The 115,343-nt window shown below is 29.6% G+C and carries 115 protein-coding genes, 1 tRNA gene, 1 other RNA gene, 3 pseudogenes and 1 other annotated feature (2 of these 121 only partly in view); of the genes and pseudogenes, 94 read left to right on the top strand and 26 right to left on the bottom strand.

Annotated features, from left to right (window positions below; genetic code table 11):
• From ABID14_RS02950 to ABID14_RS02925, 6 genes and pseudogenes are all read left to right on the top strand, one after another.
• On the top strand, positions 1–1,055 hold the 3' portion of the coding sequence (locus ABID14_RS02950; protein WP_354367039.1) for a recombinase family protein. 688 nt of this gene lie to the left of the window's left edge; 1,055 of the gene's 1,743 nt are visible here — the last part of the coding sequence; the start codon falls outside the window, past its left edge; its stop codon occupies positions 1,053–1,055.
• Positions 1,048–2,571: a recombinase family protein gene (locus tag ABID14_RS02945; RefSeq protein ID WP_354367037.1), complete on the top strand. Its 1,524-nt coding sequence runs from the start codon at positions 1,048–1,050 to the stop codon at positions 2,569–2,571. Before ABID14_RS02950 ends, ABID14_RS02945 begins: the two co-directional genes overlap by 8 nt.
• 163 nt (positions 2,572–2,734) lie before the next feature.
• The gene (locus ABID14_RS02940; protein ID WP_354367035.1) at positions 2,735–4,219 is read left to right on the top strand and encodes a ribonuclease H1 domain-containing protein; all 1,485 of its coding nucleotides are present in this window, start codon (positions 2,735–2,737) and stop codon (positions 4,217–4,219) included.
• Between the two features lie 46 nt (positions 4,220–4,265).
• Positions 4,266–4,613 (top strand): type II toxin-antitoxin system RnlB family antitoxin, encoded by a 348-nt coding sequence (locus ABID14_RS02935; protein WP_050198459.1) that lies wholly within the window; start codon positions 4,266–4,268, stop codon positions 4,611–4,613.
• Positions 4,614–4,706: 93 nt separating this feature from the next.
• Positions 4,707–5,264: pseudogene (locus ABID14_RS02930) on the top strand (ATP-binding cassette domain-containing protein); the annotation flags it as partial.
• Positions 5,264–6,034 carry a hypothetical protein gene (locus tag ABID14_RS02925; protein WP_354367033.1) on the top strand — a complete coding sequence of 257 codons (771 nt, stop codon included), beginning with the start codon at positions 5,264–5,266 and terminating at the stop codon, positions 6,032–6,034. The pseudogene ABID14_RS02930 and the gene ABID14_RS02925, both read left to right, overlap by 1 nt.
• 183 nt (positions 6,035–6,217) lie before the next feature.
• On the opposite strand, the gene ABID14_RS02920 is transcribed toward ABID14_RS02925, so the two are convergent.
• Together ABID14_RS02920 and mnmA are read right to left on the bottom strand one after the other, a co-directional pair.
• A complete protein-coding gene (locus tag ABID14_RS02920) occupies positions 6,218–6,865 on the bottom strand; it encodes a 50S ribosomal protein L25 (RefSeq protein WP_354367031.1) in 648 nt (215 codons plus the stop codon).
• Positions 6,866–6,880: 15 nt separating this feature from the next.
• Positions 6,881–7,942, bottom strand: a complete 1,062-nt coding sequence (mnmA, locus tag ABID14_RS02915) for a tRNA 2-thiouridine(34) synthase MnmA (protein WP_354367029.1) — start codon at positions 7,940–7,942, stop codon at positions 6,881–6,883.
• 306 nt (positions 7,943–8,248) lie between these two features.
• On the opposite strand from mnmA, the gene ABID14_RS02910 reads away from it, so the two are divergent.
• The gene (locus tag ABID14_RS02910; protein WP_354367027.1) at positions 8,249–8,524 is read left to right on the top strand and encodes a Veg family protein; all 276 of its coding nucleotides are present in this window, start codon (positions 8,249–8,251) and stop codon (positions 8,522–8,524) included.
• A gap of 386 nt (positions 8,525–8,910) precedes the next feature.
• Here the strand turns inward: ABID14_RS02910 and ABID14_RS02905 are convergent, their stop codons facing one another.
• The gene (locus tag ABID14_RS02905; RefSeq protein ID WP_354367025.1) at positions 8,911–10,209 is read right to left on the bottom strand and encodes a sodium-dependent transporter; all 1,299 of its coding nucleotides are present in this window, start codon (positions 10,207–10,209) and stop codon (positions 8,911–8,913) included.
• A gap of 52 nt (positions 10,210–10,261) precedes the next feature.
• Here ABID14_RS02905 and ispE point away from each other — a divergent pair, with 52 nt between their 5' ends.
• Both ispE and ABID14_RS02895 read left to right on the top strand, forming a co-directional pair.
• A complete protein-coding gene (gene ispE / locus ABID14_RS02900; protein ID WP_354367023.1) occupies positions 10,262–11,185 on the top strand; it encodes a 4-(cytidine 5'-diphospho)-2-C-methyl-D-erythritol kinase in 924 nt (307 codons plus the stop codon).
• Complete coding sequence (locus ABID14_RS02895) at positions 11,172–11,891, top strand: hypothetical protein (protein WP_354367021.1); 720 nt, start codon at positions 11,172–11,174, stop codon at positions 11,889–11,891. Before ispE ends, ABID14_RS02895 begins: the two co-directional genes overlap by 14 nt.
• A gap of 15 nt (positions 11,892–11,906) precedes the next feature.
• Here ABID14_RS02895 and ffs read toward each other — a convergent pair.
• Positions 11,907–12,170: signal recognition particle sRNA large type (gene ffs, locus ABID14_RS02890), an RNA gene on the bottom strand.
• A gap of 3 nt (positions 12,171–12,173) precedes the next feature.
• Positions 12,174–12,263: transfer RNA gene (locus ABID14_RS02885), tRNA-Ser, on the bottom strand.
• 63 nt (positions 12,264–12,326) lie between these two features.
• Between ABID14_RS02885 and ABID14_RS02880 the strand changes: the two genes are divergently transcribed.
• The 14 genes from ABID14_RS02880 to ABID14_RS02815 all read left to right on the top strand — a co-directional run bounded on the left by ABID14_RS02880 (position 12,327) and on the right by ABID14_RS02815 (position 25,781).
• Positions 12,327–13,307: a biotin--[acetyl-CoA-carboxylase] ligase gene (locus ABID14_RS02880; protein WP_354367019.1), complete on the top strand. Its 981-nt coding sequence runs from the start codon at positions 12,327–12,329 to the stop codon at positions 13,305–13,307.
• A gap of 46 nt (positions 13,308–13,353) precedes the next feature.
• A complete protein-coding gene (locus ABID14_RS02875) occupies positions 13,354–14,736 on the top strand; it encodes an aminotransferase class I/II-fold pyridoxal phosphate-dependent enzyme (protein WP_354367017.1) in 1,383 nt (460 codons plus the stop codon).
• Positions 14,733–15,344 carry a dTMP kinase gene (tmk, locus tag ABID14_RS02870; RefSeq protein WP_354367015.1) on the top strand — a complete coding sequence of 204 codons (612 nt, stop codon included), beginning with the start codon at positions 14,733–14,735 and terminating at the stop codon, positions 15,342–15,344. Before ABID14_RS02875 ends, tmk begins: the two co-directional genes overlap by 4 nt.
• Positions 15,341–15,667 (top strand): cyclic-di-AMP receptor, encoded by a 327-nt coding sequence (locus ABID14_RS02865; protein WP_354367013.1) that lies wholly within the window; start codon positions 15,341–15,343, stop codon positions 15,665–15,667. The genes tmk and ABID14_RS02865 overlap by 4 nt, the downstream gene beginning before the upstream one ends.
• Before the next feature lie 9 nt (positions 15,668–15,676).
• Positions 15,677–15,961: a cyclic-di-AMP receptor gene (locus tag ABID14_RS02860; RefSeq protein ID WP_354367011.1), complete on the top strand. Its 285-nt coding sequence runs from the start codon at positions 15,677–15,679 to the stop codon at positions 15,959–15,961.
• Complete coding sequence (locus ABID14_RS02855) at positions 15,961–16,899, top strand: DNA polymerase III subunit (RefSeq protein ID WP_354367009.1); 939 nt, start codon at positions 15,961–15,963, stop codon at positions 16,897–16,899. The genes ABID14_RS02860 and ABID14_RS02855 overlap by 1 nt, the downstream gene beginning before the upstream one ends.
• The gene (locus tag ABID14_RS02850; RefSeq protein ID WP_354367007.1) at positions 16,896–17,789 is read left to right on the top strand and encodes a PSP1 domain-containing protein; all 894 of its coding nucleotides are present in this window, start codon (positions 16,896–16,898) and stop codon (positions 17,787–17,789) included. Before ABID14_RS02855 ends, ABID14_RS02850 begins: the two co-directional genes overlap by 4 nt.
• A 27-nt stretch (positions 17,790–17,816) precedes the next feature.
• Complete coding sequence (locus ABID14_RS02845) at positions 17,817–19,928, top strand: alpha/beta hydrolase (protein ID WP_354367005.1); 2,112 nt, start codon at positions 17,817–17,819, stop codon at positions 19,926–19,928.
• A gap of 111 nt (positions 19,929–20,039) precedes the next feature.
• On the top strand, positions 20,040–20,522 hold the full coding sequence (locus tag ABID14_RS02840; RefSeq protein ID WP_354367003.1) for a ferritin: 483 nt from the start codon (positions 20,040–20,042) through the stop codon (positions 20,520–20,522).
• 927 nt (positions 20,523–21,449) lie between these two features.
• Positions 21,450–22,340 carry a UDP-N-acetylmuramate dehydrogenase gene (gene murB, locus ABID14_RS02835; RefSeq protein ID WP_354367001.1) on the top strand — a complete coding sequence of 297 codons (891 nt, stop codon included), beginning with the start codon at positions 21,450–21,452 and terminating at the stop codon, positions 22,338–22,340.
• Position 22,341: 1 nt separating this feature from the next.
• Positions 22,342–23,208 (top strand): RNase adapter RapZ, encoded by an 867-nt coding sequence (gene rapZ, locus ABID14_RS02830; protein WP_354366999.1) that lies wholly within the window; start codon positions 22,342–22,344, stop codon positions 23,206–23,208.
• On the top strand, positions 23,193–24,149 hold the full coding sequence (locus ABID14_RS02825) for a gluconeogenesis factor YvcK family protein (protein ID WP_354366997.1): 957 nt from the start codon (positions 23,193–23,195) through the stop codon (positions 24,147–24,149). The genes rapZ and ABID14_RS02825 overlap by 16 nt, the downstream gene beginning before the upstream one ends.
• Before the next feature lie 93 nt (positions 24,150–24,242).
• On the top strand, positions 24,243–25,259 hold the full coding sequence (fni, locus tag ABID14_RS02820; RefSeq protein WP_354366995.1) for a type 2 isopentenyl-diphosphate Delta-isomerase: 1,017 nt from the start codon (positions 24,243–24,245) through the stop codon (positions 25,257–25,259).
• Positions 25,260–25,781 (top strand): HutD family protein, encoded by a 522-nt coding sequence (locus ABID14_RS02815; protein WP_354366993.1) that lies wholly within the window; start codon positions 25,260–25,262, stop codon positions 25,779–25,781.
• Between the two features lie 73 nt (positions 25,782–25,854).
• On the opposite strand, the gene ABID14_RS02810 is transcribed toward ABID14_RS02815, so the two are convergent.
• A complete protein-coding gene (locus ABID14_RS02810) occupies positions 25,855–26,748 on the bottom strand; it encodes a DUF2207 family protein (RefSeq protein WP_354366991.1) in 894 nt (297 codons plus the stop codon).
• A 179-nt stretch (positions 26,749–26,927) separates the two neighbouring features.
• On the opposite strand from ABID14_RS02810, the gene trxB reads away from it, so the two are divergent.
• Positions 26,928–27,878, top strand: coding sequence for a thioredoxin-disulfide reductase (gene trxB, locus ABID14_RS02805; protein WP_354366989.1), 951 nt, complete (start codon positions 26,928–26,930; stop codon positions 27,876–27,878).
• A 194-nt stretch (positions 27,879–28,072) separates the two neighbouring features.
• Here trxB and ABID14_RS02800 read toward each other — a convergent pair whose 3' ends face one another.
• On the bottom strand, positions 28,073–29,455 hold the full coding sequence (locus tag ABID14_RS02800; protein ID WP_354366987.1) for an MATE family efflux transporter: 1,383 nt from the start codon (positions 29,453–29,455) through the stop codon (positions 28,073–28,075).
• Between the two features lie 218 nt (positions 29,456–29,673).
• Here ABID14_RS02800 and hydE point away from each other — a divergent pair, with 218 nt between their 5' ends.
• The 4 genes from hydE (at position 29,674) to ABID14_RS02780 (ending at position 34,100) form a co-directional block, all read left to right on the top strand.
• Entirely contained in the window at positions 29,674–30,702 is a 1,029-nt protein-coding gene (hydE, locus tag ABID14_RS02795) for a [FeFe] hydrogenase H-cluster radical SAM maturase HydE (protein WP_354366985.1), read from the top strand.
• 16 nt (positions 30,703–30,718) lie between these two features.
• Complete coding sequence (gene hydG / locus ABID14_RS02790; protein ID WP_354366983.1) at positions 30,719–32,140, top strand: [FeFe] hydrogenase H-cluster radical SAM maturase HydG; 1,422 nt, start codon at positions 30,719–30,721, stop codon at positions 32,138–32,140.
• On the top strand, positions 32,140–33,315 hold the full coding sequence (hydF, locus tag ABID14_RS02785) for a [FeFe] hydrogenase H-cluster maturation GTPase HydF (protein ID WP_354366981.1): 1,176 nt from the start codon (positions 32,140–32,142) through the stop codon (positions 33,313–33,315). Before hydG ends, hydF begins: the two co-directional genes overlap by 1 nt.
• A 254-nt stretch (positions 33,316–33,569) precedes the next feature.
• Entirely contained in the window at positions 33,570–34,100 is a 531-nt protein-coding gene (locus ABID14_RS02780) for a flavodoxin domain-containing protein (protein ID WP_354366979.1), read from the top strand.
• A 1,575-nt stretch (positions 34,101–35,675) separates the two neighbouring features.
• Here ABID14_RS02780 and ABID14_RS02775 read toward each other — a convergent pair.
• Positions 35,676–36,641, bottom strand: coding sequence for a 3-hydroxyacyl-CoA dehydrogenase (locus ABID14_RS02775; RefSeq protein ID WP_354366977.1), 966 nt, complete (start codon positions 36,639–36,641; stop codon positions 35,676–35,678).
• A gap of 138 nt (positions 36,642–36,779) precedes the next feature.
• Between ABID14_RS02775 and ABID14_RS02770 the strand changes: the two genes are divergently transcribed.
• Positions 36,780–37,460 carry an aspartate/glutamate racemase family protein gene (locus tag ABID14_RS02770; protein WP_354366975.1) on the top strand — a complete coding sequence of 227 codons (681 nt, stop codon included), beginning with the start codon at positions 36,780–36,782 and terminating at the stop codon, positions 37,458–37,460.
• Positions 37,461–37,517: 57 nt separating this feature from the next.
• Entirely contained in the window at positions 37,518–38,210 is a 693-nt protein-coding gene (locus ABID14_RS02765; protein WP_354366973.1) for a YwaF family protein, read from the top strand.
• An 89-nt stretch (positions 38,211–38,299) separates the two neighbouring features.
• Here ABID14_RS02765 and pdxS read toward each other — a convergent pair whose 3' ends face one another.
• Positions 38,300–39,157, bottom strand: a complete 858-nt coding sequence (gene pdxS / locus ABID14_RS02760) for a pyridoxal 5'-phosphate synthase lyase subunit PdxS (protein ID WP_354366971.1) — start codon at positions 39,155–39,157, stop codon at positions 38,300–38,302.
• A 94-nt stretch (positions 39,158–39,251) separates the two neighbouring features.
• On the opposite strand from pdxS, the gene pdxR reads away from it, so the two are divergent.
• The gene (gene pdxR / locus ABID14_RS02755; protein ID WP_354366969.1) at positions 39,252–40,634 is read left to right on the top strand and encodes a MocR-like pyridoxine biosynthesis transcription factor PdxR; all 1,383 of its coding nucleotides are present in this window, start codon (positions 39,252–39,254) and stop codon (positions 40,632–40,634) included.
• An 843-nt stretch (positions 40,635–41,477) separates the two neighbouring features.
• Entirely contained in the window at positions 41,478–41,657 is a 180-nt protein-coding gene (locus ABID14_RS02750; RefSeq protein ID WP_354366967.1) for a hypothetical protein, read from the top strand.
• Between the two features lie 676 nt (positions 41,658–42,333).
• On the opposite strand, the gene ABID14_RS02745 is transcribed toward ABID14_RS02750, so the two are convergent.
• A complete protein-coding gene (locus ABID14_RS02745) occupies positions 42,334–43,011 on the bottom strand; it encodes an endolytic transglycosylase MltG (protein WP_354366965.1) in 678 nt (225 codons plus the stop codon).
• Between the two features lie 72 nt (positions 43,012–43,083).
• On the opposite strand from ABID14_RS02745, the gene ABID14_RS02740 reads away from it, so the two are divergent.
• From ABID14_RS02740 to ABID14_RS02730, 3 genes are read left to right on the top strand one after another with little or no spacing between them, the layout of a single operon-like run.
• Entirely contained in the window at positions 43,084–44,067 is a 984-nt protein-coding gene (locus ABID14_RS02740; protein ID WP_354366963.1) for an RluA family pseudouridine synthase, read from the top strand.
• Positions 44,048–46,642 carry a PD-(D/E)XK nuclease family protein gene (locus ABID14_RS02735; protein WP_354366961.1) on the top strand — a complete coding sequence of 865 codons (2,595 nt, stop codon included), beginning with the start codon at positions 44,048–44,050 and terminating at the stop codon, positions 46,640–46,642. The genes ABID14_RS02740 and ABID14_RS02735 overlap by 20 nt, the downstream gene beginning before the upstream one ends.
• Before the next feature lie 8 nt (positions 46,643–46,650).
• Positions 46,651–47,187: a 5-formyltetrahydrofolate cyclo-ligase gene (locus ABID14_RS02730; protein ID WP_354366959.1), complete on the top strand. Its 537-nt coding sequence runs from the start codon at positions 46,651–46,653 to the stop codon at positions 47,185–47,187.
• Positions 47,188–47,799: 612 nt separating this feature from the next.
• On the opposite strand, the gene ABID14_RS02725 is transcribed toward ABID14_RS02730, so the two are convergent.
• Genes ABID14_RS02725 through ABID14_RS02715 form a run of 3 tightly spaced genes read right to left on the bottom strand, consistent with a single transcriptional unit; the run spans position 47,800 to position 50,985 of the window.
• Positions 47,800–48,840, bottom strand: a complete 1,041-nt coding sequence (locus tag ABID14_RS02725; RefSeq protein WP_354366957.1) for an SGNH/GDSL hydrolase family protein — start codon at positions 48,838–48,840, stop codon at positions 47,800–47,802.
• 9 nt (positions 48,841–48,849) lie between these two features.
• Complete coding sequence (locus tag ABID14_RS02720) at positions 48,850–50,286, bottom strand: MBOAT family O-acyltransferase (protein ID WP_354366955.1); 1,437 nt, start codon at positions 50,284–50,286, stop codon at positions 48,850–48,852.
• A 54-nt stretch (positions 50,287–50,340) separates the two neighbouring features.
• Complete coding sequence (locus ABID14_RS02715; protein ID WP_354366953.1) at positions 50,341–50,985, bottom strand: helix-turn-helix domain-containing protein; 645 nt, start codon at positions 50,983–50,985, stop codon at positions 50,341–50,343.
• A 120-nt stretch (positions 50,986–51,105) separates the two neighbouring features.
• On the opposite strand from ABID14_RS02715, the gene ABID14_RS02710 reads away from it, so the two are divergent.
• Both ABID14_RS02710 and ABID14_RS02705 read left to right on the top strand, forming a co-directional pair.
• A complete protein-coding gene (locus tag ABID14_RS02710; protein WP_354366951.1) occupies positions 51,106–51,531 on the top strand; it encodes a flavodoxin in 426 nt (141 codons plus the stop codon).
• Positions 51,497–52,123, top strand: coding sequence for a DUF3793 family protein (locus ABID14_RS02705; protein ID WP_354366949.1), 627 nt, complete (start codon positions 51,497–51,499; stop codon positions 52,121–52,123). The genes ABID14_RS02710 and ABID14_RS02705 overlap by 35 nt, the downstream gene beginning before the upstream one ends.
• A gap of 23 nt (positions 52,124–52,146) precedes the next feature.
• Here the strand turns inward: ABID14_RS02705 and ABID14_RS02700 are convergent, their stop codons facing one another.
• On the bottom strand, positions 52,147–53,682 hold the full coding sequence (locus ABID14_RS02700; protein ID WP_354366947.1) for an oleate hydratase: 1,536 nt from the start codon (positions 53,680–53,682) through the stop codon (positions 52,147–52,149).
• Positions 53,683–53,793: 111 nt separating this feature from the next.
• Between ABID14_RS02700 and ABID14_RS02695 the strand changes: the two genes are divergently transcribed.
• From ABID14_RS02695 to ABID14_RS02645, 11 genes are all read left to right on the top strand, one after another.
• Positions 53,794–56,685: an insulinase family protein gene (locus ABID14_RS02695; protein ID WP_354366945.1), complete on the top strand. Its 2,892-nt coding sequence runs from the start codon at positions 53,794–53,796 to the stop codon at positions 56,683–56,685.
• Between the two features lie 208 nt (positions 56,686–56,893).
• Positions 56,894–57,679 carry an inositol monophosphatase family protein gene (locus tag ABID14_RS02690; RefSeq protein WP_354366943.1) on the top strand — a complete coding sequence of 262 codons (786 nt, stop codon included), beginning with the start codon at positions 56,894–56,896 and terminating at the stop codon, positions 57,677–57,679.
• 81 nt (positions 57,680–57,760) lie between these two features.
• Positions 57,761–58,660 (top strand): Ppx/GppA phosphatase family protein, encoded by a 900-nt coding sequence (locus ABID14_RS02685; RefSeq protein WP_354366941.1) that lies wholly within the window; start codon positions 57,761–57,763, stop codon positions 58,658–58,660.
• Complete coding sequence (gene ppk1 / locus ABID14_RS02680; RefSeq protein ID WP_354366939.1) at positions 58,661–60,781, top strand: polyphosphate kinase 1; 2,121 nt, start codon at positions 58,661–58,663, stop codon at positions 60,779–60,781.
• A 299-nt stretch (positions 60,782–61,080) separates the two neighbouring features.
• Positions 61,081–61,761, top strand: coding sequence for a phosphoribosylaminoimidazolesuccinocarboxamide synthase (locus ABID14_RS02675; RefSeq protein ID WP_354366937.1), 681 nt, complete (start codon positions 61,081–61,083; stop codon positions 61,759–61,761).
• Between the two features lie 12 nt (positions 61,762–61,773).
• Positions 61,774–62,250: a 5-(carboxyamino)imidazole ribonucleotide mutase gene (gene purE / locus ABID14_RS02670; RefSeq protein WP_354366935.1), complete on the top strand. Its 477-nt coding sequence runs from the start codon at positions 61,774–61,776 to the stop codon at positions 62,248–62,250.
• Between the two features lie 19 nt (positions 62,251–62,269).
• Positions 62,270–63,301 (top strand): phosphoribosylformylglycinamidine cyclo-ligase, encoded by a 1,032-nt coding sequence (gene purM, locus ABID14_RS02665; protein ID WP_354366933.1) that lies wholly within the window; start codon positions 62,270–62,272, stop codon positions 63,299–63,301.
• Positions 63,249–63,881 (top strand): phosphoribosylglycinamide formyltransferase, encoded by a 633-nt coding sequence (gene purN, locus ABID14_RS02660; RefSeq protein WP_435529940.1) that lies wholly within the window; start codon positions 63,249–63,251, stop codon positions 63,879–63,881. Before purM ends, purN begins: the two co-directional genes overlap by 53 nt.
• A gap of 1 nt (position 63,882) precedes the next feature.
• Positions 63,883–65,394, top strand: a complete 1,512-nt coding sequence (purH, locus tag ABID14_RS02655; RefSeq protein ID WP_354366929.1) for a bifunctional phosphoribosylaminoimidazolecarboxamide formyltransferase/IMP cyclohydrolase — start codon at positions 63,883–63,885, stop codon at positions 65,392–65,394.
• Between the two features lie 9 nt (positions 65,395–65,403).
• A complete protein-coding gene (gene purD, locus ABID14_RS02650) occupies positions 65,404–66,648 on the top strand; it encodes a phosphoribosylamine--glycine ligase (RefSeq protein WP_354366927.1) in 1,245 nt (414 codons plus the stop codon).
• A 758-nt stretch (positions 66,649–67,406) separates the two neighbouring features.
• Positions 67,407–68,081 (top strand): YoaK family protein, encoded by a 675-nt coding sequence (locus tag ABID14_RS02645; RefSeq protein ID WP_435529942.1) that lies wholly within the window; start codon positions 67,407–67,409, stop codon positions 68,079–68,081.
• A gap of 62 nt (positions 68,082–68,143) precedes the next feature.
• Here the strand turns inward: ABID14_RS02645 and ABID14_RS02640 are convergent, their stop codons facing one another.
• Complete coding sequence (locus tag ABID14_RS02640; protein ID WP_354366923.1) at positions 68,144–69,037, bottom strand: bacteriophage abortive infection AbiH family protein; 894 nt, start codon at positions 69,035–69,037, stop codon at positions 68,144–68,146.
• A gap of 238 nt (positions 69,038–69,275) precedes the next feature.
• On the opposite strand from ABID14_RS02640, the gene acpP reads away from it, so the two are divergent.
• From acpP to ABID14_RS02555, 17 genes and pseudogenes are all read left to right on the top strand, one after another.
• Positions 69,276–69,497, top strand: a complete 222-nt coding sequence (acpP, locus tag ABID14_RS02635; protein WP_354366921.1) for an acyl carrier protein — start codon at positions 69,276–69,278, stop codon at positions 69,495–69,497.
• Positions 69,497–69,943, top strand: a complete 447-nt coding sequence (locus ABID14_RS02630) for an acetyl-CoA carboxylase biotin carboxyl carrier protein (protein ID WP_354366919.1) — start codon at positions 69,497–69,499, stop codon at positions 69,941–69,943. Before acpP ends, ABID14_RS02630 begins: the two co-directional genes overlap by 1 nt.
• Positions 69,940–71,331 carry an acetyl-CoA carboxylase biotin carboxylase subunit gene (locus ABID14_RS02625; RefSeq protein WP_354366917.1) on the top strand — a complete coding sequence of 464 codons (1,392 nt, stop codon included), beginning with the start codon at positions 69,940–69,942 and terminating at the stop codon, positions 71,329–71,331. Before ABID14_RS02630 ends, ABID14_RS02625 begins: the two co-directional genes overlap by 4 nt.
• The gene (locus ABID14_RS02620; protein ID WP_354366915.1) at positions 71,312–72,178 is read left to right on the top strand and encodes an acetyl-CoA carboxylase carboxyltransferase subunit beta; all 867 of its coding nucleotides are present in this window, start codon (positions 71,312–71,314) and stop codon (positions 72,176–72,178) included. Before ABID14_RS02625 ends, ABID14_RS02620 begins: the two co-directional genes overlap by 20 nt.
• Positions 72,165–72,932 (top strand): carboxyltransferase subunit alpha, encoded by a 768-nt coding sequence (gene accA, locus ABID14_RS02615; protein WP_354366913.1) that lies wholly within the window; start codon positions 72,165–72,167, stop codon positions 72,930–72,932. The genes ABID14_RS02620 and accA overlap by 14 nt, the downstream gene beginning before the upstream one ends.
• Positions 72,932–73,825: a 3-oxoacyl-ACP synthase III family protein gene (locus ABID14_RS02610; RefSeq protein ID WP_354366911.1), complete on the top strand. Its 894-nt coding sequence runs from the start codon at positions 72,932–72,934 to the stop codon at positions 73,823–73,825. The genes accA and ABID14_RS02610 overlap by 1 nt, the downstream gene beginning before the upstream one ends.
• Before the next feature lies 1 nt (position 73,826).
• On the top strand, positions 73,827–74,744 hold the full coding sequence (locus tag ABID14_RS02605; protein WP_354366909.1) for an NAD(P)H-dependent flavin oxidoreductase: 918 nt from the start codon (positions 73,827–73,829) through the stop codon (positions 74,742–74,744).
• On the top strand, positions 74,734–75,759 hold the full coding sequence (locus tag ABID14_RS02600; RefSeq protein ID WP_354366907.1) for an NAD(P)H-dependent flavin oxidoreductase: 1,026 nt from the start codon (positions 74,734–74,736) through the stop codon (positions 75,757–75,759). The genes ABID14_RS02605 and ABID14_RS02600 overlap by 11 nt, the downstream gene beginning before the upstream one ends.
• Positions 75,752–76,651: an ACP S-malonyltransferase gene (locus ABID14_RS02595; RefSeq protein WP_354366905.1), complete on the top strand. Its 900-nt coding sequence runs from the start codon at positions 75,752–75,754 to the stop codon at positions 76,649–76,651. The genes ABID14_RS02600 and ABID14_RS02595 overlap by 8 nt, the downstream gene beginning before the upstream one ends.
• Positions 76,651–77,385 carry a 3-oxoacyl-[acyl-carrier-protein] reductase gene (fabG, locus tag ABID14_RS02590; protein WP_354366903.1) on the top strand — a complete coding sequence of 245 codons (735 nt, stop codon included), beginning with the start codon at positions 76,651–76,653 and terminating at the stop codon, positions 77,383–77,385. The genes ABID14_RS02595 and fabG overlap by 1 nt, the downstream gene beginning before the upstream one ends.
• The gene (gene fabF / locus ABID14_RS02585; protein ID WP_354366901.1) at positions 77,382–78,611 is read left to right on the top strand and encodes a beta-ketoacyl-ACP synthase II; all 1,230 of its coding nucleotides are present in this window, start codon (positions 77,382–77,384) and stop codon (positions 78,609–78,611) included. The genes fabG and fabF overlap by 4 nt, the downstream gene beginning before the upstream one ends.
• Positions 78,601–79,020 carry a 3-hydroxyacyl-ACP dehydratase FabZ gene (gene fabZ / locus ABID14_RS02580; RefSeq protein ID WP_354366899.1) on the top strand — a complete coding sequence of 140 codons (420 nt, stop codon included), beginning with the start codon at positions 78,601–78,603 and terminating at the stop codon, positions 79,018–79,020. Before fabF ends, fabZ begins: the two co-directional genes overlap by 11 nt.
• 10 nt (positions 79,021–79,030) lie before the next feature.
• Entirely contained in the window at positions 79,031–79,483 is a 453-nt protein-coding gene (locus ABID14_RS02575) for a winged helix DNA-binding protein (RefSeq protein WP_354366897.1), read from the top strand.
• A 351-nt stretch (positions 79,484–79,834) separates the two neighbouring features.
• Positions 79,835–80,047: pseudogene (locus tag ABID14_RS02570) on the top strand (transposase); the annotation flags it as partial.
• A 130-nt stretch (positions 80,048–80,177) separates the two neighbouring features.
• The gene (locus ABID14_RS02565) at positions 80,178–80,654 is read left to right on the top strand and encodes a hypothetical protein (RefSeq protein WP_354366896.1); all 477 of its coding nucleotides are present in this window, start codon (positions 80,178–80,180) and stop codon (positions 80,652–80,654) included.
• An 80-nt stretch (positions 80,655–80,734) separates the two neighbouring features.
• The gene (locus ABID14_RS02560) at positions 80,735–81,112 is read left to right on the top strand and encodes a hypothetical protein (RefSeq protein WP_354366895.1); all 378 of its coding nucleotides are present in this window, start codon (positions 80,735–80,737) and stop codon (positions 81,110–81,112) included.
• A 17-nt stretch (positions 81,113–81,129) separates the two neighbouring features.
• On the top strand, positions 81,130–81,411 hold the full coding sequence (locus ABID14_RS02555; RefSeq protein ID WP_354366894.1) for a hypothetical protein: 282 nt from the start codon (positions 81,130–81,132) through the stop codon (positions 81,409–81,411).
• A 214-nt stretch (positions 81,412–81,625) separates the two neighbouring features.
• On the opposite strand, the gene ABID14_RS02550 is transcribed toward ABID14_RS02555, so the two are convergent.
• Positions 81,626–83,629, bottom strand: coding sequence for a C69 family dipeptidase (locus ABID14_RS02550; protein ID WP_354366893.1), 2,004 nt, complete (start codon positions 83,627–83,629; stop codon positions 81,626–81,628).
• Between the two features lie 267 nt (positions 83,630–83,896).
• Here ABID14_RS02550 and ABID14_RS02545 point away from each other — a divergent pair, with 267 nt between their 5' ends.
• On the top strand, positions 83,897–84,538 hold the full coding sequence (locus tag ABID14_RS02545; protein ID WP_354366892.1) for an HAD family hydrolase: 642 nt from the start codon (positions 83,897–83,899) through the stop codon (positions 84,536–84,538).
• Positions 84,535–85,332 carry a bifunctional hydroxymethylpyrimidine kinase/phosphomethylpyrimidine kinase gene (gene thiD / locus ABID14_RS02540; RefSeq protein WP_354366891.1) on the top strand — a complete coding sequence of 266 codons (798 nt, stop codon included), beginning with the start codon at positions 84,535–84,537 and terminating at the stop codon, positions 85,330–85,332. Before ABID14_RS02545 ends, thiD begins: the two co-directional genes overlap by 4 nt.
• A 111-nt stretch (positions 85,333–85,443) precedes the next feature.
• Here thiD and ABID14_RS02535 read toward each other — a convergent pair whose 3' ends face one another.
• The 4 genes and pseudogenes from ABID14_RS02535 to ABID14_RS02520 all read right to left on the bottom strand — a co-directional run bounded on the left by ABID14_RS02535 (position 85,444) and on the right by ABID14_RS02520 (position 88,948).
• Positions 85,444–86,262 carry a metal ABC transporter permease gene (locus ABID14_RS02535; protein ID WP_354366890.1) on the bottom strand — a complete coding sequence of 273 codons (819 nt, stop codon included), beginning with the start codon at positions 86,260–86,262 and terminating at the stop codon, positions 85,444–85,446.
• Positions 86,249–86,830, bottom strand: a pseudogene (locus tag ABID14_RS02530) (metal ABC transporter ATP-binding protein); the annotation flags it as partial. The pseudogene ABID14_RS02530 and the gene ABID14_RS02535, both read right to left, overlap by 14 nt.
• A 97-nt stretch (positions 86,831–86,927) precedes the next feature.
• Complete coding sequence (locus ABID14_RS02525) at positions 86,928–88,223, bottom strand: metal ABC transporter substrate-binding protein (protein WP_354366888.1); 1,296 nt, start codon at positions 88,221–88,223, stop codon at positions 86,928–86,930.
• Positions 88,224–88,297: 74 nt separating this feature from the next.
• The gene (locus ABID14_RS02520) at positions 88,298–88,948 is read right to left on the bottom strand and encodes a ZinT/AdcA family metal-binding protein (RefSeq protein ID WP_354366887.1); all 651 of its coding nucleotides are present in this window, start codon (positions 88,946–88,948) and stop codon (positions 88,298–88,300) included.
• A 770-nt stretch (positions 88,949–89,718) separates the two neighbouring features.
• On the opposite strand from ABID14_RS02520, the gene ABID14_RS02515 reads away from it, so the two are divergent.
• Together ABID14_RS02515 and msrB are read left to right on the top strand one after the other, a co-directional pair.
• Positions 89,719–90,987: a DNA polymerase Y family protein gene (locus tag ABID14_RS02515; RefSeq protein WP_354366886.1), complete on the top strand. Its 1,269-nt coding sequence runs from the start codon at positions 89,719–89,721 to the stop codon at positions 90,985–90,987.
• A 25-nt stretch (positions 90,988–91,012) separates the two neighbouring features.
• A complete protein-coding gene (gene msrB / locus ABID14_RS02510; RefSeq protein ID WP_354366885.1) occupies positions 91,013–91,960 on the top strand; it encodes a peptide-methionine (R)-S-oxide reductase MsrB in 948 nt (315 codons plus the stop codon).
• 130 nt (positions 91,961–92,090) lie between these two features.
• Here the strand turns inward: msrB and ABID14_RS02505 are convergent, their stop codons facing one another.
• On the bottom strand, positions 92,091–92,264 hold the full coding sequence (locus tag ABID14_RS02505; protein WP_354367121.1) for a transposase: 174 nt from the start codon (positions 92,262–92,264) through the stop codon (positions 92,091–92,093).
• Between the two features lie 522 nt (positions 92,265–92,786).
• Here ABID14_RS02505 and ABID14_RS02500 point away from each other — a divergent pair.
• On the top strand, positions 92,787–93,074 hold the full coding sequence (locus tag ABID14_RS02500) for a hypothetical protein (RefSeq protein ID WP_354366884.1): 288 nt from the start codon (positions 92,787–92,789) through the stop codon (positions 93,072–93,074).
• Positions 93,075–93,222: 148 nt separating this feature from the next.
• On the opposite strand, the gene ABID14_RS02495 is transcribed toward ABID14_RS02500, so the two are convergent.
• Positions 93,223–93,348, bottom strand: a complete 126-nt coding sequence (locus ABID14_RS02495; RefSeq protein WP_354366883.1) for a hypothetical protein — start codon at positions 93,346–93,348, stop codon at positions 93,223–93,225.
• A gap of 57 nt (positions 93,349–93,405) precedes the next feature.
• Between ABID14_RS02495 and ABID14_RS02490 the strand changes: the two genes are divergently transcribed.
• Positions 93,406–93,549: a hypothetical protein gene (locus ABID14_RS02490; RefSeq protein WP_354366882.1), complete on the top strand. Its 144-nt coding sequence runs from the start codon at positions 93,406–93,408 to the stop codon at positions 93,547–93,549.
• 31 nt (positions 93,550–93,580) lie between these two features.
• The gene (locus tag ABID14_RS02485) at positions 93,581–94,033 is read left to right on the top strand and encodes a transposase (RefSeq protein ID WP_354366881.1); all 453 of its coding nucleotides are present in this window, start codon (positions 93,581–93,583) and stop codon (positions 94,031–94,033) included.
• A gap of 178 nt (positions 94,034–94,211) precedes the next feature.
• Here the strand turns inward: ABID14_RS02485 and ABID14_RS02480 are convergent, their stop codons facing one another.
• Positions 94,212–95,489 carry a bifunctional folylpolyglutamate synthase/dihydrofolate synthase gene (locus tag ABID14_RS02480; protein ID WP_354366880.1) on the bottom strand — a complete coding sequence of 426 codons (1,278 nt, stop codon included), beginning with the start codon at positions 95,487–95,489 and terminating at the stop codon, positions 94,212–94,214.
• Positions 95,490–95,644: 155 nt separating this feature from the next.
• Between ABID14_RS02480 and brnQ the strand changes: the two genes are divergently transcribed.
• The 7 genes from brnQ to ABID14_RS02445 all read left to right on the top strand — a co-directional run bounded on the left by brnQ (position 95,645) and on the right by ABID14_RS02445 (position 103,066).
• Entirely contained in the window at positions 95,645–96,943 is a 1,299-nt protein-coding gene (gene brnQ / locus ABID14_RS02475) for a branched-chain amino acid transport system II carrier protein (RefSeq protein WP_354366879.1), read from the top strand.
• Positions 96,944–97,267: 324 nt separating this feature from the next.
• Positions 97,268–98,272 (top strand): methionine ABC transporter ATP-binding protein, encoded by a 1,005-nt coding sequence (locus tag ABID14_RS02470; protein WP_354366878.1) that lies wholly within the window; start codon positions 97,268–97,270, stop codon positions 98,270–98,272.
• Positions 98,273–98,923, top strand: a complete 651-nt coding sequence (locus ABID14_RS02465; RefSeq protein ID WP_354366877.1) for a methionine ABC transporter permease — start codon at positions 98,273–98,275, stop codon at positions 98,921–98,923.
• An 11-nt stretch (positions 98,924–98,934) separates the two neighbouring features.
• On the top strand, positions 98,935–99,765 hold the full coding sequence (locus tag ABID14_RS02460) for a MetQ/NlpA family ABC transporter substrate-binding protein (RefSeq protein ID WP_354366876.1): 831 nt from the start codon (positions 98,935–98,937) through the stop codon (positions 99,763–99,765).
• A gap of 664 nt (positions 99,766–100,429) precedes the next feature.
• On the top strand, positions 100,430–101,065 hold the full coding sequence (locus tag ABID14_RS02455) for a hypothetical protein (RefSeq protein WP_354366875.1): 636 nt from the start codon (positions 100,430–100,432) through the stop codon (positions 101,063–101,065).
• Positions 101,066–101,207: 142 nt separating this feature from the next.
• Positions 101,208–102,749 (top strand): NAD(P)/FAD-dependent oxidoreductase, encoded by a 1,542-nt coding sequence (locus ABID14_RS02450; protein ID WP_354366874.1) that lies wholly within the window; start codon positions 101,208–101,210, stop codon positions 102,747–102,749.
• A 23-nt stretch (positions 102,750–102,772) separates the two neighbouring features.
• Positions 102,773–103,066 carry a hypothetical protein gene (locus ABID14_RS02445; RefSeq protein ID WP_354366873.1) on the top strand — a complete coding sequence of 98 codons (294 nt, stop codon included), beginning with the start codon at positions 102,773–102,775 and terminating at the stop codon, positions 103,064–103,066.
• A 38-nt stretch (positions 103,067–103,104) separates the two neighbouring features.
• Here the strand turns inward: ABID14_RS02445 and lepB are convergent, their stop codons facing one another.
• Positions 103,105–103,635, bottom strand: a complete 531-nt coding sequence (gene lepB, locus ABID14_RS02440; RefSeq protein ID WP_354366872.1) for a signal peptidase I — start codon at positions 103,633–103,635, stop codon at positions 103,105–103,107.
• Between the two features lie 92 nt (positions 103,636–103,727).
• Here lepB and trmL point away from each other — a divergent pair, with 92 nt between their 5' ends.
• The 13 genes from trmL to ABID14_RS02375 all read left to right on the top strand — a co-directional run bounded on the left by trmL (position 103,728) and on the right by ABID14_RS02375 (position 112,372).
• Positions 103,728–104,192 carry a tRNA (uridine(34)/cytosine(34)/5-carboxymethylaminomethyluridine(34)-2'-O)-methyltransferase TrmL gene (gene trmL / locus ABID14_RS02435; protein ID WP_354366871.1) on the top strand — a complete coding sequence of 155 codons (465 nt, stop codon included), beginning with the start codon at positions 103,728–103,730 and terminating at the stop codon, positions 104,190–104,192.
• A gap of 8 nt (positions 104,193–104,200) precedes the next feature.
• Positions 104,201–104,623 (top strand): hypothetical protein, encoded by a 423-nt coding sequence (locus ABID14_RS02430; RefSeq protein WP_354366870.1) that lies wholly within the window; start codon positions 104,201–104,203, stop codon positions 104,621–104,623.
• A 50-nt stretch (positions 104,624–104,673) separates the two neighbouring features.
• Positions 104,674–106,494, top strand: a complete 1,821-nt coding sequence (locus ABID14_RS02425) for an ATP-dependent DNA helicase (RefSeq protein WP_354366869.1) — start codon at positions 104,674–104,676, stop codon at positions 106,492–106,494.
• 105 nt (positions 106,495–106,599) lie between these two features.
• A complete protein-coding gene (gene rpmG, locus ABID14_RS02420) occupies positions 106,600–106,749 on the top strand; it encodes a 50S ribosomal protein L33 (protein WP_354366868.1) in 150 nt (49 codons plus the stop codon).
• A gap of 9 nt (positions 106,750–106,758) precedes the next feature.
• The gene (gene secE / locus ABID14_RS02415; RefSeq protein ID WP_354366867.1) at positions 106,759–106,974 is read left to right on the top strand and encodes a preprotein translocase subunit SecE; all 216 of its coding nucleotides are present in this window, start codon (positions 106,759–106,761) and stop codon (positions 106,972–106,974) included.
• 12 nt (positions 106,975–106,986) lie between these two features.
• Positions 106,987–107,529, top strand: a complete 543-nt coding sequence (gene nusG, locus ABID14_RS02410) for a transcription termination/antitermination protein NusG (RefSeq protein WP_354366866.1) — start codon at positions 106,987–106,989, stop codon at positions 107,527–107,529.
• A 48-nt stretch (positions 107,530–107,577) separates the two neighbouring features.
• A complete protein-coding gene (gene rplK / locus ABID14_RS02405; RefSeq protein WP_354366865.1) occupies positions 107,578–108,003 on the top strand; it encodes a 50S ribosomal protein L11 in 426 nt (141 codons plus the stop codon).
• Between the two features lie 40 nt (positions 108,004–108,043).
• A complete protein-coding gene (rplA, locus tag ABID14_RS02400) occupies positions 108,044–108,748 on the top strand; it encodes a 50S ribosomal protein L1 (protein ID WP_354366864.1) in 705 nt (234 codons plus the stop codon).
• Positions 108,749–108,851: 103 nt separating this feature from the next.
• Positions 108,852–108,977: a sequence feature (ribosomal protein L10 leader region), on the top strand.
• 6 nt (positions 108,978–108,983) lie between these two features.
• Positions 108,984–109,517: a 50S ribosomal protein L10 gene (rplJ, locus tag ABID14_RS02395; RefSeq protein ID WP_354366863.1), complete on the top strand. Its 534-nt coding sequence runs from the start codon at positions 108,984–108,986 to the stop codon at positions 109,515–109,517.
• An 18-nt stretch (positions 109,518–109,535) separates the two neighbouring features.
• Entirely contained in the window at positions 109,536–109,919 is a 384-nt protein-coding gene (gene rplL / locus ABID14_RS02390; protein ID WP_354366862.1) for a 50S ribosomal protein L7/L12, read from the top strand.
• A gap of 80 nt (positions 109,920–109,999) precedes the next feature.
• A complete protein-coding gene (locus tag ABID14_RS02385) occupies positions 110,000–110,482 on the top strand; it encodes a hypothetical protein (RefSeq protein ID WP_354366861.1) in 483 nt (160 codons plus the stop codon).
• Positions 110,479–111,192 (top strand): 6-carboxyhexanoate--CoA ligase, encoded by a 714-nt coding sequence (locus ABID14_RS02380; protein ID WP_354366860.1) that lies wholly within the window; start codon positions 110,479–110,481, stop codon positions 111,190–111,192. The genes ABID14_RS02385 and ABID14_RS02380 overlap by 4 nt, the downstream gene beginning before the upstream one ends.
• Entirely contained in the window at positions 111,185–112,372 is a 1,188-nt protein-coding gene (locus ABID14_RS02375) for an aminotransferase class I/II-fold pyridoxal phosphate-dependent enzyme (protein ID WP_354366859.1), read from the top strand. Before ABID14_RS02380 ends, ABID14_RS02375 begins: the two co-directional genes overlap by 8 nt.
• Positions 112,373–112,530: 158 nt before the next feature.
• Here ABID14_RS02375 and ABID14_RS02370 read toward each other — a convergent pair whose 3' ends face one another.
• Complete coding sequence (locus ABID14_RS02370) at positions 112,531–113,523, bottom strand: electron transfer flavoprotein subunit alpha/FixB family protein (RefSeq protein WP_354366858.1); 993 nt, start codon at positions 113,521–113,523, stop codon at positions 112,531–112,533.
• Positions 113,524–113,531: 8 nt separating this feature from the next.
• Positions 113,532–114,329 (bottom strand): electron transfer flavoprotein subunit beta/FixA family protein, encoded by a 798-nt coding sequence (locus ABID14_RS02365; protein ID WP_354366857.1) that lies wholly within the window; start codon positions 114,327–114,329, stop codon positions 113,532–113,534.
• A gap of 627 nt (positions 114,330–114,956) precedes the next feature.
• On the opposite strand from ABID14_RS02365, the gene rpsJ reads away from it, so the two are divergent.
• Together rpsJ and rplC are read left to right on the top strand one after the other, a co-directional pair.
• On the top strand, positions 114,957–115,274 hold the full coding sequence (gene rpsJ, locus ABID14_RS02360; RefSeq protein ID WP_354366856.1) for a 30S ribosomal protein S10: 318 nt from the start codon (positions 114,957–114,959) through the stop codon (positions 115,272–115,274).
• Between the two features lie 56 nt (positions 115,275–115,330).
• Positions 115,331–115,343, top strand: the 5' end (the start) of a protein-coding gene (gene rplC / locus ABID14_RS02355) for a 50S ribosomal protein L3 (protein WP_354366855.1). The gene runs 620 nt beyond the window's last position; the window shows 13 of its 633 coding nt (coding positions 1–13); its start codon is at positions 115,331–115,333; its stop codon lies beyond the right edge, outside the window.

The following is a 115,343-nucleotide window of genomic DNA, read 5'->3' as shown; positions in this document are numbered from 1 at the left end:
AATTGACTAAAACATATACGACACCTGATGAATATAAAAGAACAGGTAAAATTTTTAAGGATAAAGAAGATACAAAACAATGGGATATTTCTTATATATCAAAAATGCTTTCTGATGAAGTATATATTGGGAATTTGATTCAAAGAGTATACTCAAATAGACATGATCCAAGTAGGAAAAGTAAGTTTCGTGATAAAGAAGAGTGGATTATAACAGAGAACACCCACAAAGGGTTAATAGACAAAACTACATTTGAAAATATCAGAGAGATAAAGGAGAAAAAACAAAACTATCTACCTTACCATTCACTGAAAAACATAATAAAAGACGGAAAAGAAAATGTTGGAGTAAAAATTCAAAGAGATCATAAAAAAGAAGGAAAGTATGACGACCTAATACAGTGCAGTGTTTGTGGTAGAAATTTGAAAAAACAATATGGACCACGAGGACTGAAATATCATGATGAGATTTGCTATTGTTATTATTGTAAAGGTGGAGACAGATTAAAATTAGAAAAATCTCATGTCAGAATATATGAGACAGACCTCGACAAAATTTTAGTAGATACCTTAAAAAGACTGGTTTCAAGCTTTTATAAAAAGGATAAAAGATTACGACTAAAAATATATTTAGAAAATATAAGTGCTGAAAAGATAAATCAAGTTTCTCTAAAAACAGATGTAAATAATAAAAAGATTGCTTCTCTTAGGATCAATTTACAAGAACAATATGAAAACTATGTTAAAGGAGAGGTTCTTTTAAGTGATTTTAAAATAGAAAGTAAAAAAATAAATAATCAAATAAAAACCTTAAAAAATGAATTAAAAGTTTTTGATGAAAGAATAAGAAATATAAAAAAGAAAAAAAGAGAAATTATAGAATTTATAGATGTACTATTTTGCTGCTTGGATGCTAAAAGCATAGAAGTTGATAAAGAATTGGTCGATACATTAATTAGCCATATAGAAATATCAGAGTATAAGCAGGTTACCATATATTTTAAGTTTAAACTTGATAAAGATGTGGGAAAGCAGTTGGAGGTAGAGCATGAATAAGATAGCTATATATTTAAGACTTTCTGAAGAAGATTATCACAAAGTAGATGAAAGTGAAAGTATAGCAAATCAAAGAGATTATATAAAAAGCTACATTCAAAATGAATCATCTTTAAAAAGTTGTGAAATAGAAGAATATGTAGATGATGGATATTCTGCCACTAATACAAATAGACCTTCATTTTTAAGGCTTATTGAGGATATAAAGAGTGGTAAAGTAGGAACTATAATTGTAAAAGATATGTCTAGGTTTTCAAGAGATTATATTTTGCTTGGGGATTACTTAAGCAATATATTACCATTTCTAAAAATACGATTTATTGCTATTAATGACAACTATGATTCTTTAAAAGAACAAGGTAATGGCTTAGATACAGATACACAGTTTAAGACATTGTATTATGATTTATTCAGTAAGGAATTATCTGAAAAGGTAAGAAGTTCTATTAGGCAAATTAAATCGCAGGGGAAAAATATAAATTGGGCAGCACCTTTTGGATATATTAAAGATCCTAAAGATAAACATAGTATCATCATTGATGAAAAAACAGCTTTTATAGTTAAAGAAGCTTTTGATTTATTGCTAAAAGGATATTCGTGTATTCAAGTAGCTAATATATTTAATGAAAAAGGTTATATTACACGCTCTGAACGAAAAGAAGAACTGAAACTTTCTGATTATACTGGAAATTTAATTACTGGAAGTGAGGTAAAGAAAAGAGTTTGGACAAACGCAGCTATCTCACAGATTACAAGGAACGAACTATATACAGGAGATTATGTATATAATAAATTCAAAGAAACAAAAATAGGTGGAAGAAAAAGAATTTTACTTCCTGAAGAGGAGTGGAAAATACTTCCAAATACCCATGAAGCGATTATTTCAAGAGAAGTATTTGATGAGGTAAAGAAAATAAAAGAAAAAAGAAGTTTTGGAGGATATACAGGAAATAAAAATTGTTCTATTTTTTCTGATAAGATTTTTTGTAAAGAATGTGGTAGACATATGAGTTTTCGCAGTGATATTAGACAAAAGAAAAATTCAGATAAAATATACAAGTATAAAAGTTATTATTGTAATTTATGTAAAGCTGAGAAAACACCAAACAATATCAAAGAGAAAGATATTATTGAACTTATAAAACCCAAATTAAAAGATTTTAAGATTCAAAACACATTAAATGAAGAGAAAGTCATAGAACACAAGAATGTGAAAGAAGAGATTCTAAAGGAAATATCCATATTAAACAGTAATTTACAAATCATCTATGAAAACTATAAAAGGAAAAATATTTCAAAAGAGGAGTATTTAAATGAAAAAACTCTAATCCAAGATAAAAAGGTATTGCTAGAAAATAGACTTGATGAGTTTCAATCATATATAGTCAATTCAGAGAAAGCAACGGATATTACAGTCTTAGACGAAGAAAATTTATTGAAGGCTTATGTAGACAATAAAATTGATAAAATAATTGTATCAAGAAGTGGAGAAATACAAATTATGGAGAAGTATTAGTTTGTATAGTTGAAGTTGTAACAAAATATAAACGAAAATTTCTATATCATAAAATGACTACTATGTCAATAGTGGAGATACTATTTATTTGCTAAATGTGGTATAATACAAATATGAGCGAGGAGAAATTTATTAAAATTTAGAATAGCGGTGGTGAAAATTTATGGTGAAGAAAAAATTTTATGCAGTAAAGGTAGGTAAGACACCAGGGATATATGGCACTTGGAGTGAAACGGAGGAACAGGTTAAAGGATTTCCGGGAGCTGTGTATAAATCTTTTTCTACTGAGGAAGATGCAATAAGATATATATCTTGTGAAGATATAAAAGAAATTAAAAGTGTATCTGATGAAACGTCTGCAATAAATAAAAAAATAGAACAGGAAATAAAGAACTTAGGAGATAGAGAAGTAATTGCTTTTGTAGATGGCGGCCATTCTTTAGATGCAGATGGAAAAGAAAAATACAGTTTTGGTGTCCTTCTTTTAACCAATGAATCAGAAGACAGTCTATATAAGGCTTTTATAGATAAAACTTATATGGATTCAAGAAATATTGCAGGTGAAATTGAAGGTGTTAAACAAGCTATTTTATGGGCTATTGAAAGCAATATACAAAGAATAAAAATTTTTTATGATTATGAAGGCATTGAAAAGTGGGCAACAAAAGAATGGAAATCTAAAGTCAAGATTTCACAGGAATATAGTAAATTCTTTGATGAGAAGTCAAAGTTGATAAATATAGAATTTGAGCATGTAAAAGCTCATAGCGGAATTGTGTATAATGAAAAAGCGGATGAATTAGCAAAAAAAGCTCTCTTGTCGCAAGGGTATAAAACATATAATGATGGATCTATCTATTTTATAGGTTTTCAAAAGCAAGATTGGCTTAATATGGTAGAATCACTCAATAATGAAATCAATGAAGAAGATATTAAAGATAAAATTAAGGTAGAAGAATCTAGTCCAAAAGATTACTTAGATAAATTGTTACTTGTGTTTGACGGTCAACGAGTGATTATTAACTGCTACAAAGGTAATAAATCTTACGTTCAAGGGAAACAGAGTTTGCTGTTTCAGAAAATTATTTCATTGGCGATTGAAAACTTACCAACAGATAGTGCTGTTATAGAAGTCCTAAATACGTATCATGCTTTAACAGTAGAGAAGCCGGAGGTTGAAAATGCTTTTTCTACGTTATTGCCTAATTTTCCAATTGATGATAAAGATACAAAACTTAGAAATACTTTATTATCCGCAGTATTTAATACACTAATAACAGGCTATATGCCGGATTATACTTGTCTGGTTACACCCCTTTTTAGAGCAATGGAATTTTATTTGCATAGAATTTTAAGTGATAGGTTAGGACAGGATACAACCACACTAAAAGGAAAGAATAATTTTGGATATTTCAAACTTAATGAATTAACAAATAGGTACGAATATAATTCTTCAAAAGGGAATCTTAATAATAATCAGATAGATTATTTAAATGATTTGTATAATAGGTATAAAAAGATGAGACATCCATATTCTCATTGGTCAGAGAATTCAATGGATACTCAAGTTATAACAGATATAAAAACAGCTCATGAATTAATTTTGGAAGGCTTGCAATTTATAAATAAATATTATATAATATTTTAGTTGCTTTTTTGTATAAATGATTTGAGAGGAAGGAGGAGATATTGTAATGAAACCATATTTGATAAATAGTTTAAAAAAGGATGGATTTGATGCTATAATAACATTGTTGGATTACCAAACTCAAATATCAAGATGTTTAAAATCCATTAGAATGTCTCCGAACGAAACAAGAAAACTTTTGATAGATACTATATTATGTTCAGGAATGAATGAGTATCGTTTTATTGAAACTACTTTAAATGAAGATGGAACAATTAATTTAAATCATTATGACTATGTTAATGTGGACAATGATGTACTAGAAAAAGCAAATGAGATTCTAAAATATCAACCCGCTTTTTTAAGAAATTCTGTATTGCCGGAATCACAAATAAAAAAAATAGCACAGAGTTAAATACACTGTATACAATATGATGCATCAAAGCACTTAAAGAAATTTAAGTGCTTTTTTAATATCAATTACTTGACATTGTAGGGTAAATCTACTCTATTGAGAATTTTAGCCGGTTTAGAGATGACTTATAGTGGTGAGGTTTTAGTAAATGGCGAAAAGCCAAGTGCTAATACTAAATCTTTTGTTTCATATCAACCTGATAGATTTAGTTTAGATGAAAGACTTTCTGTAAAAGAAACTATGGAAACTTATGCTAATTTTTTTGAAGATTTTAATGAAACAAAATTTAAATCATTATTAGCTGATTTTAAATTACCTTTTGATTCTAAAATTAAAGAAATGAGTAGGGGTATGAAAGAAAAAGTTCAAATTGCTCTTTCTCTTTCTAGAGATGCAGAGTTATATCTGCTTGACGAACCAATATCTGGTGTTGATCCAGCATCTAGAAAAATAATTATAGATGCAATATTAAAAAATTTTGAAGAAGATTCTTTATTAATTGTTTCTACACATTTGATTAATGCAATTGAACCATTGCTTGATAGAGTTTTATTTTTATCAGATGGAAAGATATTTTTAAATGAGACAGTAGATTATATAAGAGATGAAAAGAAAATGAGCTTAGAAGATTATTTTACGGAGGTATTTTAATGGGAAAATTATTATCTTACCAATTAAAAAGTCACTTCAAACAAAATTGGTTCTTGGTGGCTATGCCTATATTACTTGTATTGGCTAATATATTTACAGAAACTATTTTAAGTTATTCAAAAGCAGAGATAGCTGCAGGTTTTATCATGATAGGTATAATAATAGTTTATGCTGCTGCAGCAATAACTGTAATTGTAAGTGACTATAATAGATTTTATGGCAAAGAAGCTCTTTTTTATAATAGTTTGCCTGTTAGTGCTGGTGGAGTTACTGCGGCTAGGTTTTTTAACTATTTAATACTGTGGATTATTCATTCATTGATTTTATTTGCAAATATTGTATTTTTTGTAATGATTAATTTATACTTGGGAAAAGGTAATGTTGGAGCAGAAATTAATTTATTATTTAAAGAGATAGTTAAATATTTATCTAATTATACACCTTCTCAAATCATGGGGGCTATTATACTTCTCGTATTGTTTTTCACATATTCTATAGGAAAAGTTATGTTTGCTATTTCTATTAGCGGTGAAAAGAGATTTAATAGACTAGATTTTGGTGGTGCGGTGCTGGCTTATATAATAATCACTGCAATAACAAATTCTATAGCTTTGCCGATTATAGATAGAATTTCTACAAATTACTTTGATATTGAGGTTTTAAATGCGACTATATTAAATATGCCAATGGTTATAATATATTCCATAATTTCAATTATATTTATACTTGGAACATACTATGAGCATAAAAGTAGAATTTCAGTTAGTTAAATCTAATTATTAAATTTATTTTAATGGATGCATAGTTACATTAAATTATATTAAAACAGAATATATTATATATAATTTAATATCACGATTAATACGAATATATTTAAGCATTAAAAAAGACGAGGATTTTCATGTCCTCGTCTTTTTTGAAAATTAAAACTAAAAAAATTAATTTTTATAAAATTATTCTTCTTCTTCAGTTTCTTCTTCTTCAGTTTCAGAAACTGTAGGAACATCAGCTGCATCAGCAGTTTCTTCTGTTTCTTCTTCAATTTCTTCTTCTTCAGTTGGAGCAACAAGTGAAGCTACAACTTCATCATCTGCAAGTTCGATATTGATATTTTCATCGCCAAAAATATCTAAGTCTTTAACTTCCATAACATCACCAATTTGCATATCAATTACATTGACAACTGCTTCAGATGGTAGATATTTTGGAAGACAAGTAACTTCAATTTCGTTGATAACTTGAATAAGTGAAGATGGTTGAACACGAACTTCGTCTCTTCCTTCAAGTACAACTGGTACTGCAACTGTGATTTCTTCGTTCATGTCAATTTCAAATAAATCGAAGTGAACCATAGCATTTTTGATTGGGTGCATTTGAACTTCTTTGAAAAGTACAGATGTAGCCTTGCCATCAACTTCAATTTCAAAAATATTTGAGAAACCTTCTTCAGAGAAAGCTTTTAGAAGATCTTTTTCAAGACCTTTGATAAGAACAGCATCATTACCTTTAGAGTATATAACTCCTGGGATATTGCCTTCTGCTCTCAATTTGTCAACTTTATTTTTACCTTTTGAATCTCTTTTTTGTAGAACTAATTTCATATAAACCTCCAAAATTTATTTAATTATACCTGAACCGAGACATATTTCTCCATCATAAAAAACACAAACTTGTCCGGGGGTAACCCCTTTTAGGGGATTTTTTAACTTAACTATATATCGGCCCTCTTCATAAACAAGAACAGCCTCTTCATCCTTTGCTCTGTATCTTATTTTAACAGAAGTATTAAGTGGAAGTGAAGGTTTTTCTGTAATCCAGAAAATATCTTCTACTTCAAATTCTTCCTTATATAGAAGTGGATTTTTAACACCTTGAGCTACTATAAGGCGATTATTGTCCAAATCTTTATCAGCAACAAAGAAAGGCTCGCCATTACCTACACCACCAATTCCCATACCACGTCTTTGGCCAATTGTGTAGTGCATAAGGCCTGAGTGTTCACCTAGAACATTTCCATTTACATCGACAATCTCGCCTGGTTTAGTGAATAGAAATTGATCAAGAAAAGCATTAAAATCTCTTTCGCCTATGAAACAAATTCCAGTAGAGTCTTTCTTTTGTGCAGTAGATAGCCCATATTTTTTAGCTATTTCTCGCACTTCACTTTTTTGCAAATTCCCAACAGGGAATAGCGTCTTTGCAAGAGCTTCTGATTTAACTCTCGATAGAAAATAAGACTGGTCTTTATTTTCATCTAAACCTCTCATCAAGTAAGTTTTGCCGTCTATTTCTTTTGTTCTAGCATAATGTCCCATCGCAATATAATCTGCATCAAAGTCCATAGCATAATTTAAAAAAGCTTTGAATTTAATTTCTGTATTGCACATGACATCGGGATTTGGAGTTCTGCCTTTTTTATACTCGTTTAAAAAGTAGGAAAAAACCTCGTCTCTATATTCTTTTTCAAAATTGACAGTAAAATATTTAATATCTAATTGTGAACATACAGACGCCACATCAATATAGTCTTCTCGAGCAGTACACATGCCGTCATCTTCAGCCCAGTTACGCATAAATACAGCCGTAACATCATATCCTTTTTCTTTAAGTAAAATAGCAGCTACAGATGAATCGACGCCACCGCTCATGCCGAGAATTACTTTTTTTCCTTTTTGCATTATAACCTCCAATCCAATGAATTAACAATACCATATTATACAATAGTTAGAAGAAAAAATCTAGACTTTTTGAATAAAATGAGCATTTTTCGCAATTTTAAAACTTATTTCGATTATATTTTATCAAATAAGAGCTAAAAAAGCTAAATTAAAAATTTTTAAAAATTTTACAAAGAACATTGTAAAATATAATTGACAAACTTTATGATATAGAGTACAATATTAGATTTTATTTGACATTTGTGTATAAAAGTATTATAATGTATTTATATTTTACTATGTTCTTAGAAGGAAGGAAATTTCATCATGAATCAAATGAAAATAATAAGAAGAGAATTGGAAGACCATATTGGCAAGAGAGTAATTGTTAAAGCTAATAAAGGTAGGAAAAAGATAGTCACTAGACGTGGAGTTTTAAGAGCAACATACCCAAGTTTATTTGTGGTAGATGTATATAATGGCGACGAAATAGTGACTGCATCTTATACTTATTCCGATGTATTGACTTCAACTGTAAGGGTCACAGTTCTCGAAGAAGATGTGAGTTTTAAGGATGTAAAGGACGCAAAAATGATTTCTTAAAAGAAGGCTTAAATGCCTTTTTTTCTTTGTGCAGTTATTTGACTGCACTTTTTTTATTAGTAATATTCTATCGATACAACATTTTGTATATTTTCTATGATATGATTAGAATATAATATTAAAGAATGAGGATTTATCATGAATACATTTATTGAAATTCTAAAAAGCATTACATATTTAACTGATTTGACAACTATTTGGTATCTATTTATGCAGTTTATAATAATTTATATTTCTTATAGGCAAAGCAAAAAAGGTAGAGCCGTTCTTGGCTTTTTCTTACTACTAATTTTATTGGTATTTAACTATATTTATTTATCAGCATTTTATAAATTAAATTTTTAAAAACATAAAAAAGCAGGTCTTTATAAAGACCTGTTTTTAATTTACATAAATTGTGAGATAAATATTATAGCTATTGCAATTGGGGTTATATATTTCACACTTATTCTCATCCAATTTTTAACAAATTCACTTTCTATATTACTTGCTTTTATTACATTTTCAATTTTCCAAATATATCCAGCAAATATTGCAATTGCAAAGCAAGAAATTACTAGGATGTAATTAGATTCTATAGTATCTAATAAAGTAAATATCCTATCATTATATATTGAAAAATAAGCAATAATTAAAACAGGGATTGCACATATTAAAATTGCTGGTATTCTTTTTAAATTATATTTTTCAGTTACAAGACCAATTATCGCTTCGAAAACTCCAACTGAAGATGTGAATGCAGCAATATAAAATCCTAAGTAAAATAAAATCGATAAAAATCTTCCACCAACTACTAAATTGAAAGCGTTGGGAAGTGTAATAAAACTAAGATTTACACCCTGAGCCACTTCTAAGTTAGTTGCAAACACAAAAGGTAGTATCATTAAACCTGCAAAAACACCTGCAAAGATAAGTGATACACATATCATTGAAGATGATTTGAAGATATTTTCTTTTGGAACTTTTATATATGAGCCAAACACCATAGAGCCTAGCATACCTAGACCTAATGCAAAAAATGCCTGACCTAAACAGGTAATGAGTGAATTTAGTGTAAACTTTTTAATATCAGGTAAAAATAAAAATTTTACACCTTCCATTGCTCCGTCAAGTCTAAGTAATGAAATTATAATTATTATCATAATTGCAAATAAAGCCGGTAGCAAGATTTTAGATATACGTTCCACTCCTTTTTGCACCCCAAAAATTAAAACACTAATATTTAAGACTAAATTAACTGCAAAAAATAAAAAAACTTGTGTCTTATTAGCATTGTAATTGTTAAAATAGTTTACAATTCCCTCGGGATTTAAACCCATAAATTCACCAGTAAAACTAGACACTAAATATTTAAATATCCAGGAATATATTGGCGCAGTATATCCTAAAATAAGAAATGCTGCAATCAGATGTATATATCCAGCTAAATAAAATTTTGATTTCGGTGCAAGACTTTTGTAAGCATCAATAGCGGTTTTTTGAGTGCAAAAACCAATTGTGACTTCACTTGTCATAAGTGGGATTCCAATAATTAGTATAATTGCTATATACATTAAAATAAAAATTGCTCCACCGTTTTCATATGCGACATAAGGAAATCTCCACAGGGAACCAATACCCAGTGCTAGTCCTATTGCTACAAGTATAAAGCCCCAGATGGAACTGAAGCCTTCTTTATTATTCAAATTATCACCCTCTAAAAAAACTTTCTATAATTATATAACAAAATTCAAAAATATGGAAAAATTTTTTATTAAAATTTGCATAGATGAAAAATTATCTGAGATGAATTATAATATTTGCAAGAGGTGTGAGATGATATATATAAAAGCTCCAGCTAAAATTAATTTGTCCCTAGATGTAATTTCTAAGAGAGATGATGGTTATCATAATATAAAAACTTTGATGATGATGACAAGTTTAGGGGATGATATGAGATTTTCTTTGGCAGATAAAGTTGATATTAAACCACAATTTGATTTTCCATTAGAAGAAAACTTGATTTTTAAAGCTTATTTAAAATTAAAGGAATATGTCAATAAAGACTTACCCTTCGAAGTTGTCATAGATAAAAAAATCCCCATTGCTGCAGGTCTTGCAGGTGGCACTTCCAATGGTGCTGCTGTATTTTACGGGTTAAATGACTTATATGATTTAAAACTAGATAAAAAAATTCTTACAAACCTTGCAAAATCTTTGGGTGCAGATTTTACTTATATGATGACAGGTGGGGTTTGCATTGCTAGTGGTGTAGGTGACCAGCTTGAGATGCTTGATGATATAAAACTTCAAAATGTTTTATTGGTCAATCCTGGTATTCAAATATCTACACCTTATGTATATAACAATATTAAAATTAAAGATGATAGAATAAATTTTACAGAGGTTTATAAAGGACTTAAAGATATTGATATTGAAAGATTAAATAGATATATGGGTAACAGTATGGAAGAAGTTGTTTTTAAAGATTATTCTCTAATAAAAAATATCAAAGATAAAATGAGAAGTTTCGATGCTGCCTCACTAATGAGTGGCAGTGGTTCAACTGTTTTTGGTATTTTTCAAAATGATAAAGACTTAAAACTTGCTTTTGATATTTTTAAGGAGCAATACAATTTATGCTATAAAGTAGAAGCAGGGGGAGAGCATGGCAGTTTTTGACACAGGACCAGGTATTGTGTCTTTGTATGAAAATAGACGTGATTTATTAAATTATTATATTGATGATAAATATGAATACTATGGTTTATATAGAAGAACAGAAGTAAATAATAGAATAGAATTTATCAGAAAGTTTTTTGAAAAAGATAAGCAAATTATTGTAATGGATTTTGATGCAATCGACTATTTTAAAGATAAAGATGAAGCAGAATATGGTGAAATATACCTTAAAAAAAATCTTGTAAAAGGGCCAATTTTTTGTATTTCTTCTCCACTTACGAAAAAAGAAAAGACACTTCAGATATTTAGTGACGCTAAAGTCGATTATTTTGAGGCTTCACTTTTAATAAATGCTTGCAATGATCAGGTGGCAATTGACATTTTAAAATTCATCTGCGATGAATATTTTAAATCAATAGATTTTACAAAATATGAGATGATATTTTTAGCATCTAGTGCTTTGCACCTTAGAAAAGATTTTTTTGTCAAATATTTTGATAAAAAAATACTAACTAATGTAGATGCTATCATTAAAGATTATGAATATAAAAAAGAGAATTTAATTAGAGATTATTTTCATGTATCTGATTCAAAAAGGAGATTCTATTCAAGAGCTGAGAAATATTTGAGAGAGAAGAATATTTTAAAAGACAGAGAAATATTAAATGTATCTAAAATAAATTTTGACAATAAAAAAAGCCCCTAAGGGCAAAATATGTAGCCATGCACCCCACGTCGAAAAATAATTCCATACGTTACCCGTGCAGTTAACTCAGATTAGGCTGTTCTACGGCACACAGGAAATCTTACTTAGTGCTGCTTCGATCAAGACCTGACACGGTTCGCAAGCACCTGTTGCGTAGGACCCAATCCTCAACGCCACTTACACGGGGCAGACTATAAAATTAAAATCCTCGGCGGGGAATTCGGTCCTGCTGTAGCGAATTGCAGGTACAAGACATCGCTAATTTCCCACCTAGCATGGCAATGGCGGAGAGAGGGGGATTCGAACCCCCGATACATTTACATGTATACTCGCTTTCCAGGCGGGCTCCTTCAACCTCTCGGACATCTCTCCACAGCCTAGAAAGATATTTTACACGAAATTTACTTCAAAGTCAAGAATGATAAAGGTGATATTATGAATACAAAACAAAGAGTGTTAAAAGCATTGGAAGAAAATAGAGCACAGTACGTTTCTGGGCAAGATTTAGCTGATAAATTAAATATAACTAGAACTTCTGTGTGGAAAGCAATAAATTCGTTAAAAGAGGAAGGATTTGAAATAGAATCGCTGACTAAAAAAGGATATAAACTTGTCCAAGATGACGATAATTTATCAGTGGCAGGGATTAAAAAAGGTTTAATTAGAGAGTTAAAAGATATCGATATCAAAATATTTAATACTATTGATTCTACAAATACAGAAGCCAAGAGAATGCTTTATTCAGAAAAGATAAAAGACTTTACAGTCCTTGTATCTGATGAACAAACAGGCGGGCGTGGTAGACAGGGTAAAAATTTTATGTCGCCAAAAGGCACGGGAGTATATTTTTCTATTATAATTCATCCTAAGGAAAATTTTGATATTTCCTACTTTGATTTGATAACAGTAAGAGCAGCTGTATCTGTATCTCAAGGAATAGAAGAAAGTACTGGAAAGTTTAGCGAAATAAAATGGGTAAATGATATTTTTGTTGATGGTAAAAAAGTCTGTGGAATACTTTCTGAGCTTGATGCTGATTTTGAAACTCATACCGTAAAATCAGTTATAATAGGCATAGGAATAAATGTAAATGAACCTAAAGAAGGCTTTGGAGAAGATTTAAAAGATATAGCTGGATCAGTTGGCACAGATATAATTAGAAATGAAATTTTATCTACAATTTTAAATAGATTTTATCATAATTATTTTTATGAAGATGAAGATAAGATTTTAAAATATTACAAAGAACATTCACTAGTGCTTGGTAAAAATTTAACTTTTGAAAAAAATGGAAAAAAATATGAAGGCATAGGTGTAGATATAAACGAAAAAGGCAATTTAGTTGTAGATACTAAAAAGGGACGTATGACTTTATCAAGTGGAGAGGTTTCTGTAAAGGGAGATTTCACAAGATAAGAGAGCGATTAAACTTTTAAATGATTTTAAATTATAGTATAATAAATTGAAAAGACAAGTTGGAGAAGGTCATAAAATGCAGAGTCCTCTTATTGAAGAAGTAGAAAAAATTAAAAATCAGATATCTTTCGCAATGCCTGGTCACAAGGGTAAACAATTCTTTGATATTGATTTAAAAAATGATGTCACTGAGTTTTTAGGTACTGATAATTTATTAAATCCACATGGAGCCATAGCAAAACTTGAGTCGTATATTTCAAAAATTTATGGTTCTAAAGAATCTTTTATTATTACTAATGGTTCGACTGGTGCAATTCATATAGCATTATCAATGCTTACTGAAGATGGAGATAATATATTAATACAGAGAAATTCTCACAAAAGTATTTATAATTTTCTTATAATTAATAATTTAAAACCGACTTATCTCGAAAATGTATATGATAAAGAAAGAGCTCTATTCTTTGGGATAAATACCGAAGAGTTACTTAATAAAATAAAAAACAATAATATAAAAGTATGCGTGTTAACAAGTCCTAATTATTATGGTGGAATACTTAATTTAAAAGAATTAATAAAAATTTTGCATGATAATGATGTGTATGTAATAGTTGATGAAGCACATGGTGCACATTTGTATTTTTCAGATTACAGAGAGTTTTTGGCAATAGAAGCAGGAGCTGATTTTGTAATTAATTCAACACATAAGACTATTCCATCTTTGACGCAGTCAGCTATTTTGCATTTGAATACAGAAGAGTTTACAAAAAAAGATGTTTTAAAATATATAAATTTATTTCATACAACATCTCCTTCGTATTTGATGATGCTATCAATTGAAGCTGGAATTAATTATATGTTAAAAAATGGCAAAATAGAAATTGCTAGAAGAATTGATAATATAAATTGCATTAAAAAAGAACTGGGATACTCTATAAATCTAAATCATGAAACAATTGCAGCCACTGACCCTTTAAAATTTTTATTTAGAGTTAAGGGTATAAGCGGAGATAATCTTTTGCAAAAATTCTCATTAGAGAAAAATATTCGTTTAGAGATGGCAGATTTGTATTATGCATTGGCGATTATTTCACCTTTGAACACTAAAGAGGAAATAAATCTTTTAAAAGATGCTATAGTTTCACTTGAGAATGAAGATTATAAAGATATTTTGAAAATTGATTTAAAAATACCAAAAATGGCTCTGATGCCGAAGACTTCTTTTTACAGCAAAGGTGAAATTATAGACATAAGAGAAGCTTGTGGACGCATTTCTAAAAATATAATAGCCGCTTATCCACCAGGAGTTCCTTTAATATCTTTTGGTGAGATTTTTACAGAAGATATAATACAAAATATTTTAAAATATATAGAAGCTGGAATTGAAATCATAGGAATAGAAAATAATAAAATTGAGGTAGTAAAATGAGTCTTTTTATAACTTTTGAAGGACCGGATGGGTCAGGTAAATCTACAATGGCAAATTTAGTTTATGAAGAACTTTTGAGACGAAAAAAGCCTGTAATTAAAACTAGAGAGCCCGGGGGTACCAGAATAGGGGAAAAAATAAGAGGGGTCATACTAGATAATGATTTGACAGAAATGAATATGAGGACAGAAGCCCTACTTTATGCGGCTTCACGAGCTCAGCATGTTGAAGAAAAAATAATACCAAATATTGAAAAAGGAATCAATGTTTTATGTGAGAGATTTGTTTTATCTTCGCTTGCTTATCAAGGCTCTGGTAGAGGTCAAAAACTTGATGATATATTATCGATAAATAATTTTGCTACAATGGGCTGTGAGCCTGATATAGTATTTATATTTAAAACTGATAAAAAGACCTTAAATAGAAAAAATGAAGAGACTTATGACAGACTAGAGATGGAATCTGATGATTTTCACAAAAAAGTTACTGATTTTTATAATAAATTAGAAAAAAAAGATAATTATTATTTTATTGATGCCACTCAAACTATTGAAGAGGTATTTCATGATTGTATGAAAATTTTGGAGACCAAGGGAGGACTAATTTGAAACTTATAATAGCCATAGTTCAAGATATTGACAGTGATAATTTAATAGAAAAGTTAAATGAAGGCGGCTTTAAAGTCACAAAAATTTCATCAACGGGTGGTTTTCTTAAAGCTGGAAATGTCACTTTGCTTTCAGGTATAGATGAAGAAAGTTATGATGAATATATGAAGATTTTGGAGAAAAATTCAAAACAGCGTGAAGTTAAAAGAACAATTCAACCAGTAAATATCCCTGGACAAGCTCTTATATCAGTTCCAATAGATGTAAAAGTTGGCGGGGCAAGTATTTTTGTGATGGATGTTGTAGATTTTAAAAGATACTAGGTGATAAATATGAAAATGATAATTGCAATTGTGCAAGACAAGTACACAGATGATTTGATTGATAGATTTTTAGATGAAGATATTTATGTTACGCGTTTGTCTTCAACTGGAGGTTTTTTTAAATCAGGTAACTCTACTCTTTTATTAGGTTGCAAGGAAGAAGAGTTAGAAAGGATTGACAATATATTTAAAGAACTTACACAAGAAGAGGAAGTTCATTCAGATAAGGGAGATTTCAAAATAGCTGGTGCCACTATATTTATTGTGGATTTAGAAGAAGCTAAGAGAATCTGATGTTTTTAGAAAATGTTGAAATTTCAAATAAATTAGATAAGGATTTTTCTCAAAGTTCTTTGAGTCATGCGTACTTATTTTATGGTCCTAAGGGTATAGGAAAATTTTCTCATGCTAAAAATTTTGCCAGAGCAATTTTAACAGAAAATCCTGAACAAATTAGATATTTTAGTGGTATAGATAACTATAATTCGCCTGATTTAGATATAATTGAAAGTGATAATACTATTAAAAAAGCTGAAATAGAAGAATTAATAGAGAAATCTTTCTCCAAGCCTTTTAATGGAAAGTACAAAGTTGTCATAATAAATGATTTTGATAAAGTAACTGTTGAAGGACAAAATGCTCTTTTAAAAACATTAGAAGAACCTATGGACTATTTAATTTTAATTTTAATAACAAGTAATTTTGAAAAAATTTTGCCCACTATTATTTCAAGGTGCAGGATTTTGAAGTTTAGTGAAGTTGATGAAGCGAGAATCGAAAAATTGCTTTTGTCAAAATCAGTATCTGAAAAAAACGCAAAATTATTTTCTAGATTAGCCCATGGTAGTGTATGCCTTGCTATTAAATACACAGAAAATCCTGAGTTATTGCAATTAAGAGAAGATTTAATAGAAATTTTAGATTCTTTAATAAGAAAAAGTGGATATTTATTTACAAAACTTGATTTTTTTAAAGATAATAAAGATAAGATTATTGATATTTTTAATTTTTTCTTGATATGGTATAGAGATTTGTTTTTTGTCAAAAGCGGTGTTAAAGATTTGGTAATTAATCTCGATAAAATAGAATTACTAGAGCTGCAAGATGTATCATTTGAAGAGGCTATTGCTGGATATGATTCTATACTTCGTGCAATTGAAAGATTAGATAAAAATATTAATTTTGATTTAAATATAGAAAAGCTACTCATAGAATTAGGAGGAGTTAGATGATTGACGTCGCAGGCGTGAGATTTAAAAGAACAGGCAAGATTTATTTTTTTGATCCTAAAGATTTAAGTCTCAAGATAAATGACGATGTAATAGTTGAAACTGTTAGAGGTTTAGAATATGGAAAAGTAATGTTACTCAAAGATATAGACGAAGAGGATATTAAGGGAGAGTTAAAACCTGTAATTAGAGTTGCAACTTTTGAAGATAAAAATATAAATATTGAAAATAGAAATAGTGCAAGAGAGGCAATTATTATATGTGAACAAAAAGTAGAAGAATTTGATCTCGATATGAAACTTATATCTTGTGAATATACATTTGACAGATCCAAATTGTTGTTTTACTTTACAGCCGATGGTCGTGTTGATTTTAGAGAATTGGTTCGTGAATTAGCTTCAATTTTTAGAACGAGAATTGAACTTAGACAAATTGGCGTCAGAGACGAGGCTAAATTTATAGGTGGACTTGCAAGTTGTGGAAGATGTACATGCTGTTCTACTTTCTTGTCTGAATTTTCGCCTGTATCTATAAAAATGGCTAAAGATCAGAATATGAGTCTAAATCCTACAAAGATTTCTGGGCTTTGTGGTAGATTAATGTGTTGCCTAAAGTATGAACAAGAAGGATATGAATGTATAAACAAAAAAATTCCAAGAGTTGGAGAAATTGTAATAACTGGAAAAGGAAAAGGCACAGTTGTTGCAACTTATACAATACAGGAACTTGTTAAAGTACTTTTTGAATACGAAGATCAGAATGAAATAGAATATTATGATTTATCGGATATAAAGAGAACGCGAGAATTTAATAAACATTTTATACAACAATCGGATTATCTAAATGTTGAAGAATACAATGAAGTTGATTTAGTTGAATTAGAGAGGGATTAGGGATAAGTTAGCACTTATCCCATTATTATGAAATTAAATAATTTATTGATAAAAATTCAAAATAAAATTAATATATTTTTTCAAAAATATTTTGGTAAAACGCCAGCCTTTAGATGGATATTACTAGCGATTTGTGCTGCTACTATATCTACTAATTTTTATTATTATATTGCCGATAGAGGATTAAATGTAATAATTTCTTATATTATAACAACCCTTGTAATATTTTTACTTTTATCTCTTGTGTACTTGATTTTGCAGCATCTACTTGTTTTATTTAGACGCATAAAGACCAAAAATTTATCGGTCTATATTATATTATTGATAGTTTTATATAAAATTTATGACGATGCAATTTATACAATCGAATTAGATGACAAATATATTTATGCGGGGTTATTATTATTTTTTATTTTGGTTACAATATTTGCAAAATCAGCAATATCTTTTTTCAAAAATAAAAAGTCATCAGCCTTATTATTTTTAATTCCCACAACAGCAATTATGTTTGGTATTTTATTTTTTATTGCAATGCCTGGTTTTGATACAAAAGAAGTATTTAAACTTGATACTAATAGAAATAAAATTGCATCAAAAACAGAAAAGTACGGAGTTGAGATATTTAATTACGAAGGAGAAGACGTAAATTTACTTAAATATGCAACTTATTCGGGTAATAAGAAAAAAATAAGAGACGCCTATTTTAAAAGAGGCTTGGACGAGGCACAAATTAGTGGCAGAGTTTATTTACCCAAAGAAAAAAACAATTCACCTGTTTTATTTATTACGCATGGCAATCATCGTTTTACAACCGAAAATTATTTGGGATATGATTATTTAGGCAATTATCTAGCTAAAAGAGGATTTGCAGTAGTATCTGTAGATATGAATATCTTAAATGGTTTTTATAAAGTTGGACTGTCAAACGAAAATGATGCGAGAGCTATCTTGTTGTTGGAAAATATTAAATATATTATAGACCAGTCGAGAGATGATTCTTCAAAATTATACAAAAAGCTCGATAAAGAAAATATAGCTTTGATGGGACATTCACGTGGTGGAGAAGCATGCGCTATAGCTTATAATTATAATAATATTAATCAACTGCCTGAAGATGGCAATAAAAACTTAAATTATGGTTTTAATATTAAAGGTATTATTTCAGTTGCACCAACTTATAATCAATACAGCCCTGGTGGCAAGAGTTTAACTCTAAAAGATGTAAATTACTTTACAGTTGCGGGCACAAATGATGCTGATGTATCGACATTTGAGGGAATGCTTATGTATGATAATGTGTATTTTTCTAAAGATACAAATTATTTTAAGACAGCACTTTATCTGGGTTATGCAAATCACGGACAGTTTAATTCTTTGTGGCGAGATTATGATTCTGATCCATTTAAAGGATATTTGCTAAATAGAAAAGAGCTTTTAAAAGAGGAAGAACAACAAGAAATTCTTTCAATTTATACAAATGATTTTTTAGAAAATTGTTTTGATATAAATTTTAACAGAGAATTATTTATGCATGGACCTGATGAATATAGCGATTTGCCTAGTACAAATTATTACTCACGCTATAGTGACTCTAGGACTTCAAATATTTCGAATTTTGAAGAAGACTATGTACTTCAAACGGCGAGCGTAATAAATGCACGCATAAGTTATGATAATCTTTATAAAATTCTTGAGAAAAACCACAAGTATGGAAGTGGCTCATCGAATACAAGTTCAGTATTTATTGCGTCAAATAAGGGTGGAAGCTACAAAATTCATTTAAATGAAGATAAAATGTTAAATTCAGCAAAGACAATTAATTTTGATATTGAAAATTTTAGCAGTACAGATATTTCAAATAATATTATTTTAAAAATGCAAGATAGTTGGGGCAATGTTTCACAAATAAATGTTTCAAACTATAAAAAGCTTACGCCCAGTACAAAATCTTATGTCTATAAATCAGATTTTTTCACTGATGATTTTACCATTAGGCAGACTCCTCAGACAGTGATTATACCTATAGCTGATTTTAAAGCGAAAAATTCAAATTTGAATATAGATGATTTGAATTTAATTGAATTTTATTTTGATGATAATGTAGATATTTCAATAGATAATATTTCTTTTTCAAAATAATTTTTATTAATGTTTATCATGAGATTAGTGGGGTATAACTATAATGTGAGGAAAAAGGCTATGCCTTTCATATAAATTTTATTATTTTATTAATTTAGGAGGATAAAAATAATGAGTAAATTAAACAAAGCAATTAATGAACAATATAATTTTGAGTTACAGTCAGCATATATTTATGTTGCAATGGCACACTATATGGAAGAAAAAGGAATGACAGGTTTTGCAAACTTCTTCCACAAACAAGCTCAAGAAGAAGTAGCCCATGCTACTAAATTTAGAGAATATCTATTCTCTGTAGATGAAAAACCAGTTCTTGCAGCTCTTGAAAAGCCAGAAGATGAGTTTGGAAACTTTACAGAAACATTTAAATATGCTCTAGACCATGAAAAAGAAGTTACAAAAAGAATTAATGATCTTTATGATTTATCAGTAAAAGAGAATGATCATAAGGCAACTTCAATGTTACAATGGTATATTGATGAACAAGTTGAAGAAGAAGATTCATTCAGAACTTTAATTGAAAAACTTGAAAGAGTAAACGAAAGTTGGGCTGGACTATATCTTCTTGATGAACAATTAGGTAATAGACAATAAATTTATTTTTAATAATCTGTTGGAGATTTTCTCCAGCAGATTTTTTTTGTATGACGGCATGTTCTAATGCTGGGGTGAAATTCCCCAAGGAGCGTAGTTGTCGACGAATCCCATAGCAACTTGCAAGTTTCACATGGTGACATGTGGGAGAGAAGAAGCAATAGCAAAATCGTGGCTTGACGAACAGGAACAGAATACAAGGTGTAACAGGTGGGGGAGCTAGCATAAGATAGCAAATTCCCAAAAGACAACCGTAAACCCAAGGCGTAGATTCTGCAAGTAAACGATGAAAGTATTAGAACTTATCCCGTGAGGTCTCATAGACGATACAGTAGTAACAACGAACTATGAGAAGTCAGCAGAATCCATAGTAGCGAGGAAGTTTCTGTAATGGAGATGGAGCGAAGGGAGGAACAATATTTATTGTAATATTTGAAAAGGATGGTCTATGACTTGATGGAATACAAGGAATGACGTATTCAGTCCTCGAGGTTCGGATACAAAAAGAATAGAGTTAAATAGATACATCAGAAATATATAATATGATACAAGGAAATATTGAACCGCCGTATGCCGAACGGCACGTACGGGTGGTGTGAGAGGGGCTACAGGTTAGCCCCTACTCGATTTAAAATGTATTTTATATATCATATATTTAAAAGTGGACTTATATAACTTAATTAAGAAAATAGATTAATAGCTTACCTAACCTAGTGGTCAAGAACTATTGCTAATTTTATTTTTACTTTTCTAGTATGAATTATATAGTTAATTTTTGTTAAGGTTGAGTGCTGTTTTAAAGATTTTAATATTACGCCTATAGATAAAACACCAAATTAAATCTAAAATTTATTAATTAATGTATAATAAATATCAGACTTATAAATAAAAAATAGAATTAATGATATAATTATAATGAGGTGTAGAATGGATTTTAAAATAGATAATAGATTAGGTGATGTATTTTACAATGAACCCATGAAAAACCACACTTCTTTCAAAGTTGGAGGAAATGCGGATATCTTAGTAATGCCTAAGGATGAAGATTCACTAATTGAAATTCTAAAATTACTGAAAGAAAAAGATATTAAATATTATGTGCTTGGCAACTCCACTAATGTCATAGTAAAAGACAATGGATTTGATGGTGTGATTATAAAGTTAAAAGATAGACTCAATGATTTATCTGTGGACGGAAATATAATTTATGCCGGTGCAGGAGCAAGCATGAAAGATTTGAGTGAATTTGCCTGTGGCAATTCTTTAGAGGGATTGGAGTTTGCACATGGTATACCAGGCTCAGTAGGTGGTGCTATTGTCATGAATGCTGGAGCTTATGATGGAGAAACTAAGTTTGTCGTATCTAAAGTTAGATTATTAAATTCCGATTTAGAAATAATAGAAAAACCAGTAGAAGAGATGAATTTTGGTTATAGGCATTCTTTAGTGCAAGAAGAAGATTTAATTGTGTTGGGGGCTTACTATAAATTAAAGCCAGGCGATAAAAAAATCATAAAAGCGAAATATGAGGAGTTTGACAAAAGAAGAGCAGATAAACAACCACTTGAACTTCCTTCGGCTGGTTCTACATTTAAAAGACCAGAGGGCTATTTTGCTGGGAAATTAATAGATGATTCTGGGCTAAGAGGCTTTACCCATAAAGGGGCTGGTATTAGTGAAAAACATTGTGGTTTTGTAGTAAATAAAGATAATGCCAGTGCAAGTGATATTTTGGAAACTATAGAGATTGTCCAAAAAGTGGTCAAAGATAATTTTGGAGTGGAACTTAAGAGAGAAGTTAAGATAATTGGAGAATAAAATGGATCTTATTATAATAACGGGTATGAGTGGAGCGGGAAAATCTTTTGCTTTGGATGTGTTTGAAGATTTAGGATTTTACTCTATGGATAATTTAGCTCCAGCACTTTTACCTAAATTTTGTGAGATGGCACTTGATGCAAAGAGTAAAAATTTTGATAAAGTTGCGGCAGTAATTGATCTTCGAAGTGGAGAATTTTTTGATTCTTTTTTTACAGCTCTCGAAGATTTAAAGGGCATGTCTATTAATCTTAAAGTTCTCTATATCTTTGCAGATCAAAAGACAATTATTGCTAGATACAAAGAACTAAGAAGACCTCATCCTATGAATAGATCAATAGTTGATGGATACAACTATGAAGAGAAAACTTTGGCGAAAATTAAAGCGAAAGCTGATTTTGTCATAGATACCACAGATTTATCCACTCGAAATTTGAGGACACAACTTTTGGCATTAATATCATATAAACCAAAAGATAAATTCACAATAGAAATTACAAGTTTTGGATATAAAGAAGGCATACTTCAAGATGCAGATATAGTTTTTGATGTTAGATTTTTGCCAAATCCATACTATATAAAAGAACTAAGAGATTATGATGGCACTACTGAAAATGTCAGGGATTATGTACTAAAATGGGAAGTTACACAAGAATTTATAGACAAGATTATTGACCTTTTACTTTTTTTAATACCACACTATATAAATGAACAAAAACGAATTTTAAGTATAGGTTTTGGCTGTACAGGAGGATATCACCGTTCGGTAGCTATAGCCGAAGAAATCGGAAGAATTTTAAAAGAGGAATATAATTCTTGTTATGCAACTCATAGAGATGTGAGGAAAAAATTATGGACAAAAAAATAGTTGTCCTAGGTGGTGGAACTGGAATTTCCTCTGTGCTTAGAGGTTTAAAATATTATACAAAAGAGATTTCTGCTGTTGTCACTATGTCTGATGATGGAGGAGGCAGTGGAATATTAAGACAAGAATTAAATATTTTACCACCTGGAGATGTGAGAAGTTGTTTGGCAGCACTTTCTAATACAGATTCAGCTCTTAAAAATTTATTGGGATATAGATTTAAGTCAGGAAGCATGGAAAATCAAAATGTAGGTAATATTTTAATTGCAGCTATGACAGATATCTACGGTTCTTTTGACAAAGCTTTGATAGAGATGAGCACTGTATTTAATATTACAGGGAAAGTTCTTCCTGTAACCTTAGATCAAACACATTTAGTAGCAGAATTTGAATCAAAAGACAAGGTAGTTGGTGAGTCGTATATTCCTAAAATGAGCTATAGGCTTAATACCAAAATTGAGAAAATGAGCATGATACCGCATTTTCCAAAAGCAAATCCCAATGCAGCCAGTGCTATTTTAGATGCAGATATAGTTGTTATTGGGCCAGGTTCACTTTATACATCAATTATACCTAATTTATTAGTAGATGGAATAAATGATGCTTTAATAAATACTAGGGGCAAAGTAGTCTATATTGCAAACGCAATGACTCAACGCGGTGAGACACTTGGTTATTCGATTAAAGACCATTATGAGGCAATTGTAAAACATTCATGTACAATGATGATTGATGAAATCTATATAAACAATAAAAAAGTACCACCAAAAATTTACGAAAATTATTATAATAAAGATGAATCAGAACCTGTTTTTTTAAGTGCTGAAGAGCGAGATTATTTTAAAAATAAAAATTTAAAAATAGTAGAAGATGATTTTATTGAAATAAAAGACGAAAAAATAAGACATAGTGGAAAAAAGATTGGTAAAATCCTCTTTAAATAAATGTATTCTTGTAAAAGAATTAATTAAATGATATCATAATTTCGTATGGATAAGATTTATCAATATTTTAAATAGATATTAGGAGAGAATTGTATGAGAAAATATAGAAAACAGGAACATATCGAAAATTATTTGCGAACAAGCTATGTTGGAAATCCTCTCTTTGATGATGTGTTTCTATATAACAACTCTTTGCCTGAAATTGACTTTTCAGAAATAGATACTTCAACGGTTTTTTTAGATAAGAAAATTAATTTTCCGCTTATGATTAATGCAATGACCGGTGGCAATGAATTTTCAGAAGATATCAATAGAGATTTGGCAGGAGTAGCTAATGAATTTCGTATTCCCATGGCTGTGGGGAGTGAAAAAATTGCCTTAGAGGATGAAGATGCAAGAGAATCTTTTGAAATTGTAAGAGAAATTATAAAAGATGGAATTGTATTATCAAATTTAAGTGGAGAAGCGACTGTAGAAGAGGCAAAAAGAGCAGTGGACTTGGTGCGTGCAGATGCCATTCAGATACATCTAAATCCTGCTCAAGAGCTTGCCCAACCTGAAGGCAATAGAAAATTTAGAAATATCTTACAAAATATAGACCTTATAGTTGCACATATGGATGTTCCCGTTATTGTTAAAGAAGTTGGATTTGGACTTTCTAAAGATGTAATCAAAACTCTATACAATATAGGAGTTAGAAGTGTAGATGTATCTGGCAGTGGTGGAACAAATTTTATTGAAATAGAAAATCTTAGAAATGTAGATAATGATTTATCAGAACTATATTCTTGGGGAATACCAACGGCATTATCTGTAATTGAAGCCAAAAAACTTGGATTAAATGATTTGGAAATTATATCTTCAGGTGGGGTAAAGACAGCATCTGATATAATTAAAAGTTTAGTAATTGGTGCAGATATGACAGCAATTAGTGGTGAAATACTTTCCTATATTATTCATGGAGGATATGATTATACTCTTGAATATATTAGCAATTTAATTTACAAAACAAAAATGATTATGCTATTGTTGGGAGCTAAAAATTTAGGAGAAGTGAAAGCTCAAAAATATAAAGTCACTGGAAAGTTAAAAGATTTGTTGGAGGGTTAAATGAAATTAATAAAAAAAGATGAATTTAAAGATTCAAAATGGTCAGCAGGAGTGACAACGGAGGTTTTTATTTATCCCGAAACTGCAACAGTATCGGAAAAAAACTTTGATTTTAGAATATCTACTGCAACTTGTCTTGATGAAGTGTCTATTTACACACCTTATAGAGGTTTTAATAGATATATTGCCCCTCTTGACAACGACATGAAAATAAAAACTGGAAATAATAAGTTCATATTAAAACCTTATGAAGTGCTTTATTTTAATGGCGATGATGAAACAGAAAGTTCAGGAGAAGTAAGAGATTTTAATTTGATTTATAAGAAGGGTTTAGATGCTAAGATGTATTCGCTTAATATCAATGATTTTGAATTTAAGGCGGATAAAAGAGCAGTTATATTTAACTTTGATTCAGATTTAGAACTTGATGGAGAAAAATTTGAAGCATTTTCTGCTGTGTTTTTAGAAGATGAAAAAATTGAATTAAGTGGAGCAGGTAAAATTATTATCTGTGAATTCTAATAAAAAGGTGGTTAATATATTGTTTTAACCACCTTTACATATTGTATTAAAATTAATCAATTATAAATTAGTTTCATCTAACTAAAAAAGAATTCCCAACTAGAGCAGTTTTTATCACTTTTTGAAATTCAGAAATATTTTCATCAAAGTATATATCATAATCATCATTATTCTTTTCTCTGATAGCTATTATGTTTTCATATTTGAGTCCAAATCCAATGGCAACCAATGTGGGGTCTTCGGTTGTAATATTTAATTTTTTTAGATTTTTTTCAAGTATTGAAAGTTCTTCAAATTGTTTCTTTCCCATAGGAGGCAGCTCTGCTACGCTTGAAATTGACAAACCGAAAAATACTAAACTGAGAATCATATTTATAAACCCATAGTAATGGCCATTAGCGACAAAAACAAGGCCTATACCAAATAAGATGAAAAATCCCAAGAAATAAATTAAAATCTTGTTTGAGGAAGAAGTATTTTTTTTGAGACCTAAATTTTCAAAATGATTTTCAAAATATTCTATCAAATTATAAAATTTTCTATTATAATCATCGGGAGCATCTTTTCTTAACTTATTTAATTTGCGAGAAGATATTTTATCATCATCACTAAAGGAAAAGAATATATCTAATAGCTTTTGTTCAGCACTATCCAAATTACTGAAATCTCTTTTAGTGAAAATATAATTTAAAATATTCTCACCTTTTCTATTTTTATAAGTAGTTTTTTCTATAGTAATCGCACCTTTATTTTTTAAGTATAATAGCATTGCAATTATAGTATTGTGTATGTAGTTGGCACCTTTATAAAAATAACTTTTCTCATAGAAATTGAGTTTAGTAGGGCTGAGATTACGTTGAGTTTTTAATTTTTCTTTATTTTTTATAATAAAATATAAGCCCATTAATGCGGCAAAAATATTTATTATCAAGAAATTAGCGTCGCTCAAATTTAGATTAAAATTCATAATATCACCAATTACATTATACAGAAAATTTTGAAAAATGTTTATTATTTAAGATATGAAATATTATATATTTTGAAAAATTATTATTTTTACTATAAAATATAATTGAAAATATTAGAAATTTAGATTTGTTGTTATATGAAAATTATGGGTATAATAATGTAGAATGGAGGTATACCATGTATGATATTATAATAATTGGGGGTGGACCTGCAGGCCTTACAGCAGGACTATATGCTGCAAGAGCAAAAAAGGACACTTTAATCATAGAAAAAGGTATTGAAGGCGGACAAGTTACAGAAACAACTGGTATTGAAAATTATCCTGGAATTGATAAAATAGACGGAACAGATTTAGGAAAAAAAATGGCTGACCAAGCTAAAAAGTTTGGTGCAAAAATCGTAATGGATGAAGTTGATTCGGTAGATTTAACTGGCGAAGTCAAAAAAATTAAAGGATTTATGGACGAATATGAGGCTAAGGCAGTTATTATTGCTACAGGTGCTAATCCACGTCCTATTGGAGCTCCAGGTGAAAAAGAGTTTAAAGGCAGAGGTGTAAGTTATTGTTCTCTTTGTGATGCTGCATTTTATGAAGGACAAGATGTATATGTAATCGGCGGTGGAGATTCTGCTGTACAAGAAGCACTTTTTATCATAAACTTTGCAAAAAAAGTTTACATTGTTCACAGAAGAGATGAATTAAGAGCGTCAAAAGATTTACAAGAGAAGGCTTTTAACAATGACAGAATTGAATTTATTTGGAATAGTGAAGTCGTGGAAATCAAAGGCGAAAAAATTGTCGATGAAATGATTCTCAAGAATAATCAAACCGGCGAAGTAAAATCTATCAAATCAGATAATCCTTTTGGTATTTTTGTTTTTATAGGTTATGTGCCAAATACAGATATATATAAAGATCAAATTAATATCTCTGATGAAAAGTATATAATAACCGATGATGAAATGAGAACAAACCTACCAGGAGTATTTGCTGCAGGAGACATAAGACAAAAGACTGTTCGCCAAATTATAAATGCGGCAGGAGATGGAGCTATAGCTTCAATAAATGCACAAAAATATATTGATGAAGCAGAAGGAAATTTATACGAAGGTTTTAAAGAAGAATAAAAATATTTTTATACCCTTTTTACTAAGATATTAGTTAAGAGGGTTTTTTATATGCAATTGTGGAAAATTCTATTGGCATACATTATAATGGGAGTATAAAATAAATTGATAAATTTTTTTGGGAAAATTGTAATTTTAACATAAGTTTAAAATTTTTAAAATATATATTAAAAAAATAAACATTGCCTAAAGACTTATAAGTCTTGGGCAATGTTTTTAGCTTTTTCGTCACTAATCCAATCTGCTTTAATTGTGTATATAACCATCAAAACTGCTCCTATAACCCAAGAAATTGGATAGAGCATATATACATTTCTAATCGTATTGTAATGAGGTATTATGAGTTTAACAGCTAATATTCTAAAAGCACAAAGCGACACCAGAAGTATTATCATGGGCGGCACAGTTTTCCCTGTACCTCTTACTGTTCCCGCCAAAGAATGCATGATGGCTAACAAAAAATAAAATGGACAGAAAAACTTAGTGGCGAGCACTCCTGCCTCTATAACTTTTATTTCATTTGTAAAAAGAGCTATTACATTTGGTGCAAATGTATATAAAAGTGTTCCTGTTATTATTGTATAAATAAGACTCATGACGAGTGTAGTCCACATTCCTTTTTTTACACGTTTTATTTTTCCTGCTCCATAGTTTTGGCCTGCAAATGTGGTTATTGCCATACTCAGACTCATAACAGGCAATATATTAAATCCATCTATCTTCATGAATGCACCAAAACCAGCCATGGGAAATGCACCAAAAACATTTACACTAGATTGCATGATGACATTTGATAAAGATATTACAGTATTTTGGATAGCTGTAGGAATGCCGATACTAATTATTCTAGTTGCCATTTTTTTGTGTATTTTGATTTTTGAAACTCTCACCTTGTAAATTTCTGGAACTCTCATCAAAAATAAAAGTGCAAGTATTGAAGATATTGCTTGACTTATATTTGTCGCCATAGCTGCACCGCTTACGCCAAATTTAAAACTCTTAATAAATATTAGGTCGAGTATAATATTTGCAAAGGAAGCTATTGCGAGGTATAAAAGTGACCTTTTTGAATTGCCCACAGCATTAAGTATTCCAGCTTCCATATTATAAATGATATTAAATATTAGACCAAAAGAAAAAATCCTAAGATAAGTAATTGATTCCTTCATCACTTCGGGCGGTGTGTTCATGCTTTTTAAAAGCCATGGAGCAAATATATATCCCAGTACTGAGATTAAAAGGCCGAGTATGATTGCAATTGCCAGTGAAGTGTGCACTGAAACACGTATATCTTTTTGTTTATCTGCTCCTATAGATTGTGCAACTATTATTCCTGAGCCAACAGCAATACCTTGACTAAATGATATTAGTAGATTAATTAAAGCTGTGCTTGAGCCCACCGCTGCCAGAGCATGACTACCTACATAATTACCTACAATTATCGAATCTACGGTATTATAAGTTTGTTGGAGTAAATTTCCAAAAACAAGTGGAATAGAGAACAGTAAAATTGTCTTCCAAATGCTTCCTTCTGTCATTGTATTTTTGTTAATATTCGATATTGATTTATTTTTCACTATTAAATCATTCCATATAATTATTTTAAATATTTGTCAATTCGTGTTAATATTTAAGTTGTAAATATTTTTAAAAATATAGCCAATAATATTGTACTTTAAAACACAATAAAATACAAAAAACTATATATTTTAACTACATCAAATAACTATACTTGATAATAAATTTGTAAGTATTATAATAGATTGTGAACTTTTTAACTAAGATAGGATTTTTTATGAACAAAACAATAAATATATGTGATAAATTTTATGAAACTAAAAATATTTCCTTTGAAGATTTTAAATTTTTGATGGAACTAGAAAATTATGAAGATTTAAATAAATATGCAAGAGAGTTGACCTTGAAAAATTTTGGTAATAAAATTTACATAAGAGGTTTAATAGAAATTAGTACTTTTTGTAAAAATAATTGCTATTATTGTGGCCTTAGAAATGGCAATAAAAACATGAAAAGAGTTAGACTTTCAAAAGAAAAAATTTTGAGAAGAGTTGAAAATGTATATTCTTTTGGTATAAAAACTATAGTGCTTCAAGGTGGCGAAGATGATTTTTATACATTAGACTATTTTGGAGAAATTTTAAGAGATATTAAATCAAAATATGATGTTGCAGTAACACTATCTGTTGGAGAGAGGAGTTACGAGGACTTAGAAGGGCTAAAAAAACTTGGTGCTAATAGATTTTTGTTGCGTCATGAAACTTATGATAGAGAGCATTATAAAAAACTACATCCTTCAAAAATGAGTTTTGAGACAAGGATTAATAAACTATTTGAGTTAAAAAAACTAGGGTATCAAACTGGATGTGGAATGATGATTGGCTCTCCACATCAGAATCTTGTAAATATTTATAAAGATTTACTTTTAATTTTAAAATTAAAGCCACATATGGTGGGACTGGGGCCATTTATTCCACATAAAGACACACCTTTTAGAGATTATCCTCATGGAAAGGTTTCTGATGTGCTGAAAATTTTATCTATCGTGAGAATTGCTGATGAAAAAATATTATTGCCAGCGACTACAGCTCTAGGTAGCATTGATGATTTTGGTAGAGAAAGAGGTATATTGGCAGGATGTAATGTCTTGATGCCTAATGTGGGAGATGTTAAATTAAGGCAAAATTATAAATTATATGACAATAAAATTGGTACAGAAATGGAAAACAAAGATCATTTTCTTAATTTAAATGATAAACTAAAAAGGATAGGATATGAAATTTCCCTTGACAGAGGAGATTATTAAGGAAGAAGGAAGTAAAATGTATAATAAAGCGTCATCAAAAGCAGAAGAATTTATAAATCATGAGGAAATCTTAAAAAGTATAGAGTATGCTCACCAAAACAAAGATAATAAAATACTTTTAAAAAAAGTATTGGAAAAAGCAAAGCTCGAAAAAGGACTTAGTCACAGAGAGGCTATTTTACTTTTGCTGACAGATGATGAAGAAATAAATTCATCAATTTTTTCGTTAGCTAAAAAAATAAAAGAAGATCATTATGGTTCTAGGATTGTACTTTTTGCACCATTATACTTATCTAATTATTGTGTGAATGGATGTGTTTATTGCCCTTACCATTCACAAAATCAAAATATTCGCAGAAAGAAACTAACTCAAGATGAAATAAAAAAAGAAGTAATTGCACTTCAAGACATGGGGCACAAAAGATTGGCTCTAGAATTAGGAGAAGATCCAATTAATAATCCTATTGAATATGTACTTGAATCTATAAAGACTATTTATTCAATTAAGCACGAGAATGGACAAATAAGAAGGGCTAATGTAAATATTGCTGCTACAACTGTTGAGAATTATAAAAAATTAAAAGATGCAGGCATAGGCACTTATATACTTTTTCAAGAAACGTATAATAAAAAATCTTACGAAGAACTTCATCCAACAGGCCCAAAACATAATTACGATTATCATACAGAAGCTATGGATAGGGCTATGCAAGCAGGAATTGACGATGTAGGTATAGGTGTTCTTTTTGGACTTGAGACATATATGTATGAATTTATTGGACTTTTAATGCATGCAGAACATTTAGAAGAAAAATTTGGAGTAGGACCTCACACTATTTCTGTTCCAAGAATTCAACCGGGAGATGATATTGACCCTGAAGATTTTAAAAATCAACTTGCAGATGATATATTTGAAAAAATTATTGCAATGATTAGAATTTCTGTCCCATATACTGGTATGATAATTTCAACTAGAGAATCTAAAGAGGTGCGAGAAAGAGCATTAGAACTTGGAGTTAGCCAAATATCTGGAGGGTCAAGAACCTCTGTTGGAGGATATGCACAGGAAGAAAAAAAAGAGGATAATTCTGCTCAGTTCGACTTATCAGACAATAGAACTCTCGAAGAAATAGTTGATTGGCTCATTGAACTTGGATATATCCCAAGTTTTTGTACTGCATGTTATAGAGAAGGTAGAACTGGAGATAGATTTATGCAACTTTGTAAGTCAGGTCAAATTTTAAATTGCTGCCAACCTAATGCCCTCATGACTTTAAAAGAATATTTATTAGATTATGGTTCTGATTTTTCTAAAAAATTGGGACAAAAATTAATTGATGAAGAACTAAAGAAAATACCTAACCAAAGAGTAAAAGAAAAAGCAAGTGAGTACATTGAAGATATGGAAAAAGTAGGAAAGAGAGACTTTAGATTCTGATGGATTTAAACAAAACAAATTCTGGAAATAGAATTCATATTGGATTTTTTGGCAAGGTCAACGCAGGTAAAAGCTCTTTAATAAACGCTTTTGCCAATAGAGAAATTTCAATTGTATCTGATATTAAAGGGACTACAACTGATCCTGTATATAAATCCATGGAACTAAAAAATTTGGGGCCTGTACTTTTAATGGATACACCAGGCATATCAGATGAAACAGAGCTTGGAGTAGAAAGACTTAAAAAGACAAATGAAGTGATTGATAAAACAGACATTGCAGTAATTGTGGTATCTGATGAAAAAGTATATTCAGAAAAAGAATTATTAAATAAATTAGATAATACTCCAAAAATTATTGTAATAAATAAGGTCGATAAATTAACAGAAGAGCAAATTTTTAACATAAAGAACCAATTTATAGATGAAAAAGTTATAGAAGTTTCGGCAAAAAATAAAATGGGAATGGAATTACTCCTTGAAAATCTTTTGAAATTTGCTCCAAGAGTAAATGATAAACTATTTGACGGCTTAGTAAGTGAAAAAAATTATGTACTACTTGTGATACCACAAGATATAGCTGCTCCAAAAAATAGGTTGATTTTACCTCAAGTTCAATCTATAAGAGAACTTTTGGATAAAAATGCAATTGTCAGCATGGTAAAACTTGAGGAATTGCAAGATGTTTTGAAATTAGTCAATAAATCACCAGATTTAATAGTTGCTGATTCTTCGGTTTTTCTTGAAGTTTACAACAAAAAACCTCTTGATAGTAGGTTAACTTCTTTTTCAGTACTTTTTGCAAAATTAAAAGGTGATATAGATGAATATTTAAGGGGAGTCGAAGCACTTAAAAATTTAAAAAGTGGTTCAAAAGTTTTAATAGCAGAATGTTGTACTCATGCACCTGCAGAGGAAGATATAGGAAGAATTAAAATTCCAAAATTAATTAAAAATACCATAAATCCAAATATTTTGATTGATGTAAATAGTGGATTTGCATTTCCTGATAATATTTCAGAATATGATGTAATTATTCAATGTGGAGGATGCATGCTTAATTCTAAAAATATAAATACTAGAATAGAAAAAGCTAAAGAATTGGGAGTTCCCATAACAAATTATGGAATAGCTATTGCATATTTTAAAGGTATTTTGGATAAAATTGAATATTAAAATTGTTTTCATTAGTTAAATTTTGGCTGATAGCTTGTTTTCGCAATAGCTATCAGCTTTTTTATAATTAACTTCTTTATAGATTATCGCAAGCTCTTAGAATGCCAAGCACTATGTAAAATATAATATTTTTATTAGAAGTGGAAATAAATTATTTTTGAGATAGGAAATAATATAAACAATTTATGATAAAATAATGAAGATTGGAAGTTTATTATTAAATATTTTATTGATTTGGTAATTTGGAGGAAAACATGAAGGGTATTGTAGTCTATGGTTCAAAATATGGTTCTACATTAAAGTATGCAAACTGGATTGGTGAAAAATATTCATTTGATACTATAAGTGATAGTGATGTTAAATTACAGGATTTAAAAGAATATGATGTAATTATTTTTGGTGGAGGACTTTATGCAGGTGGAATAAAAGGCATTAAAATTCTTCAAAAATTTTATGATAACTTATTTGATAAAAAAATATTAGTGTTTGCAGTTGGAGCATCAGCAAGCGAGGATGAAAAAAGTTTAAAAGAAGTTAAAAAGCATAACTTGCCAGGAAAACTATCTGATATACCACTATTTTACTGTCGAGGAGCTTGGGATTTAGAGTCAATGAATTTTGTAGATAAAATTATGTGCAAGGCTCTAATAAAATCAGTAGAGAAGAAGCCTTATGATAGCCTTGATAAATGGAGCAAGGATTTACTTGATAATAAAGATAAAAAATTGGATTGGACTGATGAAAAATATCTAGAACCTCTTTATAAAAAAATTAAGGACTTTTAATTAATTCTATAGAACAACCCCTATAGAGGTAGATTCCTCGACTTACCTTGCTCTCTCGGAATGGCAGTTGACGAGGCTTTCAACGTATCTTCAAATGTGATTTCGACTAAAAAGCGTTGCGAACGCATGGAGAGTCTTGCATTTAATGGAGAGAACTTTTTCCCTCCCATGTCATCCTGAGCGAAAGAAATCTGACAAGATTTCTGAAGTCGAAGGATCTGCATGTGGTGGAGAGAATTTGTAAAGTTTTAAATAAAAAAGTATTCAAGCACCTAAACCACGAACAAGTACAGCAAAAAGTCGAAAATGATTTTTAACTGTTTGAGCTATAGCGAGTTTTAAAAATCCGACTTTTTGCGAGGTAAAGAAAAACTAGAGAGGTAAAAACTTAGTCTAAAAAAGGCGTGGGGGTTTGGTTGGAAGCTCGAAGGAAAGGAAAGGGGGCCTCGCAGCGAAAGCGGAATGCCCCCTTTCCTTCCTTCGAAATAAGAATAGAAAATGTAGTTAAATAATAAGAAAAAAACTTATATTTATTTTTACAGAACAACCCCTCTACAGGCAGATTCCTCGATTCCAGAAAATTCTTACGAATTTTCTTTCACTCGGAATGACAGTTTGAAAGTTTGTAACTGCATATACATTTCATTTCTTGATAGTTTTTCTTTTTATTTTAAACAAAAAGGTATTCAAGCACCCAAACCACGAACAAGTATAGCAAAAAGTCGAAAAAGATTTTTAACTGTTCGAGCGATAGCGAGTTTTAAAAATCCGACTTTTTGCGAGGAAAAGAAAAACTAAAGAGGTAAAACTTTGTCTAAAAAAGGCGTGGGGGTTTGGTTGGTAGCTCGAAGGAAGGAAAGGGGGCCTCGCAGCGAAAGCGGAATGCCCACTTTCCTTCCTTCGAAATAAGAATAGAAAATGTAGTCAAATAATAAGAAAAAAACTTATATTTATTTTTACAGAACAACCCCTCTACAGGCAGATTCCTCGATTCCAGAAAATTCGTAAGAATTTTCTTTCACTCGGAATGACAGTTCCGAGGCTTGTCGTAGTCTTTCCACACTGTCATCTCGACTAAGTGAGCAGAGCGAACGCATAAAGAGTCTGTCTGTAGTCAAGTGAATTTGTAGATTAATTAGAAAATGTAGTCAAATAATAAGAAAAAGACTTATATTTATTTTTACAGAACAGCCCCTATACAAGCAGACTTCTCAATATTCGAGCACACGACGGAGCGCCATGTTCGCTTAAAATGAGAATTGAAAGAAATAAAAAAATAGGGTTTCATTTATAAAACCCTATTTTTATAGTATCCTGAATGATGACAAAGTAACAAAGCTTTAAAGAAATCTCATCCCATGTGAAAAATTGTAGAAAGTTCAACTTGAATCAAATCGCCCGAAAATCATACTGTTGAGCGTAAGCGAGTTTGTGATATTAAGATTGTAAAAGTATGAACTTCCAATTTCTGTAGTGAGATGAAATCTATTGAACTTTGTATACACTCTCATTATTTAATAATATCTTAATTTTTATTTTCTATTAATAATTAGAATGCAATAATTCTACATAAAATTAATTGATTTTATTTCCTTCTTTGTCGTATTTGTAAAAGCCTTCTCCAGCCATCAATCCAATTTTACCTTCTTCAATTTTTTGTGCAAGTATTTGAGCTTGACCTTTGTAATTATACGGTCCACTTTCACCAAAACGAACAGCTAATGCATTCACAATTTCATAAGCTGTTTTGAGTCCCACTATATCAAAAATTTCAAAAGGACCTTTTATAGCACCTGTGCCATATTTCCATGCAGCATCTATATCATTTGGAGTAGATATCCCATTTACATACAAATCAAAACCTGCAAATAAAAAAGGAATAAGCATTGAATTTAATAAATATCCAGGTTGCTCTTTTTTAAGTTGTAGAGGAATCATTTTTATATCTCTAGCAAATTGAACTACTGCATCAAAAACTTCGGGATCAGTTTTTGAAGTCATCATGACTTCTGCCGTATTATGCTTGTGAATTTCATTTGCAAAATGAAGTGCCAAAAACTTTTCGGGTCTACCTGTATATTCCATAAAAGAAGATGGCAATAAAGAAGAAGAATTAGTACATAAAATTGTTTTTTCGGGTAAAAATGGTGCCAATTTTTTATAAAATTCTATTTTTGCATTTAAATCTTCGCTCATCGCTTCAATTACAATATCTGCATCTTCTACAGCTTTTTCCATATCTAGTTCAATTTTTAGATTTTCATAAGCTTCTTTTACTTTTTCAAGAGATTTTTCATAATCAAAGTTCTCATAACTATCAGCTATACCTCTTGCAAAATCCATGGGGGTATGAGTTTCGTTCATTTTTTCTATAGTTTTCATATAATTTTCTTTAACATGTATAAGTTTGGGCTTGGTTCTTCCAATTGAGCCTTCGCTACGCAGCCATATAGTAGTATCGAAACCACTAAATTGTGATTGAAAAGCTATTTGTGAACCTAACACACCGCCTCCACATACGACTACTTTTTTAATATTCATAATTTTCCTCCTTGCAATTAATTGCTACTATTATTAAATATACCACCCAAATCAGTTTATAAAACTTAATATATATGTGTTGCGTTTAATGGTATAGGGTATTACTAAAGAAAGATTTTTATAAAAGGAGGTACTAGTATGCAAGTAGCAGTAACTGCAGGTACACCAGTGGATACAGAATTAGGAAAAATATTATTAGAACAAAACTATTTTGAGACAATATCTTATCCAGTAGCAAGTTCTCCTAAAGAACAAGATCGATTACAATTTTTAGGTAAAGAAGTTTTAGAAAATAAGATTTGTGAAATAATTGATGATGCAAAAACAAAAGGTGCAAAAGCACTTTTTATTTATTGTAATTCTCTTTCAACCGCTATAAATTATAAGAAAATTGAGAAAGATAAAGATTTTAAAATTATTACACCTTTAGAGATTTATAAAAATTATGCTCAAAATTATAATAATTTAGCAATAATTGGAGCTAATTCACAGTCTGTTTATGGTATAGAAAAGGTGCTAAAGGGTGTAAATAATAATTTAAATCTTATTACAATTGGATTTTTGCCAATTGTATTGGAAATAGAAGCTAAGAATAAACCTGAGCTAATAGTGCAAAAACTAGGTTTAAAATCACTCTTTAAATTTTTTGAAGGAGTAAATATTGCAAGTAATAAAATCGATAAAATTATATTAGGTTGTACTCATTTTCCATATGTAAAAGAAGAAATATCAAAATACACAAGTTTAGATATATTAGATCCAGCTGATGATATGATAAAAGAGCTTAAAAATTTTAGTAGCATCAAAAATATATTGTAAATTATATTAATATTGTGATATGCTATGTAAAAATAATTTTTTATATAGGAAGTGTACATGAACTATTTTTTTAGATATATAGGGGATAATCAGACCAATTTAAATATCAATTTAATACGAGTTTTGGTTTTATTTTCTGTTTTTTTCGCCACAAGATGGAAGAATAGCAAGGTATTATTAAAGATTTCATTATTAGGATTGATATTATTGCAACTTATTTTATTTTGTTGGTATGCAGGAAATGATAAATTATTTCTAATAGAGGGATTACCTTTTTATCACTGTAGAATCGCAGCAATTTCTATGGCTATATTTTATTTTAAAAATAAAAACGAGTTGGCAAAATATTTTGCATGGCTTGGTATAATTGGATCGATAATTGCTGTTAGTTTTCCAGACCCATCTAGATTTTTATGGCCTCATGTGACAAATATAACTTACATTGACACACATTTATTGCTAGTAATAGCTGGTATTATAATAATAAATTTTGATACAAAACTGAAATTAAACAATATTATAAAGATAACACTGACAATGAATATTATAATATTATTTGTAAATGCAATGACAGGAGGCAATTATGGTTATTTATCTCATTTGCCAGATAATTTAGATATTGAAATAAATATTTGGCAATTATTTTTAATAATGAGTTTTCTGTTAATTGTGGTAATCAACATTTTAGAAAAAAGTCAAAATAAATATAATATTAAATATAAAAATAATAACGCTCCTATTGTGTATTAAAAAATAGGAGCGTTTATTTATAATAAGCAACAATTCAGAAAAAGTGTGGGTTAAATTCTAAATAATTGCAGATTATATAATTAAAATTTTTATCTATTAGCCATAATTACCTTTATCTCATCTTCATTTATACCCACCATTGCTTCTCCAATATCTTCTGAAACATTGGCAATGATGTCATTATCTAAATAATTTTCAGCGGATTTAACTATGGCAATCGCTCTCTTTTCTGGGTTTGTAGATTTAAAAATACCTGAACCTACGAATACACCCTCTGCACCTAATCGTCTCATAAGTGCAGCATCAGCAGGAGTAGCAACTCCACCAGCAGAGAAGTTAAGCACAGGAAGTTTTTTGTTTTCTCTCACATATTTCAACAAATCGTATGATACTCCCATTTCTTTTGCCAAATAATATAATTCATCTTCTCGGCGGTTAGAGATATTAGCAATGCCTTCCATTATTTCACGCATATGATTAACAGCTTGTGATACATCCCCAGTACCAGCTTCGCCCTTAGTTCTTATCATAGAAGCACCTTCTTCGATTCTTCTCAACGCTTCAGATAAATTTCTAGCACCACATACAAAAGGAGTGTTAAAATTATTTTTGTCTATATGGTAAGAATTGTCAGCAGGAGTTAGAACCTCAGATTCATCAATATAGTCTATTCCAATAGATTCAAGGATAGAAGCTTCAACAAAATGACCTATTCTAACCTTTGCCATAACAGGAATTTGGACTGCATTTATTATTTCTTTTATCATTTTTGGATCGCTCATTCTTGAAATTCCGCCAGCAGCTCTAATATCAGCTGGAATTCTTTCAAGAGCCATCACAGCCACAGCACCTGCACTTTCAGCAATGCGAGCTTGCTCTGGATTAGTGACATCCATTATTACTCCACCTTTGAGTGAGTTTGTGATTTCTGTAAATCTAGTATTCATAATCTGCTCCTTATTAAATTAATTTATTAAAGAAATTATATCTGTTATCTGGTATCATTAAAAGTATCAAATGTATAATATTTGGAGGTACCAGTTGATAAGTTTAAATTTTAATGAAAAAGAATCACTTTTTGTGCAACTCTATGAATACATAAAAAAAGAAATAATATCGGGAAGTTTAGAAAGAGACACATTATTGCCATCTAAAAGAAATTTGGCAACTCATCTAGGAATTTCAATTAATACAGTAATTAAAGCCTACGAAAATCTAATAGATGAAGGATATATTTATTCCAAAGAGCGAATAGGATATTTTGTGAGTCCAGTTGAAAATATTTTAAATATCAAAAATAATGACACTATAGTAAAAAAAGACAAAAAGATTGTGTCAAAATATAATTTTGATTTGAATAAAAATGCTAACTTTTCTTTTCCTAACACTAATTACAAAAAAGTTTTAAATGAATCATTATTAGAAAAAGAAGAACTGTCAAAAAGAGATATAAAAGGATTACAATGTCTAAGACATTCAATAAAAAATTATTTAAAATCAGCAAGAAATGTTGATGTAGCAGAAGAATCAATTATCATAAGCTCAGGAATAGAATATTTATTTCAAATACTATTTTATATAATGCCACAAGATACAGTTTTTGGACTAGAAAATCCAGGATACAGAGATTTAAAGAATTTATTTGAAATGAATAACAAAAAATATGTATTTCAAAATATAGACTCAGATGGCATAATCATAGAAAATAGGGAAATAAATGCCTTTTTAATCACACCATCACATCAATTTCCAACAGGAAATATAATGCCCATTGGCAGAAGAGTAGAATTATTAAATTATGTACAAAAAATAAATGGATATATATTAGAAGATGATTACGACAGTGAATTTAAATACTACGGAAGGCCAATACCAGCACTAAAAAGCCTTGATAAACCAGATAGAGTAGTTTATATATCTAATTTTTCAAAATCAATATCACCCACACTAAGAGTTAGCTTTATGGTTCTACCAAAAAAATTATTGCAAAAATATGAGAGCATCAAGCCATTTTATAATTGCCCTGTGCCAAATATAGTTCAACTATCGCTCTCAAAATATATAGACGAAGGTTACTTTGAAAAACATTTAAATAGAATGAGAAGAAAATATGACGACAAGAGGAAATTTACCATTAGCTTTTTTGAAAATAATGAACTTTATAAAATAAGAGATAAAAAAGCAGGAATGCATTTCATATTGGAAATAAAAACAGAAATAAAAGAACAAGAAATCATAAAAAAAATGAAACAACAAAATATATATGTAGAGGGATTGGCAAAATATTACGAAGGAGAAGTAAAATATAAATATCCGAGAATAATAATAGGATATGGGAATATGAAGGACAAAGAATTAAAAGAAGCAATTCAAATATTTAAAAAAGTTGTGGAAGATATGGTAAGATATAAGAAAGTATTATAATTAGGAGGATGTCATGGATAATAAATCAGCATATATAATCGCAGCAGCAATAATAGTTGGAAGTATTATAATTGCATTTTTTATAGCAAGAGAAGGTGCTGGCATAAGTGGTGCGATTTTCCTAAAGTAAGCATAGAATATATAAAATTAATTTAAAATTAAATTATTTTAAGCCTATTATTTTAAAGACTCTTTGAGATGTAAGATTATATTATGTCAGAGAGTCTTTTTTATACTTTTTATCAGTTTTTCTATTGTTATTAGAATACATAAAAGAATAATTGTCAAGAATTAAAGCCTACAGACTACGGCAACCTCTACAACTGTCATTCCGAGTGGAATAAAATTCGTAAGAATTTTCTGTAATCGCCGTGTACTCGAAGAGTGAGGAATCTCCTGGTAAAGGGGTAGTTCTGTAGGAATAAATAGAAAACTTTTCTAATAATTTCTAATAAAAATTATTACACTAACAATTTCATTTCCTCTTTCGAGGGTAGGATTGGGGGCATTCCGCGTTCGCTGCGAGCACCCCTTTCCTTTCCCTCGAGCTCCCAACCAAGCCCCAACGCCTTCGTCGATATATTTTGTTACCTCTTTAATTTTTCTTTTACTTCGCAAAAAGTCGGATTTTTAAAACTCGCTATCGCTCTAACAGTTAAAAATCTTTTTCGACTTTTGCTTTTCACGTTCTTTTGATATTTTTAGAAATACTTTTTCTATCTCATGGTTACAAATTCTTCCCACTGCAGACAAGACTCTTTATGCGTTCGCTACCGCTTTTTAGTCGACTTTATAAAATAAGAGATAAAAGCAGAAATAAAAGAACAAGAAATCATAAAAAAAATGAAACAACAAAATATATATGTAGAAGGACTAGCAAAATATTATGAAGGAGAAGTAAAATATAAATATCCAAGAATAATAATAGGATATGGGAATATGAAGGACAAAGAATTAAAAGAAGCAATTCAAATATTTAAAAAAGTTGTGGAAGATATGGTAAGATATAAGAAAGTATTATAATTAGGAGGATGTCATGGATAATAAATCAGCATATATAATCGCAGCAGCAATAATAATTGGAAGCATTATAATTGCATATTTTATAAAACAAGCTGGAGCGAGTATATCAGGAGCAATTTCTTTTAGTTAAAATTTCTAATGATTAATTAAATTATTTTAAGCCTATTATTTTAAAGACTCTTTAAGATGTAATATTTTATTATATAAAAGAGTCTTTTTTTATACTTCTTAGCAATGTTTCCATTTCAAATAAATAGAAGTCTTTTTTACTATATTTTCCATTACATTTCTTTTTTTACCTAAACAAAATCTCCCCGTCAGATGCAAGAATCTTTATGAGTTCGCAACGCTTTTTAGTCGAGATGACACTGGAAAAGACTACGACAACCCTATTAATGTCATTCCGAGTGAGCATAGCAAGTCGAGGAATCTGCCTGTAGAGGAGTTGTTCTGTAGATATAATGTAGAAGTCTTTTTCTTATTTTTAATATTACATTTTCTATTTTGCCATTACATATTTTTCCCACTACATGCAAGACTCTTTATGCGTTCGCAACGCTTCTTAGTCGAGATGACATTGGAAAGGGCAACGACAACCCCAGCAACTGTCATTTAGAGTGAAAGAAAACTTTATTTATAATTAGGTAATCAAAAAAAGTCGCTTTTTTGCGACTTTTTATACTGTAATCTGTTCTATTATTTTGGCTACTTTTAGTGGCATTGTTACATGATGTTCTCCTGGTACGAACTGTGTTTTGTTCATTTCTTTACACTTTTCTACAAAAGCGTAAGATGATTCTATCATACCTATATCTTCTAGCATGTTGCCTACATCTGCTGCAGATGCTCCTTCGCTTATATTAAATTTATATTCGTGAAGAACATTGCCCGATATATCTGACAATATTTCTTTTACTTTCATTCCTTCTTTAATCTCATAGTGACCAGGCAAGATTTTTTCTGCTATGCCCATATCGTCAACTAATCTATTGTATTCATTTATGTCTGCAATTAGATTTTTACTCATCAATATTTCACCAAGTGAATCTTTATCTGTATTTGCAGGTACATTAATTATTATGCTTTCTTTTTTATTTGGTTCTATTTCTCTTTCTTTTACTACTGGTATTTTATATTCTTCGTCAGTTTTACCCATTAATCCAAGTATCTCAGTTTTTGTTTTAATAAATTCATCTTTGATTTTAAAATCGACCTCGCCATTATTTATTGAATTTGCATATAAGTGGTCGATTCTCCACTTTACTATAAATACTAATAATACAAAGAAAAGAACCAATAAAAATATTTCTAGAACTTTCATTAAAAATAGTGAAAGTTTATTAAAATTTCTCAAATTATTCCTCTTTTCATATTTTCTAAATGTTTTGATATAATTATATCAGATTAAGGAAAAATGGTGAAGACAATGAGAGAAATTATAATCAACGAGAACGATGCTGGCAGAAGAGTGGATAGATTTTTGAAAATTTATTTTGAAAAGGCTCCTCTTTCTTTTATATATAAAAATTTAAGGAAAAAGAATATCAAGGTTAATGGCAAAAAAGCAAATCCTGAAGATATTTTAAATGAAGGAGATGTTATTCGATTATTTTTGGCAGAAGATACTATAAAAAAGTTTAAAAAAGATGTCAAAAAATATAAAAATTCTAAGTTCCCTGATGTTCTTTTTGAAAATGAAGATATTATTTTGATAAAAAAACCTATAAATATGTTGACACACAATGATCAGAAGGCTTATCAAGATAATGCGTTAGATAGACTTGTAGATTATTTAATTTATAAGGAAGAGTTTAATCCAAGGCTTGAAAATTCTTTTAGACCGGCTTTTGTTAATAGATTAGATAGGAATACTTCTGGCATACTAATTGGAGCAAAGAATTTAAAAACTTTGCAGTATTTAAACGAGGGTATAAAAAATAGAAATATTTCTAAATATTATTTAACTATTGTTAAGGGCGACATTAAAGATGATTTTGACGTGGATATTAATTTAAAAAAATCTAAAAATAATGTGGTAGCAAAATCAAGTGATGGCAAGAGATCTGTCACTAAATTTAAAGTTTTGAAAACTAAAAATAATTATACTCTGCTGTCTGTAAATTTAATTACTGGTAGGACTCACCAAATAAGGGCTTCTTTAAAAGAAAAAGGCTATTATATCATTGGAGATAGAAAGTATGGGACAAAAGAAGAAAACAATAAATTTAGAAAACTAGGTCTCGACTCTCAATTTCTGCACAATTTTTGCGTGAGTTTTGATTTGAAAAAATTAGAAGATGTGAAAGGAAAAAACTATATATTTCTTCCAAATGACAAGATGACAAAGATTGCCGAAGATTTATTTGATGTTAATTTAGGTGAAATTATAAATGAAAAAGGTATTTTTTAGTTCTCCAAAGGAGAAATTCGATTATAAAAATTATATATCTGGTAAAACACTGTATATTCTACCGTCTGAAATTGCAATAAACTACAAAATAAAAAGTGAAGTTTTTAGTGGTATTAATATAATAAATACCAAATTTATAACTTTTGACAACTTGATTAAATTTAAAAATATAAAAAGACCTGATAATATTTTAAAATTCATAGTGCTAAAGATGATTTTAAATAGAAATTTTCCCGATAAAGAGATTTTTGATGAGAGCGTAGAGATAATTGTTGATTTTTTTGATGAGTTGATAAATAGTGGCAAAAGAAAAAAGGATATTTTAAAATTTACATCGCCCATAATTAAGTCTTTAGCCGATAGTTTTGGAGATTATTTAATTTATTTTTCTAAAAATTCTTACACCTTAGACAGCGGTTTATCTAAAATTAGTGAAGACGATATTAGGGCTGAAACTATAATTATTGATGGTTTTATCGACTTTGGATATTTTGAATTTGATTTTATTGAAAGAATTTCAAAGTCAAAGAATATAATCATCAATATACCTTTTAATATCGAGAATAATATAACTTCACAAAGTGCTGTTGCTAAGTTAGAGAATATGAATTTTGAAATAGTTAAATCTAATACTGAGTGTATAAATGATTTACTTGCCAATATTCCAGTAGATTTATATGATGCATCAGACGATTATTATAATATGTTTTTTGTGGAACTAAAAAAAGACATAATAAATCAAATAAAAGATATCGATATTATAACGGGTTCAAGTTCACTTGCCAAGAGCATTAATAATCGTAGTGTTTTTCAAGACATTGAATTTAATTTAGATTTAATTGAGCGTTCTTTAATAAAAGAAGAGATTATCACAGTTTTAGATTATTTAGAAGATAAAAATAGGCACAATACTTTAAAGAGAATTAGGCTATCATATTTTAATTTGCCAGTAGATAAAAATATGCTCGAAGAGGATTTATTAAAACAAAACTTCAAAAACATAGCTGATTTCAATTTGCAAGAGATTAAGGAGTTAGATATTAAGCAAAGCCATCTTCAAAACTTTTTAGATGGCGTGAAATTTTTACAACAAGAAAATATCAAAAATACTGGTTCTTTAGAATATTTTTGTGAGTATTTTATTGAGTACATGAATAATTTAGAAAATATTATAAAGAAAAGATTTAATCCAAAGATTTATGATTTTGTGTATGTAAGAGATATGAATTTTTTAAACAAAGTAATTGATATTTTAAATAAAATGCCAAAATACAGAATTTTTTATAAGAGTATCACTTTTAAAGAATTTAAATGTCTATTTAAAAAATATATAAAAAATATAAAATTTAAGTTACTGCAAAATAGAGATGCTATAACTATGAAAAATTTGCAGTCCATGTATTATAAAAATTTTGGAAAACTTTATATAATAGGTTTTGATGCAAATTATGAAAGAATTTCACAAAAAAATTTCATATATACTAAAAAAACTATTGAAGAATTGGAAGAATTTAAAATTAGAGGCAATGATTCTGAAATTGAACTCATGGAACTTGTATATGCTATAACTAATTCCCAAAAAACTACAATTTTGATAAATGATGAAGATAAAGGTCTTGCTAAAAATATAAATATATTAAAAAAGATATGTAATCTTGATATTAGTACTTATATTAAGAAATATTATTCTTCCGAGATTGAGATTTTTAACAATAGAGATAAATTAGATTATAAACTGTCAAGTAAAGCTTTGAATAATCTAAATCTGAGATTAAAAGACAGAACTTACTCCGTAACTGACTTCGATGTATTGAGCGACTGTCCCAGAAGATTTTTATTTGAACGAATTTTTAAGTTAGAAGAATTTGCACTTGATTATGATGATAAATTTTATTTGAAAATGGGGGATAGATTCCATAACATTTTAAAAAGATATTTTAAATTAGAAAAAAGCATTTTAGATGAAGCATTGTTGAAAAAATTGGTCTTGCAGGAGAATTTTAAAGATAAAACTTTTGATGATTTGAAATTTTTGGAACAGGTACAAGTCTTGAACGATTTTAATTTTCTCAAAGATTATATCATTATTGATTTAGAAAACCAAAAAGAAGATTTTTTGACTCCTAAATATTTTGAAAAAAGAATCGATTTGGATATTGAGGGAATAAAAATTGTGGGCAGAATAGACAGAATTGACAGCAATGGTGATGAAGAGGCTATAATGGACTATAAGAGAAGTAAAAGTTCTATAATTTCAAAGAATAAAATCTTAGAAAACAAAGCTTTCCAGATGCCAATTTATGCATTATCTCGACTTAAAGATAATAAAAATATTGTTAAACTAATTTATGGTTCTATCCAAGATGCTGAAATAAAAACAGTTATGAAAAATTCAGATTTGAGAGATAAATTACCCAGGGTTAGGTATTTTTATAGCGACGAGGAGTTAAAAGAAATCTTTAAAAGTTCAAAGAATGCTATTATTTCGTTGGTTGAAAGTTTAAAACAAGGGAATATGGACTCTGAGAGCGATTGTTTAAATTGTATTTATAAAGATATATGTGAGAATAAGTGAGGTATAAAATGGAAAAAAAGAGTTTGAGAAAAGAATTTTTTGCTAAAAGAGCAAATATAGAAAATAGATACGAAAAGAGCAAACTAATACAAGAAAAACTAAGAGAGCTTGATATATATATAAATGCTAAGTCAGTTTTTGTATTTATTTCATATAAAACAGAAGTAAATACTCATGAGATTATAGATATGATAAAAGAAGATGGTAAAAAATTATTAGTTCCACTTGTTATTGGAAAAGAAATGGTTGCTACAGAAATAGACGGATTATCAGAATTAAAACCTAACAAAATGGGAATTTTAGAACCAGAAGATGGAGAACCTGTAACAGACATTGACCTTACAATTACACCAGGACTTGCATTTGATGACAGAGGGTATAGGCTCGGTTATGGTGGGGGATTTTATGATAAATTTTTTGAGAAAATTGACACAATTTCACTTGCCATAGGGTTTGAAGAGCAAAGGACAAATAAAGTGTTTAATGAAGAATACGATAGAAAAGTAGATTATCTCTTGACGGATAAAAGTTTTATAAAATTTTAGTTTTATAAATAATATCTATACAATCCTTAGTGAGAAGCATTGGGACGAATAGAATGAATTTACATGTGGAAGTTGTCGTGGTCTTTTACAACTGTCATATCGAGTAAAAAGCGTGCGAACACATAAAGAGTCTGCATGTGGTGGAGAGAACTTTTTCCCTCCCATGTCATCCTGAGCGAAAGAAATCTGCTAAGATTTCTGAAGTCGAAGGATCTGCATGTGACGGGGAGATTTTGAGTAGGTAAAAAAAGAAGTGTAATGGAAAAGACAGTAAAAAAAGACTTCTATTAATTTTTACAGAACTACTCCTCTACAGGCAGATTCCTCGACTACAAACCCTTCGGGTTTTCCGCTCGGAATGACGGTTTGAAAGTTTGTAACCGCATATACATTTCATTTCTTGATAGTTTTTCTTTTTATTTTAAATAAAAAACTATTCAAGCACCCAAACCACGAACAAGTATAGCAAAAAGAAAAACGAAAGAGGTAAAAACTTAGTCTAAAAAGGCGTGGGGGGTTTGGTTGGAAGCTCGAAAGAGAGGAAAGGGGGTCTCGCAGCGAAAGCGGAACGCCCACATTCCTTCCTTTGAAATAGAAAAATTAATGTATTATCTACTCTTTATTAATATTATATTTTTCTAGCCTTTCCCTCCAAGCTTCATCCAAATTTGAATTATCTTTATATATTCCTTTATCAAACATATAGTTTATAAAAAACTTATTAAATTTTTCGGCTCCCGCTACATTTAAATGATATGGGTCATAAAAGTCGTTTTTTGTTAAATTCATATCCTCTGAATATAAATTAAAATCTATAAAATTTATATTCTTTTTTTCTATATATTTAGAAATTATATCTATATTATCCTTATAATCATCGTAATAAAAAACTGGTGTTTTTACGAATATTACTTTTATATCATTTTTAGCTGCCAAATCGATAATTTTACTTATGGTTTTCAAATTAGAATTTAGGTAAGATTTTTCACGAGCTCGTTTAATTTTTTCTAAATCTTTTTGTTGCTCATCATCACCATTTAGAAAGCTTTTACTCTGTCCTTTGAGCATTACATATCCTTTTAAATCGTCTTCGTATTTATCAGAATTCACAGTAAAATCTTCTGACTTTAGTTCGCTCCAGCGTGAGTGATAGCTTATTATAGGTAGCAAAGCTTCAAGTTTATGTTCGGTTGGAATATCTTTTGCTATCATTTTTAATTTATTCATGCTCATGGGCATATAATCACAGTAAGAATGGACGGTGGCTGAATCTTCGTCTAATTTATATATGGCAGCTTGTATATCTACAAAAATAATTTTAGGTTTAGTGTGTTTAACGGCATCTTTTATATATCTGTATGATATTTTAAGCGGTTGCTTTTGTGATGCAAGCACATAAGATTTGAGCCCCAAGTCATTATATAAATACAGTGGTATAAATGAACAGTATGAATGACTTGTACCAAAAAACATCATATCATATTTTTCGCTTTCATTATAAAATCCACCAATTTTGTTGCCCATATCCCAAGGTTTTGTTACTGATTTACGCAACAATAAATTATTTATTTCTATAAATCCAAAAATAAATATGGAAATGAAAATTACACTTAAGGTAATTTTAAAAAATTTAGTTTTTTTAATTGAATTCATAACTATCACCTAAAATTGGAAATAAATAAATGCTGATTCCGAAAATCCAGGGCCATATATTCCAAAAATAATTGTTGCAAATAGAAAAAAATAATAAACAATCCATCTAATTGGCAAAATTATTTTTCTAGTTAATTCCCAAATTTTTATTTCTTTATATCTCAGTATATCCACTATAATAAGTATTATTATTCCACCGATTAATGGATATATATTTGCTATTGCAAAGTTAGTCTTTGAAAATTCATTTAATAAACTTCCTTTGTTACCATTTTTAATTAAAGCTTCTATATACGCATTAGCTTCAAAAATATTTGCAGCTCTAAAATATATGAATGCAAATACTACAATTGAAAAAGTGTATATTCGCCTCATAGAATTTATCAAGAAGTTATCTTTTCTCTTTAAATTTAAATTTTTTAATGTGTTTTCAAATACATTAAATAGACCATGGATTAAACCCCAAAGTATAAATGAAAGTTCTGCACCATGCCAAAGACCGCTCACCAAAAAAATAATTAATAGATTTAAATATTTTCTAATTTTTCCTTTTCTATTGCCGCCTAGTGGAATATATAAATAATCCTTAAACCATGTGGATAATGATATATGCCACCTTCGCCAAAATTCAACTATAGACTTGGATAAAAATGGTTCTCTAAAATTATACATTAAGTCTATACCGATTATTTTTGCAGAACCTTTGGCTATGATAGAATAAGAGTAAAAATCACAGTATATTTGCACAGTGAATAGTATTGCTCCAATTATTAACATAAAAGAAGAAAATTTACTATAATTATTAAATAATTCATCGACCAAAATAGCAGCTCTATCTGCTATTACTAATTTTAAAAATAGGCCCCAAACTAGAAATTGTAGACCTTTTATTAAATTTTCAAATTCAAATTTATGTCTTTTTTTTATTTGTGGCAATAAATTTGTCGACCGTTCAATTGGTCCAGCTACAAGTTGAGGAAAAAAAGAAACAAATAGTGCATAATTTACAAAATTTCTTTCAGCTGCAATATCACCTCTATAAACATCAATTGTATAGCCCAATGCTTGAAAAGTATAAAAAGATATTCCGACAGGCAATAGTACATTTATTTCAAAATTATAATTTGTATAAAAAGCTGAATTTATCAAATCAACGGTGAAATTGAAATATTTAAAAATAAATAATATACCCAAATTTATAAAGAAGCAGATAAAAACTGCAAAATTTTTAATCATTTTATCAGAATGCCTATCAATATAAATTCCTGTGAAAAAAGTTATAGCAATTGACAGTATCATCAAAAATGTATATTTAACATTCCAAAAAGAATAAAATGTCAAAGATGCTAGTAATAAGAATACATTTTTAAATTTTTCTGGAATTAAATTATATAAAATTACCACAATTGGTAAAAATATTAAATACTCAAAAGAATTAAATAACATCAAATCCTCCAATTCATTATTTAATATTATAGTAAAAATTGGAGGATTTCAATATTATCTATTATTATTTTGATAATTCATTTTTAGTTTATATTCTCGAGGAGTAAGCCCTGTATATTTTTTGAATGTCATTGTAAAATGTGGCTGTGATGAAAAACCGCAGGCAAAAGATATATATTCTAATGTTTTCTTATTCTCCTCTAATAAATTTTTAGCCTTATTAGTTTTTAAAGTATTTAAATATTGACAAAAAGTAAAACCAGTATGCTCCTTGAATAGGGAACATAAGTAGTTCTTAGATACATGAAGGCTTTTTGAAAGATTCATCAAATTAATTCCCTTGTGAAATTCGCGATTTATTATCTTGATAGCCTCATCGATTATATGATTGTCGCAATAATTAATTTTTTCAAGAAGAGTTTCAGAGTAAGATTTGATTATTGTCTGAGCCAAATTTCTCAAATCAGATATAGTATTTGAATTTTCTAATGTAGTGTTAAATTCACTATGCATCAGTGTGAGATCCTTATTGTATGTGATTAAGAAATATGTATACAAGAAAGAATTTAAATCAGAAATCTGTTTTTTATACTCGTCAAAGTCATTGATTCTGTCTTTTGTTTTGTCTTCAAAAATCTCTTTTGCACTATTTAGAGATTCTGGCTTAGTAAGTTGTGCTAAATTTAAATAATTAGTCATTTAATCCTCCTTAAGTTTTATATAAAATATTAAATATAATATGTTAATTATAAATAATTATCATTTAACTTTTGAGTATATTATATAGTAAATGATAAAAAATATCAATTGGAGGTTTTTATGAAAAAGATAAATATTATATATTGGTCTGGAACAGGCCATACAGAAAGAATGGCAGAAGCAATTAAAAAAGGTATTGAAGGGGAAGGAGTGGAAGTAGGACTTTTGCAAGTTTCACAAGCTAATATAAGCGATGTTGAAAATTGTGATAAATTAGCCTTTGGATGTCCTGCAATGGGAGCAGAAGAATTAGAAGAAATGGAAATGCGACCATTTATGGATGAAGCAAATAAATTATTATCCGGCAAAAAAGTTGTGTTATTTGGCTCTTATGAATGGGCAGATGGCGAGTGGATGAAGCTCTGGGAAGAGGAAGTTGAAGATACAGGAGCAAATATTGTTGAAACACTAATATGTTATGATGATCCAACAGATGACGATATAGAAGAGTGTGAACGAGTTGGAAGAGAAATCGCTCGCGCATAAAGATAATTATAAGTCGCAAGTTTTAGAGTTTTATAAGCATATTGAAAACTTAAAAGACTTAGATTATTTGATTCATTTAATTGGTTTTTATTCTGCACCTACTATAAATGGTTTAAAAATAGGATCTTTGATTAATCTAAAAAATACAAAAAGAGAATTAATAAATACTTGGAATGAAAATAAAAAATCAATTGCAGAAATTTTTAATTTAGAATTTATAGAATTAAAGTCTGATAAAAATTCATTGCTTCTCTATTTTTATGACAATCAGAGATTAAAAAAGAAATTTGAAAATGAACAGATATCTTCCTATTTATCAGGTATTGGTTATGAACAAAATAATAATCTAAATTACTATTTAATGAAACTTCGTGAAAACTTTCAATTTTCTACACCCTCGGAGATTGGTATTTTTCTCGATTATCCCCTCTTAGATGTAATTGATTATAATAATAAACTAAAAAAATGTAAATATTGTGGCTACTGGAAGTGCTACAATGATGTTGAAGGTGCAAAGACTACCTGTCAGTTATACGATATATCTAAAATGAATTATATCTCAAAGATAATAAATAAAAAATTACCCTCATAAAAAATAGACAGCCTATGTGCTGTCTATTTTACTATCAAAACTTCATCTAAGAATTTTACTATTTTTAATTTATCAACATTTTCTTCCATTATTTCAATATGGTCTATTCCCATCATTTCGTGTGCTATAATAAGTCCTTGTTTGACAAGTTTTTCTATGGAGTAGTTAGTACCAAATTTAGAATTTCGAGAAGAAATATAACAAAGATTTGAAACATCTTTTGGCATCAATTCTGAATTTGTTTCGATACCGTCTCTATAATCAGGCAAAAGAGTTATAAAAACTGATTTCAAACTCATCCTCAAGTGGCCATAATCGTCATCAAGATTAAAAGTTTTAACCAGTTCAAAGAAAAAGTCTTCACCATTTAAAGCATTGAAATTATTGCCCACAAAAATCGAACTTTTTTCAGGATTTAATATTTTTACAATGACATCTTCGCCTCTTAGTTTAACAGAAATGCCTGATTTCAATTTTAGAATAAAGGTATTTTTATTTGAATACATTTCTCTAATCTTTCTAGAAAAACTATCATTTGTGAAAGTAAATTTTACAAAAATAATTGAATTTTCAGGGGCTTCTCCTGATATTTGACCAATATAATGGGAATTTTTATCTTTTAAAATAGTGCTTTCGTGCACAATTTGTGGTATTGAATTTAATGTTCCTAAAGATATTTTGTCCACATAAGAGGGTGATTCAAGAGAAACTATGTCTTTTTTATCGACATATTGTTCTATAATTTGATTATTATTTTCAAATATTATTTTTGTGACAGAGTTATCTTTGATATTTAATTTGACAAATTTATAATCTTCTACAAAATTGACACCCTTGTGTTTTAAAGAATGCTCAAATTGTTTATGAAAATAAGCTGTTCTTATATCAAAAAACTCGTGAGATGAACTCATGGTTATGATGGCCTCTTTTAGTTCTGAAACTAGAGAAGTTCTTCTGAGATTAAAAAGGGTTGCCAAAAAATAATATAAGCTTGAATCTACGAAATCTGTGTAATAAAAGTATCTCTCAATCGTCTCATCTTTGTCGAAGGATTTAGGTTTTAAAACAAGTTTTTTGAGCTTTAATTTTGTGCTTTCGCTTACAACATTTACATCATCAAATGTATGTGAATTTAAATCAATGACTTGAATATTTTCTGGAGTATTGATTTTTTTATTTAAAATATCTAAATCTTCTTCGGAAAGTATATCCTTTAACATTTCATAAGTATTCGCGAAATTAGATATATTGTATCTATCATCAAATGTCTTATAATTTGGATAATTGTATTCATCATTAATGGGTAAAAATTCATTAAATTTATTTTTATATATTGTTATATTTTCTGCAGACAAATTTGCATGATTTATAAGGGCATAGGCGAGTGATAAATTGCCAATACCGCCACCTACTAAATATACTTTTGTAAATTCATCACGATTTGGTGCAAGAAGCCTAGGTTCACTTTTCTCGTCACTTATTTTTTTAGTAAGAGCTAGTGCAGTGGAAATTGTTGCAGCGGCAATAGCCACCTTTTTAATTTTGTCATTTTTTGCCATAGCGATACCTCCTCTACTTTTTTACCCAAAAATGAGAGGATTAAGCGATATTAATTGTTAAATATAACTTTTACAAGTATAATGTTTTATAATAGTAATAGGAGTGAGAGCATGAAAAATTATGAATTAATTGAAGAAAAATATATTGATGAAGTTTCCTCTAAGTGCAGAGTTTATAAACATATAAAAACTGGAGCAAAAGTTTTAACTTTAAAAAATAATGACAACAATAAAGCTTTTGGAATTGGATTTAGAACGCCACCAAAAACTGGAAATGGTGTTTGCCATATAGTAGAGCACTGTGTGCTATCTGGTTCAAGAAAATATAAGACTAAAGAGCCTTTTATGGATTTAATTAAATCAAGTCAGCAAACTTTTTTAAATGCTATGACTTTTCCAGATAAAACTATCTATCCAATCTCAAGTAGAAACAAAAAAGATTTTTATAATTTAATGGACGTTTATTTAGATGCAGTATTTTATCCTGAAATTCACAATGAAATAAAGATTTTTGAACAAGAAGGATGGCATTATGAATTAAAAAACAGAGAAGATGAATTAAAATATAATGGCGTTGTTTATAACGAAATGAAGGGAGTCTATTCATCTGCAGAAAATATTGTAGCTGATGCAATAACATTTAATTTGCATGAAAACTCAAGTTATGGTGTGGACTCTGGCGGAGACCCATCTCTGATACCGACACTTTCCTATGAAGAATTTAAAGATTATCACAAAAAATATTATCATCCAACTAATTCTTACATTTATTTGTATGGAGATTTAGACATGGACGAAGCACTTTCATATATTGATGATTATTATTTGAATGATTTTCAAAAAATTGATATCGACTCAAATATTATTTTGAATGACGAGTATGATACAGATAAAGATGTAGAGATTACTTTTTCTGCTTCCAAAGAAGAAGTAACAGATAATTCTGACTTTTTAGCACACGGCTGGACAATTGGATACCAAACTTCTAAGTTAGATATATTTATGCGTGATTTGTTGACATATATATTGATAGAATCAGAACCAGCTCCGCTTAAACGAGCAATTCTAGATGCAGGGATAGGAGAAGATATATATACAGAAACATCAACATCATTGCCACTAGATTTATCGATTGTAGTAAAAAATACGAAAGCGAATAAAAAAGAAGAATTCTTAAATATTATAGACTCAACTCTAAAAAATCTTGTAAAAGAAGGTATAGATAGAGATTTATTGGAGGCAACCTTAAATAGATTTGAATTTATTTTCAGAGAAGGTGGAGGTAGCCAAAAGGCTATCATTTATTATATTAGAGCACTCAACTCTTGGTTATATGATAAATCGCCACTGGACTCTCTTTATTATATAGATGTATTAAATCTAGTTAAATCTAAATTAGATGATAATTTTGTAGAAAAATATATAGAAAAAAAATTGATTAACAATCATTATTCAGTAACACTAGTTGCAAAACCTGAGGTTGATAAGAATGACAAACAAGATCTAAAAGTAAAGAAAGAACTTCAAAAGATAAAAGAGAGTTTATCAGAAGAAGAAATTGAAAAGCTAATAGAAGAGACTATAGCATTAGAAGAATACCAAATGACAGAAGACTCCCCAGAGGCCAAAAACACAATACCAACATTAGAACTTTCAGATATCGATAAAGAAATTACCGAGTATAAAGTTATTCATGACAAAATAGGAGATATAAAATATCTAAAATCTATAGAAGATACTAATAAAATAATTTATACGAATATATCTCATGATATAGGATTTATAGAAGAAGACGAAATAGAAAAGATGTCATTAATGGTGTCATTACTTCCTCTTTTAGATACCAAAAATTATTCTTACAAAGAACTCAACAACGAAATTTATAAAAACACTGGTGGTATTTATTTTGCACCGGCAATTTATGTTGACTCCAAAGATAACTCAAAATATTATGTAAGACTAAATATAAAGATGAAGTCACTTGCTAATAATATACAAAGGGGACTTGAATTAATAAATGAAATAACAGAAAATACAATTTTAAATTCAAAAGCTAGAATTAAAGAACTTTTATTTATCATGAAATCGAGAATAGAAGCGAGCATGCTTTCTGGAGGACATCAAATGGTAATATCAATAGTAAAATCTTATTTTTCTGAAAGCTCACTTTATCAGTCACACATTGGCGGGATGAAATACTATGAATTTCTAAAGAATTTAGTAGAAAACTTTGACGAAAATTTTGATGATTTGCTAAATAGCTTTGAAAATATTTACCGAAAATTATTTAACAAAAACAATTTAATAATTTCGGTCACAGGTTCAGAAGAAGATTTAGATAATATAAAATATAACTTTGAAGATTATATCGAAAATCTAGCTGATGAAAAATTGCCAAAAGGCAAATTTGAATTTAAAGAAGAAAATAAAAACGAAGGTTATTATATAACATCAAATGTAGTTTATGTATCTAAAGGTTATGACCTCAATAAACTTGGACAAAAATATGTTGGAGATTTGACAGTGCTTGCAAATATTTTAAATTCTACTTTCTTGCACAATGAAATAAGAGCAAAGGGTGGAGCTTACGGCGGCGGAATTACAATACCTAGAACTGCAACACTTGCCACTTATTCTTACAGAGATCCTAATCTTGAAAATACAGTAAAAGTTTATGACAAGATTGGAGAATATGTGCGAAATTTAGATATATCTACAGAAGATTTAAAAAATTTTATAATAGGCTCTATGAATACTTTTGATCCTCTGCTTTCGCCAGAAGATATTGGAGAGTTGAATTTATCTAGATTTATATCAAATTTATCACATGAAGATGTAATAAAATCTAAAGAAGAAGCACTAAATACAAATGTAGAAAAATTAAGAGCTTTTGGAGAAGTAATCGAAAAAGCTATGAATAAAAATTATCTTGCAGTGGTGGGAAGTGCATCAAAAATTAAAGAAAATGAAGAATTATTTAAAGAAATAAAATCAATTAAATAAATTAAAGAAAAGATATTGTTATTTTGAGACACGTTTAGGCGTGTCTTTTTTTATCGTTTTTATTTCCTTGATTTTAAATTAATTTTAAGTGAAAAAACTCAATTAAAATAGAAAGTTTTAGATATTTGCTTTAGTGTATAATTATATCTAGTATGATTATTAATATTAATTTAGAAAACATTTTATAAGAATTAAAAAAGGAGTAAATATGGAAACTAAAAGATATAGGGATATTTTAGATAGCATGGAACGTGAAATGCGACTAGCTTCTGAGATTTTTTTCACAGAAAATGCTCGTGACAATTATAAATTAAAAGGTAAAAATGATTATGTGACAATAGTTGATTTTAAAGTGCAAAGTTATTTGGAAGACAAATTGTTAAAACTTATAAAAAATTCCACGCTCTTGGCAGAAGAGGCCGGTCTTAATGAAACTGAATTAGGAAGATATACTTGGGTGCTAGATCCAGTGGATGGAACTACAAATTTGTTTCATGGTTTTAATCATTCTGTTATCAGCTTGGCTCTTATGGAGAATGGCGAGATAGTTATTGGAGCGATATACAATCCTTTTAGTGATGAGTTTTTCTCTGCAATTAAAGGTTGTGGTTCATATTTAAATGGAGAAAAAATTTCTGTTTCTAATATTGTAGATTTTTCAACTTCAATAATTGGAACTGGAACTGGCGGTTCTAGATTAAATAGAAAAGACGAAACCTTTGAAATGATGAGATATATTTTTGACCATACAAGTGGCATAAGAAGAATTGGATCTGCAGCTCTTGAGATGGCATATGTCGCATGTGGTCGCTACGACGGGTTTATTGAAGATGGTCTCAATTTATGGGACTATGCAGCGGGTACTCTAATTGCAAAAGAAGCGGGGGCAATTGTACTTGATATGCATGGCAAGTCAATTACTTCACAAAAATCTGGTGGCATAATTTGTGGCAATAAAAATATTGTTAATAATCTTAAAAGATTCATATATTAAAAAGTTACACAATATATTCTATAAATTTACAAGGATTTTACATTAAAAAGTTAATATCAATTAAAGGAGTAAAATAAAATTATGAGACATTCAATAGTAGATATTGGTTCGAATACCATTAGACTTATAGTCTTTGACGTTGAAGGCGGTGATATTAGTTCTGCTGTAAAGGTACTAAACAAAAAATATACAGCAGGGCTTATTACTTATGTCTTTGACAATGAGCTCACTAGTAAGGGGATAAAAAAACTTAAAAAGACTCTTGCTAGTATACAGAGTACAGTAAAAGAACTTAGGTCCGATACTTTTTCACCTTTTGCAACAGCTTCACTTAGGGATTTATCTAATACTGAAGAGGTTCTTCAAGAAGTTAAAGAAGAACTCGGAATAGACATTGATGTTTTGTCACAAACTGATGAAGCAAAAATTGGAAACATAGGCATTACTTCAGATATGGATATAGAAAGTGGAATTACTATAGATATTGGTGGTGCCAGTACAGAAATAGTTTCTTTTAAAAACAGAAAACCTAATGAAATTATTAATTTAAAGTTAGGTTCTCTTTTATTATTTAGAGAACATGTCAGTTATGTTATGCCTACTAAAAAAGAAATGCGTGCCATGGAAAAAAATGTCAAGAGAGAGCTTGATATTAAAAATTATGACCTAAAAAATAAAAACCTAATTGGTATTGGCGGTACTATTAGAACTGCTGGAAAAGCAATGTCTGAATTATGGATAGGTGATGAGCATCATTTTACTCTAGAAGATGTTGAGGACTTAATAGAAAGAATAAAAGACAAAGATACAGAAACAGCTAGAATGATTATTAGGGCAAATCCTTCACGGATTCATACTTTAGTACCAGGTATCATTATATTGAAAGTAGTTATGGAAAAGTTAAAAATTAGTTCAATCGATGTTTCGGAAAGAGGTCTTAGAGAAGGGTATTTAATTTATAAAGTGTTAGGAGAAAATTAAATGTCAAAAGATTGTTTTCAAAATAGGGAAGTTTCTTGGTTACAGTTTAATGAGAGAGTATTGTTGGAGGCTACAGAGGATCATGTTCCTCCGCTTGGAAAGCTAAAATTTGTCAGCATATTTGTTTCAAATCTTGATGAATTTTTTATGGTCAGAATTGGATCACTTCATGATTTATCTTTATTAAAAAAAGAAGTAATTGATAATAAGACAGGAATGACTGCTGAGGAGCAGATAGATGCTGTTCTTGAAAGACTGCCACAAATGTATGGAGAAAAAGATGCTATTTACGCTTCTGTTTCAGATGAACTTAGAAAATACAATATAAGACAACTTGAATATGAAGAACTCAGTGAAAAGCAAAAAGAAGAAGTAGAAGATTTTTATATAAAAAAAATAGACCAACTTGTATCACCTCAAATTGTGGATTTAAACCATCCATTTCCATTTTTAGAAAATAACAAATTATATATTTTTGCTCATCTTGAAAAAGATGGAGAGAAAGTTTTTGGGTTATTTCCAGTTAGATTTACTTACCCTACACATATTGTATTGTCAGGTGAAAATGTTGATTATATCTTGATGGAAGATATAATGCTAAATCAAACTGAAAAAATTTTCAAAGATTATAAGGTGTTATCCAAAAATGTCATTAAAGTAACAAGGAATACTGATTTTACTGATGATAGAGACACATGGGAAGAGTTTGATGATTACCAAGATTATATGAAAAGAGTGCTAAAAAAGAGAAAAAGGCTAGATGTTGTTAGACTTGAAACTTTAGGAGAATTATCTAAACCAGCACTTGAATTTTTATTAGAAAATATAAATTTAGAAGAAAAAGCATATTTTCCACTAAAATCACCATTGAATATGGGATATGTTTTTGATTTAATTGATGAAGTTCCCCAAGCTATTAAGAAAACAATCTTATATGATGATTTAGTTCAGTATAATCCAGCAGATAATACGGAAAGCGTGATAAAAAGTGTTAGAGATAAGGATATACTATTGTCATATCCTTACGAGAGCATGGACACATTTTTACAACTTTTGAAAGAGGCGGCAAATGACCCAGAATGTAAGTCAATTAAAATAACAATATATAGACTCGCTAAAAATTCTAAAGTAGTTAAATATCTATCACAAGCAGCACAAAATGGAAAAGAAGTAACAGTATTTGTGGAGTTAAAAGCAAGGTTTGATGAAGAATCTAATATTAATTACGCCAATATGCTCTACGAAGAAGGTTGCAATATAATATATGGATTTTCAATGTATAAAGTTCATTCGAAAATTTGTCTGATAACTTTTAGAAATTCAAAAACTGGCGATTTAAAATATATAACTCAAATTGGTACTGGTAATTATAATGAGAAAACTGCCAAATTATATACGGATTTTTCACTAATTACAGCTAATAAAGAGATAGGTCTCGATGCAACTGATTTCTTTAAAAATATGTCAATTGGAAATTTAAATGGAAAGTATATGCATCTTCTTCAGTCTCCAACTTCACTAAAGACTGGTTTAATGAAACTGATGGACGAAGAGATAGCTAAAGGTGAAGAAGGTTATATTTTCTGCAAATTTAATTCACTTACAGACAAAGATTTTATAGAAAAATTTATAGAAGCTTCGCAAAAAGGTGTGCAAATAGATTTAATCGTCAGAGGAATCTCTTGCTTAGTGCCAAGAGTAAGTGGAGTTTGTGATAAGATAAAAATCAGGTCAATTGTAGGAAGATTTTTGGAACATCCGAGAGTTTATGTATTTGGAAAAAATGATCCGAAAGTTTATATATCTTCAGCAGATTTGATGACGCGAAATACTGAAAATAGAGTTGAGATAGCTGCTCCAATTTTAGATAAAGATTTGAAAAAGAAAGTCTGCGACTACATGAATACACAGTTAAAGGATAATGTAGGCGGAAGAATTATGAATAAAAATGGCCAGTATAGCAAGATAGAAGGAAAAGAAAAATTCGCATCTCAAAATTATTTTATGCAAGAAGCAGAAAATAAAAGAGAAAAAGTTGTAGCAAAAATTATAAAAGAAGAAGTTAAAGAGAAAAAAAGAGAAAATATATTTGAAAAACTATTGCGTATATTTAAAAAGTAATATTCGATTTATTTGATAAATGCGAAACACTTATTTCAAATAAATGTAAATATAATAAATTTCGTCTTTTACTTGATAAAAGTGATTGACAAAATTTTTATAAATTGATAAGATTTGAATTGAAAGAAAGTTGCTCAGATACATGAGCGAAAGTGTGCCTAGGGATCCATGTTTTAACAAAGGACCAAGCGGCGCGGATACTTTTTAAGTATTACACCTAAGGGAGAAAAGCCCAGAGGGGTAGGTTTCGCATACCTGCCTCTCTGGGCTTTATTTTTGGAATAATTTAGGGGGAAAATATGAAAATTATTTACAAAGGAAAAACAAAAGACGTTCTTGAAGAAAATGGAAAATTTTATTTGAAATTTAAAGATGATATGACTGGAACAGATGGAGTTTTCGATACTGGTGGCAATGAAGTCGCTGGAAGTATTGAAGGTGCAGGGCATGAATGCTTAAAAGTATCAAAATATTTATTTGAAAAAATAGAAGATGCAGGAATTAAATCCCATTATATTTCTTCAGATTTAGACAAAAATATCATGGAAGTAGAAAAAGCACTTCCATTTGGCAAAGGACTAGAAGTAATTACAAGATTTAAAGCTGTAGGCTCTTTCTACAGAAGATATGGTTTATATGTTGAAGAAGGCCAAGATTTACCTCTTTATACAGAAATTACTTTAAAAGATGATGCTCACGATGATCCGCTAATCACTAAAGAAGGACTTGTTGCTTTGAATATTTTGACTGTAGAAGAATATGACGAAATCATAAGACTCAATAAAGAAATATCTAAAATTGTAAAAAATGTTTTAGCAGAGCATGGATTAGAACTTTATGATATTAAACTTGAATATGGAAAAATAGAAGGTTCAAACGAAATTGTTTTAATTGACGAAGTAAGTGGTGGCAATATGAGAGCCTATAAAGATGGAAAATATATAGAACCACTTGAAGTTTCAAAATATCTTGGAATTTAATTGGAGGTTAAAATGAGAGTTTCAATAATTATGGGATCTATTTCAGATAGAGAAATTGCAGATAAAGTTGTAGCTAAGTTGATAGAATTTGGTGTTAGTTATGATGCAAAAGTTATTTCAGCTCACAGAGCTCATCAAGAGCTAATGGATTATGTTAAAGAAGCTGAAAAAGAAAGTGCAGTATTTATTTCAATAGCTGGTAAAGCTGCTCATTTAGGAGGAGTAATAGCTGCACTAACAACAAGACCTGTAATAGGAATACCTGTTAAGAGTTCAACTCTTGACGGATTAGATGCACTTTTATCTACAGTTCAAATGCCAAGCGGCGTTCCAGTTGCCACAGTGGCTATTAACGGTGCTGAAAATGCTGCAATTCTTGCAGTTGAAATGATGGCTATCTCTGATGAGGGTTTAAGAGAAAAACTAAATAATTTCAGAACTGAAATGGAAGAAAAAATAAAAAATACTGAATATAAATACGAAGGTTAATCCTCAAAAGGAGATGTAAATGGCAATAAATTATAAAGATGCTGGCGTTGATGTTGACGCTGGACAAAGAGAAGTAGATTTAATTAAAGATATTGTAAAGAAAACTCAATCTAAAAATGTACTTTCTGCTTTGGGTGGATTTTCTGGACTTTTTAATCTTGATTTAGATGGTATAAAAAATCCTGTTTTGGTAAGTGGAACTGATGGTGTAGGGACTAAAGTTATTTTGGCTCACATGCTCGATAAACATGACACTATAGGGATTGATTGTGTAGCAATGTGTGCTAATGATATTTTATGCCAAGGAGCTAAGCCTCTTTTCTTTCTAGACTATATAGCTACAGGCAAATTAGTTCCTGAAAAGATGTCTGAAATTGTAAAAGGCGTTGCAGAAGGGTGCATACAAAGTGGTGCATCTCTAATAGGTGGCGAAACTGCCGAAATGCCAGGCGTATATCAACAAGAGCAATACGATTTGGCAGGTTTTTGTGTGGGTATTGTAGATAAAGACAAGATTGTCGATGGATCTACAATAAAAAATGGCGACGTTATTTTTGGTTTATCATCTAATGGAATTCATTCAAATGGATACTCACTTGTTCGTAAAATTGTATTTGAAGTGGCGAAATTAGATTTAAATGAAAAATGTGAAGGACTGTATACTACTCTAGGTGAGGAATTGCTAAAACCTACTCGCATTTATGTAAAAGAGATACTTGAACTTTTAAACAAGGTTAACATAAAAGGAATGAGCCATATAACTGGTGGAGGTTTTTATGAAAATATTCCTCGTATGATACCAGATGGCCTGTGTGCAGATGTAGATGCCAGTGTTGTAGATACTCCTCAAATTTTCAAATTATTGAAAAAATGGGCGGACCTAGAGGACAAAGATATGTATCAAACTTTCAATATGGGAGTCGGTTTAGTATTTGTTGTCGATAAAAAAGATTCAGAAATTGTGAGAGAATTTTTTGAAAGTACAGATTTAAAACTGTATGAGCTGGGACAAATTAAATCTGGAGAAGAAAAAATTGAACTCAAATTCTAAAAATATTGCCGTTTTAATATCTGGAGGCGGCACTAATCTACAGGCTTTAATTGACAATGAAAAAGATATTAATGGAAAAATTAAAATTGTAATTTCTAATAGAGAAAATGCCTTTGGTTTAGTGCGTGCCAGAAGAGCTAGTATTGAAGGAATTGTCATAAGAGATGACGATATTTTACTAGATACTTTGAAAGATAACAATATAGATTTAATAGTTTTGGCAGGATATTTAAAAATTCTGCCAAAATCTATAATTAGAGAATATGAAAATAGGATTATCAATATTCATCCGTCACTAATACCTGCATTTTGTGGTAGTGGATATTATGGGATGAAGGTGCATTTTGCTGTTATAGATAAAGGTGTTAAATATTCTGGGGCTACAACTCATTTTGTAAATGAATATGCAGATGAAGGGCCAATAATTATGCAAGAATCTCTAGAAGTTTTAGATAGTACGGCGGAAGAGCTGCAAAAAAGAGTGCTAGAGATTGAACATAAGATTTTAGTTAAAACAGTAAAATATTTTTGTGATGATAAATTAAAAATTATTAATAATAAAGTTGTGATTGGAGAATGAAATGAGAGCTTTAATTTCAGTTTTTGACAAAACAGGGATTGTAGAATTTTCAAAAAAACTAAAAAATATGGGTTGGGAGATAATCTCAACTGGTGGAACTTTTAAACTCTTAGTAGAAAATGGAGTTGAAGTTATTTCTGTAGATGAAGTTACTAATTTTCCTGAAATATTGGATGGAAGAGTTAAAACTCTAAATCCAAATATACATGGTGCTATTTTGGCTAGAAGAGATGAAAATGAACATATGTCTACATTAAAAAAACATCAAATAAATCCTATAGATATGGTAGTCAATAATCTCTACCCTTTTGAAGAACAGCTAAAGCAAAATGCAGATCATAATACCATGATAGAAAACATCGATATAGGAGGCCCATCTATGATAAGAGCGGCGGCCAAAAATTATAAAGATGTATATATAGTCACTGATCCTTGTGATTATGAAAAAGTATTAGATAATATATCTGATAATTCATTAGAATTTAGAGAATATTTAGCACGCAAGGCTTTTTCGTACACAGCTCACTATGACTGTTTAATATCTAATTATTTTAATGATATAGCAAATGTAGATTTTCCTATGTACTTAAACAAAAGTTATAAATTAGTAGAGGAATTAAGATATGGCGAAAATCCACATCAAAAAGCAGCATTCTATGAAAATAGTGATGTTAAAAATTATGTAAAATATGAACAATTACATGGCAAACAAATATCATTTAATAATTTAAACGATATGTATGGTGCTATTAATGCAGTTATAAATTTCGATAAACCAGCAGCTGTAGCTATAAAACACACAAATCCTTGTGGAATTGGAACTGGAGATAGGCTTGCAGAAGCATTCAAAAAAGCCTACGAATGTGATAGTGAATCTATATTTGGTGGAATAATTGCCCTAAATAGAGAGGTGGATGTTGAAACTGCCAATATGCTTCACAAAATATTTTTAGAAATAGTAATAGCACCAGGTTTTTCGAAAGATGCTTTAGATGTTTTAACTAAAAAGAAAAACATAAGACTTATAGAAATTAGAGATTTTGACAATCTTTATAATTCAAATAATAAATTTAAGCAAATTCTAAATGGAATAATAGTTCAAGAAGATGACAAAATAATATGGAATGATAATGAGCTCGAATTTGTTACAAATAGAAAACCAACAGAAGAAGAACTTAAAGAATTGAAATTTGCATTTACTTGTGCCAAAACTTCTGCTTCTAATTCTGTCGTGATAGTAAAAGATGGAGCAACGCTTGCGATTGGTCAAGGTGAAACAAAAAGGGCTTGGGCAGTGGAGGAAGCAATAAAAAGAGCTGGAGAAAAAGCAAAAGGTGCTGTTTTTGCATCAGATGGATTCTTCTTTAAAGACACTATAGAACTTCTTGATAAAGCTGGGATAGAGGTTATAGTAGAACCAGGAGGCTCAGTTAAAGATTCTGAGGTTATCGAATATGCAAATGAAAACAATATATGTGTAGTATTTACACATGTTAGACATTTTAGACACTAGGAGGGAACTTTGAAAGTACTTGTTATTGGAAATGGTGGGCGTGAATATGCTCTTTGTTGGAAATTAAACGAAAGTCCAAAGGTTGATAAAATATTTGTTGCAAAAGGAAATGGTGGCACTCTTTCTTTTTGTGAAAATATAGATATTGATGTCAAAGACATAGATAAATTATGCGAATTTGCTGAGAGTGAACATATTGATTTAACTGTAGTAGGACCAGAAGATCCACTTTGCGATGGAATAGTTGACAAATTTAGAGAAAATGGTTTAAAAATATTTGGTCCTGATAGAGAATGTGCACAGTTTGAAAAATCAAAAGAATTTACAAAGAAGTTTTTAGAAAAATATAATATACCAACTGCTAAATATATGAGTTTTACAGATTATGAAAATGCCATTAATAGTTTGGAGAAGTTCAGTTATCCTTTAGTAGTTAAGGCTGATGGACTTTGCCTTGGAAAAGGTGTCATTATATGTCAAAATTCTGAAGAAGCAAAAAATGCTTTATATAAAATTTTTAAAGATAGAGTTTTTGGATCTGAAGGAGATAAAGTTGTAATAGAAGAATTTTTGACAGGTGAAGAAGCATCATTATTATGCCTTGTGTCGAACAATAAATTGTATCCTCTTGAAAGAGCAAAAGATCACAAACAAATTTATGATGGTGATAAAGGACCAAACACTGGTGGAGTGGGCACATATTCTCCTGTAAAAGCATCAAAAGAACTTGAGAATAATTTAAAAGAGGTATGTAATAAGATTGAAGAAGGACTTAACAAGGAAAAGTTAAATTATTCAGGAATTTTATTCATAGGATTTATGATTGAAAATGATAAACCTAGAGTGCTTGAGTTCAATGTTAGATTTGGAGATCCAGAGACAGAAGTCTTGATGCCCCGACTTGATTGCGACTTATTTGAAATTTTAAATAAAACAATTGATGGTTCATTAGAAGCAAAAGATATAAGATGGAAAGATGACTATTGTTTGACAGTGATTATGTGTTCTGGAGGATATCCATCTTCATATGAAAAAGGAAAACTAATAAAAGGAATTGAAAATGTAGAAGATGATATTCTAGTTTTCCACAATGGGACTAAAGTAGATAAAAATTTATTGACTAATGGCGGTAGAGTTCTGTCAATTACAGCTCTAGGAAAAACATTAAAAGAAGCTAGAGAAAAAGCATATAAAGATGTAGAAAAAATCAGTTTTGAAGATGCATATTATAGAAAGGATATTGGGGTTAAATAGTTAAGAAAAATTATTAATTGAATTGGGAATATAGAACTGCGGGAATCTTCGTGGATTGAGTGCTTGAATACTTTTTTATTAAAACTTTACAGATTTTCTCCATCAGATGCAGATCCTTCGACTACAGAAATCTTAGCAGATTTCTTTCGCTCAGGATGACAATTGAAAATACTTAAAAAGCCTCGTCTACTGTCATTCCGAGCGAGCGGAAAACCCAAAGGGTTTAGAGTCGAGGAATCTGCCTGTATAGGAGTCGTTTTGTATAGATAAATAAAAAATCTTTTTTAAAATATTTTCTATACTAACATCTACTATTCTATTTCGAAGGAAGGAAAGTGGGCATTCCGCTTTCGCTGCGAGGCCCCCTTTCCTTTCCTTCGAGCAACCAACCAAACCCCCACGCCTTTTTTAGATAAAGTTTTAGCCTCTTTAGTTTTTCTTTTTACTCGCAAAAAGTCGGATTTTTAAAACTCGCTGACGCTCAAACAGTTAAAAATCATTTTCGACTTTTTGCTATACTTGTTCGTGGTTTGGATGTTTGAATACTTTTTTATTAAAACTTTACAGATTCTCTCCACCACATGCAAGACTTTTTATGCGTTCGCACGCTTTTTAGTCGAGATGACAATTGAAGACACTCAAAAAGCCCCTCCAACTGTCATTCTGAAAAATAATTTTTTTATTACATTCACATCAAAAATCCTATATTATCTTTCTATAAATTGAAATAAAATTCCATAAGTATTATTATAGATTTGGTGATATTTTTGAGACTAGATAATTACGAAAATTTACATGAAACTTTTCCTGTGGTTGTTTTTTTGACCCTTGCAGGTGGGTTTCAAGATGCATATTCTTATATAATGAGAGGCAAAGTTTTTGCAAATGCTCAAACTGGGAATATAGTTTTATTATTTAAAAATATTGTTGATTTAAATTTATCAGAGATAATTAAATACATAATTCCGCTTTTGGCTTTTATGTTAGGGGTTCATATAGCTGTAAGATACGAAAACTTCCACAGTTACAGCAATATGAAATGGAGACAGATGATATTATTATTTGAGATTATCTTTATGATTTCTGTGGCTTTTATTCCATCTAAACTTGATAATATGGCAAATGCTATACTTTCTTTTGTATGTGCAATGCAGGTCTATTCTTTTAAAAAGATATATGGGCTTACTTTTGCCACCACAATGTGCATAGGAAATCTTAGAAGTGCAACTGAAAATTTGTCTAGATATCAAATTACAAAAGATACTAAATATTTAGATGCATCAAAAAAATATTATGTTGTAATTCTTATTTTTGGAATAGGTGCGGGCCTTGGGTATTTATTTTCGAAAATTTTTAAATTAAAATCTATATTGATAGCGGCAATATTTTTGTTAATTTCTTTAATTATTATGTTTTTTGATAATGAAAATTAGATAATTATTTATATATAAAAGCCTAAAACTTTACTTATAAAAAAAGTTTTAGGTTTTATTTTTTAGAATTTGAATAGATTATAAGAGTTTATATTTAGTTCTTCAATAAAAGTTATTGCATTTAATAAGTCTTTTTTGTCATGAAATGAAATATTCCAATTACATGTGCAAGAGACCTTTTCTCTTATTTCAAAGAAATAGTCGTAGTCTATTCTAGAAAGTGAATGTCCATAAATATATATTTCTTTTATTTCATAGAGTGAATTGAAGAACTTTTTGTTATTATTGATGATATTTATGCTATCTTTATATGTTTTTTCATAATAGGAATTTATTATGGTCTGAGCTTTTTGAATTTTTTTACATTGGTATTGATTATAAATGGCTAACTGATTGTGTTTTTCTTTAACCATGGGCAGATTGTTATTTTTTATTTTGTTCTTTTCATTGTGTCCAAGTATTAAATCATCTCCACGCTTGGCTTTGCCGTGAATATATAAAATCTGTTTACATGATATGCCATATGCTCTTTCTAGAGTATCTGTATAATTAAAATTCAAATAGATAGAGTTTTTGTCTATTTTTTCTTGTGGCAATACTGCCTCTACATTGGTGTTTATTTCTCGGATCCATTCTCTCAAATAAATTGGCATATCTTCGGCAAATGAGAGGGATTTTTGCAACTCTAAATTTAGACTATTTTTTATTGTTTCTCTGTCTGAATTTTTATTTTTTGATATTTCTATTTCGCTTTTTTTATAAAATTTTTCATCATTAAATTTGCTAAGTGCTGTTTCTAGGGAGTGAAATAGTTCTTTTTTTGGTATAAAATTACAAATTTTATCATAAAAATCTCTATATTTTGGTACTATTAGTTTTTCAAAGAAATCAGAGTATTTTGTATCAAGTCCATGCGCTAGGTCAAATCCATTTCCTACAACTACTAATTTATTCAAGATAATTCTCCTTATAAAGCTCTATGTATTTTTATAAATACTATATTCCATGAATTAGATTATCATGAGTTTATTTATATATTATTTTTGCTATGTAAAAATTGTATAAACTTAATATTCGTTGTAAATAAAAAAGAATAGATAAAAATTATTAGTTAAAATATTTGACATAAATAAAATAATACTATAAAATTATTACATAAAAAATTAAACATAATTGAAATTTGGAGGAATAAAAATGAATTTAGAACAATTAAAAGATATAATTTGTGAGAATTTTGGTGTTGATAGAGAAGATATAAAGCCTGAAGCTAATATGCAAGATGATTTAGGGCTCGATTCTTTAGATGCAGTGGAGCTGTCCATGGCTATCGAAGAAAAGTACGATATTACTATTGAAGATGATGATTTTCAAAATTTTGTCACTATTGGCGATTTATTGAATTATTTAAATAAATGATGGAAAAATATCTAGATTTAACTAATGAACTTTTAAAATCTTTTGATGAGTATAAACTTCAAGAGCTCGATTTTAAAACTTCTGAATATTCAATTAAATTTGTCAAAGATACTTGTTTAAAGTCAAAAGACAATTTGGAAATTGAAAAATTCAATGAAATAAATAAAGTAAATGGTGTAATTGAAGATAATAATAAAAAGCACAAGGCTGAAATATTTAAGGCTCCTATTGTGGGAGTATTTTATAGCAGCAAAGATCCTAATTCGCCGCCATTTGTGAAAGTTGGCGATAAAGTTAAAAAAAATCAGACTATTTGTATTTTAGAAGCCATGAAAATGATGCACGAAATTAAAGCTCCTTTTGATGCAAGGGTGATTAATTGCCTGGTAGAAAACGAGGAGTTTGTAGAATTTGGTAGAGATTTATTTTTGTTGGAGAGATTATGATAAAAAAAGTTTTAATTGCTAATAGAGGAGAATGTGCCTTAGCAATACTTAGATCTGCTAAAGAATTAGGAATAAAAACAGTGGCAGTTTATACTGAAGTTGATTTTAAAGAGCCTATTGTATATTTAGCAGATGAGGCGATATGCGTTGGCAAAAATTTTAGCAAGGATAGCTATTTAAATACTGAAGCATTAATTACTACGGCTATACAAATGGGATGTGATGCAATTCATCCTGGATATGGTTTTTTGTCGGAAAATTTTAATTTTGCGAAATCAGTAGAGGAAAATGGTCTTATATTTATAGGTCCTCCTTCTGATGTAATAAAAGCTATGAGCGATAAATTAATTGCCAAGAATTTAATGAAGGAGCTTTCTATTCCGACTGTTGCTGGGAGCAATATAAAGGGGCTTTGCGATGAAGAAATTAAATTAATTTGTAGAAAAATTGGCTATCCTATTCTCATAAAATCACGATTTGGTGGTGGTGGAAAAGGAATGCGTCGTGTTGATGATGAAAATAAACTCTTAGAATTAATTGAATTAACACGCAAAGAGGCACAAAATTCTTTTGGAAATAATGAAGTTTTTGTAGAAAAGTTTATAGAAAATCCAAGACATATTGAAGTACAAATTTTATCAGATGGTAAAAAAGTAATCCATTTATTTGAAAGAGAATGTAGTCTTCAAAAAAATAGTCAAAAAATAATTGAAGAAGCTCCTTGTTATTTTATATCGAAAACATTAAAAGAAAAATTATATGATGCGAGCATCAAAATAGCTAAGGATTCTAATTATGTTGGTGCTGGAACTTGCGAGTTTTTAGTTGATAAAGATGAAAATTTTTATTTTATGGAGATGAACACAAGGCTTCAAGTTGAGCATGCTGTTACTGAGGCTATAACAGGCATTGATATTATAAAAGAACAGTTTAGAGTGGCATCAAATCTTGGAATTAGTTTTAAACAAGAAGATGTGAAAATTGATGGACATTCAATTGAAGTAAGAGTTAATGCGACTAATCCACTTAAAGATTTTATACCAAGCTCAGGAGAGATAACTTTTCTTTTAACTCCGAGCGGAATGGACACAAGGTTTGAATCTTCAATTTATAAGGGAAGCGAAATTTCGGTTTTTTATGATTCTATGATAGCAAAAATTATTGTAAAAGATAGCACTAGATTAAATGCAATTAAAAAAATGAGGCGTGCAATTGAAGAGACAATAATTGAAGGAATAGATACTAATCTTGGATTTTTGTATGCAATTTTATTTAATAAAGATTTTTTAAGAGGAAATATAGATACAAGTTTTATTGAGAAAAATCAAAATTTAATAATAAAAGAGATTGAGGAGGTATCAAATAATTTTGGTACTTGGTCTAAATAGAAGAAGAAATCTTTTAGAGACAATAAAAAGATTTGGGAAATTCGACAAAACTAAAAAGTTAAAGGATAAAAAGGATTTTGTTTATTGCAAAAAGTGTGACAAGTATTTGCGAAAGAATAAATTGTCTGATACTTATTATATTTGTCCAAGTTGCGATAATCATTTACCTATCAGCGGTAAGGAAAGAATTGATTTATTGTTAGATAAGGGTTATGAATTAATTAATTTTAAATCTAAGTTAAATAATCCGATTAAATTTCCTGATTATGAAAATATTAGATTAATTAATAGCAAAAATGGTCTCAAAGAAGCGGTGACAATCGCTAAAGGTACAGTTTTTGGTGAAAATTTATTGGTGGCGGCACTTGAGCGTGATTATTTAATGGGAACTTTAGGGACATATGTAGGTGAAGAACTGTCTTCTTTATTTGAATATGCTACAGTAGAAAAGCTTCCTGTTCTTGTCTTTTCAGTAAGTGGGGGTGCTAGGATGCAAGAAGGAATGTTTTCTTTGATGCAAATGGCAAAAGTTACAGCTGCAATTTCTAAATTTAAAAGCCAAGAAAATCTTTATATTAGTGTAATGACTAACCCCACAATGGGTGGAGTGAGTGCAAGTTTTGCTGCTTTGGGAGATTTTAATATTGCAGAACCTGGTGCTTTAATTGGTTTTGCTGGCCCGCGAGTGATAACAGAAACCCTTCACGAAGATTTGCCTAAAGATTTTCAAAAAGCTGAAAAGCTGTTAGAACTTGGCTTTATAGATGTAATAGTTAGAAGAGATGAACAAAAAGAATTTATAGCAAAAGTTATAAAACTTAGTAGAGGTAATTATGGATGCTTATAGTCAAGTTATAAATGCACGTTCAATTAATAGAAAAAGGTCAAAAGAAATTATAGAAAGTTTATTTGATGACATTATATATTTGAAAGGTGATAGGACTTTTGGTGATTCAAAGTCAATAATTGGAGGTATAGCAAGTTTTAAAAATATCCCTATAACTTTTATCGGTATTCAAAAAGGAAAAGATATAGATGAAGCAGTTGAGACAAATTTTGGAATGCCAAAACCTCAAGCATATCGCAAAGCAATACGTTTGATGAAACAAGCAGAGAAATTTCACCGTCCTGTAATTACTTTTGTTGATACTCCAGGGGCATATCCTGGGGTTGAAGCAGAAGAGAGAGGTCAACATCAGGCCATAGCTAATTCTCTTTATACTCTCGCGGGGCTAGAAGTTCCAGTATTATCTTTTGTGATAGGTGAGGGTGGTTCTGGTGGAGCTTTAGCTCTTTCTTTTGCAAATAGATGTTATATGAGTAGTGGTGCAGTGTATTCTGTGCTTTCGCCAGAAGGGTTTGCAGCAATTTTATATAGAGATGGGAAAAAAGCACCTCAAGCTGCTGAGTTGATGAGATTAAAAGCCAGTGATTTGCTAGAAGATGGACTAATAGACGGTATTATTGAGGATGAAGATAATAATATAAATATAAAAGAAATTAAAAAAATTATAGATAGAGATTTAAAGGTTTATAAAAATTTTAAAAAGTTTGAAATTGTTGAAAATAGATATGATAAATACAGGAAGATTGGAAAATAATGGGACTAAAAATAATAGAGGCAAGACACATAAATATTGACAATAAAATAGAGAATGAATATTTTGAAAATATTGTAGACACAAGTAGTGTTTGGATAGAGTCAAGGACTGGAATTAAATCTAGATTTTTTACAGATAAAAGAGGCTATGATATGGCAATTGAAACTGTAAAATTATTTAAAAACAGTCTCAGAAATTTGGATTTAATAATTGTAGCAAGTTTTACAACTAGAATGAGAGCACCATCGGTTGCTGCAAGTATTAATGAATTTATCGGTGGAGATAAAAATATACTCTGTTTTGATTTAAATATGGCATGTAGTGGATTTATGGGTGCTGTGATACTTGCGGAAAAATATCTTGAAATTGGAGGCAAGGCTCTAATTATTGCTACGGAAAAAATATCAGATTTTTTAAATTTTAAAGATCGTTCTTCATGCGTATTATTTGGAGATGGTGCAGCTGGGGTGCTCGTAGAGAAGAACAATAAATTATGGGAACACATTGTGGGAACTTTTCCTGGAATAGAAGCATTAAATGTCAATGAAAATTCTTTAATAGAGATGGACGGCAAAAAAGTTTATCGTTTTGCTTCTGTAAATGTAACTATTGCGATTGAAGATTTATTAAAAAAATGCAGAATAATGCCACAAGAGATAGATTATTATTTGCTTCATCAGGCAAATATTAGGATAATCAACCAAGTTTTAGAGAAATTAAAAATAAAATCTAATAAAACTATGACAAATATTGATAGATATGGTAATACTTCGGCCGCATCTATCCCAATACTTATTTCAGAAAATTTTCATAAATTTAATGAAAAAGACAAAATTGTTATTGCTGGATTTGGTGCAGGGTTAAGCATAGCTGCTGTCCTCATGGAGTGGTAAGATGGATTTAGAAAAGATTTTAGATATTAAGTATCCCATAATTCAGGGAGGTATGGCTCATATTGCAACAGGTGAATTTGCCGCTGCTGTATCTAATGCTGGTGCATTAGGCACAATTGCCTCGGGTGCTATGAGTGCTAGTGATTTAAATTCCGAGATAAAAAAATGTAAGATGAAGACCGACAATCCTTTTGCTGTAAATTTAATAATGATTAGAAAAGAAATAAAGAGTCTTATCGAAGTCATATTGGATAATAAAGTAAATATTGTCACTATTGGTGCAGGAAGTCCAGGAAGATTTTTAGAAATTTTGAAAAAAGAAGGAGTAAAAGTACTTCCAGTTGTTTCATCACCTTTACAAATTTCAAGGTTAGAAAAAAGTGATTGTAGTGCTTATATTGCGGAGGGAATGGAGGCAGGCGGACATATAGGACATATGACCTCTATGGTACTTGTTCCACAAGCAAAAGATATAACTAAAAAGCCAATAATTTGTGCGGGAGGAATAGCTTCAGGAAAACAAATGCTAGCAGCTGAAATATTAGGAGCAGCGGGTGTACAGATTGGAACAGGATTTTTATTTACAAAAGAATGTCCAATTCATGAAAATTATAAGAAAAAGCTAATTGAATCTTCGTCATCAAAAGTCACAGTTATTGGGAAAAATAAGAGAATACCTATTAGATTACTTAAAAATAATATGACTAGAGAATATGAAAAATTAGAACGAAATTATGACTTTGAACAACTTGAGAACTTTACAGTTGGAAGGCTGAAAAATGCTGTTGTAAATGGCGACATAGATGATGGATCATTGATGTGTGGTTTAACTGTTGGGCAATTTGATGAAATTATTAGCGTTAAAGATTTTATCGATAAATTAATATATGAATATGAAGAGGCAAAGAATGGAAATTAGAATAAAAGATAAAATTTTAAATATTCCAATTATTCAAGGTGGCATGGGTATTGGAGTTTCTAAGGGGCTTCTTGCAGGTAAAGTTGCACAAAATGGTGGAGCTGGCACAATATCTTTTGTCAACTGTGGTTATTGTGAAGATGATTTTTATATAGATAAAATCAGTGCCAATAAGAGGGCATTTTTAAAAGAACTAAAAATCGCCAAAGATATTTCCAAAGGCAGCGGAATGATACTTGTAAATATAATGAATGTAGTTAATAAATTTAAAGATTACATTGTATTTTTAAATAATACAGATGTAGATGGAATTGTAGTTGGAGCTGGACTTCCCCTTGATTTACCAAAATACGTAGGAAAAGATAAAATAATTGCACCTGTAATTTCTTCTGCAAGAGCTTTAAATATGATTTCAAAAAAATGGCAGAAATTAAATAGAAAACCCGACTTTGTTGTATTTGAAGGACCAGAAGCTGGTGGGCATCTAGGCTTTAAAGAAGATGAATTACAAATTGATGTTTTTGAAGAGTTAAAAAAGATTTTAGATGTAACTAAAGATATCCCAGTATTTATAGGTGGAGGATTTGGAACTGCCGAAAAAATAAAACTTGCATTATCTCATGGTGCAACGGGAGTTCAAATTGGTACAGGTTTTCTTTTCACAGAAGAAGCAAACTTAGATAAAAAAGTAAAAAGTAAGCTACTTAAACTAAAAAATATGGGAAAAATAGAATGTTCTATATTAAATAGTCCAGTAGGACTTTTGGCACGAGGTTTAAATACCACATTTGTAAATAAAGTAAAACAAGAAAGAGTAATGTCAAATCATTGCATTGACTGTATTAAAACTTGTAAAAAAAGTCAAACACAATATTGTATTAATGATGCACTTATAAATGCAATAAAGGGCGATATGGAAAATGGATTGTTCTTTTGTGGAACGGATATAGATAATTTTCACGAAGTTATTTCTGTTGATAAATATATGGATTTATTGAGGAGTGGTTATGAGTAAAACAGCAATAGTTTTTGGTGGACAAGGGTCTCAATATAAAAATATGGGCGAGAAATTTTTGTGTATGGAGATTGCAAAACCAATTTATAAAAACATAAAAGAGTATCATAAAATTATAAAAGATGATGACATCTTGACTTTATCAATGACTGAAAACCTCCAACCAATAATGCTGGCATTCCAGCTAGCAGCTTTAGAAATAATAAAATCTAGAATGGAAGTTCATGCTACTTGTGGACTCAGTTTGGGTGAATATTCATCATTGGTGACAAGTAAGGTACTTAATGTGGAAGAAGCATTAAATTTAGTAAAACATCGTGCAAGATTAATGGCAAATGAAGCAAAGAAAATTGATAGTGCTATGCTTGTGGTATTTAATAAAAGTGAAAGCGAGTTAAAATCCTTATTGACTTCTGAGAACTTGAACGAAAAAGTATTTATATCGAATATTAATAGTCCAAGACAGGTAGTTCTAGCTGGAGAAAAATCATCAATAAATAAGATGAAGAATATTTTTAAAAATCTTTCCATAAAAAATATATCCCTAGAAGTAAGTGGAGCTTTTCACACAAACTATATGAAAAATGCAGCAAAAAAATATACCGAATATTTAGAAGATGTTAAATTTAATAGACCAAAATGTAAATATTATTTAAATTTAACTGGACAAGAATATAATGATGAAAATTTTGTAGATTTGCTTTCAAAGCATATTACATCGCCAGTGCGATTATTTAGCTGTATTTCAAATATGATAAATGATAAAGTGACAAAAGTTGTAGAAATAGGACCAGGAAGTGTAATATCCAATATCATAAAGAAATATTTTAAAGAAATTGAAGTTATATCACTAAAAAATGAAGATGAAATAATAGAATTTGGGAGAAGATGATGAAAAATAAAAAATATGCATTAATTACGGGAGCAACAGGTGGCATAGGAGAAGCTATAGCTAAGGAGCTCTCAAAAGATTATAATTTAGTACTACATTGTAACAAAAATTTGGAAAATTTGGAAAAATTGAAAAATAAATTAAATGATATATGTGATGTGAAAGTTGTTTCTGGAAATCTTTCTGATTTTAATAAATGTGAAGAGATTGTTAAACAGTTGAGATTAGAAAATTTAGATATAGAGGTACTCATAAATAATGCAGGAATAACAAAAGATAATTTGATTTTAAGAATGAAACCTGAAGATTTTAAAGAAGTGTTGGAGGTAAATTTATATAGTGCCTTCTATATGTCTAAACTTTTAGTAAAAGACATGATGAAGAGAAAATCAGGTAAAATAATAAATATTTCTTCAATAAGTGGCATAAGGGGAAATATTGCACAGACGAATTATAGTGCATCAAAGGCAGCTCTAATTGGTTTTACAAAATCTTTAGCTAAAGAAATGGCTTCAAGAAATATCTTAGTAAACGCTGTAGCACCTGGATTTATTGATACAGAGATGACACAAAAACTATCAGATACTATTAAAGATGAAATATTAAAAGATATTCCATTAAATAGAGTAGGAAAATCAATCGAAGTAGCAAATCTTGTAAGGTTTTTAGCATCTGAAAATTCAAGCTATATAACTGGTGAAGTAATATCTATAGATGGAGGATTGGGCATATGAGAGTTGTAATTACAGGTTTTGGTTTTATAACACCACTCGGTGACACCAAAGAAGAAATAATAGATGCCATGAAAAATTCAAAATGTTCCATTTCTAAGATTAAATCATATGATATAATTAATCGAGAAGTACAACTTGCTTCTGAAATAGACGATTCGTTTATAGAAAATGAATTTGATAAAAAAGACCTAAGACGTCTTGATAGAGTTAATCAACTGGGACTTATAGCAGCTAAAAGAGCAGCTAAAAATGCAAAACTTTCTGCAGAAGAAATAAAAAATTGCCGCAGTGGCGTATATGTTTCATCAGGAATTGGTGGAATAGATACAATAGAGAAGGAACATAATAGGGGGCTTAATAGAGGATTTGATAAAATAAGTCCATATTTTATACCAAAAGCTATAGTGAATTTAACTGCTGCAAATATAGCAATGGAGTTAAAAGCATATGGTGCATGTCTATCGCCTGTTACTGCATGTTCAAGTTCTACAAATGCAATTGGCGAAGCTTATAGGGCAATTAAACATGGATATGAAGATATTATTTTTGCTGGAGGAAGTGAAGCGAGTATTACAGAACTTGGGGTTGGAGGATTTACTTCAATGAAAGCCCTGAGTACATCAAAAGATTCTACTAGAGCATCCATTCCATTTGATAAAGACAGAAATGGGTTTGTCATGGGAGAAGGAGCGGGAATTTTAGTTTTAGAATCATTTGAGCATGCTACCAAAAGAGGAGCCAATATACTAGCAGAAATTGTTGGCTATGCAACAAATTGTGATGCATTTCATATAACATCACCAGCACCTAATGGTGAATTTGCAGCATTGGCAATGAAAAATGCTATTTACGACGCAGATATAAGCCCCGAGAATATCGATTATATAAATGCACATGGGACATCCACAGAATTAAATGATAAATTTGAAACAAGTGCAATTAAAAAAGTGTTTAAAAATAGAAATGTTAAAGTTTCTTCTACTAAATCTCAAATTGGGCATTTATTAGGTGCGTCTGGTGCAGTAGAGACAATTTTTAGCATTTGTGCAATGAATGAAAATTTTTTGCCACCACTTGTAAATTATAAGAATAAGGATGAAGATTGTGATTTAAATTTTGCACTTGAACCCGAGGATTATAATATAAATTATTTTATAAAAAATTCATTAGGTTTTGGTGGGCACAATGCAAGCATTGTAATTAAGAGGTATAGTGATGACAATTAATATAGACGAAATAAAAAAGATAATACCTCATAGATATCCATTCCTCATGATTGACAAGATAATAGAAATTGAAAATGGAATAAGTGCAAAGGCTATAAAATGTGTCTCTAGCAATGAACCTTATTTCCAGGGGCATTTTCCAGATTATTTTGTGATGCCTGGTGTTTTGCAAATTGAAGCAGTAGCGCAAGTTGGTGCTGTAGCACTTTTAAATGAAAATAGAGGTCAAATTGCTTTTCTTGGTGGAGTTAAAAATGCCAGATTTTATAGAGAAATAAAACCTGGTGATATTTTGGAGATAAGTTGTAAAGTAAAGAAAAGAATTAAAAATATAGGTTTTGGCGAAGGAAGTATCTTTTGTGGAGATGAAAAAGTGATGTCTTGTGAAATTTCCTTTGCACTTTCTTAGGAGGATATTTATGTTAGATGAGAAATTTACAGAAGTATATGATAAATTTAAACTTAATTTATATAAAAATATGTTTGCCAACTTGCAAGATAGGGAGGCAACACTAACTGCGACTGAAACTTTTACAATTGAGGTAATTCATGCACTCAACAGACCTAGAGTTAGCGATGTCACAGAATTTTTAGAACTTTCTCATCCTAATATTGCCTACAAGATAGCTTCGCTCATTAAAAAAGGCTATTTGAGAAAAATTCAATCCGAAGAAGATAAGAGGGAATTTTATCTAGAATGTACAGATAAATTTTATAAATATTATGAAATGAAAGCAAAGTATATAAAAGTGGTTCTTGGAAGATTAAAAGAACAATCTAGTAAAGAAGATATAAAAAAACTAGAAGAAATTTTGACTTTTATGAGTGATGAACTAATGCCCGAAGTTACATCCTTTGTAAATAGAAAATAAAAAATAATTGCAAATATTAAAACCTTATTAAATCAATATGGTCTTCAATCACATGACTAATAAAATACTTGATTACTAAAATTCCTCTATTTAGATAGGGGGATTTAAATTATATTATAATTTATTTATTATGCATATAGATATTAATGAAAAATTCGTTTTTATTATAATATGGATTTTATATTTAGATATGTTATCTTTCAATAAAGATAACATATAATTGTGTAAAAAGAATAGGTCATTTGAAACAAAAATTGGTATAAAGTTTTTAAGCAAAAAATAAAACAACCAGGAGAAAACAAATGACCCAATTACATTTTACAATTAATCAAGAAGAAATATTTAATAAATATGAAGAAGATAAAAATATCAAAAAAGCTTATAATATTAGATAAAGGTTTTGAAGATTCATTTGCTTATTTAAACGAAGAACAAGCTTACTCAAGACTTAGAACAAAAAATTGTATTGAAAGGCTAAATGAAGAAATAAGAAGAAGAGAAAAAGTAATACGTATATTTCCAAATGAAAAATCAGCAATAAGATTAATAGGAGCCATATTAATTGTCAAATCAGCATCTATAATTTGACTTTGATGGGATATCTATTTTTAATATTTAATCATCAGAAACTAAACTTTTTATAGAAACGTTATCAATGGTATTATTCGTTATAATAAAATCGAGGTGAGTTAAGATGTTTATACTTTCAAGAAGAGTTAAGAGAATAATGTGTATTTTGTTTTTACTCATAACTTTTACTACTGCATGTACAAATAAAAACCTATATCAATTAAAAACAGACCTATCAGATAAAGAGGGAGTTTATAAGATAATCTCTCAAATGGATTGGGACGGCGATAAGGTAAAAGAATTTAAAGTCAAAGACAAAAATATAGCAATTACTATGTCAAAGGACTACGAAGATTATGATTTAAAAAATTCAAAGAGTTTTATAGTAAATGCTATAAACTTAATCATATTGACAGGTGCACAAAATGTAGATTACTTATATGATGAAAACCTATTTTTCTCTATAGATTATGAAATTGCAGATATGATAATTAATACGAATTTTAAAAAGAGTGTAGAGTATTATAGAAACGATGAAGAAGAATTTAGAAAACTACAAGAGTATTTAAAAGGTTTTCAAGTTGAGGGTGTTAAACATTAGATTAATATATTATAGGTGGTGATTCAAATGGTTCAGTTTTAATTGTAGTATATAATATAGTTGCATTTAGGAGGGGTTTTATGAAAAAGCATATTAGTATAATGTTGTTGTTAACTTTAATTTTAATACCATCTATTATTTTAGCAAAAGAGGATAAAGATTTAAAAGATAATAAAGTGAATAAAATTGTGACAGTGGGGTACTCCTTAAAAGATAAAGAAAAAATATTTGGTGATAAATCGCTTGATGAAATCGATCAAATTCTTAAACAAAAATGCAAAGAAATTATGGAAGATGACGGTAAATATAAAGTAAAAGCGACATCGAATAATTTAAGAGATGAAGATTTAATAATAAGTGTATATTATCCTGAACGTGATTTAAATGAGGATGATATAACCACAAATGTATATTCTAAATCAAATATATTGCCTTTGGAAATTCATTTCGTGAAATAAGAGACAGCTTTAGGTATATGGTAGGCTTTGATGTTGGTGGCATTGGAGGCGCAGCTTATGGAGGATATCAAAGCAATTTAAGAGGATCTTATTCTGACGTACATCAACAAGGAGTTATAGATAGGCTAAATACATATCATATTGAAGGGGCTTATTATATTGTGAAAGATCATGTGTCTGGTAAATCTAATGCGTATAATGTCTTTATTCAACCCTATGACATAGGAAGAATAACACTCGGTAGAGGAGATTTTAATGTTGTTAGTGGGGGAAGAATAATATTTGCAGGTGTAAGATAATAAAATTTATAACTATTATTATCTTAAGTATTGTGTTTGCAAACAATATTTTTTAAAATCTAATAAACATTTAATTTAAATTGGCTCTATAATATCTGTTGAGGAGTAAATCTCTAACAGATATTATAGAGCCATATAAAAACTGAAACAAAACCTAAAATCTAAAAATTTTTATAGCTTTTAGATTTTAGGTTTTTATTAATGAATATAACTATTATTTAGAAATAGTTTCTATAATTTGTGCCACTTCGGCTCTAGTTAAGTTGCTCTTTGGTGCAAATCTATTGTCAGTAGTACCTTTTACAATTTCTTTATTTGCAAGATATGCAACCGAACTCTTAGCCCAATCAGAAATTTCATCTGCATCTGCAAAGTGTACTTGAGTTTTTTCTACTTTATTTTCCTTAGTTAAATTCAAATATGAATTTAAAATATATGCCATTTCTTCTCTTGTTATATCTTCAGATGCTATATTTTTAATATTTTCTGGCAGCAATTTATTTTCTATAGCCCAGTTCATATATTCTGTATAATATTTGCCGCTTTCTATGTTTTTGTCTTTAATACCAGTATATTTTTCGATATCAACTTTTGCCATTCTACCAAGAATTGTAATAAATTCGCCACGAGTCACTTTTTGGTTTGGAGAAAAGTTTAAATCGCTTGTTCCAACCATGATTTTTTTGTCTAGAGCATTTATAATCGGTTTTCTTGCCCAGTGATGAATTAAATCTGCTTTTGAAACTTTAGATAATTCTTTTTGTAAATCTTTTTCAAAATCAAAAGCTTGTTTTTCTAGTTCTAAAGTTGTCTTAGTTGAATAATCGGCAGCTTTTTCTTTATCTTGCTCATAAAGTGCAAGCCACTCTTTTTCTATTTCTGGAAGTTTATCCATAATTTCATTTTCAAAATCAGTTACTTTTTTGCGAGTTGAATCACCAAGTACTTCTCTATTTCCTGAGACTAAATCATTGACAGAAGAAGCGACCCAATAATATGAATTATTGTCATATATTGGTGAATCATTTTTAAATTCTTCACTACTGTCATTTATATCAGGGAAAATTGGAATCCAAGGAATATTTAGGGGACTTCCTAGAGTCATCCACATAATTCCAGGGGCTTCTTTTGGATAATTATCTTTAGTTTGGAAAATATGTGCTTGCATTGTGTTTATGCTTCCTATGGCTCTTTTATATTTGTTAGGGTCAGCCTTTCTTTCTGTTTTGTTGTCTGATGCAACATAATCAGTTCCTTCAAATCTATTTCTAAATAAATTTAATGTATCTTTAATATCTATTTTTTCACTGCCTTCTGATAAGCTATTTAGTAGAGGAAATCTCTTTGCATCGTATTCAATTGTAGAATTAGGATCTAAATCGTGAATACCAGACCATACTCTAGAACGATTCGAATCGTGCAATTCTTTAGGATTATATGAAGCCGACATATCCATTAGACCATCGCTATTTTCTACATAAGTACCAGCTTTTTTTGCAACTTCAACTATATCTTCTGAAGCTATTACATTTTCAGTATCTTTTAAATCAACTCCGCCGAGCCAAAAAGCATTTGGAAATACGCTAAATTTGTCTTCGGGATATTTGATAGCCACATATTGATGTCCAGAATATATTTCCATATACCAAACTTCGTCTTTATCTCCAAAAACAACTACATCACCCATAGATGCACCTTGTTTGTCAATTGTATTAGCAAGAAGCATTACAGCATCTTTTGCAGATTTTGCATGAGCAAGTAAAAATGTAGTCATGCTCGCTTCGTTTACACCATTTTTTACATAAGGATCAACTTTTGCAACTTCATCATTATAGTTTGCTGACACTGTGCAGAAAATTCCTACTCCAGCTTCATTGTATCCTGCAGCATCGTAAGTACCCTGTTCCATATCTTCAGGTTTTTTGCTTGAGTCTGGAGTTGAAAAGAATTTCAAAGAGTCTTCTTTGTGTATGTATTCAAATCCGTTGTTTGTATCGATTAATTTGTCGCCCTTTTTTATTTCCCCACGCGGGTGAGTGACAAGCCTCATAGTTCTATTTCTTTCATAATCTTCAGTTCTACCGTAGATGAAAGAACCATCAGTAGTTAAATCTTTACCTACAATTACACCAGTACAAGCAAAAGTAGATTGAGCCATGCCAAGTACCATTGCAGATATAAGACCTGCTGCCACTAAATTTTTCTTAAATTTTTTCATATAAGCCTCCTATAAAAATATTCAATACCCCTTGTATAAAATTGTTTTCCTAAAAAATAAAATACAATTTTACATGGAATATACTATATATAAAACTAACACAAACACAACATTGTGTCAATGTTTTAATAAAGTACTATGATTTTAGTTGATAGTTTAAAATAAACGATTGCATGAGAGTTCATAAATTGACAAAGCTCATATTTACATATATTATAATCATTAATGATAAGTTAAATATTTAATTATATTTGTTAAGAGGTGAATATGTTAGCAATTTTCGATGTAGATGGAACTATACTCGACTCCATGGATTACTGCAACAATATATCTGAAAGATATTTAATTCAAAATAATATTGAGCCAGAATTAAACTTGGCAGAAAAAATGTTTAGCATGAGTTTTTTGCAAGGCTCACAATATGTGGTTGACAATTATTCTTTAAATAAAACTGTAGAAAAGGTTAAAGAGGAAATACTTATAGGATTAGAGGATTATTATTTCAATAAAGTAAAGTTAAAAGATGGAGCTTTAGAAATATTTGAGTTTTTTAAAGAAAATGGAGTGGATATGGTGATAGCCACATCAACTGATAGTTATTTAATTGAAGGCTCTTTTGAAAGGCTGAAAATTAAAAAATATTTTTCAAAAATTTATTCACCTGATGTATTAAATATTCCTAAATCTAGTACGAAATTTTTAGATACTATATTAAATGAGTATAAAGTATGGGGAAGAGATGCAATTTTATTTGAAGACGGGTTATACTCACTTAAAAATGCTAATAAATTAGGTATCAATACTATTGGCGTATATGATTATACTAGTAGAAAAATACAACAAGAATTAAAGGTCAATTCTGACTTATATTTAGAAACACTAAAAGATTATAGAGGTGAATTTTTATGAAAACAACACTTACAATAGCAGGAACTGATCCAACTGGTGGTGCAGGAATTCAAGCGGATTTAAAAACTTTTTTGGCAAATGGAGTTTTTGGCATGAGTGCCATTACTTCAGTAGTCGCACAAAACACTTTGGGAGTAAAATCGATTACTGATATGAGTCCTGAGTTTTTAGGCGAGCAGCTCGATGCTGTGTTTGCGGATATTTTTCCGGATGCTGTAAAAATTGGAATGGTTTCAAATGAAAAATTAATTTCTGAAATTGCAAAAAAATTATTAGAATATAGGCCCAAAAATATAGTACTAGATCCTGTGATGGTTGCCACTGCAGGAAGCAAACTCATAGTGGATAGTGCTATCGATGCATTAGTTAAAGAGCTAATTCCTCTTGCCGATTTAATAACTCCAAACATAGGTGAAGCTGAAATTTTATCCAATATGAAAATAAAGAGTGAAGATGATATGGAAAAAGCTGCGAGATTAATATATGAAAAGTCTAATACCCCAGTTTTGTTAAAAGGCGGTCATAGATTTGATGATTCTAATGACTTATTATTTGATGGTGACATTAAGTGGTTAAAAGCAAAAAGAGTTAACAATCCAAATTCTCATGGAACAGGCTGCACATTATCTTCAGCAATAGCTGCTAATTTAGCTAAAGGTATAAAACTTGAAGATGCAGTTATAAATGCCAAAAAATATGTCACAGGTGCACTAGAAGATGGGCTGGATTTGGGCAAAGGTTCAGGACCATTAAATCACGGATATGTATTTAGCGATTATTTTGAAAAATTATAATTTATATCAATATGAAAATATAAAGGATTTTAATATTAGTTTAGTTTAAAAGGTTGTAGTATTAAAAACATCTGAAAAGCTTATGTTTTTCAGATGTTTTTTAATAAATATTTAAAAATTTTTTTTAAGAACAATATTTTTATGATTAATTTTAGAAACTAGAATGCATATTAACATTCCAACAGATGCGATAATCACAATTGATCCGCCGGGTTTAACATCAAAATAATAAGATATTATAATACCCGAAATTGTATAAATGATTCCCAACAAAATGGTATTAATAAAAGTTTTTTTATAACTTTTACTAATTAAAAGAGAGGAAGCTACTGGCAAAACAATTAAAGAAGTAACCATTAAAGCTCCAATTATTTTGGCAGAAAGTGCAATAGTTATTGCTGAAAGTAGGGTAAAAATAGAATTAATTTTTTCAACTTTGACCCCGCTCATTTTGGCAAGTTGTTTATCTACAGCAATGCTCAACAGACCAAAATAATAAATAAATGAAATAGCAACTACAAAAACAAAAGTTACAAGAACAATTATTACATCAGTATTAGAAACTGAAGCAATACTTCCAAATAAATACGCCTCAAAACTATTGCCTCCTGGAGAAAAATCTGACAGAATTGCTGCAAGTCCAAGTCCTATTGATGTTATTATAGCAGTTGCCATATCGCCGAATTGAGGAAATTTTTTTCTGATTTTTTCAATTGAGAAAGCTCCTATTATACAAGCGATTATTGCACCAATCAAAGGATTTATTGATAAAATAAGTCCTGTTGCAACTCCTGCTAAAGAAACATGAGATAATGCATCGCCCATCATAGAAGTTCCACGGTTTACAATTACAATACCTATTAAAGGTATTATTATTGATATCATAAGAGATACAAAAAGAGTTCTCAGCATAAAATTATATTGTAACATCAAAAAGACCTCCTTTTTTAAGCTCATATATGCTATCCATATTTAGATTATTTTTCACCCAATCTAATTCATGAGTTATCAAAACTATGGAAACATCAAAATTTTCATTGAGTTGTTCAATAGTTTGAGCAAATTGTGTTTTTGAATTTTCATCAACTCCAGAAGTTGGTTCGTCAAAAATTAAAATATCAGGATTATTCATTAAAGCTCTGGTTATAACAACTCTTTGTCTTAGGCCGCCAGAGAGCTCTCGAATGGGATAGTCGGCATATTTTTCTAAGTTCATTTTTTTTAATAAATCTAATGTTTTGGTATAGTGTTTCTTTTTTGGTATCTTAAATTTTCCAAGTTTATCATATAGTGCTAAAGTTACTAACTCTTTTACAGTTATAGGAAAAGTGTATAAATTTTCTTTTTGTGTTTGAGGAACATATCCAATCCTTTTTAGGGAATTTATATTTAACTTTTCATCAAAAATCTTAATATCACCATTATTTGGTTTCAGTTCTCCAACTATTAATTTAATTAAAGTAGTTTTCCCTACGCCATTGCCTCCAATTATAGTGATTTTTTCCTTGTTTTTTACAGTTAAATTTAAATTTCTAAGAATTGGCTCACTATCGTAGGCAAAGCTTAAATTTTGTATTTCAATTGCATTCATAAAATCACCTCAATGAATCGTATATATTTTTTAAATTGTATTCCATCATGTCAATAAAATCATCACCAATATCTTTTTCGATATCCTTATTAATATATTCCATAGAAATGAGTCCTTTTAAATCTGCGTCAATTTCTTCTGCTATAATATCTGAACCATTTTTGGGCATACCATACTCATAAAAGATTGTGTTGATATTTTTAGATTTTGAATCTTCGATGACTTTAATAAGTTTTTTAATACTTGGTGAATCAACACTTGTGAGTCCTTGAAGTGGATATTGAATCAAGTCAAAATCTTTGGCTAAATAAGCAAAGGCATAATGACTTACTATAAACTCTTTTCTTTTAGTATTTTTGAACAAATCTCTGTATTTATAATCAAGTTCTGTGAGTTGTCTTAAAACTTTGGAAGCATTTTTTCTATAAATTTTTTCGTTTTCTGGATATAATTTGCTCATTTTATATTCAATATCGTTTATATATCTTTTAGCATTTCTTATACTCATCCATGAATGAGGATCATAAGTTATCTTGTCCTCATTAGTAGTAGAAGTATCTCTTAGCACTTGTAAACTTAATTCTTCTCCTTTTAGATTAAGCATTTTATAAGAAAGTAAATCTGTAGATACTCTATCACTATACATTATCCATTTGCCTTTTTTAGGTAATTTATAATATATCTCTCCGTGTTCATGTCCCATTTCAAGTTTATATACTTTTTTATCAATTACATTAATTAAATTTTTCTGTGGAACATCTTCGCCAGTATCTTCCATCAATTTGCGACCAATTTTTATTAATTCTTTTTCAGAATACTCTTTATCGCAATATAAAAAAGCAATTCGCATATTATCTTCATGCGTGTGACCAAAATCAAAAGAATAAGTTTCGGTATCAAAATTTCCTTTGACCATATATTGAAAATCTCCTATAGCAGCAGCTCCCTTATAAGATATTAAGTTTACGCCACCGGCTAAATTTAAGATATCCAAATTGGGTAAAGTTTTAGAAATATTATCCGCCCAATTTTCCATATTTGCACCATTTATTATTAAAAGATCAGACTTAGATAACTCTTTTATCTTTTTAGGCGTAGGTTCCCATAAATGAGGATCTTGATTTTTTGGCATAAACATTTTAAGATTTACAGTATCACCAACTACACTTTTAGTGAGATTATAAACAGGATAAAATGAAGTATAAATGACAGGTTTTCCCGACTCAGTTTCACTACTCTTGCAAGATACCAAAGAAGAGAACATTACAATTGTTAGCATAATTTTTATTATTTTTGACATATTATCTCCCCTCGTAAAAAAATTTATCCTCGATAAAAATCGAGGATAGAACAAATAGATATTATAAAAGAATATTATTCAGCAACTTCTTCGTAAACTTGATCTATTGTCACTGTTGGGCTTACGAAAGTTGGATACCAATCATCTTTTGCTAACATTTCTTTAGCAGAACCTCCAACTCTCAAATGAAAGTGTGGCATATGATCTTCACCGTGAACAGGCATTAATAAAATTGTAGGATATTTTCCATCAGAAGAAAACTCATACCAATATAAAGTCTTTCCACCGTGTTCCATGGCATGTTTGTCAACATATTTGAAATTAGCTTTGTCTATTTCTTCGCCATCTGGTTTAGATAAAAATGTTATACTTTCATCATCAATTTTAACTGCACCAAAATCAACAGCAACATGTTTAGCAAAATTAGATTTAGCCTCATTTTCAGTTATATTGTCTCTTTTAGCGACTTCTTCGTATGCACCCTTTAGTCCTTCATCGTCAATGTAGTTTGCAATACTATTCCATTCGCCTTCCCAATCAGAAAGAGCAACCTCGTCCATTTTTTCGTCACTAGCTTTAGTGTTAACATTCTGTTCCACTTTAGCATTATTATCTTTTGAATTCATGTTTTTAGCTGCATCATTAGAATCATTTTTATTACAGCCAATAAGTAGGGCAGAGGTCATAGCAAAAACAGCTACTGACGTTCTAAATTTTTTATTCATATTTCCTCCTCTTTTTATTAAAGTTATAGAATATTTTGTAAAAAGAAAACTTAAAGTAAATTTGAAGAAAAATAATTATTTTTTAGATAAATAGGATTAACAAAATAAACATAACTTATCAATGATATTATTTATCATTTATATTTATAGTGTAACAACTAGAAAAATATTTTATTAAAAATATTACCAAATTATTTTTAAATATAATATAAATAATTTAAGAAAATCATTTTAAAGTTTTATTTTGAAGTTCTTTAACCCAAAATATTTTTCGCTTCCCAGGTCATGCGAAGTAAAAGTGTTGCGAATAAAAAAAATATATTAACATGCACGATAAATTTGCTTTTACTTATAATGACAGGTGTAAGAGTTGTTATGGCCTATAGGTTCTAATTCTAGGTAATTATTCTTTTGTGTAAGCTAATAACAATAGTAAATATTAAATGTAATCTTCTTATAGTGTAATCCTGAGGGAAAGAGATCTACTAAGATTTCTAAAGTCGCCATGTACTCAAAGAGTGAACAGATTTGTCTGTGATGAGAATAATCTGTAATTATGAAATAGATAAGTTGTCTAATAATAATAAAAGTTTTCTATTTATTCTAATAAAACTATTCCTCTGTTGGGAGATTTCTTCAATCTAAACATTCAAATTTTAGAACAAATGTCTAAGATTAAACAAAAACATATAAATACATTGACTAAAGAAACAACCGTTTATATAATATAGATAAACACGTGTTTAAAATAATCTTAAGGATGATTTTAAATGAATTATTATAATGAGAATTTATTTAGAAGAGATATTCTACATGTGGACATGAATTCTTTTTATGTTTCTGTAGAGCTTAGAGATAAACCAGAAGAAATGAAACAAGCAGTTGCAGTTGGTGGCGATGAAGAAAATAGACATGGAATTATATTGGCTAAAACTCCACTTGCAAAAAAGTATGGGGTAAAAACAGGAGAACCAATTTGGCAAGCTAAGAAGAAATGCCCTAATTTAAAAGTTTTGCCGCCACATTATGACAAATATGTAGAAGTGAGTAAATTAGCACATAAAATATATTATTCATACACTAATCAGGTCGAGCCCTTTGGTATGGATGAATGTTTTTTGGATATAACAAATTCTAGAAATCTTTTTGGTCCAGGAGATGTTATAGCTGAAATTATTAAAAATCAAATCCATAGAGAGCTTAGGGTAACAGTTTCAGTGGGTAGATCTTTTAATAAAGTTTTTGCTAAACTAGCAAGCGATATGGCTGGTCATAATGAAATTTGTGAAATAAACGAGAATAATTTTAGAGATATTGTATGGTCATTAGATGTCAACGAAATGATAATGATAGGCAATAGAACAAAGAAAAAATTAAACAAAATAAATATATATACTCTTGGTGATTTAGCACAAACTGAACCTACAATACTTAAAAATTTGCTCGGTATAAATGGTTTAAAATTTAGAAATTGGGCTAATGGATATGATGATTCTAATGTTAGAGATTATTATGCTCAAATTCCCATAAAAACCATAGGTAGAAGTATCACTTGCAGAGAAGATTTATTAAATAAATTTGAAGTTAGAGCTGTACTTCAAGAGCTCACCCAAGATATATCTAAAAGGCTAATTGAAAATAATTTTTTAGCTCGAGGAATACATGTAGGCTATAGAGATAACAATCTCTATAGCAGAGGTTATGATAGAATGTTCACATATCCGACAAACTCATCTATTGAAATTACAAAACTCGCCATGGAAGTCCTACATGAACACCGAGATTTAGAAAATAGAATAAGGGCAATTTATATAAGATCGATCAATCTTGTGCCTAATAATCACGCAATGCAAGCTGACTTATTTACTGACATAGAATGCCATGAAAAGAGAATAAAATTAGAGAAAACAATATATGCAATAAGAAAAAAATATGGAAAAAAATCTATAACTTATGCTAATCTTTTGGGTGATTTAAAAATGCCCGATGATGGCAGAGAGATTGTAATAATGCCTCATAGTTTTTTTATGAATCTTTAGGGTATAATTTTACAAGGTGATAAATATGAACAAAAATATCAGAATTATATATCTAGCTGGTGGCTGTTTTTGGGGTACACAGGCATATTTTAAAAAGTTAAATGGAGTTTTGAAAACTATAGCTGGTTATGCAAATGGAGATAGTGACAAGACAAATTACGAGATTGTATCGTCAACAGATCATGCTGAAACTGTAAAAATTTATTATGATTTTTCTAGAATTTCGCTTACAGAAATTTTACTGCATTATTTTAGAACTATTGATCCGAAATCTATCAATAGGCAAGGCGGAGATATTGGAAGACAATATAGAACAGGAATTTATTGGGAAAAAGGCGATGAGGATTCTGCAAATATTGTAAAAGATTTTATAGAATATCAAAAAAATAAAATTGGGGATATTGCAGTAGAAATATCTGAAATCAAAAATTTTGTAAAAGCAGAGGATTATCACCAAGACTATTTGGACAAAAATCCTAGTGGATATTGTCATGTCAACTTGAGCTTGACAGATGAGCCTATTATAGATGATGATAGGAAATTTTTAGATGAAGAGAATAAAAAACAAATGCTTGATGATGAGTCTTATTCAGTTATGGCAAATTCAGGCACAGAAAGACCTTTTTCAAGCGAGTTAAATGATGAATACAGAAAAGGAATATATGTAGATAAACTTTCCAAAAAACCTCTTTTTGCATCAAGTGACAAATTTGATGCAGGTTGTGGTTGGCCTTCTTTTTCAAGACCTATAGTTTCAAACTATTTAGAAGAAAAAGATGACTACTCTCTTGGTATGAATAGAACCGAAGTTAGGTCAATTAGTTCTAATTCACATTTGGGTCATGTTTTTCCAGATGGACCACAAGAGATGGGTGGACTTCGTTACTGTATAAATGGAGCCGCACTGGAATTTATCCCATATGATGAGATGGACGAAAAAGGTTATTCAGATTACAAAATATTTGTAAAATAATTTAATAATTATTGACAAACTCTAGAAATTGAAAATTAATAGAAAAATTGATATATTACAAATATAATGGTTTAGAAATTCTAAAATAAACACTCTATTTTGTCAAGTCCATAATATTATGTAAATTAACCTAGTACAATATTATAGACTTGACAGTTATTTTATTATTGAAGAGTTCTAACTCTTTAGTTATTGACTCGGATATATTTGTCACATTTTGTGCAGAATAGTGCTGTCTATACATTTTTTCTATGATTTCTGATATCTTTCTAGTCGTTAATCCGTTTTTGTAGAATAATTTAATTGTATCTTCTAAAAGTATCGTTTTAATTATTAAAAGAAGATATTGTTTTCTGAGAAAAAAGACCGTTTCTATCCTCTAGGAATATTAAGTTTTAATAGACCATACTTAGTTTTAAGTGTTAGTGTATAGAAACACTTCCTGCTATGACCTGTGTTATATCCATTAACATCATATGGCTCGAATCCTAAAAAGCTGTTCTTTATTTTTTTAAAAGTGAATTTATTGCATTTTCTAACTCAGATTTGAATATTTCAGTAACATCTGCTCCAGCTATTAGAGCTTTTAGTAATTTTGTGTTAAAATCTCACATGAGAACCTCTTGATTCTTGTTTTTTGTTATTAGTATTATCATACAAGATTTGGTCATTTTTTCCTATTTAGGGAACGTTTCTACGTTTACACAATTTATTTTACACTATGATTATATTTATGTATTTAGATTGTATAATATTTATTGACACTATTTTTAAATATGTTATAATGTATACAAATATCAATACAGTTAGAAATGGAGGAAAACGTATGAAGAAACTTTTGCTTATTTCATTTACAATTTTAATTCTATTGTTAACCAATGTTTCAGCCAACGAATTAGACTCATCTTGTAAATCTGTAGATTATGAATTAATGGAAAAAACCGAACATTTTTTAAATCAATTTGAAGATGACCATTATTTTACGGATCATGATGTTGATAGTTCAATGAATAGACAATTTGCTTGCCATGTGGTTTATGGAGCTTTAAAGACTCCTTGGAATCTCGAACCTCATAAAAGGGTAGAGGATTTAAATCCTTTTACTTGTAATTAACTTATATGGTTTATCTATACTTTATAATTTTTGTTCTTTCTATTTTAATTACATTTTTATATATTATATTTAAGGATGATATTTTTCAAAAACTGTTATATATATCGTTTTTGAATTTTATATGTTCTTTGCATGTACTATTTAGTATTTATAGTGATATAAATGAGCCTGATGTTGTTGATGCTCTGAACATTCCTATAATTAAAGTAATGTTGTTAATATATTCTTGTTTTTCTGTATTGATGTTTGCTTTGACTGTTTTTGTTAAAGTCAAAAATAATTATTAAAAATAATTAATTATATAAGGGGCTGTTGCAAAAGTCCTAAAATCATGACCGCCCGTCAAACGGGCGGTCATGATTTTAAAACAAGTGGACCATTTTTCAACGGTGTTTTGTTGATTAATGGACCACTTTTAGATTATCATTTACACAGAAAAAGGCTTAGACTCGTATATCAAACCATCAAACTATGAAAAATCGAAAACAAGAAAATACAAAAAAGAAATGGAATTTAGAAATAACCTAATATATGATGAAAAACAAGACAAATACATTTCCTCTGACGGAAAAGAATTCATAAGATGTAAAGACCAACACAGAAAAAAGAAAAGTGGATATATCATAACAACAAAAGTATATAGGTGTTTTAATTGGAACAAAGACTCTCAGAAAACAAAAGGAATCTACATCTCAGAAACATTCCAACACTATAGAGAAATATCCTTGAAAAATATAACATCACCAGAAGGGATAGAAGAAAGAATAAATAGGTCAATTCAAGCAGAAGGAGCATTTTCTAAAATAAAAGATGGTTTATCATATAAAAGATTTAAACATAAAGGAAAATCGAATATAAAAAGTGAAATAAATCTTCTAGCAATAGCATTGAACCTAAATAAATTAGAAACAAAAATAATAAAAAATAACTTAGAAATCATAAAATACAAAGTTGCTTAAGAAAAAAATTTTTAAAAGCATAGCTTTATTAAGTACACCCATTTTTAAGAGAAATGGACTAAATGTATCTAAAAAATATTTTAAAAAGAAAAAACACAATGGCTAAACTTAAATACTTAATAAAAAGGTGATGTTGCAGAGTAGAATCATCTATTCTGCAACATCACCTTTTTTGTATTTATTTTAAAATTTCTAAAATTATTTTTCGAATGTCTTTAATTAAATATAGTGATCCGCACCAAAGTATTAAGTCATTAGCAGCGGCAAGTTCTATAGTTTTTTCTACAGCTTTTTTTCTATCTTTTATTGCATAGATTTCTTTATCTGTGATTTGTTCAAATTCTTCTTTTAAATCTTTAAGTGGTGTGTATCTTTCGTTATCAATTTCTGTCAATACAATTGTATTGGCCAATTTTTCTACTTTAGATAAAATTTTGTCATGGTTTTTGTCTTTTAAAACTGAAAAACCTAGAATTAGTTTGTCGTAAGAGAATTTGTTTATATTTTTTACTAACATATTAATCGAAGCTTCATTGTGAGAGCCATCAATTAAAATTAAGGGATATTTAGAGATAAGCTCTAATCTTCCAATGTTTTGAGATTCAGAAATTCCAATTTTTATTTTTTCGTCATTCAAATTATAATTTTTTTTGAGATGTTCAAGTACGATGAGTGCAAGGGAAGCATTATATGCTTGATATTCACCAACTAAAGATGTCTTTACATTTTTGAAATTTCTAAAATTAAATATAGTTTCCTCATTATTTGATTTAATTATTTCAACTTCTTCAAATTTAAAATCTATAAAAGATGTGTTATTTTCGGTAGATATTCTAATTAATTCTTCTTTTGCCTCTTTATCTTGTGGGTAAGAAAAAGCAAAACTATTTTTTCGAATCAAGCCACCTTTTTGGTAGGCAATTTCTTTGAGTGTGGAACCCAATACACCCATATGATCCATTGAAATATGACAGAAAACAGAGATGTTTTCATCTTCTACATTTGTAGCATCAACTCTTCCACCCATGCCAACCTCTATGACATTGAAGTCTGCGTTTTGTTCTTTGAAGTATAGATATGCAATTGATGTTAAAATTTCAAAGGAGCTGACAATTATGTTTTCCTTATCTAAAATATCAGTTTCTCGTCTTATTATTTCTAAATTTTTTACAAAACTTTCTTTAGGTATAAACTCGCCATTAATTTGTATGGACTCTCGTATATCCAACAAATAAGGGGAAGTGAATTTGCCAACTTTATAGTTATTTTCAACAAGTGCATTTGAAAGAAAACTTGCCACAGATCCTTTTCCGTTAGTGCCTGTTATATGAATAGTCTTTGCATGATTTTGAGGATTTTGTAATCTTTCTAAAAGTTTTTTAATATTATTTGTAGTGAAATCTCCCATTGGAACGGGTCTATTTTCTAACCAATTAATTGATTCTATATAATCCATAATATCTCCTAGTTTATAAATTTAAATAGATATTATCAAATTGGTAATTTTATATCAAGCTAACATAAAAAAGATTCTCAAAAAATACAAAAATTTAGACAAAAGTAGTCTTTTTTGTGGTAGAATAGTAAAAATATAAAAAATAGGAGGAAAGTATGAATACAGAAATCAAAAAGAAAGACCTGTTTGTCATTGGATTTGCATTATTTGCAATGTTTTTTGGAGCTGGAAACTTAATTTTTCCGCCATTTCTTGGATTAATTTCTGGCGCAAAATGGAGCACTGCTTTTATTGGCTTTTCAATTGCAGATGCGGGCTTAGGTCTTTTGGCAATTATTGCTCTTTCTAAGTACGATGGTAGTTTAAATGTTTTGGCATCACGAGTAAACAAGGTGTTTGCTATTATTATTTCTACTGCAATTATTCTTTGTATTGGACCATTTTTGGCGACTCCAAGAACTGCTGCCACAACTTACGAAATTGCAATTATGCCTATTTTTGGAGAAAGCTTTAATAGATATTTATTCTCGGCATTATTTTTTGTTTTGGTTACAGTCTTAACAATAAAACCGTCAAAAGTTGTGGACATAGTCGGTAAATTTTTGACACCAGCACTTTTAATTTGTATAGCTGTTTTGATTACCAATGGAATAATAAATCCAATTGGAGAAGTTTCAAATACTTCAATGATAGAAAATGTTCTTGAACGTGGTATAAAGGATGGATATCAAACAATGGATGCCATAGCGGGATGTATGTTTTCTTTGGTGGTAATAAATGCAGTTAAGGCTATGAATTATTCGTCCAAAAAAATTGAAATCAGAGCTACAATAATTTCTGGAGTGATAGCTGCTATTTGTTTGGCATTAATATATGGTGGTCTTGTTTATCTTGGAGCACAGGTAACTGGACTTGGTATCTACGATATGAATGTAGATACTACTGAACTTTTGGTAGATATCACTAATAGAGTAATGGGCGGAGTAGGAGTTTATATTTTGGCAATTATCACAGCACTTGCGTGTCTAACAACCGCCATAGGATTAATATCTGCTACAGCAAATTTCTTTTCAGATTTAATTCACAAAGAAAATTATTATTCTGCTTTTGTAATAATTGGATCTGTTGTATCAGCTTTGATATCTATGCTTGGAGTTTCTCAAATTATTTCTATTTCGGCTCCAATACTTGAAACACTATATCCATGTGCTATAACTATTGTAATAATAGGTTTATTTTCTGACAGAATAAAAGACAATTTAATTTTTCAAATTCCAGCTATTATATCACTTGTATTTGGTTTTTTATATGTGCTTTTAGATAAAGAATTATTACAAGGACTAGCTTCATTTTTAGAAAATATGCCACTAAAAGAGTTTGGACTTGGCTGGGTTGTGCCAACACTTGTTGGTCTTGTAATAGCTATTGTGATTGCAAAAGTAAGAAAAAAGTAAAAAGGTATTGACAAAAAACACTTTTTTAGTATAATTAAATGTAATTTAAAAAATTATTTAAACTTTTTGAAAAGAAGAGTACCTAAAAATTGTGACTTAAGAGAGCTTCGTTGTGGTGTAAGAAGTGGATCGGTTTTTAGAGAACATGGCCTTTTCCAAGGAGATGTCGATATTTAGATGTCTACGGGTTTGCCCGTTATAGCAATAGAGTATGATGGTACTCGAAGAGTTTATCTTTCGTGAGGAAGATAATAAATAAAGGTGGTAACACGAGCTTTCGTCCTTTTTAGGATGAAGGCTCTTTTTTTATATAAAGGTGATTAGATGATTGAAGTAAAAAATTTGGTGAAAGAGTTTAGCTCAAATAATAAAAAGTTTAGAGCAATAGATGATGTGAGTTTTAAAGTTGATAAGGGAGAAATTTATGGAGTTATAGGACTATCAGGTGCTGGAAAGTCAACTCTAGTGCGATGTATAAATAGATTAGAAGAACCCACGAGCGGCGATATCATAATAAATGGTGAAAATATTTTAGATTTAAACGAAAAAAGTTTAAACGAGAGAAGAAAAGATATAGGAATGATATTTCAATCATTTAATCTTTTTATGCAAAAGACTGTAGCAGAAAATATAGCTTATCCTTTGGAAATATCAAAGGTAAATAAATTGGAAATCGAAAAGCGTATTTGTGAACTTTTGGATTTTATAGATTTAAAGGAAAAAAAGAACTCCTATCCAAGCGAACTATCAGGTGGACAAAAACAAAGAGTGGCAATAGCAAGAGCCATAGCTACTAATCCAAGTATACTATTATCAGACGAATCTACTTCGGCACTTGACCCTGCAAATACAGATTCTGTGCTAAAACTTTTAAGACAAGTAGTCAAAAATTATAATACAACAATAATTATGATAACTCATCAAATGGAAGTTGCAAAAGAAATATGCGACAGAGTTGCAGTAATGCAAGCTGGTAAAATAATTGAAGAAAATACCACAAAAGAGTTATTTAAAAATCCAAAAACAGAAGTCACTAGAAGTTTTATTAGAAATCTGCAAGACGAGACAGACAAAGGATATTTAAATTCTAAAGAATATAAGGGTGAAGTTTTAAGACTTTCTTATGGAGATGAAAATTATAATAGGCCAATACTGTCGCAATGTGTGAAAAAATTTGATATAGATTTTTCTATTTTGTCAGGGAATATAAATAAAATAAATTATTCAAGTGTGGGCTATTTGACAGTAGAAATATTAGGTGATATCGAAGAGCGAAAAAAGGCTATAGAATTTTTAAAAAACGAAAATGTAAATGTGGAGGTGCTCTAAATGGATAATATAAAGGATATAATTTTACCGGCAATCCCCGAAACTTTAATCATGGTTTTTTTGTCAACTTTAATTGCATTAATCATAGGTATACCCTTGGGAATTATATTAAATAATACTAGGCCAGGAGGAATTTCAGAATCCCAGAAATTTTATAAAATATTAGATGCAGTAATAAATATATTGAGATCATTTCCCTTTGTAATTTTGATGATTGTAGTATTTCCATTATCTCGAGTTATAGTAGGTAAAGCCTATGGTACTGCGGCAATGATAATACCACTTTCACTCTCAGCCGCACCATTTGTAGCAAGGCTTATGGAAGGTTATTTTATTCAAATTGAAAGTGGAATTATAGAGGCGGCAAAGTCAATGGGCTCTACTAAAAGAGAGATAATATTTAAAGTATTAATACCAGAGGCTATGCCGATGATAGTAAATGGAATTACAATGACAATAATAAATGTAATAGGATATTCAGCGATGGCTGGAGTGATGGGAGGTGGAGGATTAGGAGATGTAGCCAATAGATATGGATATCAGAGAAATGAATTAAAAATACTTTGGGCAGCAGTAGTAGTTATAATTGTGCTAGTTCAAATAGTGCAATTGATAGGAAATGAATTATCAGAAAAAATAGACAAAAGATGATGGAGGAAAAAATGAAAAAAATAATTTTAGCATTTAGTTTAGCATTAGCATTGATATTGACAGCTTGTGGGAGTGACAAAAAAACCAATGAAAGCAATAGCTCAAAAAGCTCTATTGAAGATAATAAAATAGTGGTGGGTGTTTCTCCTACTCCACATGGAGAGATAATAGAAGGACTAAAAAATGAATTTGAAAAAGCGGGATTAGAAATAGAAGTAGTAAACTTTGATGATTACGTTCAACCAAATTTACAACTTGAATCTGGTGATTTAGATGCAAACTACTTTCAACACAAACCATATTTTGAAGAATTTACAGAAGAAAGAGGAATTGATGATTTATTAAATATAGCTTCAGTTCACTTAGAGCCAATAGCATTGTATTCTAAAGATTTCAAAAATCCACAAGATATAGAAGATGGGTCAGAGATAATAATTCCAAATGATCCTTCAAATGGAGCCAGAGCACTAATACTTTTAGAAAAAGCAGGGCTTATTAAATTAAATGACAATACAAACTTAAAAGCTACAGAAAAAGATATAAAAGAAAATCCAAAAAATTTAAAAATTACAGCAATGGATGCGCCTTCAATTGCAAAAGTATATGAAGATGCTCAAGGAGCAGTTATAAATTCTAATTATGCAATAGGAGCAGGGCTTGATCCAATAAAAGATTCAATATTTTTAGAAGAAAAAGATTCGCCATATGCAAATCTTATAACAATTAGAAAAGAAGATGAAAATAAAGAAAAATTTGAAAAATTTGTTGAAGTATTAAATTCAGAAGCAGCCAGAAAATATATAGATGAAGAATTTAAAGGTGCAGTAATACCAGCATTCTAAAATTAATAAAAAATAAAACCTAAGATTTCAGTTGATTATTACTGAGGTTTTAGGTTTTTTAATTTTAGTGTAAATAGAAAACTTATTATTGTAACTTAGAAAGAAACTATAAAAATCATTAAAAATTTATTAGAAAAGGTATTGACATTGTAATCATTATTTGATATATGTAAGTTAAATTATTAATATATCTAAAATTTTTCAAGGAGAATAATATGTTAACAATTTCTAATAATAAAAATATACGAAAATTAGTATGTTTGAGCATTATTTATATAATTATATTAATTATATTTAAAATATTATTACAAGGCTTTCATACATATAATTTCAATAAAAATATAACGGGTATAAATATAAAATTTTTTTCAACTATAAAAACTTATATTCAAGATTTTCAAAGATATAATACAAATATTTTAATAAAATTATTTATTTCTTTATTCATATTTGTTCCGTTGGTTCCTTTTGTATTCTATTGGGATTTTAATAAAGAAATTAATATTATTGAAATTTTTTTATTGTTTTTTGTTATTTCACTTATTTACTCTTTTTTTTCTAGGATTATTGAAATAGGTGTTTTTGATATAGACTTTATATTTTTAAGGGCATTTTTACCAGCTATTATATATTCTCTAATTAATTTAAAGAAAAGGAGGTTAAAATGAAAGGTTCAAGAAGTTTTTTGATTATTGTAGCTATATTTACATTGTTGATTCCAAATATAGCTTTAGCTGGTTCGATAGATAATGAATTAAAAGTTAGAGACGAAGATTTATTTATTCAAAATTTATTGAAAGAAAAAAATTTTGACATAGAGAAAACAGAAATTTCATACGATTCAGTACCAAAAGATATTATTATTCAACCTGGTAAAGAAAATTATATAAATCCTGTTACTAAGGAGTACTTTATTATCGAAAATTCAAGCTCGGGAAATAGAATGGCATTGAGAAGTAGTTCTGCGAAAAATTTTTCTTTTGATATAAGGTTATCTATTCAAAGTTCGGATTTCTATATTAATTCTTCGACTTTGAGCGTATATTCTACGTCTAAGTTATATAAGGATGCAGATGGAAGAGTTGTAAATGGAGACTATGGAAGTACTTACGGAATCACATTGTCTCAAGGTTATTTTAAAAGCAGAACTGTAAGTTTTCCAATCAATTCATCTCAGACTTCTACTTTTGGATCTGGGTGGAATACAAGTAAAAAAGCATCTGTGAGAATTTTTAATGATGGAAGTTACAATGATACTAATAAAAGATTAGTAGGGAATGGAACAGTGTATAATAATTAAATACGAAATTAACTAGATTAGGCTATATCTTATAAATTAATTTGGGATAATATATTAATATTAAAACCTCGTTTTGACATATATAAACGAGGTTTTATTAATTATTATTAACTTTAATGTTATAATTATTGTGGTGAATAAAATGATAATTTTACGTAATATTAAAATACCTTTTGATGCTGATGAGAAAGAGTTCAAAAGAAAAATTTCTAATTTAATTGAAAAAGATGACTTTGACTATAAAATATATAAAAAATCTATTGATGCAAGAAAAGACATTTTTTTTGTTTATCAAGTTTTAATTGATGTAAATGTACCAGCTAAAATTTTTAAAAAATTAAAAAATAATATTGCAATTTTTGAAGAAGATAAGATTGATATTGCAAATAAAAATAATATAAATAATGTTGTAATAGTGGGGGCGGGTCCTGCTGGCTTATTTTGCGGCTATGTACTCACAAAGCATGGAGTTAAAGTTACTATAATCGAAAGAGGTAAAAAAGTAGAAGAGAGAATTAAGGATATTGACGAACTTCAAAAAACTGGAAAAATTTTAGAAAATTCAAATATACAGTTTGGAGAAGGAGGAGCAGGCACATTCTCTGACGGGAAACTCACTTCTCGCTCTAAAGATACTAGATCGTCTCTTATATTTGATATTTTAGTTGAACATGGTGCTGATGAGGAAATTTTATACGAACAAAAACCTCATATAGGAACTGATGTGCTGCGAGAAATATTAATTAATATGAGAGAAGAGATGGAAAGTCTTGGTGCAATATATAATTTTGAAGAAAAATTTGTTGATTTTGAGATAGAAAATGAGCAAATTAAATCTATAATTACTAATAAAGCTAAGTATTCTGCTGATAAATATATTTTGGCAATTGGCAATTCGTCAAGAGATACTTTTGTGACATTAGATAGTTATAGTTTAATCAGTCAAAAGCCTTTTGCAGTAGGTTTTAGAATTGAGCATTTAAGAGAAGATATAGAAAAAGCACAATATGGTTTTATCTCTGATAAACTTCCTGCTGCGACATACCAATTGAATTATTCTGATAAGAGTAAAAATCATTCTGTATATACTTTTTGTATGTGTCCAGGAGGTTATGTAGTCAACTCGAGTTCAAGGGCCAAAAAGTTATGCGTAAATGGAATGAGTTATCATGCTCGTGATGGTATTAATTCCAATTCTGCTGTTGTAGCTACTGTTGATAAACAAATATTTGGCAATGGCAATCTTGATGGCATGTATTTTCAAGAACTTGTAGAAGAAAGAGCCTATGAACTTGGAGGGGGAGAAGGTCTCGCACCGGTGCAAAGGGTTGTAGATTATTTAGGTGGAAGAAAGACGACAAAACTGGGTAAAGTAAAACCTACTTTTGAACCAGGATATGTTTTTGCAGACTTAAATGAAATATATCCAGACTCCATAAATGATGAGGTTAAATCGGCACTAAGATATATGGATAAAAGAGTTAAAGGTTTTGCAAATGATGATGCAATACTTACAGGTGTTGAAACAAGAACATCTTCACCAGTTAGAATAAATAGAAAAGACTACAAGAGCTTAGTATTTAATAATTTATATCCCATAGGTGAAGGTGCAGGGTATTCAGGTGGAATTATATCTTCTGCACTCGATGGATTAAAATGTGCCATAGAAATTTTAGAAAACTGATGAGAAGAGAGGTTGTGTAAGTTTTGAAGAAAACTGATTATAAAGAAATTATTCTTTACTATATTGTCGGACTGTTATATCCTATTGGATATTATTTGTTGATGAGAGAATACTTTGGCATTAGTCTATTTGAGGGCAAATTTATATTTATTTCAATATATATCGCATTTTGCTATATAATGTATCCATTTGCAAGTATAATTGTAAACAAGAAGACAGAAAATAAAAAGATGTCATGGTTTTTGACATCTAGAACTGTATTATTACTTGGTTTTATATTTGCACCTTTTATAGTTGTTGGAAATAAGAAAAACTAAGAGTATTCCATTTCACCTCACTAGTTAAAATGTTTTTCTTAATTTCTATAAATTGAGCCAAATTTATTGAAAGGGAAAATTCTAAAAAATGGTTTACATTTTATTACATTTTCACCTATGGGACCAAATTCCCTGGAGTCGATTGAACCATTAGGACTTCTATTATCTCCTAAAACAAAATACTCGTTTTCTGAGAGTTTCCAAGTTTCTTTTTCTGATAATGTATTTGGCTTATTATGAAAATAAGCTTCGCTGTAAAGATTGTCGTCAATATAAATATTTCCGTTTTTTATTGTAATTTCTTCGCCTGGTAGTGCTATAATTCTTTTTATATATAATTTATTTTTTTCAATAGGAGACTTAAATACAATTATATCACCACGATTTTTATTATCTCGCCAGCGATAGAGAGAGTTAGCAATAATTATGTCACCATTTTCGAGAGTTGGAAACATAGATGACTGATTTACTTTTACAAAATTAAATAGAAAAGTTTTAATTGCAAATGCAAGTATTATGGCAAAGATAATGTATTTAATTTCTGAAATTATATTTTTTGTATTTTTCATAATTTAGGAATACTCTGATATTAGTTTACTACAATAAATATGATAATCAAATATAAAATAAATTTAAATAATATAAATAAATGGAGGAATATATGCTAAATATTGTATTTTACGAACCAGAAATACCTTTCAATACAGGAGCTATAGCCAGGACATGTGGTCTTACCAAAACAAGACTACATTTAATAAGACCTTTTGGGTTTGAAATTGATGACAAACATCTGAAAAGGGCAGGGCTTGACTATTGGCATCTAGTGGATATTAATTATTATGACTCTTACGAAGAGCTTAAGAACAAGTATCCAGACAATACATTTTTTTTGGCTACTACTAAGACTAAACAAAAATATACTGATGTGAAATATAAAGATGGTGACTTCATTGTTTTTGGTCCAGAAACTCGAGGGCTGCCTGAAGATTTAATTAGAGAAAACTATAAAGAAACGATAAGAATACCAATGCTAAAAGATTATGGAAGAAGCCTTAATTTGTCTAATTCTGCCAATATTATTTTGTTTGAGGCACTTAGACAAAATAATTTTTTTGATTTACAGTAGGGGATATTTTGAACGAAGTAAAAATTTCTGTCAGAAGTTTAATAGAATTTATCAAGAGAAGTGGAGATATTGATCGGAGATTTTATTCAAATGCTAGGGCAGTTGCAGGTATTTTAGCTCACCAGAAAATACAAAAAGAATATTCTGATAATTATAGAGCTGAAGTATTTTTAAGAACAACTGAACTAATCGAAGATATAACATTTATAGTTGAAGGACGAGCTGATGGAATTGATGAGTCAGAAGAGGTAACAATTGATGAAATCAAATCAACGACAAGAGATTTGGACGAACTGGAAAAAGAAGAAAATATTATGCACTGGTCGCAGGCAAAGTGCTATGCATATATTTATGCCAAAGAAAAAGAAATAGATAAGATTAATGTAATGCTTACTTACTATCACTTAGAAAGTGAAGAAACAAAAAAATAATCAAGACCTTTACTTTTGGCGAACTCAGAGATTTTTTTATTTCCACTCTTATGGAGTATTTAGAATTTTCAAAAAGAATAGTGAAGTGGCGTGAAATAAGGACTCAATCTATAAAAGAGATGAAGTTTCCATTTAAAAACTATAGAAAGGGGCAAAGAGAACTTGCAGTATCTGTGTATAATGCAATTGATGATTCTCAAAAACTTTTTGTAGAAGCCCCAACAGGAATTGGCAAATCCATGTCCACAATTTTTCCTACAATAAAAGCTATAGGAGAGGATAAACTAGATAAAGCATTTTATTTAGTGGCTCGCTCCACTGGGAAAAATGCTGCACGTGATGCACTAGACAAACTTCAAAATAGGAAATTGCGTTTAAAAACAGCTATAGTAACTGCAAAAGAAAAAATTTGTTTAAATGATGAGGTCAAATGTAATCCCAAAGACTGTCCTTTTGCCAAAGGGCATTTTGACAGAGTAAATGATGCAATAATAGATATCTTTGATTCTTGCGACAAATTCGATAGAGAAAATATTGAAAAGTATGCAAGGCTACACTTAGTTTGTCCTTTTGAATTTCAGCTAGATTTATTAGATTTTGCAGATTTTATAGCTTGTGATTACAATTATATATTTGATCCTACTGTATATTTGAAGAGATTTCTTGAAAATTCACTTCTAAAATTTGCACTTCTTATAGATGAGGCACATAATTTATTGGATAGAGGACGAGATATGTATTCTGCTGATTTTTCAATAAATGACTTATATACAATAGAAGAAATTGTACCTAAAGAAAGAAAAAATGTGCATAAACATATAAGAATAGCAATATCTGAATTTAGAAAACTAAATGAAAAGACCCATTATAGTTATACTGCTTTTGAGAAATTAAATTATCAAATGGAAAAAATTATTTTTTCAATGAATAGTTTTCTAACTGAAGATAAAGAACTAGATAGATATGATGAAGCATTGGAAGTGTACTTTAAATTTTTCAAATATATAAAAATATATGAATATTATAATGAGGATTTCGTATCTATTAGAGAAGAAGATAAAGTAAAAATAATGTGTCTTGATATATCCAAAGTTTTTAAAAGCATTTTAAAAGTGCCAATATCATCTATTTTCTTTTCTGCAACACTTACTCCAATTAAATATTATGGAAATTTACTTGGTGGAGATGAAACTTCTTACTATTATAAAATAGAATCTCCTTTTGATTCTTCCAACTTACTAGTTTTAAGAAATAATACAATATCGACAGTATATAAAGATAGAAATGATTCTGTGGGAAGTATTGTTAATAATTTAGTTGAATTTTCAAGAGGTGGTGGAAATTATATTTTTTTCTTTCCCTCTTATGCATATATGCAACAAGTTTATGATGCATATCAAAGATATGATAGGAATGCAATAATTCAAAATAATCAAATGAATGAAAAAGAGCGAGAAGAATTTCTTAATTCATTTACATTTTCATCTGATACTAGAGCATTCGCAGTCATGGGTGGAGTATTTTCAGAGGGTATCGACTTAATTGGAAAAAGACTTGTTGGAGCAGCTATAGTTACTTGTGGAATACCAGGTATTTCCTTTGAACGAAATATTTTAAAAAGTCATTTTGATAAAAAATATAATAAAGGCTATGAATATGCCTATATTTATCCTGGAATGATTAAAGTTGTTCAATCTGCAGGCAGGGTTATAAGAACTGCAGATGATAGAGGAAAAGTTTTGTTAATAGATAAAAGATTTTCAAAAATTCCATATATTTATCTAATGCCAAATAATTGGAACATCAAAAATTATACAAATATTATAGAACTTGAAGAAATTATAAAAGATTTTGAAAAAAACTCCCATTAGAATACGAAAAGTCTTTACAAATTAGAGCTTTTGTGATAATATTATCGAGTAAATTAAGAGGAGTCCCATAGGCGGCTCTTTTTTTTAGCACTAGGAGGTGTTTTTATGGCAGATAGAGTAGTACTTGAATGCACACAATGTAAAAACAGAAATTATGTGACATATAAAAACAAGAAAAATACTACGGAAAGATTGGAACTAAAGAAGTATTGTAAATTCTGCAAAGAACATACAGCTCACAAAGAGACAAAATAAGGAGGATTTATGGCTACTAAAGGTGTAAATAAAGCTGACGACAAAAAAGGCGGCTTTTCAAGATACTTTAGAGGTGTGAAATCTGAATTCAAAAAGGTTGTATGGCCTTCATTTCAAACTGTAGTTAGATATTCTATAATAGTTATCGTTGCAGTAATTCTTTCAGCATTATTGTTATCGTTGTACGACAAAATTATTATGTTCCTATTTAAAGCTATTTATTGAGGAGTGTTATAATTGGAAGGACAAGAACTAAATACCAACGAAGCTAGTAAATGGTATGTAATACACACTTATTCAGGTTATGAGAAAAAAGTAAAAGATAATATGGAAGCCATGGTTGTAAATCGTGGCATGGAAGATCAGATTTTTGATATTAGAATTCCTATGGAGGAGTATGTTGATTCCAAAGATGGGGTTTCTAAAGTAAAAGAGAGAAAGATGTTCCCTTCATATGTATTGGTTAATATGATCATGAACGATGAAACTTGGTACTTAGTTAGGAATACAAGAGGAGTAACGGGTTTTGTTGGTCCTGCATCTAAACCAGTGCCTTTGACTGATGAAGAAGTATTACTCCTTGGAGTTACAGATAACAAAGAATTATTTGGAAACTACGAAGAGGGCGAAACTGTAAAAGTTATTAACGGACCTTTTGAAAATATGGTCGGAGTAATTGAAAGTTTTAACTACGACAAAGCGAAAGTTAAAGTTAGTATCTCAATGTTTGGTAGAGATACTTCTGTTGAATTGGATTTCAATCAAATTATTAAAGAGTAAAAAGAATGTGGGAGGGTAAACCCGCATATACCACAAGGAGGAAAAATAATGGCAAAAAAAGTCATAGCAATCGTTAAATTACAAATTCCTGCCGGAAAGGCAACACCGGCACCACCAGTAGGTACAGCACTTGGACCTCATGGTGTTAATATTATGCAATTTACGAAAGAATTTAACGCAAAGACTCAAGATCAACAAGGAATGATTATTCCAGTTGTATTAACAGTTTATCAAGATCGTTCTTTCACTTTTATTACTAAGACTCCACCAGCAGCTGTTCTAATTAAGAAAGCTCTTAAACTTGACACAGCAAGTGGAGAACCTAACAAGAAAAAAGTAGGTAAATTGACTAAAGCACAAGTTGAAGAAATTGCAAAAATCAAAATGCCTGACTTAAATGCTGCAAGTCTAGAATCTGCTATGTCAATGGTAGCAGGAACTGCACGTAGCATGGGAATAGAAGTAGAAGGATAAGTGGGAGACATAGTCGTAAGGACCACATTAGGAGGTAAATATGCCAAAAAGAGGAAAAAAATATCAAGAAAGCATTAAGCTAGTAGATAGAGAAAATCTATATGATGTAGCTGATGCATTAGATTTAGTTATTAAGACAGCAAAAGCAAATTTTGATGAAACAGTAGAACTTGCAGTTAGACTTAGTGTTGACCCAAGACATGCTGACCAACAAGTTAGAGGTACTGTAGTTCTTCCTAACGGAACAGGTAAAGAAGTAAAAGTTCTTGTTCTTGCAAAAGGAGATAAAATTGCAGAAGCAGAAGCAGCTGGTGCTGATTATGCTGGCGGCGAAGAATTGGTTGAAAAAATTCAAGCTGAAAACTGGTTCGATTTTGATGTAGTTATCGCTACACCAGATATGATGGGAGTAGTTGGTAAAATCGGTAGAATTCTTGGACCTAAAGGGCTTATGCCAAACCCAAAATCTGGAACAGTTACATTTGATGTCGAACAAGCAGTAAAAGAAACTAAAGCCGGAAAAGTTGAATATAGAGTAGATAAAGCTGCTATTATCAATGTTCCAATTGGAAAAGTTTCTTTTGGAGTAGAAAAACTTGAAGAAAACTTTAGAACTATTGCTGGAGAAATTATAAAAGCAAAACCTGCAGCAGCTAAAGGTCGTTATTTAAAATCAGTTACTGTAGCTTCAACTATGGGACCTGGAGTTAAAATTAACGGACAAAAATTAATGGAAAAAAAATAAAAACACCTAGGACAGGATCATAAAATGGTCCTGTCAATTTTTTTAAAGTAAAATTTGAAATAAATTTATAAAAATCTCTTGACAAAATATTTAAGAATATATATAATATCAATGTTAAAAGCCGCAGACAGTAGGTGGCAATTGCCTTAATTTCCTACCGAGGTTGAGAATTCGATTTTATTATGCAATTTTCATCTCACGGCGGCGTGAGATTTTTTTATTTGGGGGTGACAAATTGAAAGAAGAAAAATTACAATCAAAACAAGCCCTAGTTGATGAAATCAAGGAAAATATCCAAGGAGCACAATCAATTGTACTTCTTAACTACAGAGGTCTAAACGTTGAAGAAGTAACTGAGCTTAGAGCTAAGTATAGAGAAGCTAATGTATCATATAAAGTATACAAAAACACTATGATGAGACGTGCCTTTAATGAACTTGGTTATAAAAACCTTGATGAAATTTTTAAAGGACCTAGTGCAATTGCATTTGGTAAGGAAGATCCTGCAAGTGCAGCAAAGATTTCAGCTGAGTTTGCAAAAGAACATGAAGCTCTTGAAATTAAATCAGGTATAGTAGATGGAAAGGTGCTTTCTCTTGAAGAAGTTGACGCACTAGCTAAATTACCATCTAAGGAAGTATTAATAGCTCAAGTACTTGGTGGATTAAATGCTCCAATCCAAGGACTTGCAAATGTATTAAATGGATCAATTAGATCTTTAGCAATTGTTTTACAACAAATTGCAGAAAAACAAGAACAAACAGCATAAAATAATGGAGGAATAAAAATGTCAGAAAAAGTAGAAAAATTAATTGAAGAAATTAAAGAACTTACAGTATTAGAATTATCAGAAGTAGTTAAAGCTCTTGAAGAAGAATTCGGAGTATCAGCAGCAGCTCCTGCAGCAGTAGCAGCAGCACCAGCAGCAGGCGGAGCAGCTCCTGCAGCAGCAGAAGAAAAAACTGAATTCGATGTTATCATCGCAGAAGCTGGACAAGAAAAAGTTAAAGTAATCAAAGCAGTTAAAGACATTACTGGTCTTGGACTTAAAGATGCTAAAGCAGTTGTTGATGGAGCTCCTAAAGCAATTAAAGAAGGAGTTTCTAAAGACGAAGCTGAAGAAATCAAAGCTAAACTTGAAGAAGTTGGAGCAACTGTTGAAGTTAAGTAATTTATTAAAAACTGCCTATATTAGTATAGGTAGTTTTTTTATAATCACATAGTAAACCAAGAAATAAAAAAGGATAACATATGAAAAATAAAAATATTACATTTATTCCAATTTTAGCAGTTGTAATAATGCTCTCTAGCATAATTAAACTTCCAAGTATTTTTCCAGGAGCTGAATTTCAAATGTCTGCACCTATATCTGTACTTATAGCCATGTTATTTGGTGCTAAAATTTATATTACTGCCGGAGTGCTGGCGTCTTTTTTATCTTTCACTCTTTCTATTTCCAATGTTTATGGAATAGTTGTAGCTTTAGTTTTTAGAATTGGGGTTATTGTTTTTATAATGCTAGTCAAAAATAAAAATTTATGTTTAATATTTTCGGGGGCATTTGGATCATTATTATCTAGGATAGTTTTATCTAAAATAGTAGGTGTGAGTTTTATAAGTTTACTCTTGCCAGCTATACCTGGAATGATTATGACGGGAATAATTTCAAAAATTCTATATGATAGATTATACGAAATTTTAAAAAAATACATATCTGTGGAGGGTTTAGTTTGAAATATAGTATAAAGATGAGGTCTTCACAAAAAGTAAATGAAAAAGACATTCATTTAAGTGGTGCAGAGAGAATAGTAGATGAGAAGAGCTTAATGTTTGTTCTTGAAAAGCTCGCCAGTCGTGCATTAAATCATTCTCGAGGGGAGGCTGACTTTATAAATTTAAAAATTAATAAAATTAAAGAAGAAGACATAATTAGAGTTAAAGCCTTAAAAACTAGAACAATAAAAGTAGATAATAAAGAAGAAGGTTATAGAGTAGTAGCTGAATTTTTAAATAAAATTGGAATAAATAATATTCAAAAAGTGCTTAACCTATTATTAAATGCCATTAATATGAGAGGTGCAATAATTCTAAACATATTAAGTTTAGAACGAATGGAAGATGATTGGGAAAAGGGCGTCAGAGTGACTAATATGGATTATGAAAAAGAAGGAGATATAGAGATTAAAAATCACTATAAAGAGGCTTTGTGTCTAGCCACTAAAACTCTAAATGCAAAAGCAATAGTAGGAGAGATATGTATCTCAGATGACCCAGATTATGTTACTGGATATGTAGCTACAAAAAATGAATATATAAGAATTACAAAATTAAAAGATAAAGGCAGTTTTCTAGGAGGTCGTATATTTTTATATGATCCGCGTCTAGATACACTTGAAAATACTATAAGTTATCTTGAAAATCAGTTGGTGGTAGTATATGAATAAATTTGATTTTATAAAAGATAAATTAGAGCATCTTGAACAGAAGAATTTAATAAGAGACGAGAGAGTATTTACTAGCCCGCAGCTTCCTACAAGTGAAATTGATTTTCAGAATATGCTTTTATTTTCATCGAGCAATTATCTTTCTTTATCAGAAAATAAACATATTATAAATGTAGTAATAGAGAAATTAAAAAATTTGGCCATGGGCAGTGGTGGTTCAAGACTAACAACTGGTACACATAAACTTCATATTGAACTAGAAGAGTTGCTATCTAAAATTACAGGTTACGAGAGTAGTTTACTATATTCAAGTGGATTTATGGCAAATCTTGGATTTATAAGTGCCCTTTGTGATCAAGAAACTGTTGTATTTTCAGACGAAAAAAACCATGCTTCAATAATAGATGGAATAAAACTAAGTAAAGCAAAAGTAGAGGTATATAGACATCTAGATTTTTGCGACTTAGAAAACAAATTAAAAAAATATCCTAATTATAAAAAATTAATAATATCAGATGGAGTATTTAGTATGGATGGAGATATTCTACCACTGGATAAATTTTGTAAAATAGCAAAAAAATATGATGCCATAACTTATGTAGATGATGCACATGGTTTTGGAGTTTTAGGAGAAAATGGATTTGGAATTACAGAAATGTGTAAAGCCTTACCTGATGTAGTATTGGTTACATTTTCAAAAGCTATAGGAACAAGCGGTGCAGCTATATTATGTTCAAAGTTATTGAGAAGATATCTTTATAATACAAGTCGTGAATTTATTTTTTCCACCTCAGCCAGTCCTGTAGATATATTGATGACAATTGAAGCTTTAAAATATTTAATAAATAATAAAAATCAAAATGAAAAGTTAAAACAAAATGTCACCTATCTCAAAAAAAGACTATCAGAAAATGGTTATGATATTAGGGGTAACTCGCACATTATCCCCATATTCATAGGTGACGAAGAAAAAGCTGGAGAAATTTTTAAGAAGTTACTAGAAAATGGAATTTTTCTATCAATAATAAGATTTCCAGCAGTACCCAAAAATGAAGCCATACTTAGAATAACGCCCATGGCAGAGCATAGTAGAGAAGATTTAGATTATTTAGTGGAAATGTTAAATAAATATGTTAAAAATAAAAATTTGGGAAATCAGATTAATTTACAAAATAATTAAATTGTATAATAATACAAAATCAATCGTTTCTTTGAAAACGACAACTATTAGATTTTCTTGTTATAAGTAATATAATTGATAAAGTTAAGTATAAAGACTAAAAATAAATATTCATAAAAAACCGCCAGTTTAAGTGCTAGCGGTTTTTTACTATTAAATTATTGATTTTTAATTTTATCTATTAACCCAGGGACAAATTCAAATACATCTGCTACTATTCCGTAATGAGCAGTTTTAAATATTGGTGCTTCTGGGTCGTTATTAATTGCTATTATTAAGACAGAGTCTTTCATTCCATTTATATGTTGAATTGCACCAGAAATTCCAAGTGCTATATATACATCAGGTTTTATTACTGCTCCTGTCACGCCTACTTGAAGTTCTTTTGGACACCATCCTAAATCGGCTACTGGTTTGGTTGCTCCTGCGCTTCCGCCAAGTGCATCTGCTAGTTCTTCTACTAGATGCCAGTTTTCTGGGCCACCTAATCCTCTACCTCCAGCTACTACAACTTTTGAACTTAAAAGTGTTTCTAATATTGGATTTAAATCTGATTTTTCGAAGTCGATTAAATGTGTTAATACATCTTCCTCTGTTAGGTTTGAGTCTTCTTTTATAATTTCGAATTCTTTATTTTCATCTCTATGTTGACACACGAAAGCACCTTTGCCAACTGTGGCAATCATTCTGTCAGATGTTATTCTAATATCTGAATATAATTTACCGTCAAAAGTTGGTCTAATAAATTTAATATCTGTTTTATCTTCTGTAAGGACAATATCTGAACAGTCTGCTACAAGTCCTGTGCCATTTTTAGCACAAAGACGGCCTGCAAAATCTCTTCCGTTTACAGAAGCAGGTAGCATTATTAGAGCGGGGTCGTATTTTTCTATTAAATTCGCTAAAACTTTTGTGAAAGCTAAAGTATTATAATGTTCAAGTAACTTGTCATCAACTTGAATTACTTTATCCGCTCCATATATTCCTGATTCTTTAACTATATTATCGTTGTTGTATCCTATTTCAACAGCTATTAATTCTCTTTCTAATTCTTTAGATAATTCTTTTGCTTTTGACATTATCTCTTTAGTTATTCTTGAAAGAGTGTCGCCATATGATTCTATTATTACCCAAATATTTCCGTTTTTCATTTTATCACCTACACTAAAATATGTTCTTTTTTGAGAAGTTCAATTACAACATCAATATTTTTGTCTAGAGAACCTTCGTCAATCATCTGTCCAGTTTGTGATTTTGGTGGAGCATATACTTCGTTAACAATAGTTTTAGATCCGTTTTGTCCTATTCTATTTGGATCTAGGTTTAAAGATTGTGCAGTAAAATGATTGATTTCTTGTGTTTTAGCAATTTTTGTTCTTCCAAGTGCAAATTTTGAAGGTTTACCCACTGAATCTTTTAGACAAGTTGCTACAAAAGGTGTATCTAATTTTAGTGTTTCAGTTCCGCCTTTTGTTTCTCTCTTAACTTCGTAGTGTCCGTCTAGATAGTCTATTTTACTTATATAAGTTACTTGGTTCATGTTCAGTGATTCTGCTAGTTGAGGACCTACTTGACCAGTATCTCCGTCCATTGTTTGGTCTCCGGTGAATATGATATCGAAATCTCCTATAGCTTTGGCTGCTTCAGATAAAGCATAAGAAGTTGCTAGAGTGTCTGAACCTTTAAATTCTATTCCTTCTAATAAATATACTTCATCTGCTCCCATAGCAATGCAGTCACGTAGATATTTTTCTGCACTAGGTGGTCCCATAGTTAAAGCAGAAATTTTAACTTCTTCATTTACTTGTTCTTTTAAATTTAATGCAAACTTCAGTCCGCATAAATCAGATGGGTTTATTATTGTTTTAATTCCGTCTCTGATTAAGTTATTAGTTTCTGGATCTATTCTAGCGTCTGTTACGTCTGGAACAGTCTTAATACAAACTAAAATATTCATTATTTCCTCCTCATAAAATAGTCAAATTTTTCACATATATAGTATACCTCAAAATGACGAGTTCTTGTAGTTAAATAATATTGTTTTACTTAATCGGATTAAATTCTACATATGATAATAGATAAATTTCAAAAATATTGAGAAAAAAATTAAAATTTACAAAAAATATATTGATTTATTTTTAAAAGTATATATACTTATATAGTCCTAAGAATAAATAGATATAGTTTAATTGATAAAATGTATAGAAACTTAACTTTTTATGTGATATCATCACTACTTGGAGACAAATTACTTAATATTATTTCTTAAATATTGTCTCGAATGTTATTTTGTAAATCGAATTGAAAAGAATTTGTAAAATTATTAAAAAAAATTCTTAAATTCCTTTACAAATAGCCTTTTATACTATATAATGTTTAGGCGTTTAAAAAAGAATGTTGCGATGAAGTCATAAGTTGCTTGCAATTTTAGTGAAAAAAGGAATTGCGAGGTAATTATGACGGAGAAGTCCAAGCGGGACTTGGGCGAGGGTTATTTTTTCAAAAGCGTACTTTTTAAAACACAAGGGTGCGTGTATCGATAACCCCTTTCGCAAGTAAGGCTTTAGCGAATAGGAGGTAAAATATGTCTAATAAAGGCAAACAAAAAATTAGAATTAAACTTAAAGCTTATGATCACGAATTACTTGATACTTCAGCAGTGAGAATTGTAGAGGCTGCTAAGAAATCTGGAGCAGAAGTTTCTGGACCGATTCCTCTACCAACTCAAAAAGAAATTATTACTATTTTGAGAGCTGTACACAAGTACAAGGATTCTAGAGAACAATTTGAGCAAAGAACTCACAAGCGTTTAATTGATATCTTAAATCCATCACAAAAAACTGTTGATTCTTTGATGAAGTTAAATTTACCTGCGGGTGTAGATATAGAAATTAAACTTTAAAACTTTGCTTTATATGACTTATTTATAAGTCCGCTATAATTATTAGGAGGTGCAACGTGAAATATTTAG

This window comes from Peptoniphilus olsenii (assembly GCF_040545475.1).
Taxonomy (GTDB): domain Bacteria; phylum Bacillota; class Clostridia; order Tissierellales; family Peptoniphilaceae; genus Peptoniphilus_A; species Peptoniphilus_A olsenii.
This window is presented reverse-complemented; position numbering and strand designations above follow the sequence as displayed.

Coding starts and splice junctions, on each gene's coding strand:
- ABID14_RS02945 (WP_354367037.1), top strand. CDS start 1,048: ATGAATAAGATAGCTATATATTTAAGACTTTCTGAAGAAGATTATCAC.
- ABID14_RS02940 (WP_354367035.1), top strand. CDS start 2,735: ATGGTGAAGAAAAAATTTTATGCAGTAAAGGTAGGTAAGACACCAGGG.
- ABID14_RS02935 (WP_050198459.1), top strand. CDS start 4,266: ATGAAACCATATTTGATAAATAGTTTAAAAAAGGATGGATTTGATGCT.
- ABID14_RS02925 (WP_354367033.1), top strand. CDS start 5,264: ATGGGAAAATTATTATCTTACCAATTAAAAAGTCACTTCAAACAAAAT.
- ABID14_RS02920 (WP_354367031.1), bottom strand. CDS start 6,865: ATGAAATTAGTTCTACAAAAAAGAGATTCAAAAGGTAAAAATAAAGTT.
- mnmA (WP_354367029.1), bottom strand. CDS start 7,942: ATGCAAAAAGGAAAAAAAGTAATTCTCGGCATGAGCGGTGGCGTCGAT.
- ABID14_RS02910 (WP_354367027.1), top strand. CDS start 8,249: ATGAATCAAATGAAAATAATAAGAAGAGAATTGGAAGACCATATTGGC.
- ispE (WP_354367023.1), top strand. CDS start 10,262: ATGGAAAAATTTTTTATTAAAATTTGCATAGATGAAAAATTATCTGAG.
- ABID14_RS02895 (WP_354367021.1), top strand. CDS start 11,172: ATGGCAGTTTTTGACACAGGACCAGGTATTGTGTCTTTGTATGAAAAT.
- ABID14_RS02880 (WP_354367019.1), top strand. CDS start 12,327: ATGAATACAAAACAAAGAGTGTTAAAAGCATTGGAAGAAAATAGAGCA.
- tmk (WP_354367015.1), top strand. CDS start 14,733: ATGAGTCTTTTTATAACTTTTGAAGGACCGGATGGGTCAGGTAAATCT.
- ABID14_RS02860 (WP_354367011.1), top strand. CDS start 15,677: ATGAAAATGATAATTGCAATTGTGCAAGACAAGTACACAGATGATTTG.
- ABID14_RS02855 (WP_354367009.1), top strand. CDS start 15,961: ATGTTTTTAGAAAATGTTGAAATTTCAAATAAATTAGATAAGGATTTT.
- ABID14_RS02850 (WP_354367007.1), top strand. CDS start 16,896: ATGATTGACGTCGCAGGCGTGAGATTTAAAAGAACAGGCAAGATTTAT.
- ABID14_RS02845 (WP_354367005.1), top strand. CDS start 17,817: ATGAAATTAAATAATTTATTGATAAAAATTCAAAATAAAATTAATATA.
- ABID14_RS02840 (WP_354367003.1), top strand. CDS start 20,040: ATGAGTAAATTAAACAAAGCAATTAATGAACAATATAATTTTGAGTTA.
- murB (WP_354367001.1), top strand. CDS start 21,450: ATGGATTTTAAAATAGATAATAGATTAGGTGATGTATTTTACAATGAA.
- rapZ (WP_354366999.1), top strand. CDS start 22,342: ATGGATCTTATTATAATAACGGGTATGAGTGGAGCGGGAAAATCTTTT.
- ABID14_RS02825 (WP_354366997.1), top strand. CDS start 23,193: ATGGACAAAAAAATAGTTGTCCTAGGTGGTGGAACTGGAATTTCCTCT.
- fni (WP_354366995.1), top strand. CDS start 24,243: ATGAGAAAATATAGAAAACAGGAACATATCGAAAATTATTTGCGAACA.
- ABID14_RS02815 (WP_354366993.1), top strand. CDS start 25,260: ATGAAATTAATAAAAAAAGATGAATTTAAAGATTCAAAATGGTCAGCA.
- ABID14_RS02810 (WP_354366991.1), bottom strand. CDS start 26,748: ATGAATTTTAATCTAAATTTGAGCGACGCTAATTTCTTGATAATAAAT.
- trxB (WP_354366989.1), top strand. CDS start 26,928: ATGTATGATATTATAATAATTGGGGGTGGACCTGCAGGCCTTACAGCA.
- hydE (WP_354366985.1), top strand. CDS start 29,674: ATGAACAAAACAATAAATATATGTGATAAATTTTATGAAACTAAAAAT.
- hydG (WP_354366983.1), top strand. CDS start 30,719: ATGTATAATAAAGCGTCATCAAAAGCAGAAGAATTTATAAATCATGAG.
- hydF (WP_354366981.1), top strand. CDS start 32,140: ATGGATTTAAACAAAACAAATTCTGGAAATAGAATTCATATTGGATTT.
- ABID14_RS02780 (WP_354366979.1), top strand. CDS start 33,570: ATGAAGGGTATTGTAGTCTATGGTTCAAAATATGGTTCTACATTAAAG.
- ABID14_RS02775 (WP_354366977.1), bottom strand. CDS start 36,641: ATGAATATTAAAAAAGTAGTCGTATGTGGAGGCGGTGTGTTAGGTTCA.
- ABID14_RS02770 (WP_354366975.1), top strand. CDS start 36,780: ATGCAAGTAGCAGTAACTGCAGGTACACCAGTGGATACAGAATTAGGA.
- ABID14_RS02765 (WP_354366973.1), top strand. CDS start 37,518: ATGAACTATTTTTTTAGATATATAGGGGATAATCAGACCAATTTAAAT.
- pdxS (WP_354366971.1), bottom strand. CDS start 39,157: ATGAATACTAGATTTACAGAAATCACAAACTCACTCAAAGGTGGAGTA.
- ABID14_RS02750 (WP_354366967.1), top strand. CDS start 41,478: ATGAAACAACAAAATATATATGTAGAAGGACTAGCAAAATATTATGAA.
- ABID14_RS02740 (WP_354366963.1), top strand. CDS start 43,084: ATGAGAGAAATTATAATCAACGAGAACGATGCTGGCAGAAGAGTGGAT.
- ABID14_RS02735 (WP_354366961.1), top strand. CDS start 44,048: ATGAAAAAGGTATTTTTTAGTTCTCCAAAGGAGAAATTCGATTATAAA.
- ABID14_RS02730 (WP_354366959.1), top strand. CDS start 46,651: ATGGAAAAAAAGAGTTTGAGAAAAGAATTTTTTGCTAAAAGAGCAAAT.
- ABID14_RS02725 (WP_354366957.1), bottom strand. CDS start 48,840: ATGAATTCAATTAAAAAAACTAAATTTTTTAAAATTACCTTAAGTGTA.
- ABID14_RS02720 (WP_354366955.1), bottom strand. CDS start 50,286: ATGTTATTTAATTCTTTTGAGTATTTAATATTTTTACCAATTGTGGTA.
- ABID14_RS02715 (WP_354366953.1), bottom strand. CDS start 50,985: ATGACTAATTATTTAAATTTAGCACAACTTACTAAGCCAGAATCTCTA.
- ABID14_RS02710 (WP_354366951.1), top strand. CDS start 51,106: ATGAAAAAGATAAATATTATATATTGGTCTGGAACAGGCCATACAGAA.
- ABID14_RS02700 (WP_354366947.1), bottom strand. CDS start 53,682: ATGGCAAAAAATGACAAAATTAAAAAGGTGGCTATTGCCGCTGCAACA.
- ABID14_RS02695 (WP_354366945.1), top strand. CDS start 53,794: ATGAAAAATTATGAATTAATTGAAGAAAAATATATTGATGAAGTTTCC.
- ABID14_RS02690 (WP_354366943.1), top strand. CDS start 56,894: ATGGAAACTAAAAGATATAGGGATATTTTAGATAGCATGGAACGTGAA.
- ABID14_RS02685 (WP_354366941.1), top strand. CDS start 57,761: ATGAGACATTCAATAGTAGATATTGGTTCGAATACCATTAGACTTATA.
- ppk1 (WP_354366939.1), top strand. CDS start 58,661: ATGTCAAAAGATTGTTTTCAAAATAGGGAAGTTTCTTGGTTACAGTTT.
- ABID14_RS02675 (WP_354366937.1), top strand. CDS start 61,081: ATGAAAATTATTTACAAAGGAAAAACAAAAGACGTTCTTGAAGAAAAT.
- purE (WP_354366935.1), top strand. CDS start 61,774: ATGAGAGTTTCAATAATTATGGGATCTATTTCAGATAGAGAAATTGCA.
- purM (WP_354366933.1), top strand. CDS start 62,270: ATGGCAATAAATTATAAAGATGCTGGCGTTGATGTTGACGCTGGACAA.
- purN (WP_435529940.1), top strand. CDS start 63,249: ATGAGCTGGGACAAATTAAATCTGGAGAAGAAAAAATTGAACTCAAAT.
- purH (WP_354366929.1), top strand. CDS start 63,883: ATGAGAGCTTTAATTTCAGTTTTTGACAAAACAGGGATTGTAGAATTT.
- acpP (WP_354366921.1), top strand. CDS start 69,276: ATGAATTTAGAACAATTAAAAGATATAATTTGTGAGAATTTTGGTGTT.
- ABID14_RS02630 (WP_354366919.1), top strand. CDS start 69,497: ATGGAAAAATATCTAGATTTAACTAATGAACTTTTAAAATCTTTTGAT.
- ABID14_RS02625 (WP_354366917.1), top strand. CDS start 69,940: ATGATAAAAAAAGTTTTAATTGCTAATAGAGGAGAATGTGCCTTAGCA.
- accA (WP_354366913.1), top strand. CDS start 72,165: ATGGATGCTTATAGTCAAGTTATAAATGCACGTTCAATTAATAGAAAA.
- ABID14_RS02610 (WP_354366911.1), top strand. CDS start 72,932: ATGGGACTAAAAATAATAGAGGCAAGACACATAAATATTGACAATAAA.
- ABID14_RS02605 (WP_354366909.1), top strand. CDS start 73,827: ATGGATTTAGAAAAGATTTTAGATATTAAGTATCCCATAATTCAGGGA.
- ABID14_RS02600 (WP_354366907.1), top strand. CDS start 74,734: ATGGAAATTAGAATAAAAGATAAAATTTTAAATATTCCAATTATTCAA.
- ABID14_RS02595 (WP_354366905.1), top strand. CDS start 75,752: ATGAGTAAAACAGCAATAGTTTTTGGTGGACAAGGGTCTCAATATAAA.
- fabG (WP_354366903.1), top strand. CDS start 76,651: ATGAAAAATAAAAAATATGCATTAATTACGGGAGCAACAGGTGGCATA.
- fabF (WP_354366901.1), top strand. CDS start 77,382: ATGAGAGTTGTAATTACAGGTTTTGGTTTTATAACACCACTCGGTGAC.
- fabZ (WP_354366899.1), top strand. CDS start 78,601: ATGACAATTAATATAGACGAAATAAAAAAGATAATACCTCATAGATAT.
- ABID14_RS02575 (WP_354366897.1), top strand. CDS start 79,031: ATGTTAGATGAGAAATTTACAGAAGTATATGATAAATTTAAACTTAAT.
- ABID14_RS02565 (WP_354366896.1), top strand. CDS start 80,178: ATGTTTATACTTTCAAGAAGAGTTAAGAGAATAATGTGTATTTTGTTT.
- ABID14_RS02560 (WP_354366895.1), top strand. CDS start 80,735: ATGAAAAAGCATATTAGTATAATGTTGTTGTTAACTTTAATTTTAATA.
- ABID14_RS02555 (WP_354366894.1), top strand. CDS start 81,130: ATGGTAGGCTTTGATGTTGGTGGCATTGGAGGCGCAGCTTATGGAGGA.
- ABID14_RS02550 (WP_354366893.1), bottom strand. CDS start 83,629: ATGAAAAAATTTAAGAAAAATTTAGTGGCAGCAGGTCTTATATCTGCA.
- ABID14_RS02545 (WP_354366892.1), top strand. CDS start 83,897: ATGTTAGCAATTTTCGATGTAGATGGAACTATACTCGACTCCATGGAT.
- thiD (WP_354366891.1), top strand. CDS start 84,535: ATGAAAACAACACTTACAATAGCAGGAACTGATCCAACTGGTGGTGCA.
- ABID14_RS02535 (WP_354366890.1), bottom strand. CDS start 86,262: ATGTTACAATATAATTTTATGCTGAGAACTCTTTTTGTATCTCTTATG.
- ABID14_RS02525 (WP_354366888.1), bottom strand. CDS start 88,223: ATGTCAAAAATAATAAAAATTATGCTAACAATTGTAATGTTCTCTTCT.
- ABID14_RS02520 (WP_354366887.1), bottom strand. CDS start 88,948: ATGAATAAAAAATTTAGAACGTCAGTAGCTGTTTTTGCTATGACCTCT.
- ABID14_RS02515 (WP_354366886.1), top strand. CDS start 89,719: ATGAATTATTATAATGAGAATTTATTTAGAAGAGATATTCTACATGTG.
- msrB (WP_354366885.1), top strand. CDS start 91,013: ATGAACAAAAATATCAGAATTATATATCTAGCTGGTGGCTGTTTTTGG.
- ABID14_RS02500 (WP_354366884.1), top strand. CDS start 92,787: ATGAAGAAACTTTTGCTTATTTCATTTACAATTTTAATTCTATTGTTA.
- ABID14_RS02490 (WP_354366882.1), top strand. CDS start 93,406: ATGACCGCCCGTCAAACGGGCGGTCATGATTTTAAAACAAGTGGACCA.
- ABID14_RS02485 (WP_354366881.1), top strand. CDS start 93,581: ATGGAATTTAGAAATAACCTAATATATGATGAAAAACAAGACAAATAC.
- ABID14_RS02480 (WP_354366880.1), bottom strand. CDS start 95,489: ATGGATTATATAGAATCAATTAATTGGTTAGAAAATAGACCCGTTCCA.
- brnQ (WP_354366879.1), top strand. CDS start 95,645: ATGAATACAGAAATCAAAAAGAAAGACCTGTTTGTCATTGGATTTGCA.
- ABID14_RS02470 (WP_354366878.1), top strand. CDS start 97,268: ATGATTGAAGTAAAAAATTTGGTGAAAGAGTTTAGCTCAAATAATAAA.
- ABID14_RS02465 (WP_354366877.1), top strand. CDS start 98,273: ATGGATAATATAAAGGATATAATTTTACCGGCAATCCCCGAAACTTTA.
- ABID14_RS02460 (WP_354366876.1), top strand. CDS start 98,935: ATGAAAAAAATAATTTTAGCATTTAGTTTAGCATTAGCATTGATATTG.
- ABID14_RS02455 (WP_354366875.1), top strand. CDS start 100,430: ATGAAAGGTTCAAGAAGTTTTTTGATTATTGTAGCTATATTTACATTG.
- ABID14_RS02450 (WP_354366874.1), top strand. CDS start 101,208: ATGATAATTTTACGTAATATTAAAATACCTTTTGATGCTGATGAGAAA.
- lepB (WP_354366872.1), bottom strand. CDS start 103,635: ATGAAAAATACAAAAAATATAATTTCAGAAATTAAATACATTATCTTT.
- trmL (WP_354366871.1), top strand. CDS start 103,728: ATGCTAAATATTGTATTTTACGAACCAGAAATACCTTTCAATACAGGA.
- ABID14_RS02425 (WP_354366869.1), top strand. CDS start 104,674: ATGGAGTATTTAGAATTTTCAAAAAGAATAGTGAAGTGGCGTGAAATA.
- rpmG (WP_354366868.1), top strand. CDS start 106,600: ATGGCAGATAGAGTAGTACTTGAATGCACACAATGTAAAAACAGAAAT.
- secE (WP_354366867.1), top strand. CDS start 106,759: ATGGCTACTAAAGGTGTAAATAAAGCTGACGACAAAAAAGGCGGCTTT.
- rplK (WP_354366865.1), top strand. CDS start 107,578: ATGGCAAAAAAAGTCATAGCAATCGTTAAATTACAAATTCCTGCCGGA.
- rplA (WP_354366864.1), top strand. CDS start 108,044: ATGCCAAAAAGAGGAAAAAAATATCAAGAAAGCATTAAGCTAGTAGAT.
- rplL (WP_354366862.1), top strand. CDS start 109,536: ATGTCAGAAAAAGTAGAAAAATTAATTGAAGAAATTAAAGAACTTACA.
- ABID14_RS02385 (WP_354366861.1), top strand. CDS start 110,000: ATGAAAAATAAAAATATTACATTTATTCCAATTTTAGCAGTTGTAATA.
- ABID14_RS02375 (WP_354366859.1), top strand. CDS start 111,185: ATGAATAAATTTGATTTTATAAAAGATAAATTAGAGCATCTTGAACAG.
- ABID14_RS02370 (WP_354366858.1), bottom strand. CDS start 113,523: ATGAAAAACGGAAATATTTGGGTAATAATAGAATCATATGGCGACACT.
- ABID14_RS02365 (WP_354366857.1), bottom strand. CDS start 114,329: ATGAATATTTTAGTTTGTATTAAGACTGTTCCAGACGTAACAGACGCT.
- rpsJ (WP_354366856.1), top strand. CDS start 114,957: ATGTCTAATAAAGGCAAACAAAAAATTAGAATTAAACTTAAAGCTTAT.